Source organism: Mesorhizobium newzealandense (genome assembly GCF_042682145.1).
GTDB classification, from domain to species: domain Bacteria; phylum Pseudomonadota; class Alphaproteobacteria; order Rhizobiales; family Rhizobiaceae; genus Mesorhizobium; species Mesorhizobium newzealandense.
The window spans coordinates 569,092-683,042 of the sequence record NZ_JBHUGZ010000001.1 but is presented as its reverse complement, the minus strand read 5'-3'; the positions used below and the strand labels follow the sequence as shown (position 1 = coordinate 683,042).

The following is a 113,951-nucleotide window of genomic DNA, read 5'->3' as shown; positions in this document are numbered from 1 at the left end:
GCAGCGGCGCGCGGAAGCGCCGGCCGCCGGGGAACGCCGGGATTTTCAGGTCCTCGATCAGCTTCAGCCGGTCGCGATTGCCGGCGACGGTCTCGGCATAGAGTTTGCCGAAGAAGTTCGACAGCATGACGCCGTGGCCGGAATAGCCGCCGGCCGAGATCACATTGGGCATCACTTCGCGCACGAACGGTTTTCTCGGTACTGTGATGCCGACATAACCGCCCCAGCCATGCGTGATCTCGACATCCCTGAGTGCCGGGTAGAGTTCCGCGATCTGACGGCGGATGTGGATGTGGATATCCTTAGGATCGTTGACGCCATAGACTTCGCGTCCGCCGAACAGCAGCCGTCCGTCCTTCGATCTGCGGAAATAGCGTACGACGAAGCGGGAATCGTCGACCGCCTCACCTCCCGGCAGCACGGCCGAGTTCGCGCCCAGCGGCACCGTTGCGCCGATGAACGAACCGATCGGCATGATGTGCGCGGCACTCACCGGCTCGAGCGTGCCGCCATAGGCGTTGACCGCGATCAGGCCTTTCTGCGCTGTTACGGTGCCTCTCGGTGTCGAAACCTTGACCTTGCCGCCACTGGACATGATGCCGGTCGAGGGTGTCCCTTCGAACAGTTGCGCGCCGGCTTGTGCCGCCACCCTCGCCGTGCCGACCACCAGCTTCATCGGGTGGATGTGGCCGGTGCCGGTGTCGCGGGTGCCGCCGAAATAGGCGGTCGAACCCAGCCGCTCCGCCGTCTCCTTGGCATCCATGAACGAGATATGCGGGTAGGAAAAACGGCTCGCCATGATCTCGGCATGGGCCTTGTAGTCGTCGACATAGCGCGGCTTGTGCGCCACCGAGAGCTGGCCCGGCATGTAATCGATATCGATCTGGCTGGCGGCGGCGAATTCAAGGAGATGCGCCTTTGCCTGTTCGGCAAGGTCGAATAGCGCCTTGGCGCGGGAGAAGCCGTACTCCGCTTCCAGGTCCTCGACCCAGGCGCGTTGGCCGGTGCCGAGCTGGCCGCCATTGCGCCCGGAGGCGCCGTCACCGAAGCGATACGCCTCGATCAGCACGACATTGGTCCCTGCCTTGGCAAGGTGAGCAGCCGCCGACAGGCCGGTGAAACCGCCGCCGATAACGACGACATCGCATGTCCGGTCACCGTCCAGCGCCGGGTATTCCGGCCGTGGGCCGGCAGTGTCCTCATACCAGGAACGGCCGGGAGAGATTGGAGATTGGTAGGGCATGGTTCTCAATGGGAGTAGGGGAGTAGGGGAGTAGGGGAGTAGGGGAGTAGGGGAGTAGGGGAGTAGGGCAGGCTATTCAGGTGACAATTTGCGGATCAGAAGCCGCAAGAGCGTTCCCACGCTCTCGCTACGGTTCATCAAGGGTTCGACCGCCTCGTGCGATGCGATTCCGACGCGTTGTGCAATCAGCAGATGAGTCTCCAACTCCTTGAGGGATCCCTGTGCGATCCGCAGAAATTGCTGATAGGAAGCTCGGCTCTCTCGACCATAACCCTCAGCGATGTTGGCGGGCACGGAGCTGGCTGCCCGACGCAGCTGAGTTGTCATTCCGTAGAGTTCTTCTTTAGGCCAGGCTTTTGTCGTCTCGTAGATTGATACCGCCAAGTCCATTGCCTGCTGCCAGACGATCAAATCCCTGTACGACTCGATCTTCGCCATCGTCTGTCGCCCTTACTGCCCTACTGCCCTACCTGCCTTACTCCCCTATTCCCCTATACATTCAGCAGCAGATATTCCCGTTCCCAAGGACTGATCACTTCCATGAACGTCTCGAATTCCGCTCGCTTGATCGCCGCATAGGTGGCGGCGAAGGACTTGCCCAGATGCGCGCAGAGTTCCTCATCGCCCTCGAACAGGTCGACGGCTTCGAGCAGGCCGCGCGGCAGGTCGATCTCGTCGGCGTTGGCTGTGGTCAGGACCGGCGGCTCCGCCTTGATCTTGTTGGTGATGCCGATCAGCCCGCACGCAAGCGACGCCGCCAGCGCCAGATAGGGGTTGGCGTCCGAGGACGGGATGCGGTTTTCGACGCGCCGTGCCGCCGGATCCGAGCGTGGCACGCGGAACGCCGTGGTGCGGTTATCGTAGCCCCATTTGTTGTTGACCGGAGCCGACGCCGCTTGTGTCAGCCGGCGGTAGGAATTGACATAGGGCGCGAACATCACCAGCGCGTTCGGCACATGCTTCTGCATGCCGCCGATGAAATGGAAGAAGGCTTCGGTTTCCGAGCCGTCAGCAGCCGAAAAGATGTTCTGTCCGGTCTTCTTGTCGATGATCGATTGATGGATATGCATGGCCGAGCCCGGCTGCCCCTGGATGGGCTTGGCCATGAAGGTGGCGTAGATCTCGTGCTTCAGCGCCGCCTCGCGAATGGTGCGCTTGAACATGAACACCTGGTCGGCCAGTTCGATCGGGTCGCCGTGGCGCAGATTGATTTCGAGCTGGCCGGCGCCCTCCTCATGGATCAGCGTATCGATCTCCAGGCCCTGGCTCTCGGAGAAATGGTAGATGTCGTCGATAAGTTCGTCGAATTCGTTGACGCCGGCGATCGAATAGCCGGCGCCGCCGCCGATCGCGCGTCCCGAACGGCCGACAGGCGGCGTCAGAGGATAGTCCGGATCGGGATTCTTGCGCACCAGATAGAATTCGATCTCGGGCGCCACCACCGGCTTCAGTCCGAGCTTGTCATAAGCGGCGACGACGCGCTTCAACACATTGCGCGGCGTGAACTCGACCGAACGTCCGTCCTGGTGGACGAGGTCGCAGATGACCGCGGCCGTCGGGTCTTCTTCCCATGGCACCACCGTCAGCGTCGACAGGTCCGGCATCAGTTTGAGGTCGCCGTCGTCTTCGGGATAGTGGAAGCCATTGCCATCCTCGGGATAGCCGCCGGAAATCGTCGTCATGAAGACAGCCGACGGCAGCGCCAGCGAGGTGTTGGAGGTGAATTTCTTCGACGGCATCATCTTGCCGCGCGCGACGCCGGCCTGGTCGGGCGTGATGCACTCGATGTCCTCGATGCCGCGCCATTCCAGCCAGGCGCTGACTTCCTTCCAGTTCTTGACGCCACGTTGGTTTTTCACGAAGGCAGGCGTGCGCGCCCGTCCTCCGCGGCTCGACGGACGGACTTCCTTTTTTGCAGGCGGCATCATTCACCAGATTGGGTTGCGGATTGTGGAGTATAGCCGTGCCCCACTGTGGAAGGGAAGGGCAGCCACATCGGGCATTGGCCGAGGCGGTTGAAAATCACGCCAATCGGCTTAGTTTCGGCGGCCCCAATCCCAATCAAGACCCCAATCTCAATCGAGACCCAACCATAGTCGAGACATTGAATGCGGCACGATAGCAGACTGACGACGATCGGCTTCGATGCCGACGACACCCTCTGGCAGAACGAGCAGTTCTTCCGCATGACGGAGAAGCGCTTTGCGGCCATGCTTGCCGATCATGGCGAAGCCGAGCACATCTCGGCACGATTGCTGGAGGCCGAAAGACGCAACCTTGCCGTCTATGGCTTCGGCATCAAGGGATTTACGCTGTCGATGATCGAAACGGCGATCGAGGTCACGCAAGGTCGCGTGCCGGCCTCGGTCATATCAGAGGTTCTCGATGCCGGCCGCGAGATGCTGAGCCATCCGATCGAGACCCTGCCGCATGCGCGCGAGACTGTCGAGAAGCTTGCCGGCGCATTCCGCCTTGTGCTGATCACCAAGGGCGATCTCTTCGACCAGGAGCGCAAGCTGGCTGAGTCAGGCCTCGGGGATCTGTTCGACGCGGTCGAGATCGTCAGCGACAAGAATGCCGCCACCTATGCCCGCCTGTTCAGCCGCCACGGCGATGGTCCGGCAAAAAGCATGATGGTCGGCAATTCGCTGAAGTCGGACATAGTTCCGGCCATCGAGGCTGGCGGTTGGGGTGTCCATGTGCCGCATGAACTGACCTGGGTGCTGGAGCATGTCGAGCCTCCGGTGGCCGAGTCGCGGTTCCGCCAGATATCCGATCTCGGACAGCTGCCCGAACTGATCGAAAGCATCACCAATCCAGCCTGATCGCGGCTCAGCAGTTGATATCGCGGGCTCAGCGGTTGATCAGACGATCGATCACCGGCTGCAGCCGTTCGGGTGTGATCGGCTTGGCGACCACCACGTCGATGATGCTCGACAGGCCCAGGCTTTCCCGCGTGCCATTCTTGGTTGAAAGCAGGATCACCGGTGGCAGCGATTTGCCCGAGGCCCGCCGCAACGCGTCGATGCTGGACATCAGATTGTCGCAGTCCTTGTTGTCGGCGCCACCATCAAGGACAACGGCACCGGGAATGAGGGACCGCAAGATCTTTGCCGCCGTATCGGGAGATTCCGAGATTGGCTTGAGCCCGGATCGCTCGACGATCTTCGAAATCACCACGCGATTGATTGGCGATCTCCCGACGACAAGCACTTGCGACGGATCACGGATCGTCCCGGCGCGCGAGTCGCGGGTCATCATATTCAGATGTCTTGGAGTCTCGCCTTCGCGATTCACTGGGCACACAAGTCGGCCAAGAAGCTCGCCCCTATTTCAATGCAGAGTTGAATCTCGGGGGCAATTGGCGTGAGATCGCCGCCCATGTCAAGTTGAAATAAAACGCCCCGAAATCATCCCCGGGAGCAGTGAATTTCAAGCAACGCTACTGTACTGAGCTGTCCACGGGCACGTTTCATAAAAAGAAAATTCACCTGCGCAGAGACTGCGCAGGTGAAGGGTCGGTTGAGCGGATTTCGATCAGCCGTGGCTCTGCTGCGTGACGATCACCGGGATCAGCAGATCGCCCCAGTTGCCGTCGCCGCCGTGATGTCGCGCCGAGCGCACGAGCTCCACCGAAACACCGGCCTCGACCGCCTTCATCACCGACTGGTTGAGGCGGTGCAGATCGTTGGCCAGCATGCGGATCGTCGCTTGCTGGTCGACGCTCATCGTCGTGGACTGTTCCTCGGCGCGTTCCTTGACACGGCTTATCGATGCCATTGGTCTTCTCCTTGTGTCTCAAGCCCTGTTGGGCGTTTCCTCTGTATTCTTCTGTTTGCTATTCGGCGGCCGGCTTGAATTGCGCGTGCTCGGTCGATTCATGCATGGCGGTGGTCGACGACTTGCCGCCGGTGATCGCCATCGACACGGCATCGAAATAGCCGGTGCCAACCTCGCGCTGGTGCTTGGTCGCGGTGTAGCCATTGGCCTCGGCCGCGAACTCAGCTTCCTGCAACTCGGAATAGGCCGCCATCTGCCGCGCCTTGTAGCCGCGAGCCAGTTCGAACATGCCATAGTTGAGCTGGTGGAAGCCGGCGAGCGTGATGAACTGGAACTTGTAGCCCATGGCACCGAGCTCCTTCTGGAACCTGGCGATCGTCGCGTCGTCGAGATTCTTCCTCCAGTTGAACGATGGCGAACAATTGTAGGCGAGCAGCTTGCCGGGGTGATGCTTGCGCACGCCCTCGGCGAATTTCTTGGCCTGCGCCAGATCCGGCTTCGAGGTCTCGCACCAGATCAGATCCGCGTAAGGCGCATAGGCGATGGCGCGGGCGATGCAGGGCTCGATGCCGTTCCTGACGTGATAGAAGCCCTCCACGGTGCGCCCGGCGCCGTAGTCGACGAAAGGCTGGTCGCGTTCGTCGATATCGGAGGTCAGCAGCTTTGCCGCTTCCGCATCGGTGCGTGCAACGACCAGGGTCGACGTGCCCATCACATCCGCCGCGAGGCGCGCGGCGTTGAGGTTGCGGATGTGCGCCGCGGTCGGGATCAGCACCTTGCCGCCGAGATGGCCGCACTTCTTTTCCGACGCCAGCTGATCCTCGTAGTGGACGCCGGCGGCCCCCGCTTCGATGAAGGCCTTCATGATCTCGAAAGCGTTGAGCGGGCCGCCGAAGCCGGCTTCCGCATCGGCGACGATCGGCGCGAACCAGGTCTCGACCGAAAGCCCGTTGCCTTCGGATGTCTCGATCTGGTCGGCACGCTGCAGCGTGCGGTTGATGCGCTTGACCAGTTCGGGCGCTGCATTGGCCGGATAAAGCGACTGGTCCGGATACATTGCGCCAGCGGTGTTGGCGTCGGCGGCAACCTGCCAGCCCGACAGGTAGATCGCCTTCAGCCCGGCGCGCACCTGCTGCATCGCCTGGTTGCCGGACATGGCGCCGAGCGCGTTGACGAAGTCCTCCTCGTGGATGAGCTTCCACAACCGGTTGGCGCCCATTTCGGCGAGACTCTGGCGAATCTGCACCGAACCGCGCAGCCGCTTCACATCCTCCGGAGAGTAGGGCCGTTCGATGCCGTCGAAGCGGCCTTCCGGCGCCGATGGGACGAGGTTGTAAAAATCAGTCATTGGTCACTCCGAAGGATTGCTACACTGTGTCCGGGCGCCAATCATCTGCACGCCGGAATATGACTGAATTTACATTGCGGTGCGAAATGGGCCCAGAAGAATCAAGAGAATTGGCTGAATATAAAGGAAAACCTGTGTTGCGTTTGACAGGAAGTCATTGTAAATTTGTCACGATTGTAAAAGACGACGCAGCGAGATTGCCGTGAGAGGTATGTAAATTCTTGTCAAGGATAGTCGATGGCTGACCAGAAGATCTTTGCCGGGCCGCGCATCCGCCGCATCCGCAACGCCAAGGGCCTGACCCAGACGGCGATGGCCGAGGGGCTGGGTATCTCGCCGTCCTATCTCAACCTGATCGAGCGCAACCAGCGGCCGCTGACGGTGCAGCTGATCCTCAAGCTGGCGTCCGTCTACAAGGTCGATCCGCACGAGCTGCAGGGCGAGGCAAGAGGGTCCGTCGCTGCCTTGAAGGAAGTGTTCACCGATCCTCTGCTGGTCGGCGAGTTGCCGGGAGATCAGGAACTGATCGAGCTTGCCGAGGCCGCCCCTAACGCGTCCGCGGCGGTGATAAAACTGTTCCGCGCCTATCGCGAGCAGGCCGAGCGCCTGTCCGACCTCAACGAGCTCCTGGCGCGCGAAGGTCGGGCGACCGCGCTTTCCGGCGCCCGCCTGCCGATCGACGAGGTGCATGAGATCTTCGAGCGCAGGCCGAACCATTTCGCGGCGCTCGAGGAAGAGGCCGCGGCGTTCACCTCTGTGCTCGATCCCGGCGACGATCTGTTCGGCGCTTTGAAGGCCTGGCTGAAGCGCGAATACGGCATCGTGGTCAAGGTGCTGCCGGTCGCCACCATGCCGAACTGGCGCCGCCGTTATGATCGCCATTCGCAGCGCCTGTTCCTGTCGGAACGGCTGTCTCCGTTCGACCAGTTGCGCGAAGTGGCGATGGAGGCTTGCCTGATCCGCATGACTGTCGCGGTCGCCGGCGAGATCCAGGCGCTCAAATTGACTACTGACGAGGCTCGCCGTCTCGCCCGTTTCGAACTCGGCCGCTATGCCGCGCATGCGCTGATGATGCCCTACCAGGCCTTTCATGCGGCTGCCGTTCGCGCCCGCTATGATATCGACGTCTTGCGTTCGCGCTTCGGCGTCTCCTTCGAACAGGCGGCGAACCGGCTGACCATGCTGCAGCGGCAGGGCGCGCTCGGCGTGCCGTTCTTCATGCTGGAGGTCGACAATGCCGGCAACCGCTTCCGCAAGGCCGGCAGCCAGGGCTTTCCGCAAAGCCGCTTTGGCGGCGGCTGCCCCAAGCTGCCCGTGCATGTCGCCTTCTCCCAGCCCGGCCAGATCTTCGTCGAGGCGGTGGAAATGCCCGACGGCGCCGAGTTCCTGTGCATCGCCCGCACGCTGGAAGGACCGCAAGGCGCTTTCTCGGAGCGTCCGCGTCGCACGGCGCTGCTGCTTGGATGCGACATCGGCTTTCGCGACGACATCGTCTATGGCGCGGCACTTCCCGGCGCGGCAACCGCCGCGAAGGCCGGCACCGTCACGGCGACGCCGGTCGGGCCTGCCTGCCGGCTTTGCGAACGCGCCGGCTGTCTGGCGCGCGCCGAGCCGCCAGTAACGCGTCCGCTCGGCCTCGACGAGATGGTGACGGGCTTGAGCGCCTTCGACTTCCAGTGACGCCGTGCCCCAGTGACGGCGGGCAGGGTGCCACAATTGTCGTCGGTCTCTGGCTCACCCCCGGCCTTCGCCTTTGCGCTACGCGAACGGAGTATCTTTTTGTCGTCCCTTGCGCATCGTCCCGTCCACAAAAGCCCGACAGTCGCGCCCATGACCGACACAGCATCATCGCCGAGCGTTGATTTATCGACCATCTCGCCGCGCGAGGAACGCGTCGGCATGCTCTTGGTGTTCCTTTCGGCGCTGATGTGGAGTTTTGGCGGCACCATTGCCCGCTTCATCACCGTCGGCGATAGCTGGACGATTATTCTCTGGCGCTCCGTCTGGGCCGCGGCCTTCCTGATCTGCTTCATGGTCTGGCGCGACGGCTGGCGCGGCATGCTGAAAATGTTCCGCGACATGGGGCTGCCCGGCCTTGCCGTCGGGGCCTGCTTCGCCACCGCATCGACCGCGTTCGTCGTCGCACTTGCCTACACCACCGTCGCCAACATCCTGTTGATGCAGGCAGGTGTGCCGCTTCTGGCGGCGCTGTTTGCCTGGGCGTTGTTTCGCGAACGGGTGACTGTCGCCACCTGGTTGGCGATTGCAGCCGTCATCACCGGCGTCGCAATCATGGTGTCGGAATCGCTTGATGGCGCCGTCTCGCCGATAGGCGACGGGCTGGCGCTCTTGATTGCGGTCATGTTCTCGATCGCCACTGTCATCACCCGGCGGTTTTCCGGCGTGCGCATGACGCCGGCAACCTGCCTCGGCACCATGCTTGCGGCGGGCTTTGCCGCCTCGCAGGCATCGACATTCGCCGTGTCGGCCAGCGACATGGGCTTTCTCTTCGCTTTCGGCGTGGTCAATCTCGGCCTCGGCCTTGCCTTCTTCGCCACTGGCGCGCGGCTGATCCCGGCGGCCGTCGCGGCACTGCTCGGCACGTTCGAGCCGATCCTGGGGCCTATATGGGTCTGGCTCGTCCATTCCGAGGTACCGTCGGGACGCACCATTGTTGGCGGCGCGGTGGTGGTCACGGCGCTGCTCGTCCATATCGGGCTCGAATTCAAGCGCCAGACACGGCCCGAGCGCGCAGGGGTCACCGGGGTGCCATCGCCTAATTGATGCGGCGCGCAGCTTTGCCATTGACAAATTCGCTGCCGCGCGGGCAGGCTGAGACTACGGCAACAACAAGACAGGCGTATCTTGCCAAGTCTCCCTGCCGGTCAGATCGAGACCGGACCACATCGTCGTATCTCTGCCCGCGCCACGGCGAAAGCCTCTGACGGCACAGGCATGCCTCCCAGGTCTCGGAAGAGACACAGAGCCACCAACTGCCGCTCATCGAACCACCCCCACGGCGTCGACAGTTCGCGCTTGTCGCCCCCTGGAAAGCTCAATAGTCTGAAACAAATGCCCGGCCGCGCGGGGTCCGCGACGAGCCGGCGAAGGAACACTCACCAAAGGAGAATAGCATGATCCGCAAAGCGCTCTGGCTTTCGGCGACCTCGGTATTTCTGACGCTTTTCACCGCCGGCGGCCACGCCGAGGATCGCGTCGTCAACGTCTTCAACTGGTCGGACTATATCGACAGTTCGATCATGGACGATTTCACCAAGCAAACCGGCATCAAGGTCGTCTATGACACCTTCGATTCCAACGAAATCCTGGAAACCAAGCTGCTTGCCGGAGGCAGCGGCTATGACGTCGTCGTGCCCAGCGGCAACTTCCTCGCCCGCCAGATCCAGGCCGGCGTGTTCCAGAAGCTCGACAAGTCGAAGCTGCCGAACATTTCCAACATGTGGGACACGGTGACCGAGCGAACCGCCAAATACGACCCCGGCAACGAATATTCGATCAACTACATGTGGGGCACGGTTGGTATCGGCTACAACATCAAGAAAGTGCAGGCGGCACTCGGCACCGACAAGATCGACAGCTGGGATGTGTTCTTCAATCCGGACAGCCTGGCCAAGCTGAAGGATTGTGGCGTCTATGTGCTGGATTCACCGGCCGACATCATACCGGCGGCGCTGAAGTATCTCGGCCTCGACCCCAACAGCACCTCGCCTGACGAAATCGCCAAGGCCGAGGAGGCCCTGCTCAAGGTCCGGCCTTATATCAGGAAGTTCCACTCCTCCGAATACATCAACGCACTCGCCAATGGCGACATCTGCCTGGCTGTCGGCTGGTCGGGTGACGTGTTCCAGGCCCGCAACCGCGCGGTCGAGGCCAAGCAGGGCGTGGAAATCGGCTATTCCGTGCCGAAGGAAGGCGCGCAGATGTGGTTCGACCAGATGGCGATCCCCGCCGATGCGCCGCATGTCGCCGAGGCGCTTGAGTTCCTCAACTACATGATGAAGCCGGAAGTAATCGCCAAATCGTCGAACTACGTGCTCTACGCCAACGGCAACAAGGCTTCGCAGCAGTTCGTCGACAAGGCCCTGTTGGATGATCCTTCCGTCTATCCCGATGCCGAGACGATAAAGAAGCTCTACACGGTCGCTCCCTACGATCCCAAGACCCAGCGCCTGATCACACGCAGCTGGACGAAGATCGTCACCGGCCAATAAGCAATCTGATCGGTCCCGGCAGCCACCTGCCGGGACCAATTCTTTCTGGGGCAAGAAGCAAGAAACAAGACGGAGTGGGACATGAAATCGCTTGGCAGCATCCGCAGGGATTTCGCGCCATGGAACGACCCGAACGCCAAGCCATACATCCAGTTCGACAACGTCACCAAGAAGTTCGGTGACTTCACCGCCGTAAACAATCTGTCGTTGACCATCTTCGAGCGCGAGTTTTTCGCCCTGCTCGGCGCCTCGGGCTGCGGAAAATCGACACTGCTCAGGATGCTCGCCGGCTTCGAGGAGCCGACGGCCGGCCGCATCCTGCTCGACGGCCAGGATCTGCGCGGCATTCCGCCCTATCGCCGGCCGGTCAACATGATGTTCCAGTCCTATGCCCTGTTCCCGCATATGACGGTCGAGAACAACATCGCCTTCGGTCTCAAGCAGGACGGCATGCCGAAGCCCGAGATCGCGTCACGCGTCGCCGAGATGCTGAAGCTGGTCAAGCTCGAACAGTTCGCCAAGCGCAAGCCGCATCAATTGTCGGGTGGCCAGCGCCAACGCGTCGCGCTCGCCCGCTCGGTCGCCAAGCGGCCGAAGGTGCTGCTCCTCGACGAGCCGCTCGGCGCGCTGGACAAGAAGCTGCGCGAGGAGACGCAGTTCGAACTGATGGACCTGCAGCAGAACCTTGGCCTGACCTTTGTCGTCGTCACGCACGATCAGGAAGAGGCGATGACCATGGCCGATCGCATCGCCATCATCGACAAGGGTGAGGTGATGCAGGTGGCGACGCCGGCCGAAGTCTACGAGGCGCCGGGATCGCGTTTCGTCGCCGGTTTCGTCGGCAATGTGAACATGTTCGAGGGCAAGATCGCGCGCGGCGAGGCCGGTGCCGCCAGCATCGACGCTGGCAATGGCATCACCATCCGCACCGACAATGCCGGGGCTGCGAGTGCGGGAACGGCTGTCACCTTCGCCATCAGGCCGGAAAAGATCAAGGTGTCGTCTAAGAAGCCGGCCGAGGCCGTCAATGCCATCGAAGGCGAGGTCTATGACATCGCCTATCTCGGCGACATGACCGTCTACCACGTCAAGCTCGACGACGGCCAGGTGGTGCGGGCCAGCACCATGAACGCGGCTCGTATCACCGAGGATCCGCTGAGCTGGAACGACCGCGCCTGGGTTTCCTTCCGGCCCGACGCCGGCGTCGTGCTGACGCGGTAAGGGGCGGTCATGTCGAACGCCGCCGTCACCGCCGCATCAACCCCGGCAACAAATGCCGACAAGTCCATCCTGGCCAGGCTGGGAGCGGCTTTCGTTGGCCGCCTGGTCATCATCATTCCCTATGTCTGGCTGCTTTTTTTCTTCCTCGTTCCCTTCATCATCGTCTTCAAGATTTCGCTGTCGCAGACGGCGATCGCCATGCCGCCTTACACGCCGGTGCTCGGCTTCAAAGACGGCATCTCCGGGTTCTTCGCCGGCTTTGGCGCGCTCAATTTCGACAACTACGCCTGGTTGACGCAGGATGCCCTCTACTTCAACGCCTATGTGACCAGCGTCATCGTTGCCGCGATCTCGACGGTGCTGACGCTGATCGTCGGCTACCCGATCGCCTATGGCATGGCGCGGGCGCCGGCAACGATCCGCCCGACATTGCTGATGCTGGTGATCCTGCCGTTCTGGACCTCGTTCCTGATCCGCGTTTACGCCTGGATAGGCATTCTCAAGCCCGAGGGGCTGCTCAATCAGCTGTTGCTCGCCACCGGTGTCATCAGCGAGCCGCTGATCATCCTCAACACCTACACGGCAATCTTCATCGGCATCGTCTATTCCTACCTGCCGTTCATGGTGCTGCCGCTCTATTCGTCGCTGGAAAAGATGGATTATTCGCTGATCGAGGCGGCCAAGGATCTTGGCTGTCCGCCAACCAGCGCGTTCTGGAAGATCACCTTTCCGCTGTCGCTGCCCGGCGTCATCGCCGGCTGTCTGCTGGTGTTCATCCCCGCGGTTGGCGAGTTCGTCATTCCCGACCTGCTCGGTGGATCGCAGACGCTGATGATCGGCAAGACGCTCTGGAACGAGTTCTTCGCCAATCGTGACTGGCCGGTGTCGTCGGCCGTGGCCGTCATCCTGCTGCTGCTGCTGACCGTGCCGATCATGCTCTTCCAGCAGGCTCAGGCGCGCGCCCAGGAGCAAGACAAATGAACGCCACCTGGAGCCGCTTCAACGTCACCTCGATCGTGCTGGGCTTTGCCTTCCTGTATCTGCCGATCGTCCTGCTCATTGTCTTCTCCTTCAACGAGTCGAAACTGGTTACTGTCTGGGGCGGTTTCTCGACCAAATGGTACGTCTCGCTGTTCCACAATCAGGGCCTGATGGACGCCACCTGGGTCACGGCCCGCGTCGGCGTCATTTCGGCCACGGTGGCGACCGTGCTCGGCACGCTGGCGGCGCTCACCTTGACCCGTTACACACGGTTCAAGGGCAGGTTGCTGTTTTCAGGCATGGTCTTCGCGCCGCTGGTCATGCCGGAAGTCATCACCGGCCTGTCGCTGCTGCTGCTCTTTGTCGCCATCGGTCTCGACCGCGGCTTCCTGACCGTCACGCTCGCGCACATCACGCTCACCATGTGCTTCGTCGCCGTCGTCGTGCAGTCGCGCCTGGTCAGCTTCGACCGCTCGCTGGAAGAAGCTGCGATGGATCTTGGCGCAACGCCGGTGAAGACCTTCTTCCAGATCACGCTGCCGGTCATCATGCCGGCGATCGTGTCCGGCTGGATGCTAGCCTTTACGCTTTCGCTCGATGATCTGGTCATCGCCAGCTTCACCTCCGGGCCTGGCGCCACCACGCTGCCGATGAAGATCTACAGCCAGGTTCGCCTCGGCGTGACGCCGGAGATCAACGCCGCCTGCACCATCCTGATCGCGGTTGTTGCGGTTGGCGTCATCATCGCGTCACTTGCCAACAAGCGGCGTGAGGTGCAGCGCCAGCTCGACGAGCAGGCCGCACAACGCGGGTAGAGCAGTCCGGAATTGCGTCAAGGCAAAGGGATGGAGCGGTTCGGCGTCTCCGTTAAACGATGAGCCGCTCTAAGGTCTATTCCCCCGAAACGCCGCGGCTGATCGGCGAAATGAACGGCGTGGTCCATGTCCCGCCGACAAAGAACGATGACTGGTTGGGGCCTTGCTGGCCATTGGCCTGCGCCGCTGCCTGGTCCGCCTGAATGACACCGCCGGACAAGGCCAGTCCTCGTCCGGCGTAGGACGCGATACCGGACAGCCAGATCTTGTACTTCGCCGAATTGGCTTCGGCCTTGTCGATCCGCGCCACGCCTTTCGAAATGCTGGCCTTGATCTCGGCACCGTCGATCGGCAGCGTTCCGTCGGAGACGTCGTCGAGCGCGAAGAAGCCGCCTTGTTCGGTATGCTTGAGGAAGGCCGGCAGGTTGAGCTTGCTCAACGCACCCGGTCCGAAGGTCGCGGAGACCGAGCCGTCGGCATTGTCGAAGATGGAGTCCCAGGTCCGGCCTGGTCCCTTGAGGATCACCGAGACGGTCCCCGTGCCGACCGGCACCAGCCGGGTCATCCCTGCCGCCGTGCCGAAGGCACCGCCGTCGATGTCGGACGCCAGCAGCCGGATCTCGACCTGCGAGCCTTCCGGCTTGCGGTCGAAGCGAAGGCTGCTCTGGATGTTGCCGCCAAAGGCCGAGGCATCGGAGATATCGAAGACGGAAAGGCCATCCTTGACCTGGGCCGTGGCGGCGACGTCGGCGAGCTGGATGGGCCCCGCCGTGGCGTGCGCTGCCGACAGCCTGAGATCGAGGTTGATCCTGTCGGCGAAACTTGTGTCGATGTCGCTGGGTCCCGCGCCTCCGGTCGGCGCCAGCGGCGTGAAGGCCGATAGAAACGATCTGAGGTCGAGTGTGTCGAAGGCGAGCGTGCCGGAGATCACCGGTTGTGCCCCGCCAAGCGTGAGGTCCAGCGCGCCCATTCCCGGATTGTTGTCCAGGGCAAGTGCGGTGTTGTCGAACTTGACGCGCCCTGCCGTCGCCGTGATCTTGCTCGAAATGCTGACTGAGCCGATCGCGGCACCTGGAGCGATACCGGCCTGCGACCATTCCAGGACGCGCCGCAGCGAAGGTGCCGAGAACTTCGCCTGGCCGTCGAAATAAGCGTTTTCGGACATGCTGGCCGTGCCGTCGAACGAGAAGGTGGCGGGTGCTGCCTTGAAGGACAGCGTGAGCGGCGCCGTACCGCCGGCAAACAGCACAAGCGGTTTCGGCGAGGCGACGTCAAGCGCAACGCTTTCGCCGCGCCAGATCCCTGTTGCAGACAGCGTCGCATTGCTGTTCATCGCCGCCCAGGTCGCCTGGCCGGACATGCTGCTGAGGATCTCGACGTCCTTGCCGTCGATGGACGCCACCATGCGGCCATCACGGAACTCCACGGTGCCAAAGGTGTCGGCCGGCAGCTTGTCGAGGTCGGGCTTGGCGGGGTCGGCATTGACCACGCCGCGCGCCGTGTCGATGGAACGCGTGATGCGCCCGCCGGTCGGGACGGCGGGCAGGAAGAAGCCGGTCGCGGTGCGCTGAACCCGGATCGTCGGCCGCACCAGCCGCGCCGTCGAAAACTCCACGTCGCCGCGCAAGGCCGCCATGGCGGACAGATCGACCTCGACCCGTTCGGCCTCGACCACCGGCGGCGCCTCGGTGTCGGTCCATTGCGAAAGCGTCACATCGGTCAGGATCGCCCGGAATTTCGGCCAGACCTCGATCCGCGGCGAGCCTTCGATGGCGACCCGGAAGCCGCTCCACGCACTCATTTCCCAGGCGATGCGATCGCGCACGATACGGGTGGAGGCGATCAGGGGCAGGGCGGCAACGACCAGCGCGATGACGATCACGGCAGCGCCGATCGCCCATATCCCGCGCCGGATCAAAGATGATGGCATATCGCCCCGTATGTTTCCATTCCGACAAAAATCGCCCGACGGGTGTAACCCCAGTCGTCACTACGACTTAGGGCTGAGGCATTTCAAGTCTTTATGGCCCGGCGATGGCATTTGCGCACATCTGGTCGCATCGACCGAACAAAATCTTGCTCTGCTGCGCTGCGATATGCATAAGCGGTGGCGACCGTGGAGGAACGATCATGGCTGCCGAAGTACCGCTCTGGACCCCGACACAAGACCAGATTGATGCAGCACCCTTGACCGCTTTCATGAAGGCCGCGGCTGTGAAAGCCGGCGGTGCGTTTTCTTCATATTCGGAGCTTCATCGCTGGTCTGTCGAGGACCGCGAAGGGTTCTGGAGCCTGGTCTGGGACTTCTGCGGCATTGTCGGCGACAAGGGCGGGCCCGTGCTTGTCGATGGCGACAAGATGCCAGGCGCCTCCTTCTTCCCCGACGCGACGCTGAACTTCGCCGAGAATCTCCTGAGGAAGACCGGCTCTGGCGAGGCAATCGTGTTTCACGGCGAGGACAAGGTCGAGCGCCGGCTGTCGTGGAATGAGTTGCATGCGCTGACCTCGCGCCTGCAGCAGCTCTTCTTGTCGCTCAAGGTCAAAAAGGGCGACCGCATCGCGGCGATGATGCCCAACATGCCGGAGACCGTTGCCGCCATGCTGGCTGCCGCCTCGATCGGTGCGGTCTGGTCGTCCTGCTCTCCCGATTTCGGTGAGCAGGGCGTGCTCGACCGTTTCGGCCAGATCGAGCCGGTCGTCTTCATCGCGCCCGATGGCTACTGGTACAATGGTAAGGCGATCGAGGTCGCCGACAAGATCGCGGCGGTTGCGGCCAAGCTTGGCACTGTCCGCAAGGTTCTGGTCGTCGACTATCTCGGCACCTCGAGCGATGTCGCTGACACCATCGACAAGGCGGTGGCGCTGGAGGAGGCGCTATCGCCCTTCGCGGTCAAGCCCGTCAGCTTCGAGCGGTTGCCATTTTCGCATCCGCTCTACATCCTGTTCTCGTCGGGAACGACCGGCATTCCCAAATGCATCGTCCATTCGGCCGGCGGCACGCTGATCCAGCATGTCAAGGAACATCGGCTGCATGCCGGTCTCACCGACGGCGACCGCTTCTTCTACTTCACCACCTGCGGCTGGATGATGTGGAACTGGCTGGTGTCGGGGCTCGCTTCAGGCGCGACGCTGCTGCTTTATGACGGCTCGCCCTTCTACCCCGATGGCAATGTGCTGTTCGACTTCGCCGATGCCGAGAAGATGACCTTCTTCGGCACCTCGGCCAAATTCATCGATTCCGTGCGCAAAGCCGGTCTCAAGCCGATCCGCAGCCATGATCTGTCGAGCGTGCGGGCGATCTCGTCCACCGGGTCGCCGCTGTCGCCGGAGGACTTCCGCTTCGTCTATGACGGCATCAAAAAGGATGTCCATCTGGCCTCGGTCTCCGGCGGCACCGACATCGTCTCCTGCTTCGTGCTCGGCGTGCCGATTGAACCGGTCTGGACCGGCGAGATCCAGGGCCCCGGCCTCGGCCTCGCCGTCGATGTCTGGGACGACGATGGCAGACCGGTTCGGCAGGAGAAGGGCGAACTGGTCTGCACAAAGGCGTTTCCAGCGATGCCGATCGGCTTCTGGAATGACCCCGAGGGCAAGAAGTACCAGGCAGCCTATTTCGAGCGCTTCGACAATATCTGGTGTCATGGCGATTTCGCCGAATGGACCGTGCATGGCGGCATGATCATCCATGGCCGTTCCGACGCGACGCTCAATCCGGGCGGCGTGCGCATCGGCACGGCGGAGATCTACAACCAGGTCGAACAGATGCCGGAAATCCTGGAGGCGCTGTGCATCGGCCAGGATTTCGACAATGACGTGCGCGTCGTGCTGTTCGTGCGGCTGGCCGCGGGTGTCAAACTGGATGACGATCTGGAAAAACGCATCCGCTTCAAGATCCGCAGCGGCGCGAGCCCGCGTCACGTGCCGGCCAGGATCGTCGCCGTCACCGACATCCCGCGCACCAAGTCCGGCAAGATCACCGAGCTTGCGGTGCGCGACGTCGTCCACGGCCGCGCCATCAAGAACAAGGAGGCGCTCGCCAACCCCGAGGCGCTGGAGCTGTTCAAGAACCTGCCGCAGCTGGCCGAGTGACCCAATGCATGCCGCCCAAAAGTGGACCCGGTTTTGGGACAACGACATGCACAAAAACAAAGACCTAAAGCGCGTCGCATGAATCGGTTTCAACGCGACGCGCTTTAGAGCAATTCCAGGAAAAATGTGAAACGGTTTTCCGTCCGGAATTGCGTCCCAAACAATGAGTTAGAGCGGGTTGCCGGTTCCGTGAACCGGTGAACGGCTCCAGGCCGGCATGGTTAACCAAATATGTCGCGAGAATTTACCTAGATTTCATGAGTGGTACACATTCGTAAATTTTTTGGCAGCCCGGTAAGGAGTTGTTAAGGCCCGGCGTCGATAATCGCACGTAACTTGAGGGAGAAATCCCGTTCCTCAGCCCCCGAGGATCTGAATTCGCTCAAGCCCCGTTGTGACAGCAATCCCATCTCTTAAGGCGTCCTCTTGGGCGCCTTTTCTTTGCCGGCTCGAGCTTTCCTGGAATTGCTCTATTCCGCGAGCACGCGGGTCGACGGAAACGCGACCTCGACCAGAGTTCCTTCTCCCGGTGTCGAGTTAATGGTGAACCGGGCGCGGTTGGCCTCCACCATCGCCTTGGTCAACGGCAGTCCGAGCCCCGTGCCGTCGCCGCGTCCGCGCTTCAGTGCGTTGATCTGCTTGAACGGCTTCAGCGCCTGTTCGATCTCGGCCTGGCTCATGCCGATGCCGGTGTCGCGCACCCGCATGACGACGTCGCCCGACGTCTCATAGGCGGTCGAGACGATCACCTGCCCGCCGGCCTGGGTGTAGCGAATGGCATTCGACAGGATGTTGAGCGCGATCTGGCGCACGCTGCGCAGGTCGGCCACCACTTCCGGCAGCCGAGAGGCGAAGCTGGAGCGGATGATGACGCGCTCGCGGTTGGCCTGCGGCTGCATCATCGCCACGGTCTCGGCCAGCGTGTCGTTGAGCGACACCGCCTCGTAGGCCATCTCCTGCTGGCCGGCCTCGATTTTCGAGATGTCGAGCAGGTCGTTGACGAGGTCGAGCACATGGTTGCCCGAGCGGTTGATGTCGCGCAGATAGTCGCGGTAGCGGTCATTGGCCACCGGCCCGAACTTCTCGTCGACCATCAGCTCGGAAAAGCCGATGATGGCATTGAGCGGCGTGCGGATCTCGTGGCTGATGCGGGCGAGGAAATCGGTCTTCTGCGAGGACGCGCGTTCGGCCACCGCGCGTGCCTGGGTGAGGTCTTCTTCGGCCCGCTTCCACTGTGTGATGTCGCGCACGACGGCACAGAAGCCGCTGTCGCTGGGCAGCCTGCCGATGGTCATGAACAACGGGATGAAGCGCCCCTGCGCCTCGCGCCCGATCACCTCGCGGCCGTCATTCATGACGCTCGCCACACCGGGCTCGGACAGTCCGTTGAGATAGTCGCGCGCCGCGCGCTGGCTTTCGATCGCAAACAACGAGGCGAACGGCTTGCCGGTCACTTCGTCGCTGTCGAAGCCGAACAGCGCTTCGGCCGGCCGGCTGATCGAGCGGATGGTGCCGTCACGGCCGATCAGCACGACGCCGTCGGTGGCGGTGTCGATGATGGTGCGCATCTCGGCGATGCGTGCCTTGAGCTCGGGAATGTCGGGCTGCGTCTGGTCGTCGCCAACCACATGCAAAGCCGCCGGCGCGTCATCCTCGCCGGCGCGGCGCACGACCAGCATCAGCGCCTTGCCGTCGCGCCAGGGGACAGAGCGCAAAATGGCCTCGATCGGAAATTCCTGTCCGTCATGCGTCTTCAGCCGCAACGCGCGATCGGCGCCGTCGGAGGCGCCGTCGTCGGCGTAGGGATCGGCAAACAGCGCGCCGAGGCCGCCGGCGTCCGCCAGGTCTTCGAGCGCCTCATAGCCGGTCAGGTTGAGGAATTCCTCATTCGCATAGTGCAACTGGTCGCCGGAATGGATGAGCAGCGGCACCGGCAGCTTGCTGAGAAGCGAGGTATCGGGAGCCTTGTGCTCATCGCCGGCCGAAAAAGCCGACGGCACGAACCCTTCGGCCTTGAGTGGCGGCACTTGCAGGCGTGGGCGCTCGACGCGAGTCCCGGCGGCGTCGGTTGTGCTGGCGGGTTCCTTGGCGGATGCAACCGCCTGCTCGTCAGGTGCGGCGGCGTCCTCGTCGGGCTGCGCCCAATCTTCGCTTTCCTCGGCATCGCGAAAATCGGCAGACGTCATGCTGTCGTCATCGACGGCGTCATGTGTCGCATCAGCGGCGACGGGCTCGGTGCTTTCTTGTTCCGTGGCTACCGATTCGGAAACCGGCGCCTCGTCACTGTTGTCCGCGACAGGGCCGCGTTCGTCATCGCGATCGGCATAGGCGAGCAACGAGCCTGTCGCATTGGGCAGTGCATCGGAGGGCTCCTCATGAGCCACGTCGCCCGGGTGACCGCCGTCAAGCCGCGCCAGATCCGCTTCGTCCTCGGCATCGGTCTCGGATGGCTCGGCCAACGCCGTTTCGGTCTCCGGCTCTGCCGCGGGGATCTCGCCAGCAGGCGTCGGCTCCCCATGCGCGGCAGCAACGCGTGTTGACAGAATCTCGCCGACTGCCGGGGCCTGCGTCGTAGGCACCTCCACCACAGCTTCAGCAGGTGTCTCCGTCGCCTGTTTCCTGGGCTTCTCGGCCTCCGGCGGCTCGGCCGGGGAACTGTCCTTCTTCAGCCGCTCGCCAATCTCACGGAACGCGCTGCGCTCCAGCGTCGACAGGCCCTTGTCGTTGGCTGGCTGGCGATGTTCAGCCAGCCGGATCACCTTGTCGGCAAAGCGCCGCTCCGGTTTCGGCACGATGGTCAGCGCCGGCACCTCGCCCTGGAACGGGTCCGACGCCTTCGGTTCCTCGGAATTGGATTCTTCGGCCTTCGGCTGTTCGGGCGCGGCTTCTATGGCTTGCGGCTCCTGCACCGCCGGCGCCTCGCCGTTGGGTACCAGCGCCATGCCGATTGCTTCCGGATCGACGACCGCATCACTGGCGCGGGCAACGCCAAAGCCACGGAAGCCTTCAAAGGCGCGGCTGCGGCCATAGACGGGTAGTGCCGCCAGGTCGACAGGGGTCTTCAGATCGGTGCCGGCGATCGGCCACAGCACGGAGCGGCCGGACCAGGTGTCGCGCCGCTCCAGCAGGCCTGCGATCTCGCCGGAGGGGTCGAGGCCGAAGGTGGCCGCGACATCCCTGAAGCGCCGGCCGATCACATCGGCCGCCGGCTTGCCGACGATGTCCGCGAATTCCGCGGACAGCGCGCTGAACTTGCCCTCGGCATCGGTGCGCCAGACGAAGCGCAGTGGCGCCGCCGTGCGGTCGATCGATCGCGCGACCGGGTGTTCGACGGGGACGGCGGCCTTGGTATCGTGCTGCGTCGGATCTTCCGCCGCACCCTCCGCGACGGCGGCAGGGAGTTCGACAGGCTCGGCTGCAGCGGGCCGGCCAGTCTGTTGCGCATCCTCCTCGCCGGCGTGGAAGTACCAGTGATCGTGCTGCACCGGCGTACCGCCGGTAGTCCCCGGGTCGCTATGCGCCGTCTGCGCGCGCTGCCCGGTTGTGTCGGCATTCTCAGGCGCTGCCGGCATCGAAATGGTCTCGGCGGCTTCCGCAACGCCTGGTTCGTCCACGGCCGGGAGTTCGACGTCGATTGCCGGTCTGTTGTCCTGGTCCGGTTCCGGCTGGGCAATCATGCTTTCCGCAACTGCTGTTTCTACCCGTGCCGGCGCCTGCGCTTCCACGAAGCTGTCATCGGCAGGGGCCGAGTCGTCGAGTTGGTCCTCGTCGATCACCACCAGCAGATGCCGTTCCTCGGTCAATCTTGCCAACCCTGCCGGATAGGAGGCTGTGCCGCCGGGGACGAGGCGCTTGACGATGCGGTCGCTCTCGGCTGCGACGTCGGCGACCAGCGCCGCCAGCGTCTCCGGCAAGATGCCCAGTGCCGAGAATCCTTCCGAGGCCGCCTCGATGTTACCGCTGGCATCGACAAACGCGATGAAATGGCCGTCTTCGGTAAGGCCGCTGATGGCGCGAGCGGCGATTTCGCCGGCACTGCGCGAGCCCGTCTGCGCCGCGGGAACTGCCAGCATGATGGCTTTTTCGGCGTCAGGCATGCTCACGGCACTTGCCAGGAAGCCGACGGCGCGGCTGGTCATGCCGGTTGCCAGCCGCACCGTGATGGCGCGGTCGCGGCCGATCTCGGGAAAACCGCTGGTCGCCATGATCTGGCGTCTGGCGATCAAGGGCAGTTGCGCCGAAGCGCCGATGATGGCCTCGATGTCGGGATAACCGAACACGGCGGCTCCCGGCCCATTGGCCCAGATCACCTGCTCCAGATCCGCCGACAGGATCGCGATCGCGTCGCCGGCGGCAAAGCGCTGGCGGACTGCGTCGAGCACGGCGACGTCGAGGAAGGAATATTCGGACGGCATGCGCTTGGCGAACCCTCACGGAGCGGCGATTTTGCAGTTAACGCTTTGTTAATAAAAGCCGGCGGCGCGAAGGTCCACAAGCCAGAACGTGCAAAGGCTGGATTCTGGCCTCTTGGTTAACGGCCCGAAAGAAATTTATGGTGCACCGCAACAAAGATGTTGCAATGCACAAAATTTGCCTTTATATTGCCATCATACATGAACGAGACGGCTTTCTGTCAAAGCCGCTGACGCTGAAAAGGATGGAAAATGTCCAGGACCAAAACTGACACGATCGAAAACGTTGAGTTCCCGAGCTTCGACGCTTCCAAGGCCACCGACCAGATGCGCGCTTTCGCCGAAAAGGGCGTCGAGCAGTCGAAGGAAGCCTATGCCAAGCTGAAGACCGGTGCCGAGGAGACCCAGAAGGCTCTGGAGTCGACCTACGAGACCGCCAAGACCGTTTCCAGCGACCTGTCGCTCAAGACCATCTCCGCTCTCCGCGCCAATGCCGAGGCCGGCTTTTCGCATCTCGAAGCCCTGATCGGCGCCAAGTCGCTGTCGGAAGTCATCGAGCTGCAGACTTCTTTCCTGCGCAAGCGCGTCGAGACGACCGTCGAGCAGGCCAGGGACTTCCAGGCCGTCGCCACCAAGGCAGCCGAGGACGTCTCCAAGCCGATCAAGACCGCCTTCGAGAAGGCGATGAAGGAAATCAAGGTTGCCTAACATTTACGCATGATCTGAAGATGCAACAAAAGGTCGCATTTTCTTAAAAACGATCAGGCATATGATGGTAGCCATCAAGGAATACCCGGTGGGCGGAACCTCCTCCCTCTGCTCCCCGGGGTGACCAGCCAGCACCTCCTCCCGCTGGCTCGTAACAGGAAAAGGCCGGCACCTCCTCCCGCCGGCCTTTTTCTTTGCCCGGTGAAAAGTCGATGGCGTTGTGGGGAAGCGATCTTTGCCTAGCAAAAGTCTTGAATTAAGATCCATTAGCCCGTAAGGACGCATCGCCGAACGACAGAGCTGGCCATGGAGAGTGAACTTTCCACTTTGGTCCGGCTCGGTAAACGTGCCGTTGTAGCTCAGATGGTTAGAGCGCCGGATTGTGGATCCGGAGGTCGCTGGTTCGATCCCAGCCAACGGTACCATCGGTTTATCGCTTAAGTTATTGATTTTACATCACAAATTTCAAAACAGCAACACGTCGCGGTCGCTTGCATAAAGCGTCGCCTGGGCGAAGGATTGTAATGTGGATGAACGTTGGGACGTGCCGGCCTTCGACTGGCATCAGTGTTGAACCGTTGGCTTGGCACCGCACGGGGTAGCCGACGGATCCCTTGGGACACCGTTGAACAAGGGCGTCGACCTATCCTGCGAGGACCGTCGCCGGTGTATCCGCGATCTTCCTCAAGCTGCCGGCTGCATGGCCGCCCTCAGCAGCATGCCAAATAGGTCGCGTGGCTCATCCGGATCGGCGAGCAAGTCAAGTTCCTCATAGAGGCCGGTCGCTTGCAACTGGTCACGCACATAGCGCAGCGCTGAAAAATCCTCGATCGCGAAGCCGACTGAATCGAACAGCGTGATCTGCTTGGCGTCTCGGCGACCTTGGGCCTTGGCGGCGATCACTTGCCAGAGCTCGGTCACAGGATGGTTGGGATCCAGCTGTTGAATCTCGCCCTCGATGCGTGTCTGCGGCGGGAACTCGACGAAAATGTCGGAGCGCAGCAGGATGTCCTTGTGCAGTTCCGTCTTGCCGGGGCAATCGCCGCCGACGGCGTTGATGTGGACGCCGGAGCCGACCATGTTGTCGGTGAGAATGGTGGCGCACTGCTTGTCGGCGGTAACGGTCGTGATGATCCCGGCACCTTCGACCGCTTCCTGCCCGGTCCCGCAGATGGTGATGTCGAATCCCATGCCAGCGAGGTTCTTCGCGCATTTCAGCGATGCTGACCGGTCGATGTCATAGAGCCTGAGCCGGTCGATGCCGGTCAGCGCCTTGAAGGCGATCGCCTGGAATTCCGACTGGGCGCCATTGCCGATGATCGCCATGGTGCGCGCGCCGCTCGGTGCCAGATACTTGGCCGCGACAGCGGACGTGGCGGCGGTGCGCAGCGCCGTCAGGATAGTCATCTCCGTGAGCAGCATCGGGTAGCCGCTGCCGACATCGGCGAGCACGCCAAAGGCGGTGACCGTCTGCAAACCCTGGCGCATGTTCTTCGGATGGCCGTTGACATATTTGAAGCCATAGAGGCGCCCGTCGCTGGTCGGCATCAGTTCGATGACGCCGTCATGGCTGTGCGAGGCGATGCGCGGCGTCTTGTCGAACAGGTCCCAGCGGCGGAAGTCATCCTCGATGTAGCCGGCGAGTTCAGTCAGGAAGCGTTCGACACTGATGACATTCACAAGCTTCATCATGCGGTCGACACTGACAAAGGGGACGATGTTCAACTTTGCGGTGGTCATGATCAAAAGCTCCCGGAATGGCTGCGCGTGGGGCGGTCCATGATGCGGCGGCCCATCAGGCTCGCCGTCAGGTCGACCATCAGAGTCGCGGTACGGCCACGCTCGTCAAGAAAAGGGTTCAACTCGACCAGGTCCAGGCTGGAGACGAGGCCGCTGTCGGACAGCATCTCCATCACCAGATGCGCCTCGCGGAACGTCGCGCCGCCGGGAACCGTGGTGCCGACTGCCGGCGCAATGGACGGGTCGAGGAAGTCGACATCGAGACTGACATGCAGCAGCCCATCTTCATCAGACACACGCGCCAGGAAAGCGCGCAGCAGCGGCGCAATGCCATGCTCGTCGATCGCTCGCATGTCGTGCACGGTCACGCCCGCCTGGTTGAGCGCGCTGCGTTCGGCCGGGTCGACACTGCGCAGGCCCATGGTGCAGATACGCGTCGGATCGACCGCCGCCGGCAGGTCCGGAAAATAGCCACTAAAACCTGGCTGGCCGCTGGCGTAAGCGAGGGGAACGCCGTGTAGATTGCCGCTGGCGGTGGTGTCGAGCGTGTGGAAATCCGGATGCGCGTCGAGCCACAGCACGAACAGCGGGCGCCCGGTCTCGGCAGCGCGGCGGGCGAGGCCCGACACAGTCCCGGCCGAGATCGAATGGTCGCCGCCGAGAAAGATCGGCATGGCGTCCTCGCTTGCTGCGTAGGCGGCCGCGGCAATGGCGGATGTCCAGGCGGATACCTCGGGCAGCGCCTTCAGCGCCAGGTTGCCGTGCAAAATGCGCCTAGCCGGCATTGCCTGGACGGCGCCCATATCCTCAACGGCGTGGCCGAGACCGGACAGCACGTCTGCAAGTCCGGCGGTCCTCAGGGCGCTTGGCCCCATCTCACATCCCATTCTGCCGGCGCCGTCCTGCACCGGCGCCCCGACGATTCTGCAACGCATTGTTTTTCCTGCGGCCAAAGTTCGAATGACAGCGAGAAGATCATGGCGTGTCGGCGATATGAACAGGGAGAATTGGCAATCCGAAAAGCATTGTTTATCGTAATGGCAGCAGAATTGATCAAAATGGTAACCTATTGTGGATGCGCTGGACGAACGGCTCGTGACCTTGCTTCGGCATGACGCGCGGCGCAGCGTGTCGGATCTCGCCGTCGATCTCGGCGTCTCGCGCGCCACGGTCAGGGCACGTATGGAGCGGCTGGAGCGGTCCGGCGACATCATCGGCTACACGGTAGTGCTGCGCGCTGACGCCGTTGATCAGCGCATCCGCGGTATCATGCTCATTGAGATAGAAGGCCACGCCGCCGATCGCGTGGTTCGGGCACTTGGCGGTTTCCCGGAAGTCTCGACCATCCATACCACCAATGGCCGCTGGGATCTGGTGGTCGAACTCGGCACTACCTCGCTGACTGATTTCGATGCAGTGCTTCGGCGTATCCGGCTCATAGCCGGCATAACGGGTAGCGAAACCAGTCTACTCTTGGCGACGCCACGTACGACACGAGCGCGACTGACCTAAAGGACCGACGGCTAAGTCGACGTGGTGTCGGTATGCGTGCGGCAGCCTTCAGCCCACGTGCACAACAATCCAAACCCGTCACCTGCGTCTAGAGCGCAATGACGGATTCGGCAGTCCAGGAGTATCGACTGGCCGCATGAAGACTGCGCCACCCACATCGTTTGCCTTGGTCGCCTCCGTCGTGCTGCTGTTCCAACCCGTCGTGACATACAGCGTCTTCAGTTCTGACCCACCGAAACAGAGGCTTGTAGCGAAAGTGGCCGGCAAATAGAGCGATCTTCGCAGCGTCCCCCTGGCGTCAATGCATACGACTTTGCCGCCGCCATAGAGTGCGGACCAGACATTGCCGGCGCTATCAACCGTGAGGCCGTCTGGCATTCCGTCATTGCTTGCAAAGGTGAAGAAGACCCGCCGGCCGTATAGCATTCCGTTCTCGTTGAGATCGTAAGAAAGGATGCGATGACCGACCGTATCGCTTGCGCCAAATATCGCGTTTCAGATCGTACTCGGACACCTGAAGAACGCCGAAATCGACGAGGAAGATGAAGGCGGATCAGTCAGCGACATCGTAGAGGGCAGCTTCGGCCGCCCTTCCCGACGTTGATGGCAACGGATGACCTCCGGCGCGCGCTCGCCACAGTGGCGACGAGTCCTACACCATACCGCAGTCGATCGACGCGACGGGTGCCAAGGGCTGACCCGACTCTATGTTCCCTTCACGATTCTCGGTTTAGTCGGTCGGCGGGATTGAGCCGCGCTCTCGAGGGCCAAGGCCAACCGCATCTCGTCTTCGATGGCGCGATCGACTGCCTCAATTTCCTCTTGGAGCGCCTTCAGTTCGGCTCCGTAGCTGGAGCCGTCGCTATCCCCGATCTGAAAGCCACTTGCCCGCATTGCGTCGCGGGTATGGTGCACGTTACGGACTCCTTCGCGTCGAGTCGCGACCAGGATTTCCCTGAACTCTCCAAGACGTTCAACGTGACTGCGAGTCATTGCGTTCTCCTATTTCGTCGTCATCGTCGCCTACGGCGATTCAGAACGGCTAAAACTCACGGCGCAGTAGGTCTAAATGACTACAGGAGATTCTCTCGACAAAGCATGAGTGCGGAAGCTCAAATTTGAACGTCTTGCAATAACGTGAGCGCGGCAGGCGGAAATTGGCTTGGGACCCGACCGATCACCCACCTGGTGCTAGGCTCTTCGGCCGAGCGCGTCTGCTGCTCGGCGCTTGTTGGAGGCGCAAAAGCAGACCTGCCCGATGTTTCATGCGCGAACGCCTGAGATGCGAGCGCCGCCATTAACCATCGATTAACTATCCGGTCGCCTTTGATTCAATTTTGCAGCATACTGATTTGGGTAGCGAGGCTGCTCAAGGAGACTGGAACAAGAGGGTAATTCTCCTGTTCGCGCACGTGCCACTTTCACTCGCGACAAGTCGAAATTGAAAAAGAAGCGACGGAACACCGTCGTCTCATGGGGAGGCGCCAGCATCATGTTTGATGAGGAGCGCCAGAATGAAGATCGAAGATGCAGTTGTGGCGGTGACGTCAGAAGCGAGCACGCTCACATCTTGCCTCGGCCAGCCCGTTGTCGCCTACCACGTCACGGCGATCATGAGAGAGGCAGACCTGGCACACGCCCGCGAGATGCAACTCGCGCTGGTGCGACGAAGCATCGAAGCCCTTGTGGATGACGGCCTGGAAGGCGTCGCCGCCGAACATTTTGCATCCCAGTTCGACGGCCGCATCGGCTTGACCTGGAGACTCCTGCACGCATCCGACGGCGTGGCGCATTGATCAAGACCAGAGCGGTCTTGGTCGCCGTGGTTCTGAAGTCGCGGCACTCTTCACATCAACAGCATCCAGGACCAATACGCACCGATCACCATTTGCACGGCGAACGCGGTGAATCTGAGACTGACCGCGAGCTGGGTCGTGGAGACGAGGTGGATCATCGACTGCACTATCCGTGCGCCTAGCAACGTGTAGGCCAGGGGATTCGTGACATCAGTTTTTGCAACAATGATCGCGACGCCTAGCAGACCTCCGAAGATTGGAAGCCCTTCAATGCAGTTGGCGTGGGCGCGGGCCAACCTCTGCATGAAGGGGGTGAGTGCTGCGTTATCTGGCGTGAAGCCGTTTGCCGCGACTTGCCCAGAGATCACCAGGTAGGTCCGGATGACTTCCATCACGATCAGCAGGGCCAGTGCCCACGAGATGAATCCAGTCAATGCATAAGCACTCGCCGACATGTGCCGTCCCCGTTGTTCGCCCTTTGGTTCATTGTAAAGGATCAAGTGGTCTTGGTGCTAATCGACGAGGAGGGCGGCCTTGAGCCGTAAACAGATCGGCAGCTTTCGAGTATCCAGTTAGCAAAAGCAGCCATTCAACTCACGCGCCGGATGTCTAACCCGCCGCTCGATCACAATGCGATCATGACCCCTAATGCGCAACACCGGTAGCTGACCCTATCTAATGACTTCCGTTTTCCACCAAGCATGGCCGTGCACGACTGCTCAAATGCTCAAATGGTGGCCCAGACCGGAACCGGGGCCGCCACCGTGTTCAGATTTCAGTTCCCTCTGCGAGGGTCGCATCTTCGATGTCCACGCCGAGGTATCGAACGGTGTTTCAATCTTGGTGTGTGCTTTGCGTGATCACACTCAAGGAAGCTCCAAGAAACACCCTACGCTCAACGACTGGATACCGAAGACCGCGCGAGGCCGCGCACGAGATACAGCGGCGCGTCTGCGACGGCATCGCCACTGATCGGATCGAGGGTGTTTTCGGCATCACAAGCCCGCCAGCTGGTGTTATGCTACCTTTCGCCCCGAGGCTTGAGCTTAGGCGATGAGGTTGAGGAGGAGGATATGGCAGCGACGGAGCTTCAAAACCGCAGTGGTATGTCGATTGGCGCCGATCTTGTCGATGAGTTCGCTTCCGGGTTGGCTGGACGCTTGATCCGGCCCGCTGATGCCGACTACGACGAGGCACGCCGTATTTGGAACGCGGCGATCGACCGACACCCGGGAGTGATCGCACGCTGCCTCGGTGTCGCCGACGTAATCCACGCGGTGAAATTCGCTTCTAGAAACGACCTTCTGGTCGCGGTGCGTGGGGGCGGTCACAATGTCGCCGGGCGGGCGCTATGCGACAACGGCATCGTCATCGACCTCTCCGCCATGCGTGGCGTGCTGGTTGATCCCAAGACGCGGACTGTGCGGGTGCAGGGCGGCTCCACGCTAGGTGACCTCGATCGCGAGACGCATCTGCATGGGCTTGCGGTGCCGGTCGGCGTCGTCTCGAAGACCGGCGTTGCCGGTCTGACACTCGGCGGCGGCGTAGGCTGGCTGGTCCGCAGGCACGGACTGAGTTGCGACAATGTGATCTCGTTTGAGCTGGTGACGGCGGAGGGACGCCTGCTGACGGCCAACGCGGAAGAACACCCCGACCTCTTCTGGGCCTTGCGCGGCGGAGGCGGCAATTTCGGCATCGTCACCTGCTTCACCTTCCGGGCGCAGCAAATATCGTCGGTGCTTGGCGGCTTGATTGTTCACGCCCGCGACAAGTCCGGCGAGGTGTTGCGCTTCTATCGCGACTTCATGGCCACGGCACCGGAGGAACTGACTGCCTACGCGGCCATGCTGACGACGCCGGACGGCATACCGGCGGTCGGCATAATCTCATGCTGGTGCGGCGACGGGGAAGAAGGCGCACGTGTGCTGGCGCCGCTGCGAGCCTTCGGTCCGCCGCTGCTCGACGCCATCCAGCCGATGCCCTTCCCGTCGATGCAGAAGCTGCTGGACGGCGCTTTCCCGAACGGCACTCACAATTACTGGAAGGCGAGCTTCGTTCCGCAGCTTACCGATACGATCATCGACCTGCTTGTCGAGCATGGAAATCGGATGGAGTCGCCTCTTTCGGCCTGCATCGTGGAGTTCTACGGCGGCGCGCCAGGCCGGATCAGTCGCGCGGACTCCGCCTTCGTCCAGCGGAACGCAGAATACAACATCGGGATGACTGCACAGTGGACGGATCCGGCCGAAAGTGAAAGGCATATTGCCTGGGTGCGGGCCATGTATGATGCGTTCGAGCCGCATTCGAGCGGCATGCACCTTCTGAACTTTCAGAGCGAGCCCGCGGACCAAATGATCCGCGCCTCCTTCGGCGACAACTACAGTCGGCTTGCCCAGGTAAAGCGGAAATATGACCCGACTAACTTTTTTAGCGTCAACCAAAACATCTCGGCCGCGACACACTAGGCGCCCCCTCGACAAAAAACCGAGGAGCTTATCGACGCGTTCCCTTGGGGTGGTCAGCGTGAATGGCATGGCGCATTGCCGCCCGGCAGCCTGAGGCCGAAGCCGGTCGGTCCGCTTCCAGTCGCATGGGTCAGGAAAGCAGCCGTTCTTTTCGAGACCCGGTGTCAACATTGCCGGCTGCCAGATGCCTTACCGAAAGCTTTCGCCTGAGCGACTATGCGAAGGTCGCATGATGCAGTCGGCCGGTCGCTGTTCAAGGACGCCAGTGAAAAGCTCAGCGTTTCGGCGCGGGCTTACCACCGGGTGCTGAAGTGGCTCGGACGCTGGCCGATCTCGACGCTAGCGAAACCGTCGGCCGCATCCATCTCGATCTGTCTCTTCGTGATCGCATCAGGAGCTCGGAAGGCCGGCTCTCGACAGCATTTCAAGGAATCTCGCGTGATGATGATCCCTCACATAGCGTGGCACAAAGCCGGGGCAAACATTATCCAGGTTGAGATGTGGAAGTTGTGACAGGCAATGATGGATGGCCCGTGACGCTTCGTCGTTGTTTCCAGTTGCCGCGGCGGCCGCAGCCCAATAAAGGGCGCCGCGAACGAATCCCGGCTTTGTCCTGACCACCCTGCGGGCGACTTCGAGCGCCCGCCGATCGTCTCCGCTGGCGAACAGTGCAACAACCAAGGCATGGTGTCGCCAGAAGTCGATGACGTCATGCGTTCCGAGCCGGATTGCCTCGTTGGCCTCACGCACTGCTTCGCTGACCTGTCCGCGCAACGCAAAGAGCATCGAAATGTCGCCGTGGCCGGTCGGATAGCTTGGGTTGAGGCCGATCGCATGTTGGCATTCGGCGATCGCCTCGTCGATGCGGCCGGAACTTTCGAGAGCGAATGACAGGATGCATCGGGCAATTTCGTCGTCAGGTACTGCCCGTACCGCTGCTTCCGCAAGCTCGACCGCACGCTCGATCTGCCCCGGCTCCCGGGGCAGCGAGCCAAACGCCACGCCCATGGAAATTATGATCGAGAGCGTCCGCTTCGCACGAGCGTTGTCGGGACCTATCGAGACAGCCTTCTCGGCAAGCTCTATCCCGATCAACAGCGAGTCCCGGGTCATCTCAAAATACTTCATGAGAGCCTCGTTCACCAACCTGCGCACTTCAGGAGGACCAGGCGGGCTCTTGTCGCGGACTTTCCAATTGGTCAGTTGAAGATCGAGGATCACTGCCAGGACAACAGACTGTGCGATCCTGTCCTGGAATTCGAGCGCGTTCTCGGAGTGGCCGTCGAACTTCTGGGCCCAGACGTTGTGGCCGCCGGCGGCATCGACAAGCTGGACGTTCACCCTCAGCCCATTGCCCGATCTCTGGACGCTGCCGCTAAGCACATATCGCGCCCGGAGCATTCCTGGCGTTTTGGTTTCTTCGGCAGGGCCGTTCTTCTCCACGGCTGTATGCGCAGAGAGCACGACATAGTCGGCTACCTCGGAGAGGGCCGTGGTGATGTCCTGGACGAGTCCCTTGGCGAAAAAGTCGTCGCCCTGCTTTCCGGTCAGATTGATGAAGTCGGCAACGCTGATGGATGGGCGCCCGAGGCGCTGGCTGGCTGGAACAGTATTTGCCGACTGCATATTTGACGCCGTGTTGGCGGCAGACAGCACGGATTGCCAAAGCGCTCGCGTCTGCGGGCCGACGTCGACGCCGAACTCCTTCTTCAGCATGCTTCTGCAAGCCTCGTATGTCCTGATCGCCCTGTCGCGTTGGCCACATGCGAGGAGCAATTCCATCTTGAGTCGATAGGATTCTTCCCGCGTCGGTTCCATGGCCAGAACGCGATCGGCCAGGATGACCCCGGCTTCCGCGTCGACGAGACGAGCCAATTTTTCGAAGGCCTCAAGTGCGCGGCTCAGCAGCCTGTCGCGTTCGGATGCGACCCAGTCATCGAACCCATTGCTTCCCAGATAAAGCCCGTCGAGGAATGGCCCGGTATAGTTCGCCAGAGCCTTTTCGAGTTCCGGCACGGAACGGGCCGGGAGGCCTGCTTCGAACTCCTCCACGTCGACCCGAACCGCGTCCGGCGCAAGGCCGATCAATTCCCCGCGGGAATGGATGAGATCCACACCTGCTTGCGACAGATCCCGGCGCAAGACGCTGAGGGTTTGCCGCAGGCTATTGCGCGAGTGTTCGCTATCGCTGTCACCCCAAAACAGATCAGCCAGTCTCTCCCGTGTCGCCACCATGCCCGGACACCGGGCCAGATAAGCAACGATCGCGGGACCCCGTTTCCCTGTCAGCCGGAGCGGATCCGCCTTTTCATTTTCGATCCGGAAACCACCGAAGAGCGAGATTCTATTTGTAGCGCTGCTATTCTTATCTTGCATTTGCTCTCCCAGCCTGACGAAATTCTAACTCAAAACTAACGCTTCGCAAACTGTAGCGCCCCGCCCTCAAGCGCTGTCGTGACGCGAGGTCAATTAGGCTTCGCTAAACCAGGGCGACCGAGTCAGCAACACGCTTTGGCTCGAGGGGGTGGCGGGTGTCCAAGACTAGAGCCAATTTGCTGCTGCTGTTTGCAGCCGCTTTATGGGGCCTCGGCAATGTCGCGCAAAAGACGGTGCTTGCTCATCTCGACGCACTGAGTGCCGTCGGCCTGCGCTGCCTGATCGGTGGGCTGCTTGTGCTGCCCTTTGTCTTGATCGAAAGGCGACTGCCTGCCGGGTCGGGTTATTTCTCCAGTCTGGCCAGGGTGGGTGTGCTGTTTGCCATCTCCATCACGCTTCAGCAGCTTTGCTATCTCGGCGCCACGGTCACGAATGCAAGCTTCCTGGTGAGCACGACAACTGTGATGACACCACTGGCCGCCTGGCTGCTCATCGGCGAGCGTCCGACAGCGGGCCTTACCATAGCCGCCGGTTTGACGGTGCTCGGTGCACTGCTTTTGTCCGGCGGGATCGCCGGTCTCAGCGGCGGCGATCTCACCGCCATCCTGTCGGCTGCCTGCTATGCGCTCTGGATGGTCGAGCTTGGCCGGCACATGCAGGCCCATGCGCGACCGTTCACTGCCGCGGCGACACAGTTCCTCGGCGCCGCCGCCTTCGCCCTGCCGCTCGGGGCACTGCAAGGCAACCTGTCGCTGGCAGGTGCATTTGCAGCCGGCCCGGAACTGGCAGTCCTCGGCGTGTTCTCCACCGCAATCGCTTTCGGCATACAGATTGCCGCCCAGCGCTTCACTCCCGCCGGTCATGCCGCCGTGATCGTCAGTGCCGAAAGCGTCTTCGGGGCGCTGGGCGCGGCAATCTTCCTCGGCGAACGGAACTCACCGGCAGGCGCATTGGGTGCCGCGATCATTCTCGGTGCGATCCTGTCCGTCGCAATGTCGAACCGAACGCCGCAGGCACGCGCGCCCTTGCTGGCCGGTCCGATTCCCTTCGACGCAGCACCTGCCTTTGCGGCTGCGCCTGCAGCCTGGGCGAGCGATCGTCCCGCCACCAATTCAGGTCCAGCGGAGGAATGTGATGACCCTTGCGGTGATGCGAACGTATTCCCAACCCGGCTGCCGCTCGGCACGGCGCCGATGGCTTCAATCGGCCCGGCAGCGGTCGCTGTATCGATGGCGGCCGGACTTGTCGCGAGGTCGCCGCGATGACCGCGCGGGTAATTCCGCTCGCATATTTGGCATCGGCGCTTCGCGCCCGCATGGAGGGACCCGGCGGCTACTACAACAGCGGTAACGCGCTCGGCCTCATCGTAGGTTTGGCAATCCAGATTGCCACCGTGCCGGTCGGCTTGCATGATGGAAGCGCTGTCACCGCGGCGGTGATGGACCATTTCGCCGGCAGCCACGGTACTGTTGCGCTGACCCTTGCTACTCTGGTCTTCTTCTGGGGCGGCGAGGCCTATCACCGGGCATGGGCAAGGCCGGATGCTCCCGATCCCGCCCTCAACCGTCTGGGAGACTTCCTGTCAGGCATAGGCGCGATCGGGCTCGGCATTGCCCTGTTGCTGCTCGGCGATCCGTTGCTGGCGGCGACGTCCGGTCTGCTGCATGCGCTGGGCAAATTCGGCAGCACCCTCCATAGGCCGGGCATGCCGGTTCCACTGTGGCCGGCCGCCTGGCCCGATCCCTTCCGCAGTGCGGTGCTCGCCAGCCGGTTGCCCGCAATGTTGGCGACAAGCGTCGCCCTGGGCTGGGCTTTGCCGGAGGTCTGGTCGGGCGGCTCCTTCGCGGCACTCGCCATGCCACTGACCTTGCTCGGCTGTCACCTTTTGTGGACCAAGGCCGATCTGCTGCTGTTCGGCGTTGGGACCAAGGCCCCTCGCCAAATTTCCACATGTTGAAAATGGCCGCTTTGAAAACGACCGGTTGTCGAGATGGAGAATGACATGTTCGGAAGTGCGCATCAGGACGTAGGTGCCTTGTCTGCAGCGGTCTCCTTCCGCGAGCAGGCGCGGGCGGTACGCGGGGACTTTCTGAAGCCGTTGAAGCGATCTGCCAGAGGGCCGGCAAAGCAGGTCAGCTCATACTTGAGACTGGCGGGAACGCTTGCCGCTTCGGTGTGTTGGGGGCTGCAGGCACACGCGGCCAACGTCGATGTTGCTGTCGTATTCGCGGTCGATTTCTCGTCCTCGATTGATCCTCAGATTGCCGACCTGCAGCGCGAGGGTCATGCTGCGGCGCTCACTTCGCCAGAGATCATAGCTGCCATCACGCGGAACTACGTTGGCTGCATCAGCGTGGCCTACTTTGAATGGTCGAGTCCCGGGCACACGCGCATTGTGCTGCCGTGGACAAATATCTGCGGGCTGGAAGATGCCAAGGCGGCTGCGTCGGTGATCAGCAAGAAAGGAGATACCGGCTATATTCGCAGAGGGCGAGGCGGAACATCCGTCTCCGCGGCCATCGACGTCGGATGCCTTCTGCTCGACCAGTTCCCTGGAAACGCGGCCAAGAAAGTAATCGACATCTCTTCCAATGGTGAGAACAACGACGGACTTCCTGTTCAGCCGAGCAGGCTCAACGCCGTTGCCAAGGGATACACAATCAATGCAATCGCCATTCCAACAAAAGATGAGAATCCTGAACAACCATTGGCATCCTATTTTGCCCAATCGGTCATTGGCGGTTCGCAAGCCTTCGTCATAACGCCGAAGGGTCCAAGCGACTATACTATGGCCCTTCGCCGGAAGCTGGTGACGGAAGTCAGCATAAACGTCGACCCACAACCTCCCGCCATTGGCGGATGGGCGCTCTTCAAGCCAGTGATCCCAAACCTTGAGGAGAATTAAGCCTAAACCGCTTGTCCGCGGCTGGGCGGTACTGGGTCGTATTCTCGACTTGGCTGCGATAAGCCCTGTCGCCGAAATCTATATTCTCGATGACGATGCTTTTTTCGCGGCACAACGCCTTCCGCGCACCCGGCGCAACGTCACTCGAGGAATTGGCCCGAGCCGCAACAGGTCGAGGCGAAGGCCAGTCGACCCTCAAGTCGCTAGCAAGGCACGGCCTTGCACGAGGCATCTCCGCGCATTGATCGTCCTCGAGATTTCGACAGGTAAGTCATGATGCGACTCCGGCTCAATCTCGCTCAAGGAAGATTCAATCAACGGCGGCACCGTCGACTACAACGCTCTGCTCGAAGGCGGAATTCAGACAATCGAGCGTAATCCTGAGAAACGGTTTCGCCTGTTCCGGATCGGCGATGCCGCGGCCAGCCGGAACATTCACGCAGCTATCTACGACGCGCATCGTCTGATGATCAACGCCTGACTGTGGGCAGCGGGACTCGACTGCGAAGTCGTCGCGGCCGCCCTAAATCGATTGTACTCTTTATGTACATCAATTGTGTACTCAAATTATACAATCTGTTGACTCGCACCTCAGTTTGTGCAAATTCCTTGCCGTCGACGCGGTCGAGCCGTTGTCGCGAAACTCAGACGGAGGTCTCGATGAAGAGCGGGAAGAACGGTCTGTACGACGATCTGAAGCGGCAGATCCTGACGATGGAACTCGACCCCGACCAGGACTTGGACGAAGTGAGCCTGAGCGAGCGCTACGGCCTCTCTCGAACGCCTGTGCGGGAGATTTTTCGCCGGCTCGAGGGGGAGGGCTATATCGATATCCGTGCCAATCGCGGCGCGCGCGTTGTCCCCATGAACCATCAGACGCTCAGGCACTTCTTCCTGGTCGCGCCGATGATCTATGCCGCGATCGGCCGCCTTGCGGTCCAGAACTTCAAGCCGAAGCAACTTGCAGACCTCACGGACACGCAGGAGCGGTTCCGTACGGCAAGCGTCACTGGTGACGCGCTGTCCATGGTTCTCGAAAATAATCGCTTCCACGAGATCATCGGCGAGATGTCGGGCAATGCCTACCTGCAGCCGAGCCTTGGCCGGCTGCTGATCGATCACGCCCGCATCGGCCACACTTTCTTCCGGCCCCGTACCGATGACATGCACCGGCGTCTGCGGCTCGCCGCGGACCACCATGATGGCTTCATCGCCGCCATCGGCTCGCATGACGAGGATACGGTCGTCGACCTCGTATTCGAGCACTGGGAACTGTCGCGCGAGAACATGGAGATGTTCATCGCCCCGCAAGGATTGAAAGCGGACGCGCTGGTCGGAATGCCCGCCGCTTCGTCGGGGGAATCGTCTTGAAGTTCGAAGGTATCTACACCCCCGCGATCACACCTCTCGACCCGAAGGGGCAGATAGACCGTGACGCCTTCGCGGCGGTTCTGGAGTCGCTCATCGAAGCCGGGGTGCATGGCATCATCGTTGGCGGATCGACGGGTGAATACTACGCGCAGAGCGCACAGGAGCGCTTCGATCTCGCCGCCTATGCAAAGGAGGTCATTGGCACCCGGATTCCGCTCATCATTGGAACGGGCGCCATCAGGACCGAAGACTCGGTCGAATATGCAAGGGCGGCGAAGGAAATCGGCGCTGACGCCATTCTCGTGTCGTCGCCGCCATACGCCTTGCCAACGCAGCGCGAGAATGCGGTTCACGCACTCACGGTCGACCGCGCGGCGAACCTGCCGATCATGCTCTACAATTATCCGGCCCGCATGGGCGTGGTGATGGGAGAGGAGTATTTCTCCCGCGTCGGCAAGTCCAGGAACGTCGTGGCCATCAAGGAGAGCTCCGGCGACATGGGCAACCTCCATTTGCTGGCGCAGAAGTTCCCCCATATCGCGCTGTCCTGCGGCTGGGACGACCAGGCGCTCGAATTCTTTGCATGGGGGGCCAGGAGCTGGGTTTGCGCGGGCTCCAATTTCCTCCCGCGCGAGCATGTCGCGCTCTACGAAGCCTGCGTGCTGCAGAAGAACTTCGACAAGGGCCGCGCCATCATGACCGCGATGCTGCCGCTCATGGACTTTCTCGAGTGTGGAAAGTTCGTCCAGTCGATCAAACACGGCTGTGAGCTGATCGGCCTGAAGGCAGGCCCGGTGCGGGCGCCGCTGCGCACCCTCAATTCGGAAGAAAAGCGATCTCTCGAGACTGTCGTCACCACCTTGAAGCGCACGGTCGCCCAGATCACCGCGGAAGCAAACCATGCATGAGCCTTTGACCGCCGGCGAATACAAGGCGATTGCCGCAAACATTCAATTTCCAACCAATGCCTTCATTGATGGCGCGTTCCGTCCCGCGAATTCCGGCAAGACATTCACGACAACCAAACCAGCGACTGGCGAGACGCTTGCCGAGATCACGGCCTGCGACGCTGCCGATGTCGATTTCGCCGTGGCGAAAGCCAGGGGAGCGTTCGACGACGGCCGCTGGCATCTCCGCTCGCCTGGCGAGCGCAAGTCCGTCCTCCTCAAATTCGCGAAGCTCCTGGAGGACAACCGTCACGAACTTGCCGTCATGGAGAGCCTCGACAGCGGCAAGCCGGTCCGCGAATGCCAGACGGTGGATGTTCCCGATACGATCCATACCATCCGCTGGCATGCCGAACTGATCGACAAGCTCTATGACAATGTCGCGCCCGTGGGCTCGAACGCGCTGACCATGGTCGTGCGCGAACCGGTCGGCGTCGTTGGCTGCGTCCTGCCGTGGAACTTTCCGCTGCTAATGCTGGCCTGGAAAATCGGTCCGGCGCTCGCCGCGGGATGCTCGGTGGTCGTGAAGCCCGCCCAGGAGACCACGCTGACGACGCTTCGTGTCGCCGAACTGGCGCATGAGGCGGGTATCCCCGCCGGCGTTTTCAATGTTGTCACGGGCGGCGGCAAGGAGGTCGGCGAACCGATCGGCATGCATATGGATGTCGACATGGTGGCGTTCACCGGATCGACGCCGACAGGTCGCCGTTTCCTGCACTACGCAGCGGACTCCAACCTCAAGCGCGTCGTCCTCGAATGCGGCGGCAAGAACCCGGCAGTGGTCCTGGAGGATGCCGAAGACCTCGACCTCGTCGCCGAACAGGTGGTCAATGGCGCGTTCTGGAACATGGGCGAGAACTGCTCGGCCACGTCGCGGCTCATCGTCCACGACACGATCAAGGACGAGCTGCTGCAGCGAATCGGCGCCTACCTCCGCGAATGGAAGACGGGCGATCCGCTCGACCCGGAAAATCGCATCGGCGCGCTCGTCAGCAAGAACCATTTCGAGAAAGTTAAATCCTTCCTCGACCAAGTGAAGACCGAAAAGCTCTCCGTCGTCCATGGCGGCAAAACGCACAAGGGCATCTACATCGAGCCGACCGTCGTCGACGGCGTCAAGCCTCTGAGCCGCCTGTTTCAGGAGGAGATTTTCGGACCGATCCTTTCGGTCACGACGTTCACTTCGCTTGCCGAAGCCGTGGCTCTCGCCAACGACACGAACTACGGCCTGACCGCGTCGGTCTACACCGGAAGCCTACGCAAGGCGATTAAGCTTTCGCGCGAAATCCGGGCCGGCGTCGTGACGGTCAACTGCTTCGGCGAAGGCGACGCGACAACGCCGTTCGGCGGATACAAAGAATCCGGTTTCGGAGGACGCGACAAGTCGGTCTTCGCGCATGACAATTACTGCGAATTGAAGACGGTCTGGATCGACATCTCGGATCGTTCCGTCGATGAGACCATCCGGTGAAAGACCTCGTCGTCAAGCGTCTTCCGGCGGAATCCGGAACATCGGGCTGGGAGGCGATCAGCAGACGCAGCTTCCCCGTCCGAACGCTCGACGGCGACGTATCTGCCGACTGGCTGATCATCGGTGCGGGCTTTGCGGGCCTATCGGCCGCGCGGCGACTGTCTCAACTACGGCTTGGCGACAAGATCGTCGTGCTGGATGCGGGCGAGATCGCCAAAGGTACCGCAGGCCGGAATTCCGGCTACATGATCGACGTCCCGCACAATCTGTCGTCAGGCGAATATTCCCTCGCCAGCGAGACCGCGGCAAGGACTGAGATCGCCCAGAACCGCTTTGCGATCGCTTTCGCCGCCGACGTCGCGGCGGAATACGGCATGTCCGCGCGCACTTTCGATCCGTCGGGCAAGATCAATGCCGCGGCGACAGAGCGCGGAATAAAGCTCAATGCAAGCTACGGCCACTCGCTTGCTGGCATCGGCGAGCAGCATCGCTTCCTGGATGCAGATGAGATGCGGGAGATCACCGGATCGTCCTACTATCTGGGAGGTCTCTACACGCCAGGCGCGGTGCTGATCCAGCCCGCCGACTATATCCGCGGGTTCGCCGCAGGGCTGGCATCGAAGGCCGACATATTCGAGCATTCGCCGGTGCTCAGACTTGGGCGCCCGGGCGGGGCGTGGCGGGCCGAATCGCGTCGCGGCAGCGTCACCGCGCCGAAAGTCATCCTCGGCGTCAACGGCCACATCGAGGATTTCGGTCACTTCCGCGGCCGCTTGATGCACATCTTCACCTATGCCTCGATGACTGCTCCCTTCACCTCGAGGTCCACGGGCAAGGACAGGTGGGCATTGCTTCCGGCTGATCCAATGGGGGCGACCGTCAGGAAGATCACCACCGATGGGACCTCGCGTATCGTGATCCGGACCCGGTTCACCTACGACTGGACTGTTCAGGTCAGTGAAAAACGCTTGGCCGGAATCGCCGCCGAGCAGCGGACTTCCCTGGAAGCCCGGTTTCCGGACCTCAAGGACGTGCCGTTCGAGCATGTCTGGGCCGGGCGGCTTTGCCTCAGCAGAAACCATGTGCCTGCCTTCGGCGAAATCGAAGAGGGCCTCTACTCGGCGTGCTGCGAGAACGGGCTCGGGACCGTGAAAAGCACCCTTGCAGGCATCATGGCCGCCGATCTGGCGACAGGTACCCGCTCGGACATGCTCGACAAATTCTCGGATCAGCCAGAGCCCAAGAGGCTCCCTCCGGAGCCGCTCGCATGGCTCGGCGTCAACACCGTGATCCGACTGCAGGAATTGCGTGCCGGCCGCGAGGGATGAGCCCTCGCCGCGCAATGTGAAGACTGAGCCGACGGCAAAAGTCTTCAAAGAGAATGGGAACAAAAAACAAAGGAGTGAGTAAAATGAAGACGTTGTGGAAAGCGCTCTGCGCTGCCGCGATGGTCGGTATGACCATGCTGTCCGCTCACGCGGAAGAAAAGACCATCACAGTGGGCACGATGTCCTGGGAGGACCTCACCCCCATCACCGGCATCACCAAGAAGGTGCTCGAAGATTCCGGCTACACCGTGAAGGTGGTGCCTTTCTCCGAGTGGGGCATCGCCTACGCCGCACTTACCAAGGGCGACATCCAGATCCTCGCCTCGCAGACGGACTACGTCGCCCAGGACTACTGGGACAAGAACAAGAAGAAGCTCGAGAAGATCTCCCCGGTTTCGCATGGCTTGTTCCAGGGTGTGACGGTGCCGAAATACGTGACCATCGACTCGATGGACCAGCTCAACGACAACGCCGACAAGTTCGGCGGCAAGATCGTCGGCATCGAGCCGGGATCCGGTCTCATGCGTGATACGACAAACTCGGTGAAGGCATACGACCTGAAACTGCAGCTCGTGGAGGGCAGCACCGCTGCCATGACAGCAGCGCTCAAGTCGGCCGTTGACCGCAAGGAATGGATCGCCGTCACCATCTGGGAGCCCTCCTGGATGATGCAGAAATATGACGTCAAGTTCCTCAAGGACCCGAAGGCAATCTTCCCGCCGCCACAGAGCTACTACTGGATCGGCAAGAAGGGCTTCTCCGCCGAAAATCCGCACGCACGAGAAGTGCTCGCCAGCGTCTACGTCCCGCTTGCCGACATCACCGCGATCAGCTCTGCCGTAAATGAGGGCAAGACCATGGACGAGGCCATCAAGGCCTGGACCGACAGCCATGCCGACCTCCTGAAGCGTTGGGAAAACATCAAGTCCGAGTAATTTCGAAATGGCGGGTCGCCGAGGTCGGCGGCCCGCTCCGGAACTACGAAAACATGAAGGCCAACGCCAAGCCGGCCCATGGGGAACGCAATGAACACTGTGGTGAATGACTCCAGCGAAGTGCTGGTCGACTGCCAGTCCGTGTGGAAGATTTTCGGTGGTCGCGCTCCGGCTGCCGTCAAGGCCATAACCGAACGGGGGCTCTCCAAGACACAGGTGCTGCAAGACTTCGACTGCGTGGTGGGTGTCTCCGACGCCAGCCTCCAGGTTCGCCGCGGCGAGATATTCTGCATCATGGGGCTGTCGGGAAGCGGCAAGTCGACGCTGATCCGACTCCTCAACCGTCTGATCGAACCGAGCCTCGGCAAGATCACGGTGAAAGGAAAGAATATCGCGAAGCTCAATGCATCTGAGCTCCGCGACATGCGCGCGCGGAACATCGGCATGGTGTTCCAGAGCGTGGCACTGCTCCCTCACCGAACAGTCCTCGAGAATGCGGCTTTCGGTCTCGAGGCTCAAGGCGTTGCGAAAGAACAGCGCAACAGAACCGCTCGTGCAGCGCTCGAAAAGGTTGGGCTTTCCGACTGGACAGCGCGCTATCCCGACGAACTGTCCGGCGGCATGCAGCAGCGCGTTGGCCTCGCACGGGCCCTGGCCGCAGATCCCGAAATCATCCTCATGGACGAGCCCTTCAGCGCCCTCGATCCGCTGATCCGGCGCCAGCTTCAAGACGAATTCCGACAGCTGACGAAGTCGCTCGGCAAGTCCGCCGTCTTCATCACCCACGACCTCGAGGAAGCGATCCGCCTCGGCGACCGGATCGCCATCATGAAGGACGGTGTTGTCGTCCAGGTTGGAACGGCCGAGGAAATCGTGACCAAACCCGCCGACGACTACGTCTCGGCGTTCGTGGCCGGCATATCCAGGATTCACCTGGTCAAGGCGCACACCGTGATGCGGCCTGTTGCCGAGTTCACGAACGCGCAACCGCATGGCGACGTGAATACGCTCCTGCGCACTTCACCGGAAGCCGACATTGGCGAACTCATCGAACTCACCATGAAGTCCGATCGCGACGCGGTCGCGGTTGTCGAAAACGGAACGGTCGTCGGTGTCGTCACCATCCGGGGATTGCTCCGTGGTGTTGCCGGGATGCCTGCAGCATAGCTCGGGAGGCTAGGATGGACATTTCAGTCATTACCGACACGTTCGATAACTGGACGGATACTGCGCTCGGCTGGATCAGCGACAACGGCGAGTGGTTGTTCGACTTTATCAGGACCGTGCTTGAAGGGACCTACAACGGCGTCCTGTGGCTGCTGCAGCTCGCGCCGTTTTACCTGATCGCTGTCATCGCAGCTCTGCTCGGATGGCGACTGATCAACGCCTTGTTTGGCGTCATCGCGGGCCTTGCCCTGATCTTCTGCGCGGTCATGGGGTTGTGGACCGAAACCATGAGCACATTGGCCTTGGTGATCACCGCCACGATCATGGCCCTTGTCGTCGGCATTCCCATTGGCATCGTGGCAGGCTTTGTCAGATCGTTCGACCGACTTCTCGAGCCAGTGCTGGACCTGATCCAGACCTTGCCGCCCTACATCTACCTTCTGCCTGCGATCGCGCTGCTGGGCTATGGGCCGGCGACCGCACTTGTCGCCACGTTTATCGTAGCCATGCCTCCGGCCATCCGGCTCACATCCCTTGGCATTCGCATGACGCCGCTCGAATTCATTGAGCTCGGCCAGGCATGCGGCCTGACACCCTGGCAGATGTTCATCAAGATCCGGCTTCCTTTCGCCATCCCAAGCGTGATGGCCGGGATCAACCAGAGCCTGATGATGGCGTTCGGCATGGTGGTCATCGCCGGCATCGTCGGTTCGGGAGGGCTCGGCGAGACGATCTATTCAGCCGTGCGCACGCTCGACATCGCCACGTCGATCAACGCCGCCATCGCGATCGTCATCCTGACAATGGTGCTCGACAGACTCACTCAGAGCGCGGCCCGCCGCGCCAGCGGAGGCGCAAGATGAATCCTGATCTGGTGCAGTTTTCGCCGGGGGCTTACCTCGCCCCAGCCGTGGATTGGCTGAATACGAACTTCCATCCCTTCTTCGACGCGGTGGCCAAGCTGATCGAGGCGGTGCTGGGCGCCATCGAAGCAGCGCTCCTCTATCCGCCGCCCTACGCGACGATCGTCGTGGCAGTCCTTCTCGCCGCTCTTTTTGTCAGCGTCCGGGTTTCGGTGGTGACAGCTATTTCGCTCACGTTCTGCTTGCTGACTGGCTTTTGGGCCGCCTCGATGCAGACGCTGGCGCTGGTAACGGTCGCGGTGGTCATTTCCGTGTCGATCGCGTTCCCGCTCGGCATCCTGGCATCTCGGTATAAGAAATTCGAGGCCGGTGTGCGACCCCTGCTGGACATCATGCAGACGGTGCCGCCCTGGGTCTATCTCATCCCCGCTGTCATGATCTTCAGCCTCGGCCGCGTTCCCGCGATCATCGCGACGATTGTCTACGGCATACCGCCGATGCTGCGCCTGACAACTCTGGCCTTCAACCAGGTGCCGAAAGACCTCATGGAACTCGGTCATGCGACCGGTACTTCGCCGCGGTCGATCCTGTTCAAGATCGAGATCCCTTCGGCCACCCCGACACTGCTGGTCGGTCTCAACCAGTGCATCCTGCTGTCGCTGGCGATGGTGGTCCTGGCGGGGCTGGTCGGAGCCGGCGGCCTCGGCGCCGAGGTGACGCGGGGATTGACGCGGATGGAAATGGGTCTGGGCCTGCGGGCCGGACTGTCAATCGTCGCGCTTGCCATCTTCCTCGACAGGCTTTCCAAGGGCGCGCTGGATCGGCGCCGAAGACCTGGAATGGCCTAGTTCACCTGAACCGCGAAAGGAAAACCATGCGCCGCAGCTTCTTCTGCATAGACTCCCACACCTGCGGCAACCCGGTCCGCCTTGTCGCAGGAGGCGGTCCTCTGCTGCCCCATATTCCGATCGCCGAACGACGCGAGCTGTTCGTCCGCGATCATGACTGGATTCGGCAGGCATTGATGTTCGAGCCGCGCGGACACGACATCATGTCGGGTGCGATCATCTATCCTGCCTACCGTGATGACTGTGACTTCGCCGTGATCTTCATCGAAGTCAGCGGATGCCTGCCGATGTGCGGCGCCGGCACGATCGGCCTTGTGACGGCGGCAATCGAAGAAGGCCTGGTAACGCCCCGGGTGCCTGGCAAGCTGTCGATCGAGACCCCGGCTGGCAGGGTTGATATCCAATACGAGAAGCCGGGCGAGTTCGTGGACTCCGTCCGGTTGTTCAACGTTGCCAGCTATCTGCATGCCGCGGACGTGGCGGTCGATGTCCCCGGTCTAGGTCGGCTCGTCGTCGACATCGCCTATGGCGGCAACTATTACGCCGTCGTCGAGCCGCAGGAGTCATGGCAGGGCCTGGACGGCATGTCGGCGAGCGCCATCGTGGATCTCAGCCGTAGCCTTCGCGAAGCACTCGAACCCGTCTGCAATCCAGTTCATCCCGAAGATGAAAGAATACGCGGCGTGGACCACGCCATCTGGTGCGACACGCCCTCGAGCAGCAAGGCCGACGGCCGCGGCGCGGTGTTCTACGGTGACAAGGCTATCGACCGATCGCCGGGCGGCACCGGGACTTCGGCCCGCCTGGCACAACTATGCGGGAAGGGGCGACTGAAGGTCGGCGATACTTTCCGCCAGGAAAGCCTGATCGGCACGGTATTCGAAGGTCGCGTCGAAGCTGAGGCCGACGTCGGGCCCTTCAAGGGCATCAAGCCCAGTGTCGGCGGTTGGGCACGGATCATCGGCCACAATACGATATTCGTCGACGATCGCGATCCGTTGGCCCACGGATTCCAGATCAAGTAGGCGGAACCAGACGCATGGATAGCGTCGCGCGCGTGGCTGAACACGATTGTGTTGGACAACGATGATCCGTTCCCAGAAGGTTTCACCGCGGGAGACATTTGGGCCTGAACTTCGGGACTCGCTGCTCGTTTCGCCGTGAAGGCATTGCAATCGACAAGGAACAACAATGCGCACCAAAACCAGCATTCGTGTGGTCGGCTGCCATGCCGAAGGTGAGGTCGGCGACGTCATCGTAGGCGGTGTTCTTTCGCCTGCCGGCCGCACGATGATGGAAAAGATGATCACGATGGAACGTGATCACGACCATATAAGGCGGATGCTGATCTGCGAGCCACGCGGCAGCGTTGCCCGGCACGTCAATCTCGTGGTTCCATCGACGCGCGAGGATTGCGTCGCAGGGGCCATCATCATGGAGCCGACGGAATATCCTCCAATGTCCGGTTCGAACACGATCTGCGTTGCCACGGTGCTGCTCGAGACCGGCATGGTGCCGATGCAGGAGCCCGAGACGCGCTTCAAGCTCGACATGCCGGGTGGCGTCATCGAGGTGCGCGCCGAATGCCGCGACGGCAAATGCCTGTCGATCACCTTCCGCAACGCGCCCGCCTTTGTCGATCGCCTGGATGCCAACATCGAGGTCGAGGGGCTAGGCACGCTCACGGTCGATATCGCCTATGGCGGCATGTTCTATGCGATCGTCGATGCCAAGGCACTCGGCTTCTCGGTCGCCCCCGACGAGGCTCGCGAACTGGCGGTGGCCGGCGAGAAGGTCCGGCGGGCGGCGCGCGAACAGCTCGATGTCGTCCATCCGGAATTCGACCATGTGCGCGGCGTGTCGATCGTGCAGTTCGCGATGCCGTTCCAGGGTCCCGGCAACGTCACCCGCAACACCTGCATCGTCTCCCCGGGACGCTCGGACCGCAGTCCCACCGGAACCGGCACCTCAGCCCGCATGGCCGTCCTGCAAGCACGGGGCTTGATGGAAGTGGGTGACGTGTTGATCCATGAATCGATCATCGGCTCGCGCTTCACCGGCAAGATCGTGGAGCTGACGGAGATCGGCAGGCGCAAGGCGATCGTACCAGAGATCACCGGCCGGGCCTGGATCACGGGCGAGCATAGCTATTATCTCGATCCGACGGACCCATACCCTCAAGGCTACGTGCTGTCGGATACCTGGGGCACCTCCACCTCGGTGAAGCAGTAGGTGCGCTGACCATAGGCCTGTGCGACGCTCAAAAAACAGAGAATTCCGGATTGACCGAGACGCCCGCATCTTGATCTCATGATTGCGTCTTACGTCGCCAATGCCGTCGAATAAGGCGTACTCGGGAGAACTATCGCGCTTTGCGCCCAGCGCTGTCGGCAAATAGCCAGAGGTTCGAGCGGACATGAAATCAGCCATTGACGTTCCGGAGATCGACCGATTGAAGATCGGATTTGTTCTCGCTCGTTCCTTCACCCTTTCCGCGTTCGCCCTGTTCGTCGACACGCTTAGATTGGCAAGCGACGAGACCGACAAATCCGGCAGGGTTTTCGCCGATTGGCAACTCCTGGCGAGTAACCGAAACCTGATCACCTCCAGTTGCGGAGTCCAGGTCGCGCCGACATCGGATTTCGTGGATCCGGGTGAGTTCAACTATATCGTTGTCGTGGGCGGGCTGCTGAACAGCGAGTTCCCGGTCGACAGCGAGACAGTCAGCTACCTCAAGCGAGCCGCCGCTGCGAAGGTTCCCTTGATTGGGGTCTGCACCGGAACGTTCATCCTGGCCGAGGCCGGCCTGATGAAATACCATCAGACTTGCGTCAGCTGGCTGCACTTTCAGGCTTTCCGCGAGCGCTTCCCGGATCACGCGGTCCGATCGGACCGTCTGTTCAATCTTGATCGCACCAGGGGATCATGTGCCGGCGGCAGCAGCGCTGCGGATATGGCGGCGTCAATCGTCAGACGCCATATCAGCAGGGAGGCGGAGACAAACGCACTCGAAGTGCTGCAGATCGAGAAGGCGCGCTCGGCATCCGACATCCAGCCGCGCAGACCGCTTTCCATCGAGAGCCACGACCCCAGACTGAAGGCGGCGCTCATCATCATGGAGAACCACATCGAGCATACAATCTCCATTCCCAAGCTGGCGGCCTTGGTTGGACTATCCCGAAGGCAACTCGAGCGCCTCTTCATGGAGAAAACAAACAGTTCTCCGGCGCTTGTTTACACAAGGGTGCGTCTGGAGCGGGCGAAATACCTCCTGATGCAGACCAGGGCTCCGATGATCGAGATCGCCATCGAGGTCGGGTTTGAAAACGCCTCGCATTTCTCGAGGCTCTTCCGTCAGACCTATGGCCAACCGCCCAGCAAGTTCAGATCGGCAGTTTCGAACTGACTTGCCGGTATTCGTTCGGCCGGGCTGAGCGTGAGTACTGCCCCGCAATCACCATCAGGGTTTCTGTCTCTGGACGACAAATGGCATTGTGTGTCAAAAGAGACCCTAATCATTTCAGTGTGGAGAAAATCTTGGGTCTTCGGGAAGACAAGAAGGATCGCACGCGGATGCAGTTGCTTGAGGCAGGGCTGGACTTGATCCACAAGCATGGGTTTGAGGCGACTACTGTTGCCGATATCGCTGCCGCCGTCAGCGTTTCGCCGCGCACCCTGCTGCGTTATTTCCCGACCAAGGAAGATGTGATCGTCAGCTGGGTGCAGGACGGCATGACGATCATTCGGGAGGAACTGAAGGAACGGCTCAAGTCTGAGCCACCCGTTGTCGCGCTTCTCGCCTCAGCGCGGGCCATGCTCGCGGCTTTCGAGGAGAAATCTCGTTTCTTCCTCGCCATCGAGACCGCGATCCGTTCCAACAGGAGCATTTCCGCGCGAAAGGAACAGATGATTGCTGAGCTGATCGACGAAGTCGCTCGAATTCTAGCCTCACCGGATCGACCGTCTCCGCTCTCCTGGGTTGTCGCCTATACGGTATCAGGAACCGTTTTCGCGCTCATTCGCGCGACAATCAGCAGCTGGGTAGAAGGAAGCGCGAGGACGTCACTCCCCGATATCTTCGATCGGGCCGCCACCGTCGTGCATTTCGAAACAAATGTCACTTAGTGACATTTGTCATTGACAGACATATTCTTCCGTGCGATCCAGCGCGCTGCTAATCAGCATTGCGAAAATGCGTTGCCGATGGGCGGTGCGCTTGCTGGAGATATGGAATGTCCAAACATGAAAAGATTGCGCTCGTAACTGGCGCTACCCGCGGTCTTGGCTTTGAAACGGTTCGTCAGCTTGGGCGCAACGGCGTGTTTGTCCTGCTGGGCGCACGCGATCTTGCAACTGGCCAGGAAAGGGCTGAAGCACTGCGCGCGGAAGGGTTGGCGGTCGAAGCAATCGAGATCGACCTCAATCGACCGGAAACCATCGACGCAGCCGCATCAACGATCGGTGAGCAATTCGGCAGGCTCGACATCCTGGTAAACAACGCCGGAATTCTGCTGCTCGACACCGACGATTTTCCGAGCGTGGCCCCAACGCAGAGCCTGCGCGAAACGCTCGAGGTCAATTTCATCGGCACGGTGATCGTGACGCAGAAGATGTTGCCGCTCATTCGCAAGGCGAGCAGCGGCCGCATCGTCAACCTATCGAGCAGCGTAGGATCTCTTTGGTGGAACGGTGATCCAGGCAATCCTTCGCCCGACGTCAAGTGGCTTGGCTATGCTGCGTCCAAGGCGGCTCTCAACATGCTGACCGTACAGTTGGCCTTCGAGCTGCGTGATACACCGATCAAGGTGAACTCGGTCTGCCCCGGCTACGTCATGACGGATTTGAACAAGGGTGGCGGCTACGTCACCATTGAGGACGGCGTTCGGGCATCTGTCAAATACGCCTTGCTGGATGATGCAGGACCGACTGGCCAATTCTTCAATACCAACGGACCCATCAACTGGTAATGGCCGGAGGTTCCGGATTTTGACTCCCATCCCAACTCAAGGAGTATGAGCGGTGAAACCGTCCATCAGCGACATCATTGTGGTCAACCAAATCTTGTCGCTCTGGGGACACCTTGTCGACAAGCGCGCGTGGGACCGGTTTGGTGAAGTCTTCACCGAGGATGCCTGCTTTGACTCGAGCGTTTTCGGATTTGCGCCCGTCACCGGAATTGAAGCAATCCGCCATATGGCAAGCCGCGAAGGTCACGCCAGGGCTCATCACACGACAAATTTATATGTTCACGAAGGCCCGAACGACGAGATCGGGCGGAGTCGAAAGGTCTTGGCCTGTTGTCGAACGGCGCGGTAACGAGCGTTACCTATACGGATAGGCTTCGGCGGACGCAGGACGGCTGGCGTTTGGCGAGCCGTGTGCTCGCACTTCAACCCGCGTCGCAATGAAAATGCGCGGCATGTTTGCCGTCGGCCTGTTTCTGACCGGAATTCTACAGAGAAAGACCTTCCATGCCCAGAATTCATTGGGGAAACGTTCTCGCTTGGCTGCTTGCAGCGTTCTTTCTGGTTGGGGCCTACGGGAATACCTTCATCACTGCCGAGATTGCCGCTGACTACGCCCGGTGGGGTTATCCGGAAAGCTTCCACTATCTAACGGCAATCTTCGAATTGACGGCTGCTGTCATGCTGATCTTCAGGCCTCTGCGCCTCTACGGATCACTGCTCGGGAGTGCTGTCATGCTGGCCGCAGCCGTAACTGTTGTATTCCATGGCGAGTATGCTCACGCAACTCCGCCCTGCGTGGTCCTTGGTGTATGCATACTTGTCGCTATTCTGACCGTCAGGTCGAGACGATCACGGTAGCACTGGGGCTGCAACGACCGTCAAGTTGCGCCGGCACATTGAAGGTGGCGTAAACGAGACTTGGTTTGTGATGCGCATCGCCGTCCTTCCTGATACTTATGGGGCAGGCCGTCGCACCTTGCCCTACGTCCAATGCATGTGGCAGTTACCCCAATCTCTAAATTGTTCGACCGACCCTGGTTCAATTAGCGTGCAGAGATTAGCGCTCGTAGCTCAATCTAGGACAGAGCGGGACCTCTCGGGTAGATGCAGGTTCGAGCCCTGCCGAGTGCACCAAAGTCCTTAAAAGCCCGCCACTGTGGGGCAGCAGGCCAATATGTCGCCAAAATAGCGAAGGTCAGGCTGCAACAGCAGCCAAGCGTCAAACGTCCTCAAGATCAGCTTGACGGAGCCTGCTTCCTGCGCAGTTCATCATGGAAGTTTTGGCACTAGGTGAAATCCCACTAAGTTCGCAAGGCGAAAAATGGGTGGGAAGTTGATAAAACAATGGGCAAGAGAAAGACGTCCTTATTCCTGATAGCTCTAACTACCGTTTTACTGCTTGGCTTGCCTCAGGCTGAGGCGAGGGGCAAGTATCTCAAGAAGTTGAGACAGGCGCAGGCAGAATTGGCGAGACAGCAAGCCATCGAAAACGGAACGCCCTTGCCGCCGGAGAATCCTAAAATGGCTAGGCGGCGCGCCGCTCTGGCCGCAGCCAGACAGCGGGCCAAGTCCGGGCTATTCGTAAAGCCCAACTATCTCCCGAACGGATCCAACAGCAGCCACTAGCGTGCGGCCGGCGGCCGGCTCGCCGGTGATCTCGCTATGAGCCGATTTCGATGACCGTCTTCCCGAAATGCTGGCTGGCCGCCAGATGGCCATAGGCGGCCGCCGCCTCATCGAACCGAAAGACACGGTCGATGACGGGCCTGATGCCGGAAACCTCGACGAAACGGACAAGCTGCTCCAACATGGCTCGGCTGCCGGCAGTGATGCCGACCAAACGTTTGGCTCCGCCGATCAGGGCGCCGGGCTCGATGGAAACCGGTCCGCTGCCGGTGACCCGGCCGACGACAACTGTAGTTCCTCCTGGCGCCGTGGCCTTGAGCGAGCGCGCCAGTGTGCCTTCGCCGCCGACTTCGACGACGGTATCCACGCCTGCGCCTCCCGTCAGACGAAGCACTTCGTCCTGCCATTCCGGCATCACCCGGTAGTTGACCGTCGCTGCGGCGCCGAGTGCGCGCGCCCGCTCCAGCTTGTCGTCCGAGGACGATGCGACGATGGCGGATAGCCCGGCAGCCTTGGCCAACATCAGTGCCCAAAGGGAAACTCCGCCGGTGCCCAGCAGAAGGACACTCGAGCCCGGCTTGGCGCTGCCCGCGACAAAGAGAGCGTTCCAGGCCGTGACGCCAGCGCAGGGGAGCGTTGAGGCCTCGATGGGGGCAAGGCCAAGAGGTGCCGTAACAAACGCCTCATCGCTTGCGACGACCTCCTCGGCGAGAGTGCCATCGACCTGCGCGCCAAACGATACGGCAGTCTTGAGAGGCGAAATGGCGCCATCGATCCAGCGTGGGTAGTAGCTGGTGATCACCTTGTTGCCTGACTTGAACCGCGTCACTCCCGAGCCGACCTCGACCACTTCGCCGCAGCCATCGACCAGCGGAACGAGCGGATGGCCCGGCGAGTTGTGGAACTGGCCGTTCGCGAAGCTGAGATCGCGATAATTCATCGCCGCGGCGGCAATGCGCACACGCACCTGATTGGCCGTGAGATCCGTGCTCGGCCGCTCAATGCTGCGCAGGCCGGCGAGCCCGTCTCCGGCCTTGATCTGGTAAGCCTTCATGGAATTCTTCCTTGATTGTCGGTGCAGCAGATTGGAACCGCGGTCACGCCGCATAGACGGCGCGTCGGATCGCCAGCGGGAACTCGCCGGTCATGCCGGCGACAGCCGTGTTCGTCAGGACGACGACGGAGGTCGCCTTTGCCGGATCGACCCAGAAATTGGTGCCGTAGACGCCGGACCAGTTCCAGGCACCGGCTGTGACGGGCGATCCCGCCTTGGCCGGGTCCAGAAGAATCTGGACACCGAGCCCCCAACCGAAGCCAGGCCCGGCACTTACCTGCAGATCGCCGATGGCGTTTTGGGTCATTGCGGCAACGGTTTCGGGGCGGATGATGCCCGGGCCGCCGGTGCGCATCGCCTCGGCAAAGCGCAGATAGTCGTGGGCCGTGCCCACCATGCCGACCCCGCCTGAGAAGAATGCTGCCTCGTCGAAAGCGCGGGCCGGCGAATAGACGATGCCGCTGCGGCCGAATTTCAGGGTGAAGGGTTCGGTCATCCGCACGGGCTCGGGCGAGGCGTCGCCATAGGGCGTGGCCGGTGGTCGGGCTGCCGAGGCGATGAAGTCCACGCTGGTCATGCCGAGCGGGCCGGTCACGATGGCTCGCACGGCTTGGGCAAGGGTCGTTCCCGTCACCTGTTCGATTACCGCACCGAGGACGTCGATCGCCACGGAGTAGTGCCAGGCTGTTCCGGGCTCGAAGAGCAAAGGCGCCGAGGCGATGCGCGCGACATTCTCCCCAAGCGAGAGGCCGGACCTGTCCAGACCGTCCGAGATCTTGAGGCGGTGATACGATCCGTCCTCCGGCTCGAGGAAGCCGTAGCCGAGTCCGGCCGTATGTGTGAGCAAATGCCGAATGGTGATGATCGGTTGCCGACCGTCGGTCAGCTTCGGGCGGAAGTCAGGCAGCCAGCGGGTGACGGGATCGTCTATGGTGAGCCTGCCGGCGTCGACCAGCGCCAGAGCCGTCACACAGACGATTGGCTTGGTCATCGAGGCGAGCCGGAAGACGTCGTCAATGCCTGCCGGTTCACGTGCTTCCCTGTCTTTAAAGCCCGCCGCACGCTGATAGACGATGTTGCCGTTCTGGGCCGCCACGACGCTCGTGCCAACGATCCGGCCGGAAGCGACGGCGTCGTCCATAGCGGCGTCGAGCGCCTTTGCCGGCGCCCACATGGTGGAGGCTGACTGGGTGGTATCGGCTAAAGTCGTCCCGGTCACGGCGGGAAGCAAGCCGGCGACAGACGCTGCGGCAATGAAGTCGCGTCGCGACATCCTCAGGTTTGCGGATACTGGCGGTGTTGGTTGGTTCAGGTTCATCGACTTGCCTCGTGGAAGCTCGTTTCAGGCAAGATATGGTTTTCCCCCACAGTTGATAATATACTGAGCAATTGGTTCACTTCATACTAGTGGTAAGAAATAGCCATGCTCGATCGCATCACCGGAATGCAGGTGTTCTCCCGCTCGGCTCATGCCGGCAGTATTTCGGCTGCGGCCCGGCAGATGGACCTGTCTCCCGGCATGGCGACGAAACATCTCGACGCCCTGGAAGCGCGGCTCGGCGTCAGGCTGTTTCACAGAAGCACGCGGAAGCTCACGCTCACCGAACCCGGGCAGCAATATCTTGAGCTCTGCAGTCGCCTGCTGCCGGAGCTTGACGAAGTGGAGGCGCTGATCGCTTCGCAGCGCGTCGAGGCGACCGGGCTTCTGCGGCTGAACGCTCCGCTATCGTTCGGCGTACGCTATCTGGCGCCGCTGATCCCGGCTTTCACCGAAACGCACCCCAAGGTCATGGTTGATCTCGGCCTGAATGACCGCGTGGTCGACCTCATGGGCGAAGGCTGGGATCTCACGATCCGCGTCGGGCATCTGAAGGACAGCCGCCTGATTTCCAGAAAGCTCGCCGACAGCACGATGATCGTCTGCGCGGCGCCCGCGTATTGGGCCAAGCACGGCCGCCCCGGACTCTGGACGGACCTTCAGCAGCACAACTGCCTGGGATTTGCATTCACGAACTTCGCAAGGCCCGATGAATGGTTTTTCGGGCGGAACCGGGAGCGCAGCGTTGCCGTCAAGGGCACGCTGCGAGCCAACAATGGGGACGCGCTCGTCGCGGCCGCTGGCACCGGCCTGGGTGTCCTTTACGAGCCGCAATTCATCGTCGCGGATGCAATCCGGCAAGGCCTGCTGGAAGAGATCAAGCTCGATCAGCCGGCCGCGGACCTCGGCGGCATACACCTGGTCTACTCGCCCGACCGCTCCCCACCCGCGAAGGTCCGGGCCATGATCGATTTCCTGGTTGCGGCATTCACGCCGCGACCGCCGTGGCACCTTGATTGACGCCGCCGCGACGTTCGCGCGCCCGCGTATTCACCAGATTGCGCAATCGTCCTTCATGCACATACAGCATGGCGGTCTCTGGACGGCCAGCCGGCGCGCGTCGGTATCGATGATCCGTCCGAATCCTATGCGGCTGGCAGCGGCGGTAAAACCACGGCCGGATGGCGATCCTCGCGCAAGAGAAGCCCAAGGCTGTAATCCAGCGCAAGCTTGGTGGCGCCAAGCGCCGTTCCGCTATCCTCCAGCGAGCTGACCGCGATCCTCGTGGGCCAGGCAAGTTCGCTGGCGACGCGCTCGACCTCGGCTGTCATCAACGCATTTCGTCCGACGCCGCCGCCAAGCACTATCAATCCCGGATCGAGCACACCTATGCACCCGGCCGCCAGCCGGCCGATGTCGGCGGCGTGGCGCGCCACCGACAGGAGGGCAGGCGGCGATCCGGCTATTGCTCGCTCAAACAACTCCTTGGCTGAGTCGGGCGGCTCGCCCTGATCGGCCGGCCAGTCTTGCCGGCAACGGGAAACGAGAGCTTTCGAGCCAAGATAATGCTCCAGCCCTTCGCGAGAGGGCGTCTCGCTCGGAGACCAGGGAAAAGGCATGCGGCCGACTTCTCCTGCGGCACCACCAGCTCCGCGGAACAGGCGGCCTTCGGTGATGAACCCAAGACCGACCCGCACGCCGACTTGCAGAAAGGCAAATGTCTGATGGCCTTGGGCGGCGCCAAAATGCATTTCGCCAATGGCGGCGCAGTTGACGTTGTTTTCGAGGATGATCGGCACCTTGAAATGGCGGCGAAGCTCTCGAAGAACAGCATCGGGACCGTTCACGTGGTCCATGCCAAGACGGCTGGGGGATACAATACGCGGCACGGCAACGGCGATGCTGCGCAGCACGCGGAAGCTCTTTCCAACCTTTGCCAGGATCGACCTCGTCACCGACAGGATCACGGCACCTACGACATCTGGATATGCTGCTCCGGCCTCCGGGATCGTCTCTTCCAGCGCGGCCAGCGGCTGGGCATCCATTGAATACGCAACGGCACGCACCTGTGCTGCGCCCACGTCTATGCCGATCACGCATCCGGCGCCCGGGCCGATGCCATAGACAGTGGCCGTACGCCCGATGGCGCCGCGCTCGATCCCGCGCGAGGCAACGAGCCCCAGCGCGCTGAGTTCCGACACGGCTGCCGACATGGTCGGCTTCGACAGGTCAAGCATCGCGCCAAGCTTGGGCCGCGTGACCGGTCCATGTGAAGCGAGCACGCGCAGGACGGCGCGGGCACTTTCAGTCAGACTGGGAATTTCTGGTGAAGCCATAAGCGGTGTTCAACCCACCCTGAAACGCCGATGCGTCTGGTCGCAATTCGACGTTGAAATCACGAATCAACAAAGCCGAGTTCATTGTGCGGTGTTTTGACAATTTCTGCGAACGTGCCCGGCCAGGCGTCAACCGCGCCGGATACCAGCCATCCTTGTGAGACTCTAGAGCTCGGTTGGCGACCAAGGCTTCAGCTTGGTGTCGGCCTGGCGGTAGCGGAATGTTATGTCGGTCAGGCTGGCCTCGTCCTGCATCTCGCCAACGATCGCCTGCAGGGCGATGATCTCCAGAATGCAGTCTGCCATGGCATTGCCAAGCGTCGGAATGGAGATGACAAAGAGCTTGTCCCGCGGCGCGATGTCCGTTCGGTGTGTGATAAGAACAGAAGGACAGCCGAAGGCGGCGACATCGCGCGCGATCTGCACTTCGCGGCCATCGCCGAAAACAATGAGGCCAGTGGTCGGATCCTGTGATTCCATCGGACCGTGCAGGTAGTTCAGCGTATCCCAACCGGATGCGGGAATCCGAACCGCCTCGCGGATCAAGATGGCCGCCTCGCCGGCATTCGCAAATCCGATGCCTGCTCCGACGATATCGATCGAGGTTCGGCCCGCGAGCAAGCGGGCGGCCTGTCCGGCAGGAATGCCTATACCGTCCAGCACGGTGGCGGCCACTGGTGGCAGCCGCTTCCAGGCGAAGGGCGGCTTGCTGCCGGCAATCCTGTCGATCAGCATGCCCAGCGCCAGCAATGTGCCGGTGTAGCCTGTCGAGCTGGCGCCGTTGTCGGCGCCCGATGCCGTGGCGATTGCCGCGCCGGTTATGGCGGTCAACGGATTGTCGCTGCCGCGACAGATGGCGAGACGAGGATAGGCCCTGGCCTCCTCCATGACATCGGCGATCTCGCGGCTCTGCCCCGATGCCGAGAGTGCAACGAAAGCCTCGGCTGCGGCACCGGTCCTGCCGTAAAGTTCCGTCGGCGAATAGGCGAAGGCCTTGGTGCCAGAAGCCCGCAGATAGGTCGCGCCCGCCAACGCCGCCTGATAACTGGCGCCGATGCCGGCAAAGCCAATCACCTTGCCGCTGAAATCGGCAAGGGCCAGGGCCTCGAGTGCGCCGGCAACCGCCCGCACGCCCGCTTCAAGACTCTCGGCCTGTCGCGCGACAGCTGCCCGGTAGCCGATACGCTTCATCATCATTCATGCTCCACTGTCGATGCGTTGCTCTGCGAGGCCCCACCGCTGGCCGCGACGAGGCGTCTGGCGATCGCCACGGCGCCGATCACCGGCGGCTCGCGCAACAGCACCACCTGACTGCTGGGCGAAATCGATGCCATCGCCTCGACAAAGGCCTTCATCAGCATGGGCTGCTCGGCGATGACGCCGCCTCCGGCGACGACCAGCGCCGCATTGGCGCCGCGTTCAATCAGCACTTCGACGAGTGCGGCAAGCCCCGCTCCACCTTCCCTGATGACACGGATCGCCAGCGGAGAGCCCGCGACCGCGGCGTCGAAAACGGCATTGGCATAGCGGCCCCATATCGCGGCGCCCCGCGTCTCGTTGAGCAGAATGCCAAGCTTGGTCTGGTCGTCCGTGTCGAGTTCGCGCATCAGCGCGCCAATCAGCGGGTCGCCATCCTGGCCGCGATCGAGCACGCCGCGTATCGCCTTGGCTGCCTCGCGCACCAGCGCCGCCGCACTGCCTTCATCACCTAGGATCCATCCCCAGCCTCCGGCAGCCAGCATCCTGCCCTCGGCTGTCCGCGCCACTGCGATCGATCCCGTCCCCGCAACAACACCGACGCCGTCGACATAGCCGGCGGCGGGAACCATCAGTTCCGCGTCGTTTACCACTTGTACCTTGCCGCCCGTCTGCTGCGACAACAGCGCCTGAAAACGCCGGCATTGTTCGTCCGTGTCGCAGCCATGGGCGCCGACGGCCATGGCGTCGGGGGCCGAGCCGCCGCACAGATCGATGACTATACCGGCAAGCTTCACCGCATCGGCCTCCATCTGGCGAATGCGCCAGCCATCGGTGACGATCGTCTCGTCGACCATCGTCAGGCTGCCACGGCTTGCCATGATGCGCGTCTTGGTGCCGCCGATATCCACGCCGGCCAACAGTTTCTGGTTCACGGACACTCACCCTGCAGGCTGGCGAGGCGGGTCGCCTTCGCTTAAATCACGTTAGTTAGGAAACTTTACAAACTATCTTCCCAGACGGCAAGAACTATGATTTGATAATCGTCGTGAAAAGCGCATCAAGCGCATGGGAGATTGCAACATGAGCAGGAGAAGGATTGGTCTCGCCCTGGCGGCCGCGTCTTTCGCATGGGGACTCGCAGCAGGCGTGGCGCATGCCACGGACATCTCGTTCTGGACCTGGCGCCAGGAAGACAAGGCAGCCTACAATGAACTTTTCGCCGATTTCACCAAAGCCAACCCGGACATCCATGTGAAGTTCGAGTCGTTCCCGGACGAGAATTATCCGACCATCGTCTCGACGGCTCTGGCCGCCGGCAAGGGCGGCGACGTCATCCACACCCACGCCTATGGCTGGCTGGAGCAGTTCGTGAAAGCCGGCTATTTCGAACCGCAGGACATGACCACCGTGCCCTCGCTCGCCAACCAGCCCGCCGATGCGCTGGTGGCCGGCACCTACCGCGCCGACAAGAAGGTCTATTCTCTGCCCTTCGCCTCACAGACGCTTGGCCTGTTTATCAACAAGGATGTCTTCGCCAAGGCCGGGCTGAACCCGCCGACCACCTGGGACGAGTTCGTCACCGTCAGCAAGGCGCTGAAGGAAAAGGGCATTTATCCCTTGGCCAACGGCATGGGCACCAGCTGGTTCAACGAGATGTTCGTGGCCATCTTCACCAACCCCTTCCTCGGCCCGGACTTTGTCAGCGACCTGACCAGCGGCAAGACCACCTTCAAGGACCCGCGTTATGTCGCGGCACTCGGCAAACTGCTCGAACTGCGCGACTACATGCCCGACGGCTTCGAAGGCATCGACTACGAAACCGCCGGCCAGCTGTTCATCAGCGGCAAGGCAGCGATGCTGGCGGGCGGCAGCTTCGACATCGCCACCTACAGGACGCAGAATCCGGCCATCAACATGGACTTCATCGCCCCGCCCATGGCCAAGGCCGGCGACACGCCTCAGGTCACCAAGTTCTTCGACGGCGGCTATGCGGTCAACGCCAAGTCGCCCAACAAGGAGGCGGCGCTCAAGCTGGTCAACTGGATGGGCACCAAGGAGTTTGGCGACAAGTTTTCGGCCCTGCTCGGCAACATTTCGCCGATCAAGGGCGTCGTCATCAAGGACGAGCTTCTGTCGCATGTCGCCAAGTTGAACGAGACCGCAATGCCGCATATCAATGTCGTCTACTTCCGTTTCGAAAAGCCGACGGGATCGGAGCTGCTGCAGGGCGACATCACCAAGATGATGTCGGGTTCGATCACCCCGGACCAACTGGCCGCCGACCTGACCGACGGCCTCGCCAAGTGGTACAAGCCTTTCCAGGGCAAGTGAGATGACCAACGGCCGGCGCCACACCGCAAAAGCCTTTCCGTGGCGCCGGTCGCTCTGGATCGCATCGCTGCTGACGCCGGCTCTGGTGGTCATGGTGCTTTTCGTGCTGTGGCCGCTGCTCTCGGCCTTCCGCTTCGCCTTCTATGAGTTCAACGGCCTGCGGCCCTCGGGCTTCATCGGGTTCGAGAACTTCCGCGAGGTGCTGTTCGAAACACCTTACAGCGACTGGACCTACAATGCGCTGAAGCACAATGTCATCGCCTTCGTGGCGCTGATGGTGTTCGAGAATGGCACCGCCTTCCTGCTCGCCTACGCACTGTTGAAGGCCTTGCCCGGGTGTCGTGTCCACCAGGTCATCGTCTTCCTCCCGGTGGTGCTGTCGGCGGTCATCGTCGGCTTCCTGTGGAAGCTGTTCCTGCATCCGCTGTTCGGCCTGGTCAACCAGATCCTGGGACTGGTCGGTTTCAGCGCCATTCCCTGGCTCGGCAATGAGCACACGGCGCTCGGCAGTATCCTGTTCGCCAATATCTGGCACTGGCTGGGTTTCCCCACTTTGGTGCTTCTGGCCGGCATGCAGCGGGTCAGCAAGGAAGTGCTGGAGGCCGCCCGCCTCGACGGCGCCGGCGACTACGTGCTGATGCGCAAGATAGTCTGGCCGCTGATTGCGCCGAGCGTCACCATCGTCACCATCCTGACCTTCATCGGCAGCTTCAACTGGTTCGAGATTCCCTATGTCATGGCCGGACTGACCGGCTCGCCGGGCGGCTCGACCGACGTGCTTGGCCTCTATTTCTACCGCACTGCCTTCGGCAGCACGACCACCGGCATCCAGGATTTCGGCCAGGGCAGCGCGCTGGCGGTGCTGATGTTCCTGTTCGTCGCCGGGGTCACAGCGCTGGCGCTGCGCTATCTGCGCCGCCGCGAGATCGAACTGTGAGCGCCGCCGTGACCACAACCCACGCTTCCGCCGAGGCTGGAACATGACGGCCAAGGGCGAGCTGTTCAAGAACGGCGTCATCCAGCTGTTGCTGGCGGTCAATGCCGTCATCATGATCTATCCGCTGTTCGTCATGGTGATGTCGTCGTTCAAGACCAATGCCGAGATCTTTTCCTCGCCGCTGGCACTGCCGACGCATTTCTCGACCGCCAACATGGACAAGGTGTGGACGCAGACCAATTTCGTGCGCTACCTCGCCAATTCGGTCGGCATCACCACGGCATCGGTCGTGCTGATCCTCCTGTTCAGCACGCTTGCCGCCTATGCCATAGCCCGCTACCAGTTCCGTTTTAGCGCGCTGGTGCTGATGTTCTTCCTCAGCGGCATGACCGTGCCGTTGAAGCTGGCGATCATTCCGCTGTTCATCCAGCTGGATTCGCTGGGCCTGGTCGACAGCTATCTCGGCCTCGTCCTCGTCTATGTCGCCATGGGCATTCCCTCTGCCGTCTTCATCATGACCGGCTTCCTGCGCACCTTGCCGCGCGAGCTGGAAGAATCCGCACGCATGGACGGCGCCAGTGAATTTCGCATCATGCGCTCGATCATGTTGCCGCTGGCGCGGCCGGCGCTGGTCATCGTGGCAATCCAGAACGCAGTGCCGATCTGGAACGACTTCTTCTTCCCGCTGGTGCTGATCACTTCCGACAATCTGAAGACCCTGCCGCAGGGCCTGACCGTGTTCGTCGGCGAGTTCACCACCGACTGGGGCGTGCTGTTCACCGGACTGACGCTGGCCGCGCTGCCGATCACACTGGTCTACATCGTGCTGTCGAAGCAGTTCATTTCCGGCATCACGCAAGGCGCGGTCAAATAGGCATGACCTTTGAAAAGCGGCAGCCGGTCGTTGCGGTGATGCCTGACCAGAATTCAGACGCGCAATTGAGGACTTGCTGAAATGGCAAACCAGAACAAGATCATCATCTCCTGTGCAGTAACAGGGTCGATCCACACGCCGTCGATGTCGCCGCATCTGCCCGTGACTGCGCAGGAAATCGCCACGGCGGCGATCGAGGCGGCGGAGGCCGGTGCCGCCATCGTCCATCTTCATGCGCGCAACCCCGTCGACGGCCGGCCCGATCAGTCGACTGAGGCATTCGCGCCCTTCCTTCAGGTGATCAAGCAGCGCTCCGACTGCGTGGTGAACATCACCACCGGCGGCGCCGCAACGATGAGCGTCGAGGAGCGGGTCAAGCCGGCCAAGGTCTTTGCGCCGGAAGTCGCCTCGCTCAATATGGGCTCAATGAATTTCGCTCTGTTCCCGATGCTTGAGCGGTTCAAGACTTTCCAGCACGATTGGGAGCAGCCCTATCTCGAGGGCTCGCGCGACCGCATCTTCCGCAACACTTTTGGCGACATCGAGCACATATTGCGCATCTGCGCCGACAACGGCACCCGTTTCGAGATCGAGTGCTACGACATCGGCCATCTCTACACGCTCGCCCATTTCGTCGAGCGCGGCTTGGTCAAGGCGCCGTTCTTCGTTCAGAGCGTGTTCGGCATCCTGGGCGGCATCGGCACCCACCCCGAAGATGTGGCGCATATGAAGCGCACGGCCGACCGCCTTTTCGGCCACGACTATCGCTGGTCGGTGCTGGGCGCCGGACGCAGCCAGTTGCCCATCGCCACGCAGGCCATCGCGCTCGGCGGCAATGTGCGCGTCGGGCTGGAGGACTCGCTGTGGATCGGCAAGGGACAGCTGGCGAAATCCAACGCCGAACAGGTGCGCAAGGTGCGCCAGATCATCGAAGGGCTCGGCGCCTCTGTCGCCACGCCTGATGAGGCGCGGCAAATTCTGCAGCTCAAGGGCGGCGACAAGGTCTCCTTCTGACGAATGCTTGCTGACACGAACGGAAGCGATGGAGCGTCTGACAACATGAGCGCAGTCACGATCACCGGCGTTGAGAAGGCCTATGGAAAGGCAGGGGTCATTCATGGCGTGTCGGTGGAAATAACGTCGGGCGAGTTCGTTATTCTCGTCGGGCCTTCCGGCTGCGGCAAGTCGACCTTGCTCAGAATGATCGCCGGCCTGGAGGACATCAGCGGGGGCGAGATCGCGCTCGATGGCAAGGTCATCAACGACGTCGCTCCGAAGTCGCGCGACATAGCCATGGTGTTTCAGAACTACGCGCTCTACCCGCACATGACGGTGCGGGAGAATATGACCTTCGCACTGACCCTGAAGAAGACGGACAGGCACGAGATCGAGAACAAGATCACACGGGCTTCGGCGATCCTCGGACTGCAGGATCTGCTCGACCGCTATCCGCGCCAGCTTTCCGGCGGCCAGCGCCAGCGTGTCGCCATGGGCCGCGCCATCGTGCGCGACCCCAAGGTCTTTCTGTTCGACGAACCGCTCTCCAATCTCGACGCCAAGCTGCGCGTGCAGATGCGCACGGAGATCAAGGCACTGCACCGGCGCCTGGGAACGACGATCGTTTACGTCACCCATGATCAGGTCGAAGCCATGACCATGGCCGACAAGATCGTCGTCATGAATGGCGGCGTCGTCGAGCAATTCGGTGCGCCTCTGGACCTTTATGACCGCCCCGCCAATCTGTTCGTCGCCCAGTTCATCGGTTCGCCATCGATGAACATCCTGGAGGGCCATGCGGCATCGGACAGCTTCGTGGCCGCAGATGGAACGGCCTTTCCGCTGCAACAGGCAGGACACACCGGGACGGCGGTGTCCTACGGCATCAGGCCGGAACATCTCAGGCTCTCGGACAGTGGCGTGCCGGCCGTGGTCGAGGTGGTTGAGCCGACCGGATCGGAAACCCTTGTTGTCACGACCGCCGGCCGAAACACGTTAAGCGCATTGGTGCGCGAACGCGCCCATGTGGTTCCCGGCCAACGGGTTTTCCTGGCGCCTGATCTGGCCCAGATTCATCTGTTCGATCAGCGTGGAAAACGCGTCGTATCGTCCATATAGCTCTTCGACGACCGCTGCATTCCCCAGGTCCGTGCATAAATCGCCAGGCCCTTCGACAGGGCGTCGAACACCAGCCGGACCCTGTGAACCGCCTTCAGATCTTCATGCATGACGACCCAGGCCTCCATATCCGCACGCAGCCAAGGCAGTACGCGGCGCAGGGGCGGGTTGGTCAATCCGGCCAGGGGGACTTGAGATGGCCCCACACCAAACCCGGCGCGGACGGCTGCCAATTGCGCCAGCCCACTATCGGTTCGCCACGAAATGTCTTTCCTGGTTAGCCTCGCGTCCTGCCGTTCGAGCGCGGCAATAAGCACTTGGCCGCGATCATCGCCGATCAGGCGATGGTTCGCCAGCAGGCTCTCAAAGCTGTCTGGTAGGGGATGTTCGGCCAGATAGCTCTCGCTGGCGAACAGACCGAGTTCGATCGTGCATGCTCGCCTGGCGATCAAAGCAGACTCGCGCGGTCGAAACATGCGGATCGCTACGTCGGCGTCGCGCTGCAACATATCTTCAGCGCGATCGGTCGGCGATATCTCATAGTGAATGCCCGGATGTGCACGGGCCAACCGAGCGAGAATAGGAGGCAGCACCTCCACTCCGACAACCTCGCTGCAGGTAATACGGACCACCCCGTTTTCGTCGTGCTCCTGGCCCGAGATCGAGCGGGCGAGGGCATTGGCGGTAGCGGCCATTGTCTCGGCGAAAGGGTAGGCCGCGTGAGCTGCCTCGGTTGGCGCCAGGCCTGCCTTGGATCTGGTGAACAAGACGCAGCCCAAGGCAGCTTCGAGCTCGGCAATCTGCTTCCTGACTGTGGGCTGAGCGGTACCAAGCGCACGCGCGGCTGCGGACAGGCTTCCCTGATGCATCACGGACAGAAAGGTCGCGTACAAAGCCCAGTTTGCAGAAGTCGTCATAGTCACTTTTTTTCGAAGCGCTGGTTATGTTGCGACGATAGACTCGAAGCCGAATGCTGGGCAATGTCCCCGCGTCATTGATTTTTTTGAGGTATTTGAACTGTGACCAGTAGCGCCATTCTGCCGGGCTCGCGCTTTTCCTCTTCGCCGTTCGCCGTCACGGGCGTTCCACGGATTCTGCTTCGTCTTGAGGGATTGGCGGCTATCGGTGCGGCTGTTTGGGCATATCAGCTGTCCGGCGGCAGCTGGGGCTGGTTTGCCGTATTGCTTCTGGTCCCCGACCTTTCGATGTTTGCCTATCTCGCCGGCCCACGCGCCGGGGCAATCGCTTACAACGCGGTCCATACCTATGTCGGACCTGGTCTGTTGGCCGCGCTGGCCTGGGTGACCCATGCATCCTGGTTCGCCAGCCTGGCACTGATCTGGATCGCGCATATCGGTATTGATCGTGCGCTGGGCTATGGCCTCAAATATGCGACTGCGTTTTCCGACACCCATCTCGGCCGCATCGGCCGGGCACCAAACAGCGTCACGTGACGGACATCGATACAACGCGGCATACATAGCCGATCTGCTTCGCATCCAGCATCGCCACTATGATCGACCCAGGAAGCACCTGAGGCCCTGGGCGTGAGGCGCCCGGGATCGTCCAGCCCTGGCGCCTATTTCGCCTCGGGCAGTTTCACCACGGATTCCTCGTCCATCATCTGCCTGACGGCATCGGCCGACCTGCTCATCCTCGCCTCGTCGGTGGCCCAACCCGCGAAGCGTTCCAGCAAGGTGGCGAACGTCACCAGTTCCTGCTCATCCCACTGCGCCAGTAACTCGGCGAAAATCCGCCATTTGGTCTGACCCACGGCCGTCACCAGGCGCTCGCCCCTGGCGGTGAGCGTTCGACCGCATCATCGACACGCTATCCGGCTGGATCACTCGAACACATCGACCAACCATCTGGGCAAAACCCGGCGGATTACTTCGCACCGTCTTCACTAAAGGTGTCTTTCATCGCGCGCAGGATGATCACGGCCGAGGCCGCGCCTGGGTCCATGTGCCCCAGGGATCGCTCCCCCAGCCGTGCGGCCCTTCCGCGGGCAGCGACCATGGATCGTGTCGAATTCGCGCCGGCTTCCGCGGCCTCTAGGACGCTGTTCCACATTTCCAGACTTCCGGCAGCGCGGGCACGTGCACCGACTGCTGCTTCCGTCGCGGGGATCCAGGCATCCAGCATCGTCTTGTCGCCGCGCTGCCCCTTGCCGCGCTCCTTGATGCCGGTCGTCATCGCCTCGACGATCGCCGCCTGACCGGCGAGCGAAAGGCGTTCATCTTGTTTGAGCGCTTGTGCTGCTCTTCGGAACGCTGTCGCATAAAGCGGTCCCGTGGAGGCGCCGACGGCATCGAGAAAGGCCGACGCGGCGGCGGTGAAAACTTCCGATGGAAGCATGTGGTCGAGATCGAGCTTGGCCAGTTCCGCGTTTACCGCCATGAAGCCGAGAGACATGGTGATTCCATGGTCGGCATCGCCGATGGCGCCATCCAGATCCGAGAGACGGTCCTTGCCCGCCTCGATCGCAATGGAGATGCGATAAAACATCCTGCTCAGGCGTCGCGCCGCGTTTTCCGACATCGTGTTCCTCCCAGTTCAAGCAGGATGCGGCCTATCGTCGATCGGCGCATACTTCTAATCTCAGCCGACCCGCAGGACGGCCGTATCGCAGGGGTGATGCAACAGGTCCGTCAACTCGTTGTCGAGGTGCAAGACCGTTATCGACGCACCGACCATGTCGAGCGAGGTGCAATAATGCCCCACCCAGTTCGCCTCGATCTTGATGTCCTTCGCGCTCAGCCGCTGCGCGACACGTCTGAACAGGATGTAAAGTTCCATCAGCGGCGTTGCGCCAAATGAATTGATCAGCACCGCGACACGGTCGCCCGCTGCCGGCTTCATCTCCGAGAAGATGCGGTCCATGATCCGGTCCGTGATCGCGTCGGCGCTCATCATCCTTTCGCGGATGACGCCGGGCTCGCCATGGATGCCCATGCCGATCTCGATGTCGTCGGGGCCGATCTCGAAATTGTGGCGGCGGGTCTGCGGAAGCGAGCAGGGCTCCAGCGCAACGCCCATGGTGAATGCGCGTGCATTGGCCTTGCGCGTCACGGCCTCGCAGGCGTCGAGCGACAGGCCGCGGTCGCAGGCGGCACCGGCGATCTTGAACATGAAGAAGTTGCCGGCAACGCCGCGGCGGCCCTCCCTGTCCTCGATCGGCGACGAGGCGATGTCGTCCGTTGTCACCACCGTGCGAACCTCGATATTGTTTTCCGCCGCGATCTCGGCCGCCATTTCGAAGTTCATCACGTCGCCGGCATAGTTGCCGTAGACGAAGAGCACGCCTTGCCCGCCCGACGCGGCATTGGCGCATTGGAAGATCGTGCCGGGAGGCGGTGACGAAAAGATGTTGCCGACGGCCACGGCATCGGCGAGCCCCTTTCCAACATAGGCGAGAAAGCAGGGTTCGTGCCCCGTGCCGCCGCCGATCACCAGCCCCACCTTGCCAGGCCTCGGCCCTGTGCGGGCAACGAGAGCACGATGCGAACCGTTGATCGGCTTGATGTAGGCGGCATGGGCCTTCAATACGCCGTCAAGCATTTCCTCGACGACATCGTCGGGGTCGTTGAGGAACTTCTTGATATGGGTCCGGAAGTTGCTGGGCAAAGCCACGGTGTTGTCGAGCCTTGGGCGTTGCGAGAGCTTCTGGTCGAGCTCAGTCACGCCGTCGGCATTCAGGATGCCGCGGCCCGTGGCAGCGTCGGTGATGAGCACGTTGACGTAGCCGCCGCGCAGCGCGGCAAGGATTGCCGGCACCTTGTCGAAACCGCCGGCGACCGCGATGCGCAGGCCGATGGCCTTTAGCTTGTCGAGCGATATGCCGATCGTACGGTCGTCGAGCGGGCCAGCCACCGGATTGCCCTGTCCGTCGATGAAGCGGCCGGCAACGACACCCACGGCATCCTTGGCGAGGTACTGTTGCAGTGAGACCGATTCGAAGAAGCCGCTGGTGTGGATCGTTGAATTTGGACGCAGCGAAGAGATGCCGAAAAGCGCCTTGTTGGCTTTGGCAAGCGCCTCGAACTGGCTTTCGATCAGCGTCTCGCGCAACAGCATGTCGCGAACCTCGGCCGTTGAAACGACCGCTGGCGCGGTGATGTTGATCAGCTTCCCGTCCACGGCGCCGGCGATGGCGGCCGCGCAGAGTTCCGGCGTATACGCAAAACTCGCACGGGTGCCTCCGGTCGCCTGAACGACAGTGACGTCCTGGAGGCCGGGCACGGAGGCCTGCTCGCCGATCGCCAGCACTGTTCTCCCCCAGGCAACCGCAAGCGTGTCTCCGGATTTCAAAAGCTTGGCAAGTGCCTGCGCCGCGGCCCCGCCAAGACGATCGATCAGCGGACGCGCATTGTCGTCGCTTGGCACGACCAGACAGTCATGCAACCCGAAGTGACGCTTGAGTTCCTGTGCGATGGAGAGCGAGCTCAGCCGGGATGGCTCAAGGGAGATGTTGACGATGCCGCGGGCGCGGGCATCGGCCAGATAGCTGTTCACCGTCGCCCGCGAAATGCCCATGATGTCGGCGATATCGCCCTGCGTCATGCGATCTTCGTAGTAGAGCCAACAGGCCCAGACATAGGGGTCGTCACCGTAGCGCAACGGGATGGGTTCAGTGCCGGCCTCGGCTCCCGTCCGCACCGTTCCGTTCTTCCGTGCCGATGATGCCTTGACGATCATGCTGCCTGGTTTCCCCGAATCCAAAATCGCCGCCAAGATGAGCGCAAACGGGCGAACTCTCAATCTTGCTCCGGATCATGCACCGGAGCCTGTTCCATCCCGATGAAATCCGGGATGGGGCTCTGGCTTTTGTCTGAGCATGATCTTGTCCGAAAACCGGATTCCACTTTTCGGGATCATGCTCTGGCTTGCTCCCGGCTGGGAGATCAGCCGGGAGCCATTGCTCGGGAGGAGCATACTTCACAATTCAACGCACCTAGGCCGCAGGCAGCTGCATTTTCTGCTTGGCACCGAGCGCCAGGGCTTTCAGGATCAACGCGCAGGATGTGGCGCCGGCGTCGAGGACGCCGAGCGAGCGTTCACCCAGACGGCTGGCCCGGCCGATCCTTGCCACAAGGTCCTTTGTGCCGTCGCGGCCCTTCTCGGCCGCGACAACCAGCGCATCCAGGGCTTCCGGGAATGGCTTTCCGTCGGCGTTGGCGCTGTTGAAGGCGTCGATGGCCGGGACAAGCGTATCGAGAAGCGTCTTGTCGCCAACCTTGGCCGACCCGATGGCCTGGATGCCGTCGAGACCACTGGTGAGCATGGCGCTGAAAGTCTTCGCATCGATTGACGATGATTTTTCGATCGTCTCGGCGAACTGCGTGAACATGACGCCATACAGCGGACCCATGGAACCACCGATCTCGGTCATCAGCACGGTGCCCAGCGTATCGAAGGCCGTGGCCAGCGACATGTCGTTGCCCCTGATCCTCTCCGCGGCCATGCCGAAGCCCTTGGCCATGTTGACGCCGTGGTCGCCGTCACCGATCTTGCCGTCGATCTCGCTCAGATAGGCGCGATTTTCGATGATCCGGTCCGCCACCGAAAGAACGATGTCGCCAGTGGAAGCGTTGTCAAAGTGCTGCATTCGCCTGTCTCCTAGAACCTTGCGGGACAATCGACGTCCACATCCAGCAGCCTTTTCAGTTCGGCGTCGAGCGCCATGACCGTGAGTGTGGCGCCGACCATCTCCAGCGAGGTGAAATAGTTGCCGATATAGGTCTTGTGGATGCTCAGCCCGCGTCCGGTGATCTCCTGTTCGATCGTGTCGTTGAGGATGTAGAGTTCGTTGACCGGCGTCGCGCCGAGGCCGGACACGAGGACCGCAACTTCCGTTCCGGCCGCAAGGTCATGATCATCGAGGACGATCTTGACCATATCCCGTGCGATCTCGGCCGCGGGCTTCAGCGGCTCGACCCTGACGCCCGGTTCACCGTGATGACCGATGCCGACTTCCATCGTGCCCGGCTCGATCGAGAAGTTGGGGTGCCCCACGGCGGGCAGCGTGCAGGGGCCAAGGCCAACACCAATCGAGCGGCAGTTGTCGATCGCCGTTTGCGCTGTCGCCCGGACATCTGCCAGATCGGCACCTTCCGCGGCCTTGGCGCCGGCGCATTTCCACATGAAGATCTCGCCGGCCACGCCTCGGCGCTTGTCGCGCTCATCCGGTCCGGCCGAACACACATCGTCGTTGGCGACGACGGTTGCAATCTCGATGCCTTCCTTGGCCGCGAGCTTGATGGCCATCTTCACATTCATGTTGTCGCCGGCGTAGTTGCCATAGAGGCAGACGACACCCTTGCCGCCATTGGCCTCGCGCGCGGCGTCGAAGAAGCTCTTTGCCGTCGGCGACGAAAACAGTTCACCGACCGCAACCGCATCCAGCATGTTGCGTCCCGTATAGCCGATGAAGGCAGGCTCGTGGCCGGAGCCACCGCCGGTGATCACGCCGACCTTGCCGCTGACCGGTGCATGGCGGGCGACGATGACACGGGGATTGCCACCCAGCCTGACGATATCGGCATGGGCCTTGACGAAGCCCTTGACCGTATCCTCGACGACCTCGTCGGGATTGTTGATAAACCGCTGCATTGTTGCTCCAATCTTGCGCCGTCAGATGATGGTGTAGCCGCCGTCGACCAGAAGGTCGGCGCCGTTGATCATGTCGGCGCCGTTCGATGCCAGGAACACCGCCGCGGCGGCTATTTCCTCCGGGAAGGCAAAGCGGCCGGTCGGAATGCGCTGCTTCAGCGCCTCGCCGCGCGGCCCGTCCCACGCCTTTTTGCCGAGCTCGGTCAGCACCACTGTCGGCGAAATCGTATTGACGGTGATGCCATGCTTGCCCCACTCGGCGGCAAGCGTCTTGGACAGGCCGATGACGCCGAATTTCGAGGCGCAATAGGCGACGTGCTGGTCGATCGCGACGGTACCGGCCTGCGAGGCCATGTTGATGATCTTGCCGCCCTTGCCGGCTTTGATCAGGATGCGTCCGGCGGCCTGGGAGACCAGGAACGTTCCCTTGAGATTGATGGCGATGGTCTTGTCCCAGGCATCGAGGCTGAGCTCCTCGGCGGGAGCAAGCATGACGACGCCGGCGCTGTTGACGACGATGTCGATATGGCCGAAAGCGGCTTCCGCTGCAGCAAACACGGCCTCCACGGATTGCGGATTGGAGACATCGCAGACGAAGGACTTCGCGCCGTTGCCGAGTTCGTCGGCCTTCGCTTTCGCGACTGATTCATTGATGTCGATCACGCCCACGGCAGCCCCCTTGAAGGCAAATGCCGACGCAATGGCGCTTCCAATACCGGAGGCGCCGCCGGTGACCAGGGCGACTTTGCCGCCAAGTGAAAAATTGAGATCAACCTGTATGGAATCAGTCATGGTTCTCTTCTCGGCCTGTTGGAAAGTGGGGTGTGCGAGAGAGCACACCCCACGACTGGATTACTTGCGTGTGGCAAGAAGCTTGTCGACGTTCTCCGCCGTCACCGGGGTCCACGGAACATTGTAGATCTTTTCTTTGCCGTCCTTCCACGGCATGTCCTTGTAGGTCACCCAAATGTCGGACTGGGGCTTGTAGTCACCCTTCTTGGCATTGAAGATGGCAAGATCGAGCGCCCCTTGTGCCTGGGCGCGCGCATCCTGAAGGATCGACGTCATCTCGCCGGCCTTGACGGCGTGGAGCGCGTCGGTGATGCCGTCGATGCCGGCAATGGCGAAGCTCTTCACGTCAAGGCCCGCGGCCTTGATCGCCTCGATGGCGCCGAGTGCCATTTCGTCGTTCTGGCCGATTACGCCGTTGATCTGCTTGGGGTGAGCGGTGAGCCAGTTTTCCATCAGCGTCTGGGCTTCAGCGCGCGACCAATTCGCCGTCTGATCTTCGAGGATCTTGACGTCCGGGCACTCGGCAAGCGCCTTCTTGTTGCCTTCGAGGCGGGAAATCTGCGCCGACTGACCGACTGGTCCTTCGAGGATGACGACGTTGCCCTTGCAGCCGATCTTGTCGAGCACGGTCTTGGCTTCCATGTAGCCCGAGATCGTGTCGTCCGAGCCGACATAGGAGGCGAGCAGATCGGAATTGACGCGGGTGTTCGAACCGACAACCGGGATGCCTGCGTCGGCGGCAGTCTGTACGGCAGCCGCGCCGGCGTCGACATCGATCGGCGCGAAGATGATCGCGTTGTACTTCTGCGTGGCCATCGTCTTGAACTGGTCCTGCTGGACCAGGGCATCATAGCGGCCGTCGAAGACTGTCAGTTCGACTTCACCGCTCTTGACGGCAGGGTGTTCCTGAAGCGCTGCAGCCCAGATCTGCATGAACTCCGCATTCAACCCGTAAGGCGCTGCGCCGATCTTGATCTTCTCCTGCGCCATGGCCGGCGAGGCCAGCAGCGCGGTCGCGGATGCGAGCGCTATCATCAATGTTTTCATTTCGTACCTCCACTTTAAGTGAGCGACCGACATGGTTCGCCTATCAACGGACACGCGTTGTGCAGGTCCGATCCCGGAAGGGGGCTCAGGCCCCGTAGTTTCGCTTCTGATCAAGCATCACGGCGCCAACGATCAGGGCGCCCTTGAGAACTTGCTGGTAGTAGGATTGGATACCCATCAGATCGAGGCCGTTGTTCATGACGCCGATGATCAGTGCGCCAATCAGCGTGCCGGTCACCCGGCCCACCCCTCCCGAAAGGCTGGTTCCCCCGATCACCACCGCCGCGATCGCATCCAGTTCGTAGGCAATGCCGGCCTGCGGCAGTGCGGAGCCGGTGCGGGCGCTGAGCAGCATTCCGGCGAGGCCGGCAAGACCGCCGGAGACGACATAGACGACGAACTGTATGCGGGTAATGTTGATGCCGGAGGTCCTGGCAGCGTGAGGGTTGCCGCCGACGGCATAGATGTAACGGCCGAAACGGGTCCGGTTGAGGATCCACCAGGAGACGGCAAACACAACCGCCAGGATGACGACCGGGGCCGGTATGCCAAGGATGTCGCCTGTGCCGATCCAGCGAAACGCCGGCGTCAGCGCCGGAACAGGTCGGCCTCCGCCATAGATGAGGGTCAGTCCGCGCGCCGCCGACAGCATGCCCAGCGTCGCCACGAAGGCCGGCACCGAAAACCGCGACACGATCACACCGGAAACGGCGCCGCAGGCAACACCCACCAACAGGCCGATGCCGAGGCCGAAGACGACTGGATAGGGCGCTCCGGAAATCCCAGCGGTCGCCGACGTGGTCACGAAACTGGCGCTGATGAGGCCGGCCAGCGCGACGACCGAGCCAACCGAGAGGTCGATGCCGCGGGTCAGGATGACGAAGGTCATGCCGATGGCGAGGACACCGTTGATCGACGTTTGCAGCAGCACGTTCGAGATGTTGCCGGCCGTCAAAAAGAACTCGTTGGAGACCGAAAGAACCGCAACCAGGATCAGGAAGGCAAAGAAGATGCCGTATTCCTGAATCAGCAGCCGGCGCTGCTCCGAACCGAGCCAGCCTTTTGCGTTCTTGTTGTCTCCAACCGACATCCCTGACTCCTCTGCTGCCGGACGAACACCCTGTCCCTGTTCAGGTTGATAGGTGGACGAGTGATTGGGCATCCGTTTCCTCCCGGCTGTAGATCCCGGCGCTCCTGCCGGCGCGCATCACCATGATGCGGTCCGACATGCCGAGAACTTCGTCGATTTCCGACGAGATCATCACGACCGTGCCGCCGGCGGCGGCGAAGTCACTGATGATCCGATAGATTTCACGCTTGGCCCCGACGTCGACACCGCGGGTCGGCTCGTCCAGAAGCAGGACCTTCGGGTTTCGAAGGAACCACTTTGCGAGCACCACCTTCTGCTGGTTGCCGCCTGAAAGACCGGAAACCGGCATCGTGTCGCGCGCGGCCTTGATCTGGAATTTCTCCCGCATGTCGCGGCTCGCTTGCGCCTCCCGCCCCCGATCCATGGCGAAGGCCGGACTCATTTCCGGCAGGCTCGCCATGCAGATATTGGCGCGCACGGAATCGGAGAGGTTGAGACCGGTCAGCTTGCGGTCCTCCGTGACCAGCGCCAGTCCCTGCGCCATGGCATCCGCCGACTTGGAAATGGTGATCTCGGTACCGTCGACCTTGATGCTTCCCGCCGAAGGCTTGTCGAGCCCGAAGAGGCAGTTGAAGATCTCCGTCCGTCCGGCGCCCATCAGGCCATAAATGCCGAAGATCTCGCCCTTTCGTGCCGAGAAGGAGATATCCTCGATCTTGTTCGGGCAGGTGAGGGCGGTAACCTCGAGAACGGTTTCCAAGGTGGGCGTGTTGGTCTTGATGTATTCCTCGGACAGTTCACGACCGACGATCATGCGGATCAGATTGTGCCGGTCGATGTCTGCAAGCGCCCCGCTGCCGACATAGGCGCCGTCACGAAAGACCGTGTAGGAGTCGGCGATCTGAAAGATCTCCGACAGCCGGTGAGAAACGTAGACGATGCCGCGGCCCTGGGCCTGCAGGCGGCGGATCGCGGCAAAGAGATGCTGCGCCTCGCGCTCGCCGATCGCCGATGTCGGCTCATCCATGAAGATGACCTCGGCATCGTGACTGAGCGCCTTGGCGATCTCGACGAGCTGCATCTGCGCGACGGAGAGATTCATCATGTACTGCGTGGCTCGAATGTCGAATTCGAGATCGTCCAGCAGCTTTTGCGCGGATCGGTTCATCGCCCGGAAGTCGATGCCTCCGAACCGCCCGGAAGGCTCGCGGCCAAGATAGATGTTCTCCGCAACCGTCATGTGAGGGACAGGGCTGAGCTCCTGTTCGATGATGGCAATTCCCGAGGCCAATGCGTCGGCCGGGCTTGCGAACTCCACGTCCTTGCCGCGGCGGCGGATTGAGCCGGCATCGCGCTTGAAGATACCCATCAGTATCTTGAGAAAGGTCGACTTGCCTGCGCCGTTGCCGCCGCAGAGTGCGTGAACCGTGCCGGCGCGAAGTTGAAAGCGGCCTTCGCGCAAGGCTGCGACGCCACCAAAGGACTTCTTCAGCCCTTCCACCTCGAGCAAAAATTCCACGTCGTTTCTCCTCCCGCGGGTGGCTCGACACCCCTCCTTGGCGCGAGCCGATCGACACGGATGCTCTTTGTTCTTGGTGTCGATTTTTACAATAGTCGATTAGCACTCGACAAATGTCAAGAGGTGGATAAAACTATGAATGCCAACCGTTGGCCGCGGATCGAATGCCCCCGCGGACGCCCAGGGCCCGGCGCCAGACGGCGCGTTGTCGGCATGGTGCGGAGGACCAACCCAAAATCTGAAAGGAAGGGAGCCTATGAAGATCGCTATCGGCGCCGACAGTGCGGGAAAGCCGCTTCTGGACGTGATTGCAGCGCATCTGGCCGGAAAGCCGGCATCACGCTAACCGATCTCAGTCAGCCGGGCTTTTACGCCGACATATCGCAGACGGTTGCTCGAAAGGTGGTTGAAGGCGAATTCGACCGCGGTCTGCTGTTCTGCGGAACCGGCATCGGCGTTTCGATTTCCGCCAACAAGGTGCCGGGGATACGCGCCGCACTGACCCACGATACCTATTCGGCCGAACGCGCTGCCAAGTCCAACAATGCGCAGATCATCACCATGGGCGCACGCGTGATAGGCCCGGAACTGGCGAAGGCGATTGTCGACAAGTATCTGGCGTCCAACTTCGATCCCACCGGGCCTTCTGCGGAGAACGTCAAGGCGGTCGATCGGCTTGACCAGATCAAGCGCTAGAGAATGCCTGGCATTGTCAGAATTTCCGGTGCGCCGCCAACGCCGCCCAGGTTTCCGCAATGGCGACGATAGCGGCGTTGATCGGTCCGCTCGGGATCGCCGGCACTATGGAGGCGTCGACGACAAAGACGTTGTCGAAGCCGTTCAGCCGCAAATCGGGGTCGACGACGGCGTCGGCATCGCCACCCATCCGGCATGTGCCGGCCGGATGATGATGGGTGGAGGCAGCCCTGGCGATGAAGGCATCGAGCTCGTTGTCGGACTGAGCCGATATACCAGGCAGGACTTCCGCATCGCGCCATTCGTCGAGAGCCGCATGATGGCCGACCATGCGTGCCCTTCTCAAGGCCATCCTGAAGACCCTGCGGTCGTGTTCGGTTTCGAGATAGTGCGGATCGATCACCGGCGCATCGTTGCGGCCGGGCCCGCCCGGTGCGATGCGCCCGCGGCTTGTCGGATGGGTGACGCCGCACAGGATCGTGAAGGCGGAGCCGTAGGGTGGGGCATTCAGGCCCTCGGCCGCTGACGGCGCGACGACGCAGGCGAGCACCATGTCGGGACTTCCCGTCGAACGGGTCGGGTCGTCGCCATGCAGGTACATCAGCGATTCGGAGTGCTGCAGGCGGGACGGCGGCACCGGCTTTTTCGTACTGTAGACATTTCCAAGAGCCAGCAGATGGTCCTGCAGGTTGCGGCCGACATCGCGTCGGTCGGCAAGGCAGCGTATCCCCGCTTGCTTCAGAGTATCCGCGCAACCAATGCCCGACCGCATGAGGATGAGCGGCGTGGACACGGCGCCGGCGCAAAGAACAATCCGGTCGGCGGACAGCGTTCTGGTCTCATCCTCGCACACCACGATAACGCCGGTGACCTTGTGGCCGTTCAGCACGAGATGCTCGACCTCGTGGCCGGTAAGCAAGGTCAGGTTCGGCCGCGCCATGACCCGCGGCGGCAGATAGGCGTCGGCGACGCTTACGCGCTTGCCGTCGCGTATGTTGAGGGAGTTGGGGCTGGTGCCGACCAGTTCGCCGCTGTTGTGGTCGCTCAGTGTGGGGGCACCCATGGCGTGCCCCGCGGCGATGTAGGCACGCACGACCGGACTAACCTCGGCGTCCGGCAGATACACGTCCAGCGGGCCGCTCCTGCCGCGTGTCGGCCCGGCGAAGGCCGTGAAGGCTTCGCTGCGGATGAAGCCCGGCAGCAATCCCTGATAGGACCAGCGCTCGCCGCCGGCTTGCGCCCAGGGTTCGAAATCGTCGGGATGGCCGCGCACATAGGCCATCGCATGCAGGCAGCTCGAGCCGCCGACGATCTTGCCGCGTGGCCATTCGTGGACGCGGTTGGCGGTGAACGGCTGCGGCACGGTCCGGTAGGCCCAGTCGTAGGCGCGGCCCTGCAGCATCGTCCATTTCAGCGGGTCGGCGATATCGGGGTCAGCCGGCATCGTCCCGGCCTCGATCAGGCCGACCTGCCACGACGGGTCTTCACTGAGCCGGCTGGCAACAACCGAGCCGGCGGATCCCGCGCCGATCACCAGCACGTCGAAATGACGTTTCAATTTGATATTCCCCGCACAGGCTCAATCTTAAGCGATGATGCGATCACGCGGCAAAGGCGCCGGCATTCGATCGTTCCATGATCTGCCTCTGCACGGACAGCAGGTGCGCGCGCATCGCCGCTTCCGCCGCTTCGGGATCGCGCTGCGAGATCGCCTCGGCGATCAGGCGATGCTCGCCGTCGCGCTGGGCGATCCGCTTGGGGCAGGTGGGGGCGGCGGTGCGCGCAACCTTGACCCGCGCATCGATCCCGACCTGACGCAACATTTTGTAGAATTCTGCCGCGAGATGGTTGCGGGCAGCGGCGACGATCGCGAGATGGAAGGCGAAGTCGACCTCGCCTGACGGAGCATTCTCCGGCGTGGTTGCCGCGTCCATGATCCGCGCCGTCTCGAAGGAGGAGGCGCGCAGCGACGCCAACCGGGCAAGGCCCGGCTCCATGATCAGGCGCAACTCCAGAACCTCGATCGGGTTGGTTACCCTGACCAGCTCCTCTCCGTATCTTGGAAGGGCGGTCGGCGCCCGCCTGGCGCGCGCCGGTTTGAGATCGCCCGCATGACGCAGCACTTCAAGCGCCTTGCGAAGCTGATGGCGCTTTACGCTCAGATGTTCTGCAAGATCGCGCTCGGACGGAAGTTTGCCGCCGCCCTGTTGCAACTGGCGCACTGCGGCAATGATGTCGTCGAGATCCGTTGCTTCGACCTGCGGCTCGAATGCGCTCAAAACCAAATCTCCTGTCCGATCGGCAGGCGCCGACTCAACGTCCGGTTATCATATTGTGACACGAAACCTGATGGAAACGGCACTCAACCAATTCAACCAATCTACATCCACATGCGATGGTTGACAACACCAGTTGCGCGATGGTTGACTGACTTCGTTGACGGTCGCCATCGCGGCTGTCCTTCTCCCGAGGGTCATGCATGCCGGCTGGCGAAACCTTTGACTATGTCATCGTCGGCGCGGGTTCGGCCGGCTGCGTCCTGGCAAACCGGCTGACTGAGGACCCCGCGGTTTCGGTGCTTCTGCTGGAGGCGGGGGATTGGGACCGCGATCCGATGATTCACATCCCGCTCGGCTGGGGCAAGATCCTGACCGAGCGCCGCCACGATTGGATGTATTTCTGCGAGCCCGAGGCCAATGTCGGCGGGCGCAAGGTCGAATGCGCGCGCGGCAAGGTCATCGGCGGCTCGTCTTCAACCAATGCCATGGCCTATGTGCGCGGCAATCGCGGCGATTACGATCGCTGGGCGGCAACCGGGCTGGCCGACTGGTCGTTCGACAAGGTGCTGCCCTATTTCAAGAAGCAGGAGCGCTGGGAAAAGGGCGCAAGCCAGTATCGCGGCGGCAGCGGGCCGCTGAACACCCAGTTCTGCCGCTACAAGGATGAACTGATCGATGCCTTCGCCACGGCCAGCCGTGATGCCGGATATCCGCAGACCGACGACTACAACGGCGCCGAGCAGGAAGGTTTTGGCCGCCTGCAGATGACGATCGAAAACGGCCGCCGCTGCTCGACCGCGTCCGCCTATCTGCGGCCGGCCATGCGCCGCGGCAATCTCAAGGTGCTGACCGGCGCGATGGCGACGAAGATCCTGCTGAAGGATGGGCAAGCTACCGGCATTGCCTATAGCAGAGGCGGGGCGGGGCATGAAGCTCTCGCGCGGCGCGAGGTTCTGCTTGCCGGCGGCGTCATCAACACGCCGCAGCTCATGATGCTGTCGGGGATCGGTGACAGCGCCGAACTCGCGGCACATGGCATCGAGACGAAGGTCGATCGTCGGCAGGTCGGCAGGAATTTGCAGGACCATGTTTCGGTCATCGTGATGTATCGGCGCAAGCAGCCAGGACCATTTCTCAGGATGATGCGCGCCGATCGCATCGGTCTGGATTTCGTCAAGACCTATCTAACGGGCAAGGGCTTTTCGGGGGATGTGCCTGGCGGTGTCGTCGCGTTCCTCAAAAGCGATGCAAGCCGGCCGCTGCCGGACGTACAGCTGCTTTTCACCGCCGCGCCGCTTGGGGCGTGGCCCTACATGTCGCCGTTCAAGGCGCCGTTCGCCGATGGCTTTGCAACGCGTATCGTCGCCGTGCAGCCGGAGAGCCGCGGCAGCGTCAACCTGGCGTCGAGCGATCCGTTCGCCGCGCCGCTGATCCATCAGAACTTCCTGTCTTCGCAGCGCGACTGGCAGTCGCTTCGCGCCGGCTTTCGTGTTGCGCGCAACCTTGCCAGCCAGCCGTCCATGGCCCCGTTCGTTGGCGCGGAATTCTTCCCCGGCCCGAAATGCGAGAGCGACGACGAGATCGACGAGCATATCCGCAAGACATCGATCACCGTGCACCATCCGGCCGGCACCTGCCGTATGGGTGTCGATACGGAGTCGGTGGTCGATCCGGAATTGCGGGTGCGCGGCGTTGCCGGACTTCGTGCAGTGGATGCCTCCGTGATGCCGGATCTCGTCTGCGGCAACATCAATGCGGCGGTCATCATGATCGCCGAAAGGGCCGCCGACCTGATCAGCAGCCGCGCTCAACAGAGCGTGGCGGCCTGATAGCGGCGACTGAAATGCAACCAATATCTTTTGGTTGAGATTAAAATCTGCATTGGTTGGGCTGCCATGTGATCCCTGCATGGCCGTGGCAGCTTGGACGCAACTTGCAACTTTGAGCATAGTTTGTGCTATTTTCGCATCATTTCTGCCCATTTTCGAGTATTTGCCGTTCGGAAATGCACCTCAACCAAAAACTTTTAAATTTCGCAATTTGGGGATTGTCGAGCAAAACCAATGCGAATACGGTTGAGTTGGTTAGAAGCATTTTCTGCGTGACAAGAGGTGTCCGACATGTCCCTGGCGCAACCAGCTAACGATACGCTCACCAACAAGAAAGCAGCACTCAAGGGCCTCTATGACGCCCTCTACGAAAAGAACATGTTTCCGTTCTGGGCGACGTCGGAAGGCGTCGACCATGACGAGATCAAGCAGCTGATGGCGACGTCGAAGGCCATTCCTTTCGTGTGGTCCTATTCGGACATCGAGCCGCTGCTGCAGCGCGCCGCCGAACTGGTGACCATGGACGATAGCGAGCGCCGTTCGCTGATCCTGGTCAATCCTGGCCTTGCGCCCAAGCGTGCATCGGTCAGCACGATGTACACCGCCTACCGCCTGAACGATCCGGACGAGATCATGCCGCCGCACAAGCACTCGCCGAGCGCCATCCGCTTCGGCCTGACCGGCAAGGGCAACTTCACCGGCGTCGAGGGCGAGGACGTGGTCTTCGGCCCGGGCGACATGGTGCTGACGCCCAACGACGCCTGGCACAATCACGGCACGGTCGGCGGCGAGCAGGCGGTCAACCTGTCGGTGCTCGACCTACCGCTGGTCGAGACGCTGCATGCCGTCCATTTCGACCACAAATACACCGAGATGGTCGACGGCAAGGAAGTCGAGAAGAAGGTACAAACCGCGCGCTATCCGAGCGACTACTCACAGCGCATTTATGGCGAGGGCGGCCTGATGCCGCGTTTCGTCGACCACAAGCGCGGTGGCGGCCTGTCGTCGCCGATGTATGTCTATCGCTGGGAGAAGATGGAAGCGGTCCTCGATGCCCATAAGGACTGGGATGGCGACCCTCATGAAGGCATCGTCGTCGATTACGTCGATCCGAGCACAGGCGGGCCGGTCTTCCGCACCATCAATTTCTACGCTCAGATGCTGCGCCCTGGCGAGAAGACCTTGCCGCAGCGTGAAACCGCCAGCCTGCTGCTGGCGCCGTTCCGCGGCAACGGCCATTCGATCATCGATGGCAAGCGTTACGACTGGAACCAGTTCGACACGATCGCCATACCTGGCGGATCGTGGGTCGAACATGTCAACGGCTCCTCTAGCGAGCCGGTGATCTTCTTCGGCGCAACCGATGCGCCGACGCAGAAGGCGCTGCTGCTCTACAAGCGCTGGGGCCGCAACCAGGCCGGCGATCTGCTTCGCCTCGCCTGATCCTCGTCCTCCGGCAAGAATGTCGCGCCGTCATGGCGGCGCGACATCGAAAACGACGTTTCAGCAGCAAAGGCGCATGCATTTGGTTTCGGCGTTCAACACCAAGCAGATCGGTCATGTCGACTGTCCGGGCGGCGGTCAGGTCTGGGTCGATGGCAACATCCTCTATATCGGCCACATGCGGCCGCCGAGCGGCACGACGCTGGTCGACATTTCCGACCCGCGCAATCCGCGCAAGATAACGACGATCGATGTCCCCGCCGGCTGGCACTCGCACAAGGTGCGCGCCAAGGACGGGCTGATGATCATCAATCACGAGCGCTTCGGCAGCGACGGCCCGGCCGACTTCGGCGGCGGACTGGCGCTCTACGACACCACGAAGCCAGCACAGCCCAAGCTCATCTCGAAATGGATAACCGGCGGCAAGGGCGTCCATCGCTACGACTTCGACGGCCGTTACGCCTACATCTCGCCGACCGCCGATGGCTATGTCGGCAATATCGTGATGATCCTCGACCTGATCGATCCCACGAAGCCGGTCGAGGTCGGACGCTGGTGGATTCCCGGCCAATGGACCGGCGGTGGCGAAGAATACCCCTGGCATGACTATGTCACGCCGCGTTGCCACCATCCGCTGCGCATGGGCGACCGGCTCTATGTCAGCTACTGGCATCACGGCCTGTTCATCCTCGACATTTCGGACATCACCAAGCCGAAGCTGATCTCGCACGTCAATTCGAGCCCGAGCTTTCCGCATCCCACGCATACATGCCTGCCGATCCCGCAGTTGCTCAAGGGTCGCAACATCATGGTGGTGGCGGATGAGGATGTCGCCAAGCTTCGGCCATCGGCGCCGGCCTTCACCTGGATCTACGACATCACCGATGAGACCAACCCGTTGCCGATTTCGACCTTCCAGGTGCCGGGCCTCGACACGGATGGTTCGCCGCAGCCGCAGATGACCGGCTGCCATCAGCCTTCCGAACGGTTCAAGGGCACGGTCATTCCGTTTGCATGGTTCGCGCAGGGGCTGCGGCTGGTCGACATCGCCGACCCGTTCGCGCCAAAGGAAGTCGGCCATTTCATGCCCGACGCGCCGGAAGGTGCGGAGCGTTCCTCGTCCAACGACGTGACCATCGACGACCGCGGCATTGTCTATCTGATCGATCGCATCCGTGGCGTCGACATCATCGAAACCAGCGTTCTCTAGGAGCAGGCATTGAGCGACAGCACGCGAAAATCCGCCAGCCACTACGCCATCGGCAACAAGAACCCGAACCTGCCGTTTCATCCGGCGGTGCGCGCCGGCGATTTCATCTTCGTCTCCGGCCAGGTGCCGAAGGACGAAAACAACAACATGATCAGCGGCACGATCGAGGAAGAGACGCTGGCCACGCTGAAGACCATCGCGCGCGTCATCGCGCATGAGGGCGCGACGCTGGCCGATGTCGTGCGGATCACCACCTATCTCGAGGATACGCGCGATTTCGGCCGCTACAACAAGGCGTTCCTCGAAGGGATCGGCGACGCCGTGCTGGCGCGTACGACCGTCGAGGCAAAGGCGGTCATCAACACCAAGATCGAAATGGACGCCATCGTCTACAAGCCGCTGCCGGCCGGCAAGTAGGCACGACACAATCGAGGAGACGACATGTACAAGCTCTTAGGCCGCCAGACATCAGGCAACGTCCAGAAGGTGCTCTTCATGCTCGAGGAGCTTGGGGCATCCTACAAGCGCGAGGACTACGGCCGCCAGTTCGAGAACACGCAGACGGCGGAATACAAGGCGCTCAACCCGACCTCGAAGGTGCCGACGCTGGTCGACGGCGACACCGTGATCTGGGAGTCCAACACCATCCTGCGCTATCTCGCGGCATCCGGCGGCGAACATTTGACTGGCGCCACGCCGGCGGAAAAGACCGAAGTCGAACGCTGGATGGACTTCTTGCTGGCGGCGGTCAACCCCGGCTATCTGGCGGCCTTCAAGGGCGCCAAACTGACACCTGAGGAACAGACCGCGGAATACAAGGAACAGGTGAAGGACCTTGTGGCGCAGCTCAAGATCGTCGACGGCCACCTGGCCGGCAAGGACTTCCTGGCGCTCGGCAAGCTAACCCTTGCCGACATCGCCTGCGCGCCGATCCTGAAGCGCTGCGTCGACTTCAAGATCGACCGGCCGTCGATGCCCAATCTGGAGCGCTGGGTGGCCGCGATCGCCGCTCGACCGGCCTTCAAGGCGGCAACCGCCGCAGCCCCGGCAAAGGCCGCATGATGATCAAGCGCGCCGCTCTCATCGGATTGGGAACGATGGGGCCGGGCATCGCCGCGCGGCTTTCGCGCGGCGGGCTCGATGTCACGGCGTATGATGTTTCGCCGGCGGCGGTCGAGCGTGCCCGCGGCATGCTTGATCTTGCCGGCGGGGTACTCGACCGTCTCGACATCAAGGCGCCCGGGACAGGCGCAGGCAGCGTGCGTTTCGTCGAGACGATCGCCGAGGCCGTCGATGGCGCCGAACTGGTCATCGAGAATGTGCCGGAGAATATCGACATCAAGGCGCAGGCCTATCGCGACATAGATCCGTTGATCGACGCGTCTGTCATCGTCGCCTCCGACACGTCGGGCATTCCGATCACCAAGCTGCAGGCGCATATCTCGCATCCCGAGCGGATGGTCGGCATGCACTGGTCGAACCCACCGCACATCATACCGATGATCGAGGTGATCGGCGGCGAAAAGACCGCGCCTGAAACCGTGGCGACGATCCGCGACCTCATTCGCTCGCTCGGCCTGCTGCCGGTGGTGGTGAAAAAGGATGTTCCGGGCTTTGTCGAGAACCGCGTCCTCTATGCGTTGCTGCGCGAGGCGGTCGACCTCGTCGAGCGCGGCGTCATCGAGCCGGAAGATCTCGACACCTGCGTGTCGTGGGGTATCGGCTACAAGATCGCCGTCATCGGCCCGATGGCGCTGCTCGATATGGCGGGCCTCGATATCTACAAATCGGTCTCGTCCTTCCTGAACGCCGATCTCTCCAATCGCGACGATGTCGCGCCAATGGTGCTGGAGAAGACCGCTGCGTCGAAGTTCGGCATCAAATCGGGCGAGGGCATGTTCTCCTACACGCCCGAGCAGACAAAGGCGCTGCAAGGCGAACGGGCGCGCAAGCTCGTCGCGGTGCGGCGCATCCTGGAAGGCCGGGAGTAGCCAATGTCACATCGTGCGCACGAGGCTGGCCGGAGTGGGGAGTTCCGGTTGGTCCATTGTGCGAAGCCTGTCTTCGCGGGCCGCACGTTGAGGGTGCGGCCGACGACAATGCGCGGGGCGACAAGCCATGCGCATTGAAACCATTCGAGCCGCCGGCGACAGGCCAGCCCATATCCGCCATGACGATCTGATCTCCGCCAAAGGCATTTCGGTGGTCATGGCCCGGCAACTGATCCTCCAGAACATCGATCTTTCGGTGCCAAAGGGGTCGTTTGTCTCCCTTATCGGCCCCTCCGGTTGCGGGAAGAGCACCTTGCTCAAGGTGCTGGCCGGGCTGGTGCAGCCGAGCCAGGGCAGCGTTTCGATCGCCGGGCTCGCTCCGACCGAGGCGGCGCGCAAGCGGATGATCGGCCTCGTCTTCCAGGACGCCAATCTGCTGCCATGGAAGAACGCCGTCGACAATGCCTCGATGCTGCTGGGTATCGCCGACAAGTCGCTGTCGCGCTCGGACTTGCGGGCGCGCGGGCAGGAGATGCTGGAGTTGGTGGGACTGGGCGATTCCGCCCACAAGCGCCCAAACGAACTGTCGGGTGGCATGCGGCAGCGGGTCGCCATCGCACGCGCCCTGGCGCTCGATCCGGCGGTGCTGCTGATGGACGAGCCGTTCGGCGCGCTTGACGCCATCACCCGCGACGCGATGGGCCAGTCGCTGCTGGAGATCTGGCAGCGCACCGGCAAGACCATCGTGCTCGTCACCCATTCCATCGACGAGGCCATTCACCTGTCCCGCCATGTTCATGTGCTGGGGATCAAGCCGGGACGGATTGAGAGCCTCGACATTGCACTGCCCTATCCGCGCGACCTGTCGGTCACGGAGGATCCGGAGTTCGTCAGGTTGGTGGTTCAGTTGCGGACGATGCTGCGCGCCAGCCATCAACCGGGAGGCGCATCTTGAGCGAGCAACGCATCACGGATCTTTCCGAGCCGCGGCTCGTCTCGAACTGGAGCGCGGCGACGGGCAGTTGGCTTCCGGCCGTCATCCTCCTGCTGGCGACAATCGCGGTGTGGGAAGCCGCCGTGCGGATATTTTCCATATCCGCCTTCGTCGTTCCCGCCCCATCGGAAATCGCGCAATCGCTGGTCGCGCAATGGGGCACGCTGATGCAGGCGACCCTGGTGACGGCAGGCGAGATCCTGTTCGGCTTCCTGGTCTCGGTGGTGGTCGGCATTGCCATTGCGCTGGTCATTGTCCGCTTCGACTGGTTGGGGCGCGCGCTGTACCCACTGGTGGTGCTGTTCCAGAACGTGCCCAAGGTGGCCCTCGCGCCGATCTTCATCCTCTGGTTCGGCTACGGGCTGGCGCCCAAGATCGGCCTGATCCTGGTCATCGCCTTCTTCCCGGTGACATTGTCGATGCTGGCGGGCATGCAGTCGGTCGACCGCTCGCTGTTGTCGCTGATGAATTCGGTCGGTGCCAGTCCGACGCAGATCCTGTTCAGGATCCGCGTTCCGCACTCGCTGCCGAACCTGATGGCCGGAACCAAGATCGCCGCCACCTTGAGTGTGATCGGCGCCATCGTCGGCGAATTTGCCGGCGCTTCGGACGGTCTCGGCTATGTCATCCAGTTCGCTTCGACCCAGCTCGATACGGCGCTGGTCTTTGCGGCGCTGCTGCTCGTTTCCGTGCTCGGCATCGCCTTCTACTACGCAGCCGAAATTCTCGAACGCATCGTGGTGCCCTGGGCACCCAAATTCAGCCAGGCCTAGGCCTTCGAACAACCAAAATCATACAAGGGAACAACAATGCTGAGATGCTCACTTATCAAGGCCGCTGCCTTCGCGGCATTTGTCGGTGCCATCGGCTTGTCCAATGCGGCTCTGGCGGCCGACAAGGTCAACGTCCAGCTCGACTGGGTGGTGCGCGGCAATCACGCCATGTTCTTCGTCGGCAAGGAAAAGGGCTTCTTCGCCAAGAACGACATCGATGTGGCCGAGATCCGCAAGGGCTCCGGTTCGCCCGACGCAATGCGGCTGGTGGGCAATGAGAACGCCGATTTCGGCTTCGGCGATCTTCCCACGCTCGCCGTTGCGCGCTCGCAGAATGTTCCGGTCGTGGCGCTGGCGGCCGTCAATCAGCAATCGCCGCTGGGGATCATTTCGCTGGCCAAGACGCTGAAGCTGGCAAAGCCGTCCGATCTCAAGGGACTGACCATCGGCATTCATCCAGCCGGCTCCACCTACATCTTCTTCAAGGGCTTCCTGGCCGCCAACGGCCTGACCGAAAAGGACATGACGCTGAACAGCGTCTCGCCGCCCTATGAGAGCTACCTTCTCCTCGGCCGGGTTCAGACCGTCGTCGGTTATGTCGACGCAGAGGTTCCCGAACTGGAGGCCAAAGCCGGAGGCCCCGGCTCGCTCAGCATCATGATGGGGGCGGACTACGGCTGGAAGGCCTATGGCTCGGGCCTGTTCACCTCGCAGACGATGATCAAGGACAAGCCGGACGTCGTGCGCCGCTTCGTCAAGGCCTACAGGGAGGCCTTCGACTATGTCGTGGCTCATCCGGACGAGGCCGCCGAGATCACGGCCAAGGCAGCGCCCGGCTATGCGGAAAAGAAGGATGTGCTGCTGGCGCAGATCAACGCCGACATCGCATCGACGTTCAACAGCCCCGACACCAAGGAACACGGTCTCGGCTGGATGACGAAGACGCAGTGGGAGGAAACCTTGAAGACGCTGACGGATCAGGGCGTGCTCAAGGCGGCGTTGTCGGCGGACGATGTCTTCACCGACGCATTCCTGGCAAAAGAATAAGAGGCGCGCTGTGTTCGGACGGACAGATCGATGAGCGCCTACCGGCAGACCAGACCGTCCTGCGCCATGGCGCAGGACACGGCACGCTCGCCTTTCGCCGCGTCGGCGCGGTTTAGCGTGATCTGCACGCGGGTGGCATATGCGCGGCCCGACAGGCCGCACCAGAGCCGTTCGACGGGCAGGTTCTCGCGCTTGTCGTTGAGGATCGTGAACGTGCCGGTCTTCGGATCGAACCAGAGTTCGATGCGGGCGCTTGTGCCCGGTTCGACCGTTGCGATCCCCGCCGAATACCAGTGGGCGAAGTCGGCGTTGCAGGACAGGCCTTCGCTGCCCGCATTCGAAATCGTCAGCGGCACCAAGTCGAGCCCGTCGGTGCCCTTGCGGACGGTGACATGGTGCAACTCAACCGCGCTGGCGAAGGAGGAGAACGCCAGCACCACCGGAAGGACATAACGGATCTTCACTTTGGCTGAACTCCATATGCAATTTGCCTATGCAGTCTAACTCGCTTTCGCGCAATAACAATAAGAATAATGATTGGTAGATCAAACAGAGAGGGTAACATGTTAAAGATTCTTAAGAGCAGTGTAAGTGCAGCTATATTGAGTGGCGTCTTGATGGGCTGCGCGCTTGCCGCCGAGGTCAAGTCGATTGCTATTCTGACGCCCGAAGAGGGCACGGATTATGGCTGGAACCAGCAAGGCATCGACGCCGCCAAGGCGGCAGGCAAAGCCGCCGGCGTCGAAGTGGTCGTCGCCCAGGGCCTCGGCTATGGCGACGTTCGTCCGACATTGCGGGAACTTGCGTCCGACGGCGCCAGCCTGCTGATCGCGCATGCCAGCGGGTACAACACCTCGGCTCCCGAGATCGCCAAGGAATTGAAGGTTCCGGTGGCGATCGTCGACACGCCGACCGGCCTGGAGAAGGGCCTCGTCGCCGACTACACGCTGAGCGGTCACCAGGGCGCCTATCTCGCAGGCCGCCTCGCCGCCAAGATGTCGCGCTCCAAGTCGGTCGGCATCGTGGTGTCGGGCGAACCGCCATCGTGGAATTCGCAGTCGGCGGCGTTCGCGCAAGGCGTGAAGGCGGAGAAGCCGGACGTCAAGATCACCTATGCGGTGATCGGACCCGCCGCCTATAGCGATGCGGCCGGCGGTAAGCGCGTCACAGAAAGCGTGATCGCGGCGGGCGCGGACATCATCTTCGGCCAGGGCAACGGTTCAAGCTTCGGCATGCTGCAGGCGGTCGAGACGACCAAGGCCGCCGATGGCGGAAAGGTCTATTTCATCGACGTCATCGGCGACAAATCGCCGATCGACAAGGGCTTCCTGCTGTCGTCGGTGGTGTGGAACATCGAGCCGGTCTATGCGGCGATGATTGCCGATCTGAAGGCCGACACGTTCGGCACCAAACACTACACGATCGGCCTCCAGGATGACTCGGTCAAGCTGCTGAAAACCGCGGCGATCCCGGACAATGTCTGGGCCGAAATCCAGGCGCTGCGCGAAGACGTCATTTCCGGCAAGATCAAGGTCGATCCGGTCTATGACGCGGCCGCCGTCCGGGCGCTGATGACTAGCGTCGCCCAGTAAGGCGATCAAGGTCGGCTGCCGGAGGGGTGATCAGTCACCCCTCCGGACGATTCCCGTTTTCTGGTGCTGGGCTTTCATGAGCAGTCTTTCTTCATCGTCTGTTGTCGGGCGCGACATCGTCGCGCTCGAAGGCGTGACCAAACGGTTCCCCGGCATCGTCGCCAATGACGGCATCGACCTGGCGATCCGTCCAGGCGAGGTGCATGTGCTGCTCGGCGAGAACGGCGCCGGAAAGTCGACGTTGATCGGCATGCTGTCTGGCCTGCAGCAGCCGGACGAGGGGCGCATATTGGTCGACGGCAAACCGACCCCGATCACCTCGCCGCGCCATGCCTTGTCGCTCGGCATTGGCACCGTCTTCCAGCACATGATGTTGGTGCCGACGCTGACCGTGGCCGAGAACCTGTTGCTTGGTGGGCCCTGGTGGCAGCGGCCCAGGACCGAGGAACTGGCTGCGCGCGTCGCCGATATCACCAGCACGCTCGGGATCACGGTGAAGCTGCATGCCAAGGTGTCGGAGCTTTCGCTTGGCGAACAGCAACAGGTCGAAATCCTGCGCGCGATGGTCCGCAACAGCCGGTTGCTCATTCTCGACGAGTCCACCTCCATGCTGACGCCGAAAGGCATCGACGAACTGGGCGCGCTGATGCGTCGCCTCGTCGAGCAGGGCCTGGCGATCGTCTTCATCACCCACAAGCTCAAGGAGGCGGCAGCCTTCGGCGACCGTATCTCGGTGCTGAAGCTCGGCCGCAAGGTCGGCGAGATCCCGCCCGAGCGGTTTCGCGCGCTGGGCGAACAGGAGATCATCTCGGAGATCGTGGAACTGATGTTCGGCAAGCAGAAGGATGATCCGGAAGCTGTCGAACGTCCTGTCCGCACTGTCCGCGCCGAAGCGGCTCCACTGCTTCAGGTCGCGGATCTGGCGGTCGCGCCGACGGACAATGCGCCCGGCCTGTCGTCGATCTCCTTCGACATCCGCCCTGGCGAGATCCTGGGCATAGCCGGCATCGACGGCAACGGCCAGAAGCAGTTGGCGGAGGCACTGGCCGGCCAGCGCGCGGCGACTGGCGGTTCGGTGAGGCTGGAGGGCGTTGCCATCGAGGCGCTGAGCGTCGGCGAACGCCGCCAGCGCGGTCTGCGCTACCTGACCGACGACCGGTTGGGCGAGGGCACTGTCGGAACCTTCCCGGTCTCGATCAACTTCTTTCTTAAGCAGGTCGGCGCGGCGCCGTTGTGGCGCAACGGCGTCGAGCAGCGCGCGGAGATCGACAGGCGCGCCGCCCAGCTGGTGCGCGAGTACGATGTGCGTACGCCAAGCCTGAAGACGCCCATCGCGCGGCTGTCCGGCGGCAACATCCAGAAGGTGCTTCTGGCGCGAGAACTGGCGGAAGGCGCCAAGGTGGTGATCTTCAACAAGCCGACCTATGGGCTCGATCTCGCCAACACGGTGGCGTCGCGCCAGCGCATCCGCGACACGGCCGCGCGTGGCCTTGCCGTGCTGCTGATCTCCACCGACCTCGAGGAATTGCTGAGCATGTGCGACCGCATCGCCGTCATCGCCAACGGCGCGCTGGTCGGCACCGTCGCGAACGCCGACGATGCCCGCACCAGGGTCGGTCGCCTGATGATCGGACTTGCCGCATGAGCATCGACACCGCCCCCACGGTCAGTGCTACCGCGCTCGATGCCACGAGCGGGGCGGCGACGCGGCGCGACATCCTGCACCGGCTGCTGATGACGCTCGGCCCGATCCTTGCCGCCCTCGTCATAGCCGGCTGCATCCTGCTTGCCGTCGGTGTCGACCCGCTCGCCTATTATGGCTACGTGCTGGAGAAAGGCCTGTTCTCGCCGCTCGGCATCCAGCAGACGTTGACGCGCATGGCGCCGCTGCTTTTTCTTGCCGCTGGCCTGATCGTGGCCTTTCGCGCGGGCATGTGGAATCTCGGCGGCGACGGCCAGTTCCTGCTCGGCGCGGTTACGGCGGCGGCCAGCGCTCCCGTGTTCATTCAGATCATGCCATCATGGCTGGCGCTGATCTGCTCGTTCCTCATTGCCATGGTGGTGGCAATGATCTGGTCGCTGGTGCCGGCCCTGCTGCGTGCTTATCAGGGCGTCAACGAGATCATCACCACGCTGATGATGACGTTCCTCGGGACGTCGCTTGCAAATGTGCTGGTCAAGCTGGTGTTTCGCGATCCGGGCACGACCGTGCCGCAGACCCGCACGCTGCCGGTGGAAGACCGGCTGCCGCGCCTGTTCGAAACAACCATTACCAGCGGCCTGCTGTTTGGACTGGCGGCGATCATCATCGTGCATCTGGTGATGACGCGCACGGCGTTCGGGCTGAAGCTGAGGATCGTCGGCGCCAACCCGCGCGCGGCGATTCATTCGGGGCTCGGCGTGCCCGCCCTGACCATCGCCGTCTTCGCCATTTCGGCCGGGCTGGCCGGCCTTGCCGGCGCCGTCGACATCATCGGCGTCCAGGGCAATGTCCGCGCCGACTGGAATCCCGCCTACGGGCTTGCCGTAATTCCCGCGGTGTTTCTTGCCCGCATGAACGGCTTTGCCGCCATCGGTTTCGTGTTCCTGCTTTCGGTGCTTTCGATCGGCGGCGAGAGTGCGGCTCGGCGGCTCGGCGTACCCAATCATTTCACGCTGGTGCTGGTTTCCATCGTGCTGATCGTGCTCGCGCTCGCCGAATATTTCGATCACCGCTACTACCAGTCGCGGAGGGCTTAGGGCATGACCGGGCTCTTCAGCGAAGTCTTTCTCAGCGCGCTCCTGTTCGGCGCCGTCACCGCGGCGATCCCGCTGCTGCTTGCCGGGCTCGGCGAGCAGATGTCCGAGAAGGCGGGCGTGCTCAATATCGGCATCGAAGGCATGATGCTGGCCGGCGCCTATCTCGGCTTTGTCGGCGCCTTCTATTCCGGGTCGCTGTGGCTAGGCTTTCTCACCGGTGCCGCCGGCGGCGCCGCGGTGGCGCTTGTGATGGCGCTGCTTTGTGTGCGTATCGGGCTGAACCAGATCGTCATTGGTATCGCGCTGACCCTGGGACTGGAAGGTCTGACGGCACTGCTCCACCATTTCCAGTTCTCGCGCAGCTATCCGCGCCTGCCGGCGGCGGACGCGACGGTCATTCCGCTGCTTTCCGATATTCCGGTCATCGGCCCTGCGTTCTTCAAACAGCATCTGATCGTCTATCTGGCGGTCGCGCTGGTTTTCGGCATGCGCTACGTCTACCGGCGCACGCAACTGGGCCTCAACCTGCAGGCTGCGGGCGACAAGCCGGCCGCGCTCGATGTCGCCGGCATCGACGTCGTGCGAACCCGCACCATCGCCGTGTTGACGACCGGAGCGCTGGCCGGGCTTGGCGGTGCCTATCTCGCCAATGTCGGGGCCGGGCTGTTCATTCCTTTCATCACCAATGGCGCGGGCTTTCTCGGCATCGTGCTGGCCATGCTGGCGCGCGGTCGCCCGATCTGGGTGCTGTTCGGCGCGTTGCTGTTCGGTGTCTGCCTGTCGCTGACGACAGCCATGCAGGTGGCCGGCATCAACATACCGACCGACGTCATCCAGATGCTGCCGTTCCTGGCAGTGATGATCATGCTGGTGCTGTTCGGCCGGCGCGCCAGTCTGCCGGCAGCACTCGGCATTCCATACGAGCGCGGCGCGCGCTGATCACAATCAAGCGCGGACGGGACCCGCGCCAAACAGGAGGCAAGAATGTCGGATACCAAGGTCTACCTGCTCGACGGAGGCTCGCTCGTTCTCGACGGATATCACGTGTTCTGGAACCGGGGCCCTGGCGGCGAAGTGCGCTTCCCCGTCTATTCGATTCTGATCGAGCATGCCGAGGGCCGTTTTCTCATCGACACCGGCTACGACTACGATCACGTGATGAAGGTGCTGCCGTTCGAAAAACCGATCCAGGAAAAGCACCAGACCATCCCCGGCGCCCTGGCGCTGCTCGGCCTCGAACCGAAGGACATCGACGTCGTCGTCAATTCGCATTTCCACTTCGACCATTGCGGCGGCAACAAGTACTTTCCGCACGCCAAGAAGATCTGCCATCGCAGTGAGGTGCCGCAGGCCTGCAATCCGCAGCCTTTCGAACACCTCGGCTATTCCGACCTGAGCTTCTCGGCGGAAGCGGCGGAGGCGCGCGGCGCGACCGCGCAGTTGCTGGAGGGCACGACGCGCGCCAACTCGACCTTCGAGGGCATCGATGGCGACGTCGACCTTGCAAGGGGCGTCAGGCTGATCTCGACGCCTGGCCACTCGATCGGCCACTACAGCCTCCTGGTGGAGTTCCCCAAGCGCAAGCCGATCATGTTCACGATCGATGCCGCCTATACGCAGAAGAGCCTTGAAACATTGTGCCAGGCGGCCTTCCACATCGATCCGGTGGCGGGCGTCAATTCGATGCGCAAGGTGAAGAAGCTGGCCGAGGACCATGGCGCCGAGCTGATGTATTCGCACGACATGGACAACTTCAAGACCTACAGGACCGGCACGCAATTCTACGGCTGACCGTCACCAATGCGGAGACAAGACCATGCGCTATTTTGACCATGCCGAACCGGTCATCACACTCACCTCGGGACCGGTGAACGCCTATCCCGATGTGCTGCGCGGCCTCGGTCGCACGGTGCTCTACGACTACGACCCGGCGTTCCAGCTCTTTTACGAGAAGGTGATCGACAAGGCGCAGAAGGCGATGCGGCTGTCGAACAGGCCGGTCATTCTGCATGGCGAGCCGGTGCTTGGCCTGGAGGCTGCCGCGGCCTCGCTGATCGCGCCCGACGACGTCGTGCTCAACCTTGCCTCCGGCGTTTACGGCAAGGGGTTTGGCTATTGGGCGAAGCGCTATTCGCCACGTCTGCTCGAGATTGAGGTGCCCTACAACGAGGCGATCGACCCGCAGGCGGTTGCGGCAATGCTGAAAGCGCATCCGGAGATCACGGTCGTTTCCGTCTGTCACCACGACACGCCGTCCGGCACCATCAATCCGATCGACGCCATTGGCGCGCTGGTTTCAGCGCATGGCGGTTATCTCATCGTCGACGCCGTCTCATCCTTTGGCGGCATGAAGACGCATCCGCAAGATTGCAAGGCCGATATCTATGTCACCGGCCCGAACAAATGCCTGGGCGCGCCTCCCGGGCTCACCATGATGGGTGTCAGCGAGCGGGCCTGGGCCAAGATGAAGGCAAATCCCCTGGCGCCGCGCGCATCGATGCTGAGCATCGTCGACTGGGAAAATGCATGGTCGAGGAACGAGCCGTTTCCATTCACGCCGTCCGTCTCTGAAATGAACGGGCTCGACGTCGCGCTCGACCTCTATCTCAATGAGGGACCGGAGGCGGTGTGGGCGCGCCACGCGCTCACGGCCAAGGCCATGCGCGCGGGCGTCGCCGCGATGGGCCTGTCGATCTGGGCCGCCAGCGACAAGATCGCGTCGCCGACCACGACCGCAGTCCGCACACCCGAAGGCGTCGACGAGAAGGCGCTTCGCCAGGCCGCGCGCGCCCGCTACGGTGTGGTGTTTTCGTCGGGCCGCGGCGAAACATTGGGGAAGCTGACACGTGTCGGCCACATGGGCCCGACCGCCCAGCCGATCTATGCGATCGCGGCGCTGACGGCACTTGGCGGCGCCATGAACGCGGCAGGGCAGAATCTCGCGATTGGCAAAGGCATCGATGCTGCGCTGGCAGTGATCGACGCCGACGCCTGACCAGACATCACCAGATCACGGATTGAGGGAGCATTTTCATGACTGAACGGCTTGCAGGAAAGACGGCCCTGGTTACCGGCGCCGCGCAGGGTATCGGCAAGGCGATCGCAGTGCGGCTGGCCGCCGACGGCGCGACCGTCATCGTCAGCGACATCAACGCGGAAGGCGCCAGGGCGGCGGCGGCGTCGATCGGCGGAAAGGCGAAGGCGATCGCCGCCGACATTTCCGATCCGGCCTCCGTCAAGGCGCTCTTCGCTGAAATCCAGGCCCTCACCGGGGGCATCGATATTCTGGTCAACAATGCCAGCATCGTGCCGTTCGTCGCCTGGGACGATGTCGATCTCGACCATTGGCGCAAGATCATCGACGTCAACCTGACAGGTACCTTCATCGTCAGCCGCGCCGGCACGGACCAGATGCGTGCGGCAGGCAAGGCCGGGCGCGTGATCAGCATCGCATCCAACACCTTCTTTGCCGGAACGCCGAACATGGCGGCCTATGTCGCTGCCAAGGGCGGCGTCATCGGCTTCACCAGGGCGCTGGCCACGGAGCTCGGCAAATACAACATCACCGCCAATGCGGTAACGCCTGGCCTGATCGAGAGCGACGGCGTCAAGGCGAGCCCGCATAACGAGGCGTTCGGCTTCGTCGAGATGCTTCAGGCGATGAAAGGCAAGGGGCAGCCGGAACATATCGCCGATGTGGTTTCGTTCCTGGCCTCGGACGATGCGCGCTGGATCACCGGCCAGACGCTCAATGTCGACGCCGGGATGGTGCGCCACTAGTCTAAAGCGCGGCGCGTACTCAAAACCACTGCACACTTTGGGCGACCTGCACCGGGTCGCAACAGCGGACGGGTGCGGCCAAAAGTGCCCGCCAGGCGGCGTCATGGACGGTCATTCAAGGGGAAATCATGGTGAACTTCGGATTCGACACGTCGATGTTCGACGGGCTGACGGTTGCAATGCTGGTCGCCGGTCTGGCCATCACCGGCGTGGCGTCCGGTGTGCTGGCCGGCCTGCTAGGGGTCGGCGGTGGAATCGTCATCGTCCCGGTGCTGTTCTGGGTGCTTGCGCTGTTTCACTTTTCGCCTGATGTGACCAGCCATCTGGCGGTCGCGACGTCGCTTGCGGTGATTATTCCCACCTCGATCTCATCGATGCGGTCGCACAACAAGCGCGGCAATGTCGATCGGCCCCTGCTCAGTCTCTGGGGACCGGCCATTTTCGCCAGTGCCCTCATCGGCGGCATCATGTCGAAATTCATTCCCGGCGCCGGCCTGCGGCTGGTTTTCGGCGTCGTTGGCCTGCTGGTGGCCGTCAACATGGCGATGCCGAAGAACCTTGTGATCTCCGATCAACTGCCGCAAAGCGGCTGGATCAACCGTGCGATAGCCGCTGTCATCGGCTTTGTCTCTTCGCTCATGGGAATTGGCGGCGGCACGCTCTCGGTACCGACGCTTTCCAGCTTTTCCTTTCCGGTCCATCGGGCCGTCGGCACGTCGTCGGCACTTGGCCTGCTGATCGCGCTTCCGGCGGTGGCCGGCTTCATCTGGTCGGGTCTCGAGGTTGCTGGCAGGCCTCCGCTTAGTCTGGGTTACGTCAGCCTGCCGGCCGTTGCCATCATAGCGCCCATAAGCTTTCTGTTCGCACCCTTGGGCGCAAGGCTCGCCCACGCGCTCAACCCGCGCTACCTGAAACTTGCCTTTGCGTTCTTCCTGGCGATCACCGCAGGGAGAATGTTGCTCTCCTGAATCCCGGGTCGCGTTCGCCCCTGAACCTGCTGTGAGCCTGGCCCGTGTTTCGCGAATTCTCGTGGTTTGGGATCAGTAGGTGGCGCGGCCGCCGGAGAGATCGAACACCGAAGCGGTGGTGAAGCTGTTTTCCTTCGAGACCAGCCAGGCGACCATGTTTGCCGCCTCGTCGACTTCCAGGAACCGCGCGCGCGGGATCTTGGCCAGCATGTAGTCGATATGCTCCTGTTTCATCTGGTCGAAGATCGGCGTGCGCGCCGCGGCCGGCGTGATGCAATTGACCGCTATGTCGTAGCCGGCAAGCTCCTTGCCCAGCGACTTGGTCAGCCCGATGACGCCTGCCTTGGAAGCCGAGTAGGCCGAAGCGTTGGGATTGCCTTCTTTGCCGGCGATCGAGGCGATGTTGACAATGCGGCCGTAGTTCCGCGCCTTCATGGCAGGCACGACAGCGCGGTTGACGTGGAAGGTTCCGTTGAGGTTGATATCGATGACGCGCCGCCAGGCGTCGAGCGGATACTCATCGAGCGTATGGTTGGGCCCGGCTATCCCCGCCGAATTGACCATGATCGAGACGGCCCCACTCTCGTTTTCGGTGCGGGCGTGCGCCGCAAGCACCGCCTCGGCATCGGTGATGTCGACCAGCACTCCCCTGGCTGCATCGCCGAGGCCGGCAACCGCCACCTCCAGCCCTGCCTCGTTCATGTCCCACAGGCTCACCCTTGCGCCCGATGCGACCATCCGCCTGGCAAAGGCCAGGCCCAGTCCTTGCGCTCCGCCGGTAACGACGGCGACCTGTCCTTCAAGATCGATTTTGTTCATTCCGTTCAATCCTTGGCGATATGCAGCCACACGGCGGCACGACTGGTTTCGGCATGGAAATCGCCGATCGGGCACTGCTGAAACCCGTCGTCTGGCGTTGCGGCCTGACGCTTGCTTTGTGCGGGCGGACAGTACCGACATCTTCAGGCAGCCGAGCCCAGCGTCAATGGTGTCGGCGAGAGCAATTCCGTAAATGTATTAGGTGAATCTGGAACGTCACGCTCTGGCGGAACGTCAGCGAGAAGGACTCCCCCACCGTCGGCGACGAGTTGCCTTGCCCCGTTACCGAGACCAGGATCGGCGCGATGCTGAGCGGCTCGGGAAACCAGCCGATCTGGGTTCCGGGATTGGCAGCGAAGGCAGCGCGGACGCCTGCCTAGAAAGCCTTCCAGTCGCGCGTCGACGTTCAAGACAATCCGGAGTCCTGCAGCTTGGTCAGTTGTTCCTCGGCTTCGCCAACAGCTGCCGCCATCAGCCGGTCGAAATTGATCATCGCCTCGGAATGCCCATGGTCGGCGATGGATTTTCGAAGAATCCGAATTGCAAGGATCGTGTCCTCCAGTGCCTGCTCGACGTTTTTCACCATGTTGGTCCGCTCCTCTCTTTTGCCAATAACCGTCTGGGAGAGCCGGCGTTCCCGGCCGCGGACGGATGGTGCGGGAAAAACAAATCCACATCGAGTGCACCGATTTGATAGTCTCGTATCGATGAAACAGGAACTTATCGAGCGTGCGGTCGTCTTGCTGCAGCAATATCGCGACATCCTGGTCGCGAGCTACGCGCCTGTCGGCCCGGACGGAACGCCGCACCTCAGGACATTGAGGCAGAGCACGGATCCGCTCGAGATGGCGGCATTGGACGACATTGGCGCTCGACGAACTCATCCGCGAAATGTCATCGAACTGATCAGGCGCCGGGTCACCGTTCCCTATCCTGTCGATTAATTCCTGCGCCTGATGACGGCGCCAGCCTTCGTAGTGGCGGTTCGCGTAGTCCGGCACGCCAAGGGCGGCACATTACATTTCGCTGCTCTCGATAATTCCGGCTTCGCCGTCTCGAACACGCGTACGCGACGTCGTCGACCTCCTGAGCCGGACGCCGGGTCCGCCATGGGCTGTCTCGTCCAGAAAGGCGACGCCCGCCAGTTCGAGCGCCGACAGGATCGCGACGAGCTTGTCCGCGGCTGGAACACGCTTTCCATTTTCGAAATCCCGAACCGTTCCCTCGCTCACATTCGATTTTGCACCAAGCCTGGCCTGCGGCCAATCCAACAGGCCGCGTGCTGCACGGCATTGCTCCGGAGTCAGTCTGCTCACAAATCTCTCCTGGATCGGGCACGTCCTAGGCTGAATCGACATTCATCGCATCCATAACATTGCGCAAGCGAGTTGGATGAAGCTGAGGAAATGGATGGCGCGTCGGTCGTAGCGTGTGGCTATGTGTCTGAAGTGCTTGAGTTTGTTGAAGCACCGTTCGATTAGGTTGCGCATTTTGTATGCTTCGAAGTCGTAGGGGATCAGCTTCCTGCGGGTCGGATTGCAGGGGATGACAGCCTCGGCTCCCATCCCGGCGACGATGGCGCGCAGGGCGTTGCTGTCATAGGCCTTGTCGGCGAGGACACGTTTGGCCTCGAGCCCTTCGAGCAAGGCGGGCGCTTGGGTAACATCGCCCCGCTGGCCAGGCGTCAGGATCAGTCGCAGCGGGCGCCCTCGACCGTCCACCGCCATATGGATCTTGGTAGTCAATCCTCCTCGGGAGCGCCCCAAAGCCTGGTTTTGGTCCCCCCTTTTCCTGTCGCTGCCTGCTGATGAGCCCGGACCAGTGTGCTGTCGAGCATCACGTAGTCGTTGTCCGGATCATCGATCAGATCGGCGAACACGCGATCCCAAACTCCGGCTTTTGACCAGCGGCTGAAGCGCTGATGCAGCGTCTTCCACTTGCCGTAGCGCTCGGGAACGTCGTGCCAGTGCGCTCCGGAGCGCAGAACCCAAAGCACGCCGTTTACAAAGAGGCGATTGTCCCGACCGCTGCGCCCGGGATCACCAGCCTTGCCAGGCAACAGACCTTCAATACGCTGCCATTGCTCGCTGCTCAGTTCATATCGCCGTGCCATCCATCGCTCTCCAGACCGAATCTGGAAGCCTATGAATCATGCATCAACGCAAATTTGAATCCTGAATGTCGATTGGTCCTAGTGCTAGGCTGTCTTGGTGCTAGGCCGTCTTGCGTTTCGGCGGGGCGCTCTTTTCAGGCGTCCCCAACCCTTCCTGTCTGAGGCTCTTTTTCAGCACCTCGGCCAAGTTGATGACGTTCTCTTTCGGCTTCGGCGCCGGCTTCGGTGGCTGCTTGCCCTTGCGCTTGGCATCGATCATGGCAATCAGCGCATCTTCGTAGGTGTCCTCGAACTTCGAAGGATCGAACGTCGTCACCTTCTTGTCGATGAGCATGCCGGCGATTTCGAGCAGCTCGGGATCATATTTCTGCGTCTTCAAGCCGTCGAACACGCTGTCTTGCGAGACCATTTCATTGTGGTTTCGCAGCTCGGTCATCACCATGCCTTTGCCATAGGGCTGGATCAGAACCTCGCGGCCCCGCTGATAAAGCACGACGCAGGATCGCGCGGCGACGCCCTTGTTCTTCATGGCATCGCGGATCACGCCGTAGGCCTCGAGTGCAGCGCCATCGGCCGGGATCAGGTAGTAAGGTTTCTCGAGATAGCGCGTGTCGATCTCGTCAAGCGATACGAATTCGCCGACCTCAAGCGTATGCTTCGACGTCAGCTTGAGCGCCTTGATGTCGTCGGGCTCGATCTGGAGGAACTCATCCTTTTCGACCTCGAAGCCCTTCACCTGGTCTTCCACGTCGACCAGCTTTCCGGTCTCCTCATCGGCGTAGACGCTTTTGACCGGGAGCCCGTCCTTGCGGTTCAATATCCTGAAATGAACCTTCGACGCCTCGCTGGTGGCGCCGACGATCTTCACGCCGCAGGAAACCGAACCGACCTTCAAAAAACCCTTCCAGGCAGCACGCGGCGCGACCATTTTGCTCATCCCGTTTCCAGTCAGGGCAAACGAGTTTCCGTTCAAATCGTTCCTCCGGTATTGGCTTGGCTGCCATTCTCGTTCTGGCCCGGGCAGCAGACCCCATCCGGTTTCGGCTGCGGTCGGGATCAGCAAAAGTCCGACGGGCCCGCCATGGTGCGATCCGTTGGCGGATCTTCGTGACAGGTCTATTCGGCGTCGCCTCTGCCGACCCTGTCGGGCTTTGTCCGAGCAGATACCTGCTGTTGGGCCTCGCGCTGGGCCCTGAGCTTTGCGGTCTTTGCTTCTCGGGCTGAGCGCTCGATGTCGATGATCTCCTTGGAAATCCGGTCAGCCTGCGCGCGCAGCTGATACGGGTCGCGCATTCTCCGTTTCACCATTCAAGCCTCCAGACGAGAGATTTTCCAGGGCTCTTAAATCGCCTGATGGCTGAATTGTTCCGATCGATACGATGAGACGCGATCAATGTACGAAATCGTACATCAACGAGATCGATCTCGACTCGGACTTTGCCTTCAGGGAAACTGTGCCGGGGAGGAAGGGTCGATGCGGCCATTGCCACGCAATGTCGATGCCGATGCGGTGTTGGCGATCGGTGCCTACCTTGACGATCAGGCACATTCCGTCCCGATATCCGTTCGCGGCGGCATCGATGAGGTTCGCAAGCGAACCGCTACAAGTTTGTCCGATCATCAATTGGAAGAGCTCTTCATCGAAAGCGCCGCGGCCAGACATCTCGCGCTGCTGCTTGATGTTCGCCCGGCCAAGGGCGACAGCAGGCTTTCCTGACAGGGCCGCAACACCTATCTCTACGCAACGAGCAACGCGGGCGGCACAACTTGGCGCAACGATCGGGAAGTGCTGATCTCCCACTGCATGGCGGTCGCGTGCCCAAATGGCTCGGTGACCGCATGACCCGCCTTGGCGCGGTAATGTGCGAGGCGATCATCCATCACTATGGCCGAACCGAATTGCTGCGCCGCCTGGCACACCCGTTCTGGTTCCAGTCTTTCGGCGCGGTCATGGGAATGGACTGGCATTCCTCCGGCATCACGACAAGCGTCGTCGGCGCCCTCAAACGTGGCCTGTCCCCGCTCTCCGGCGAACTCGGTATTCATGTCTGCGGTGGGCGTGGCGCGCATTCGCGCAAGACCCCGCACGAACTGGCATTGATCGGCGAGCGTGTCGGGTTCGACGGAACCGTCCTGGCCAAGGCCAGCAGACTGGTCGCCAAGGTCGATAGTGCCGCCGTCCAGGACGGCTTCGATCTCTACCTTCACGGCTTCATCGTTACCGACGATGGCGACTGGGTCGTGGTGCAACAAGGCATGAACGGCGACAGCAAGGTAGCGCGTCGCTACCATTGGCTGTCCGAGGGGCTGACGAGCTTTGTCGACCAGCCGCATGCCGCGATCGAAGGCGCAAATCAGGGCGAGATCGTCAACCTCACTGACCGGCGCGCCGGTGCTTCGCGTCACGGCCAGCTCGACCTGCTGCGGGATCTGGGACCCGATCGCATCGTGAAAGAGTTTGCTTTGCTGGAGCATGGCTCTCCACCCGCTCCCGCGCAGCCGCTGCTGCCGTATCTCATCATGCCGGCCCATCATGACGTCCGCGAGAGCGACGTCGTCATGCGCCGCCTGCATGGCAATATCGCTGCCGCCGCCGAACGCGGGCCCGCCGATTTCTCGGAGCTGCTCATGGTGCCCGGCGTCGGTGCCCGCACCGTGCGTGCGCTGGCGATGGTGGCCGAGGTCGTGCATGGGGCGCCATGCCGGTTCTCGGACCCCGGCCGGTTCTCGCTGGCGCATGGCGGCAAGGATAGACACCCATTCCCTGTGCCGCTGAAAGTCTATGACGAGACGATCGGCGTGCTGAAATCGGCCGTTCACAAGGCAAAGCTCGGCCGCACCGAGGAAATCGATGCATTGAGACGGCTGGACGACCAGTCGCGCCAGGTCGAGCGCTATGCCACCGGTCCCAGCCTGAAGGAAATCGTGGCAGGGGAATTCGACCAGTCGCACATGCTGGGCGGCCGCAGTGTTTTTGGATGGGAACCGCCGCCGGAAGCGCAACCGGTTCGAGCCGGCAACAAGGACTGAACCGGGCCGAAGGCCTCTATCCCTCGGCATCCCTCGGCTTTGAAATTCTTTGCTCTATACGGCCTTTTTTCTTGTTGCCGCATTGGTCCCGAAGCAGGTGCTTGGATTGGTTCGGGGAAACGTCTGTCGTCTGCGAGACCTCGCAACGAAGGCTCCAACAAAATGCCGGAGCCTTCGCGTTTGCAGGATTTCAATAGTAGCGGATCCAGTAGGATTGGCGGAAACATCTCCGATGCCAGCGGCCTCGACGCCAATGGCGACGGCAAACCACTCGCCATCCACGCCGCCGCCTCCATCGACGGTACTGCACGGGTTCGACGCTATTCTGGGTGTCAGGACTCGGCTCCACAAGTTCACCCTGCGGCTTGTCCAGCTCATCGAGAATGCCATTCCCCGTGCTCGGGACGCCAGCCGCTGCTCCAACGGGGCGAGCTACGGTGACCCCAGCCGCAGCGCCCGCCAATCCCTATCCGAGGAAACGATCTCGCCGCCTGGCAGCCTTGAAGAAATCGCCGAACCACTTGGTGTTGGCCGCGCCGTAGTCGGTCGTATCGGAGATGCTATTTCACACCGATGCCGGCGGTCAGGCCGCCATCTATTCTGTAGTCCGCGCCGGTGCAGAACCCGGCTTTCGCCGAGCACAGGAAAGCGATGAGTTCCGCCACCTCTTCCGGCTCCCCGATGCGCCCGATAGGGTGCGCTTCGCCGAAGCGCTTGTAGGCCGCCTCGACATCGGCATCGGTGCCATTCTCGCCGCGTGCCGCCTTTTCCAGGATCGGGGTGCGGACCGAGCCCGGGCTGACCGAATTCACGCGGATTCCCTGACGTGCGTAGTCGAGCGCCAGCGAGCGTGTCAGCGTGTGGATCGCGCCCTTGGTCGTCGCATAGGCGGCGACATTCTGCTGGCACGCGTGACCCTGTACCGAAGCCACGTTGACGATGGCGCCGCCACCCCGGCGGATCATTTCCGGAATGCCGAAATGCGCTGTCAGGTAGATTGAGCCGACGTTGACCGACATCGCCCTGTTCCAGGTCTCGAAGTCGGTGCTGGTTGCGGTTCCGTACGGATGGACCGCCGCGGAATTGACGATGATATCGAGGCCACCGAACCGTTCGACGCCGGCGGCGACCGCGTCACGAACCTGATCCGGCACGGAGACGTCGGCGTCTATGACCAGCACGCCTGCTCCAGAGCCTTCCAGTTCCACCTTCAGCGCCGCATTGGCGGCGCGATCGATGCCGCAGGCGATGATCGCCCCACCACCTGCCGCAAGGCGTCTGGCTGTCGCCAGGCCGATCCCGGTTGTGCCGGTCACCAAGGCGACCTTGCCGTCGAAATCCTTCATTGTGGGAACTCCATCATTGGCGGTCGGAAGCCGGCTCTTCCGGCAGGAAGCGCAAGCCGAAGTCGAGATGGCGGCTGATCAGATAGGCGTAGGCCAGCCTGTCGCGCGCGCGCAACGCAGCAATGATCTCGCCATGTGCTGCCCTCGTATCGGCCAGGATCGGGCGTCTTTCCTTGCCGATGGTCATGATCCGCAGGATCACCGGCGAAAGGAAGGAATACATGTCCGTCAGCATGCGATTGTCCGCCAGCCTGATCAGCGCCATGTGGAAATTGAAATCGTTTTCGGCGGCCTCTTCGGCCGACTGGCTGCCGACGATCCGGGCGTTGATCTCGTCGAGCGCGTCGAGCTGTTCGTTCGAGGCATGGAGCACGATATGGTCGCCGATACCGACCTCGATGATGCGCCGGTAGCCCTGTATGTCGGCGAAGGACGAGCGCGAGATGTCCATGTGCGCGGCGAAAAAATTCTGGATGGCGATGCTCTGCCCGTTGGCCAGGACGGCGCCGACGCGTGGTTTTGGGTCGATAAGCCCGTAGGTGCGGATGGTGCGTAACGCTTCGCGCACGGTGTTGCGGCTGGCGCCGGTGAGTTCGCTGAGCTCCCGCTCGGTCGGCAGCACGTCGCCGACATTCAGCTGCCGCACGCGGATCAGGTCAAGAATCCGCCCAGCCGTCGTGTCGACCGCCGACCGGCCACTGACGCGCCGCGCGGCGGCGTTCTCGCGCGCAACCTGAGAGTGTTCCAATATCTTGGCTTCCTTAATTGTTGGACCAAGATAGCGCAGGATTTAAGAAAAACAATTGATTTTGGCTTACGGCCTCCGGGTTTCAATGGAAGTTCGGGGAAGGAGCACTTGAAATCAGCTCAGATTTTTAGTTTGACTCTCGTTATGGTCCAACAATAAGTTGCCTTTCTCTCACAGAAGGAAAGCGGCAATGGAACAGTGCTGGCGCTGGTATGGACCCGACGACCCGGTAACGCTTGATCATGTCAGGCAGGCGGGCGCGACGGGTATCGTGTCGGCCCTGCACGACATCTATGACGGGCGCGCCTGGCCGCTCGAGAGCATTCTGGAGCGCAAGCGGATCATCGAGGCGGCAGGGCTGACCTGGTCGGTCGTCGAGAGCATTCCCGTCCACAACTCGATCAAGATCGGCACCGCGGAAAGGCTCCGTTATGTCGGCTGGTACAAGGAGACGATCCGCGCGCTCGCCAAGGCCGGCATCACCACGGTCTGCTACAATTTCATGCCCGTGGTCGACTGGACCCGCACGGATCTGGCCTACCGCCTGCCGACGACGGGTTATGCCTTGCGTTTCGATGCGATCGATTTCGCCGCCTACGACCTGTTCGTGCTGAAGCGCCGGAATGCCGAGGCCGGTTACAGTGCAGCGCGTATCGCCGAGGCGGAAACGCGACTGAGGGAGTTGAGCGCCGAGAAGATCGACAGGATCGAGCGCAATTTGATCGCCGGCCTGCCGGCGACCGAGCGCAGCTACGACCGCGACAGTTTTCGCGAGGCGCTAGCGGACTACGATGCGATCGGGCCGAAGGAATTGCGCGACAACCTTGCCTGGTTCCTGCGCGAGATCATTCCGGTGGCCGAGCAGGAAGGGGTGCGCATGTGCATCCATCCTGATGATCCGCCCTTCTCGCTCTATGGTCTGCCGCGCATCGTTTCGACCGCCGAGGATGCGCGGTTCATCCTCAACGCCGTCGACAGCCCGGCCAATGGCCTGACCTTCTGCACCGGCTCCTACGGCACACGCGCCGACAACGACATTGTCGCCATGGTCAAGGAGTTCGCCGACCGCATCCATTTCGCCCATCTGCGCAACATCACCATCGAGGAAGACGGCTCGTTTTACGAAGCCGAGCATCTCGAGGGCGGCACCGACATGGCGCATGTCATCCTCGCTCTGATGCAGGAAGAGGCGCGCCGCAGCAAAGAAGGCCGCGCCGACTGGCGCATTCCGATGCGCCCCGATCACGGCCATCTGCTCGCCGACGATATCGGCAAGAGCAGGATCAATCCCGGCTATTCGCTGATCGGCCGGCTGAAAGGCCTCGCCGAGCTGCGCGGCATCATGCGCGCCGTGGAGAAGTTCGGTCTGGCTTGAAGCCCCAAACGATCGCGCAATCGCATTCGTGACCAGGCGCTCCGTCGGTCCAAAGCCTTGGGTCGGCAACCTGGCACCGTCGGCCGGCGCTCTCAACAGCGTGGTCGCACGCGACAACGGCGCGCCGGCGGTGCGAACAACCGACGGAACACTGTTGCCGGTCGGTTCAGCCTTCAGCGTGGCGGATGGAAAGAAGGTCCACTACGGCTTCCGGCCGGAGCATCTGAGTGTCTGTGCGCCGGGCAAGGGGATTGCGGCATTGATTGGCGTGGCCGAGCCGATGGGTTCGGAGACCCAGGTTCATCTGACGATCGGTGGCGAACCGGCGGTCGCCGTGTTTCGCGAGAGGATCAGCGCCCGTCCTGGAGAAACGCTTTTTGTCGAACCCGATATTGCCAAGTTGAACCTGTTCGATGCCGAGAGCGGCCGCTCTCTGCAGACGTGAGGAGCAATCCGGCGGGCCTCGTGTTGCCCGCGGGTCGTTTGTCCACTCCTTGCAACGTCAGCTGGCCAGCTCTCCAGTTTATGCGGAAGTCCGTATAAACCTTCCCGATTTTAGAATAACCGTTGAGGATATTATTTGCCTGCAAGCCATAATATGCAGCGCTGGCTTTTCCTCTATTCGGCTCACATTGGAGTGTCCGTTGCTTTGATCAGGGAGCCCTGCGTGTCATCTTGGATGCACGATCCGTGCCCGGAGTGCTTGCCAGTGATCGCTTCCACTTCTTCTGGGCACGGGCAGAGAAAAGAAGGAACCTGACCATGCCCAGAATTGTGCCGGTACTCGATCTGAGCCGTGTCGAACAAGGGGCGTCCGAGCATCGCGCCTTTCTTCTGGACCTGCGCGCGGCGGCCCGGGACGTCGGCTTCTTCTATCTCAGCGGTCACGGAATTTCCGCCTCGGAGATTGATGACGTGCTTGATGCCTCGCGCCGGTTCTTCGCGTTGCCGGAGGCCGACAAGCTGGCGATCGAAATGGTCAAGTCCTCGCAGTTTCGCGGCTACACGCGCGCCGGCGGTGAACTGACCAAGGGCGCGGCCGACTGGCGTGAGCAACTCGACATCGGCGTCGAGCGCCAGCCCATACCGCAGGGGCCGGGAATTGCGGCCTGGACGCGGCTGCAAGGGCCAAACCAATGGCCCTCGGCATTGCCCGATCTCAAACCGGCGCTGCTGGCATGGCAGACCAGAGCCACGGCGGTGGCGATCCGGCTGCTGAAAGCCTTCGCGCTGTCGCTTGACCAGCCCGAGGACGCCTTCGACGCGATCTACAGGGACTCGCCCAACCATCGTATGAAGATCGTGCGTTATCCCGGTCGTGACGCGACGGATGGCGACCAGGGTGTCGGTGCGCACAAGGATGGCGGCTTCCTGACGCTGCTGCAGGACGACAACAAGGGGCTGCAGGTCGAATATGATGGAAGCTGGGTCAATGTGGATCCGATCCCCGGAACGCTGGTCGTCAACATCGGCGAACTGCTTGAACTGGCGTCGAATGGGTATCTGCGCGCCACCGTTCACCGCGTCGTGACGCCGCCCGCCGGCGTCGAGCGGATTTCCGTTCCCTTCTTCTTCAGCGCACGGCTGGATGCGACCATACCGCTTTTGACTTTGCCCGAGGAACTGGCGGCGGAGGCACGCGGACCGGCAAGCGATCCCGACAACCCGTTGTTCCGCGACGTCGGCACCAACGTCCTGAAAAGCCGTCTGCGTTCGCATCCCGACGTGGCGCGCCGCCACTATGCCGATCTTCTTGAAACCGGAGCGGTGCGCCCATGAGGCTTGTTGGAAGCGCTGAACATAATTTCGCCGTTCGGGGCATTCTTTGGAATGCCATTCGTCGCCAAAGCTCTGAAATAGGCTCAAACAGGTAAAATCGTTCGGCGGTCTCCTCCCATTCCGCTGAGCGGTGTTCCCCTCTGAAGGTTTTAACCTTCTTTTGGCCGGGCCGCATTCGAGCCCGGCCATTTTTTGTGCTGCGGTCCAGGGTGGCGCAAATGTGCTGCGGTCCAGGGTGGCGCAAAACGGAAATGCTGCAAAAGCCGGGTGCGGCGCAACAGAGTACCTTCCCGAGTTGGGCGGACCGTCCGATCCTAAAGACCAGGATTCGAGCGATGTGCTCGATTGTATTCATCTGCCAGGACGACTTTCATGACCCAGCAACAATTGCGGCTCGGCGCTTTCATGCGTCCTGTCAGCCTGCACACCGGCGCCTGGCGTTATCCGGGTGCCTATGCCGACGCCAATTTCAATTTCGGGCATCTGAAGCGCTTCGCCCAGACGCTGGAGGCGGCGAAGTTCGACGCCTTCTTCATGGCCGACCATCTGGCCGTTCTCAACATGCCGGTCGAGGCGCTGCGGCGCAGCCACACGGTCACGTCGTTCGAGCCGTTCACGCTGCTGTCGGCGCTGGCAGCCGTCACCGATCACATCGGGCTGGTCGCCACCGCATCGACGACGTTCGACGCGCCCTATCACATCGCGCGCCGCTTTGCCTCGCTGGACCATATCAGCGGCGGGCGCGCCGGCTGGAATATCGTCACTACGTCCAACCCTGACGCGGCGCTCAACTTTGGCCTTGACGAACATGTCGAGCATGACGAGCGCTACCGGCGGGCGCGGGAATTCTACGACGTCGTCACCGGCCTGTGGGACAGCTTCGCCGACGATGCCTTCATCCGCGACGCCGAAAGCGGCCTCTATTTCGACCCTTCCAGATTGCATGTGCTCGATCACAAGGGCGAGCATCTTTCGGTGCGCGGGCCGCTCAACATCGCCCGGCCGATCCAGGGCTGGCCGGTCATCGTCCAGGCCGGCGCGTCGGAGGCGGGGCGGCAACTGGCGGCGGAAACGGCGGAAGTGATTTTCGCCGCGCATGCCAATCTCGCCGCGGGCCAGCGTTTCTTTGCCGACGTCAAGGGCCGCGCCGAAAAGCTCGGCCGCGCTCGAGACGATATCAAGATCCTGCCCGGCGCGTTTGTCGTCGTCGGCGACAGCGTCGAGGACGCGCAGGCCAGGCGGGCGAAGCTCGACAGCCTCGTCTACTACGAGAGCGGCATTGCCTCGCTGTCGATCGCGATCGGGCATGACGCATCCGGTTTTGACCCGGACGCGCCGTTGCCCGAAATCCCCGAGACCAATGCCAGCAGAAGCGGCCGCGAGCGCGTCATCGAACTGGCGCGCAACGAGAGCCTGACCGTCAGGCAGCTTGCGCAGAGGCTGGGCGGCTATTCCGGCCTTGCTTTCGTGGGCACGCCTGAAACAATCGCCGACGACATGGAGGAATGGCTGGTCACAGAGGGCTCTGACGGGTTCAACATCATGTTTCCCCATCTGCCCGCCGGGCTCGACGATTTTGTAGAGAAGGTGGTGCCCGAACTGCAGCGGCGAGGCATCTTCAGGCGGCAGTATGAGGGAACGACGCTGCGCGAAAATCTTGGCCTGAAGCGGCCACCCAACCGGTTTTTCGAATAGAACGTCCTTCGCAAAGAGGTCTCCAATGCCGATCCAGACGAACACCCGCATCGTGCTCGCGGCGCGACCGCAAGGCCGGCCGAAGCCAGGCGATTTCCGCATCGAGACCGTTGACGTCGTCCAGCCGGGTGAGGGCGAACTGCTGCTGCAGATCCTCTATCTGTCGCTTGATCCGTATATGCGCGGGCGCATGAACGCCGCCAGATCCTATGCCAGGCCGGTCGATGTCGACGGCGTGATGGAAGGCGGTACCGTTGCGCGCGTCGTTAGCTCTCGCCATCCGGAGTTTGCTGTAGGGGATATCGTGTTGTCCCATTCCGGATGGCAGAGTTTTGCGCTGTCCGACGGTGTCGGGTTGCGCAAGCTCGATCCCGCGGCGGCGCCCGTGACGACGGCACTTGGTGTGCTCGGCATGCCGGGCTTCACGGCCTATGCCGGCTTGCTCACCATCGGACAGCCAAAGCCCGGCGAGACGGTGGTCGTGGCGGCGGCCAGCGGCGCGGTCGGGTCAGCCGTTGGCCAGATCGCGCGCATCAAGGGGGCGCGTGCCGTTGGCATCGCCGGCGGCACTGACAAATGCGCTTTCGTGCGACAGGAACTCGGCTTCGATGCGGTCGTCGATCACAGGGCCGACAATTTTGCCGAGCAGTTGAAGGTCGCCTGCCCTGATGGCATCGACATCTATTTCGAGAATGTCGGCGGTCCTGTCTGGGATGCGGTGTTCCCCCTGTTGAACGATTTTGCCCGCGTGCCGGTCTGCGGGTTGATCGCGCAATACAATGTCATCGCGGATTCCGGCATCGACCGGCTGCCGACGCTGATGCAGCAGGTGCTCCACCGCAGCCTGATGATCAGGGGGTTCATCCAGCGCGAATTCGTCGACCAGCGCCCGGCATTCTATCGCGACATGGCCGATTGGATAGCATCCGGGCGGGTTCGATACAGGGAAGATATCGTCGATGGCATAGAGAACGCGCCGCAGGCCTTTCTTGGCCTTCTCGACGGCAGGAATTTCGGCAAGCTTGTCGTGCGGGTCGCGGGATAATCAGCCCGGACGACAAGGTCGAGGCTGTCAGGTTAATTTCTGTGGCGGCGGCCCGCTGCGAAATGTCATGCCAATTCTGCGTTCCGGGCATGACGGAAAGCATCCAGGCTGACGACATTCGCGGATTGCGCAGACATTTGTGTGCTTCCTGCAAGTTCCCGTTCAATGCCTGATGTTAACCGCGAGCCGACTGGCTGGCAGGGTGCTGCATTCCATTTTTGTGCTGCCCGGGAAGTGCGAATACCACTGCGGGCAGGCAGGTGAGCATAGCCATGCCGTGATGTGTGGATTGAGCCTGGGGTTTGTCCGTCCTGCGGAAGCCGATGAGCTTCTTGCTTCACCACATCATGAAGGAAGCGACATCCGCGTCCGGGACCTTGCCGGCATTCACGTCGACGATTGCCACGCCCTCGGCCACCTCGTCCTCCGTGAGCGTCAATGGCGACATCAACTCCGCACGTTACGGCGTCGCCATCTTACTTGAGATCGGGCCCGCTTTTCCACATGGCGTCCGGCACCACCACCAGCTTGCCGACGAAAGCCTTGGCGATGAAATCCGCCTGCGCGTGGTGGAAATCGGAGAGCTTGTAGACGCCGCCGACCAGCGGCCGGATCTTCTTCTCCTCGATGTAGCGCACGATGCGGCGGAAATCCGCTCGCGTGCCCTGGCTCGAGCCATGCAACTGCAACTGCTTGAGATACATCGTCCTGAGATCGAGCTGCACGACCGGGCCGGCGATCGCGCCGGCAGTCGTGTAGCGGCCCTCGGGTCTCAGGATGCGCAGGAGGTCGTTGAAGATGGCGCCGCCGACGAGGTCGGCCACCACGTCGATCGGCTGGCCGCCGGTTGCCGTGGCGACGGCTTGCGGCAGGTCGATAACGCCTCGGGTGATCACCGCCTCGGCGCCGATGTCGAGCACCGCCTGTTCCTTGCCCTTGCCGACCACGGCATAGGGAATGGCGCCGCGCGCCCGTGCCAATTGCACGATGCCGGAGCCGACACCGCCTGACGCACCGGTGACCAGCACGCGCTCGCCAGCCTTCAGGCCGGCGCGCTCCAGCATCTGTTCGCCGGTGAGGTAGGCGCAACAGAAGGTGGCAAGCTCGATGTCGCTCAAGGTCGTGTCGACGACATGGGCGTTCTCGGCCGGCACGGCCTGGTATTCGGCGTAGCCGCCATCGCGGCCATGGCCCATATAGTCGATGTCGGCCAGCGAATCGTCGTCGCGGTTGTAGATGGAGAAATCGACCATCACCCTGTCGCCGATACGGTCCGGCGAAACACCGTCGCCGACGGCAACGATTTGGCCGACCGTATCGGTGCCCTGGATGCGCGGGAAGGTCAGCGTGTTGCCCTGGCGCCGCCAGGTGGACACCGCCGCCGCGTCCTCTTCCGTGCCATAGGCGCCCTGGCGCACCCAGACATCGGTGTTGTTCATGCCGCAGGCGCTGACCTTGACCAGCACTTCACCCGATGCGGGCGAGGGCACTTTCACATCGCTGCGGTAGACGAGTTTTTCCGGTCCGCCGTGCCCGGTCAAAAGCAAGGCGGCCATGGTGGCGGGGAGGGTCTTGGTCATGGCATTCACAGGTCGATTTCAGAGATTGGCAAACACGCTCTTCACCGCATCCGCCGTCTTGGCCACCACGATGTCGGCTTCCTCGCGGGTCAGGCAGAGCGGCGGTGCGAAGCCGAGAATGTCGCCATGTGGCATGGCGCGGCCGATGACGCCGCTCGCTGCAAGCGCCGTCGCCACCTGCGGTCCGATCTTCTGCGAGGCGTCGAAGAACACCCGGTCGTCCCTGTCGGCGACGAACTCGACCGCCGCCAGCATGCCGTCCCCGCGCACGTCGCCGACATTCCTGTGGCCGCCGACGGCCTTGGCCAGCTCGGCGCGGAAATAGGCGCCGGTCTCGCGGGCATTTGTCACCAGGTCCATCTCGTCGATCAGTTCGAGATTGGCAACGCCTGCGGCAACGCAGATCGGATGCGCCGAATAGGTCCAGCCATGGCCGAGCGAGCCGAGCTTGTCGGAACCCTGCACCAGCACCTGCCACATCTTGTCGGCGACGATGACGCCCGACAGTGGCGCATAGGCCGAGGTCAGGCCCTTGGCGATGGTGATCAGGTCCGGCTTGATGCCGTAGTGGTCGGAACCGAACATGGTGCCCAGCCTGCCAAAGCCCGTCACCACTTCGTCGGCGACCAGCAGCACATCATATTTCTTCAGCACCGCCTGGATTTTTTCCCAGTAGCCGGCGGGCGGCGGCACGATACCGCCGGTGCCGAGGATCGGCTCGCCGATGAAGGCGGCGACGGTTTCGGGGCCTTCGGCCAGGATCATTTCCTCGAGCTTGTCGGCGCAGTGCTGCGAAAACTGTTCCTCGCTCATCGAGCGGTCGGCGCGGCGGAAGTAGTAGGGCGCCTCGGTGTGCAGGATCGGCGCGCGCGGCAGGTCGAAGGCGTTGTGGAACAGGTCGAGCCCGGTCAGCGATCCCGTCATCACGCCCGAGCCGTGATAGCCGCGCCAGCGCGAGATGATCTTCTTCTTCTCCGGCCGTCCCAGCACGTTGTTGTAGTACCAGATCAGCTTGATGTTGGTCTCGTTGGCGTCGGACCCGGAGAGGCCGAAATAGACCCGCGACATGCCTCGCGGCGCGCGGTCGATGATCATCTTGGAAAGCGTGATCGACGCCTCTGTGCCGTGGCCAACATAGGCGTGGTAATAGGCCAGGTTCTTGGCCTGAGCAGCGATGGCATCAGCGATCTTCTGGCGGCCATAGCCGACATTGACGCAATAGAGGCCGGCGAAGGCATCGATGCTCTTCCTGCCATTGTTGTCCCAGACGGTGACGCCTTCACCGCCGGCCATGATGCGGGTTGGCGATTCACCGCGCGCATGCGTGCCCATATGCGTCGAGGGATGGAAGAAGTGATCGCGATCCCAGGCGGCGAGTTCGTTGGACTGGTCGAGCATTTTTCTACTCCTGAAGAAAGGACGATTCCGGCGCAGCCTAGGCTACATCGAGGCAAAGATATTTGAGATCGGTGAAAGCTTCGAGCCCGTGGCGCGAGCCCTCGCGGCCGATGCCGGACTGCTTGACGCCGCCGAACGGGATCGGCGCGCCGGTGATCTTGACGCGGTTGATGGCGACCATGCCGTAGTCGAGCGCGCGGCCCATACGCTGCTGCCGGGCGCCATTCTCGGTCACGACATAGGCGACGAGCCCATATTCGGTGGCATTGGCGCGGCCGATCACCTCGTCCTCGCTGTCGAACGGCGTCACGGCGGCGACCGGGCCAAAGGTTTCCTCGCACATGATCAGCGCCTCGTCAGCGACATCGGCCAGCAGCGTCGGCTGGTAGAACAGAGGGCCGGCTTGGTGCCGCCTGCCACCAATGAGGCAGCGCGCGCCGTGGGCCAGCGCGTCGGCAAACTGTTCCTCGACCTTCTTGACGGCGCGCTCATGCATCAGTGGCCCGATGTCGATGCCCTCGGCAAGGCCATTGCCGGTCCGCAGCGCCTCGATGCGCCTGGTAAAGGCGGCGCAGAAGCGGTCGTAGACCGGACGCTGGACATAGATGCGGTTGGCGGCGAGGCAGTCCTGGCCCGAGGTGGCGAATTTGGCGTCGATGGCGATGCCCACGGCTTTGTCCAGATCGGCGTCGGCAAAGACGATCAGCGGCGCATGGCCGCCAAGCTCCATCACCAGCCGCTTCATCGTCGGTGCACTCTGCGCGGCGATCAGCCTGCCGATCTCGGTCGAGCCGGTGAAGCTCATGGCGCGGACGCGCGGATCTTCGCACATCCGCCCGACGATGATCGAAGCCTTGCCGGTGACGATGTTGAAGACTCCGGCCGGCAGCCCGGCGCGCTCGCCGAGTTCGGCCAGCGCCAGTGCCGACAGCGGCGTTTCCGAGGAGGGATGCGCGACGATGGTGCAGCCAGCAGCAAGCGCTGCCGCGGCCTTGCGGGTCAGCATCGCCGACGGAAAATTCCACGGCGTGACCACGCCGACGACACCGAGCGGCTCACGCCGCACCATCATTTCCGCGTTCGGCAGATGGCTGGTGACGCTCTCGGCGTTTAGACGCTTGGCTTCCTCGGCATACCATTCGACGAAGGAGGCGGCATAGTCGATCTCGCCCAGCGATTCCTGCAACGGTTTGCCCTGTTCGAGCGTCATCAGCAGAGCGAGGTCGTCTTTCGCGGCGACGATCAACTCGAACCATTTTCGCAGGATACTCGAGCGCTCCTGCGGCAGCAGCGCCCGCCAGGCCGGAAAGG

104 protein-coding genes, 2 tRNA genes and 3 pseudogenes (2 of these 109 only partly in view) are annotated in these 113,951 nt (G+C 62.1%); 66 read left to right on the top strand and 43 right to left on the bottom strand.

Annotated elements, in window-relative coordinates:
• From ACFSOZ_RS03000 to ACFSOZ_RS02990, 3 genes are all read right to left on the bottom strand, one after another.
• Positions 1-1,243 carry the 5' portion of an NAD(P)/FAD-dependent oxidoreductase gene (locus ACFSOZ_RS03000; protein ID WP_379093499.1) on the bottom strand. The gene continues 44 nt to the left of window position 1, outside the view, so only the first 1,243 of its 1,287 coding nucleotides appear in the window; it begins with the start codon at positions 1,241-1,243; the stop codon falls past the left edge of the window.
• Between the two features lie 72 nt (positions 1,244-1,315).
• On the bottom strand, positions 1,316-1,681 hold the full coding sequence (locus ACFSOZ_RS02995; RefSeq protein ID WP_379093496.1) for a four helix bundle protein: 366 nt from the start codon (positions 1,679-1,681) through the stop codon (positions 1,316-1,318).
• A gap of 53 nt (positions 1,682-1,734) precedes the next feature.
• Positions 1,735-3,171 (bottom strand): glutamine synthetase family protein, encoded by a 1,437-nt coding sequence (locus ACFSOZ_RS02990; protein ID WP_379093493.1) that lies wholly within the window; start codon positions 3,169-3,171, stop codon positions 1,735-1,737.
• A 180-nt stretch (positions 3,172-3,351) separates the two neighbouring features.
• Here ACFSOZ_RS02990 and ACFSOZ_RS02985 point away from each other — a divergent pair, with 180 nt between their 5' ends.
• Positions 3,352-4,068, top strand: a complete 717-nt coding sequence (locus tag ACFSOZ_RS02985; protein ID WP_379093490.1) for an HAD family hydrolase — start codon at positions 3,352-3,354, stop codon at positions 4,066-4,068.
• A 28-nt stretch (positions 4,069-4,096) separates the two neighbouring features.
• Here ACFSOZ_RS02985 and ACFSOZ_RS02980 read toward each other — a convergent pair whose 3' ends face one another.
• From ACFSOZ_RS02980 to aceA, 3 genes are all read right to left on the bottom strand, one after another.
• Positions 4,097-4,504: a response regulator gene (locus tag ACFSOZ_RS02980; protein WP_379093487.1), complete on the bottom strand. Its 408-nt coding sequence runs from the start codon at positions 4,502-4,504 to the stop codon at positions 4,097-4,099.
• 276 nt (positions 4,505-4,780) lie between these two features.
• Entirely contained in the window at positions 4,781-5,023 is a 243-nt protein-coding gene (locus tag ACFSOZ_RS02975) for an SMc00767 family acetate metabolism repressor (protein ID WP_006202762.1), read from the bottom strand.
• A gap of 58 nt (positions 5,024-5,081) precedes the next feature.
• Complete coding sequence (aceA, locus tag ACFSOZ_RS02970) at positions 5,082-6,371, bottom strand: isocitrate lyase (RefSeq protein WP_379093484.1); 1,290 nt, start codon at positions 6,369-6,371, stop codon at positions 5,082-5,084.
• A 237-nt stretch (positions 6,372-6,608) separates the two neighbouring features.
• On the opposite strand from aceA, the gene ACFSOZ_RS02965 reads away from it, so the two are divergent.
• The 6 genes from ACFSOZ_RS02965 to ACFSOZ_RS02940 all read left to right on the top strand — a co-directional run bounded on the left by ACFSOZ_RS02965 (position 6,609) and on the right by ACFSOZ_RS02940 (position 13,620).
• Positions 6,609-8,051, top strand: a complete 1,443-nt coding sequence (locus ACFSOZ_RS02965; RefSeq protein ID WP_379093481.1) for a helix-turn-helix domain-containing protein — start codon at positions 6,609-6,611, stop codon at positions 8,049-8,051.
• 150 nt (positions 8,052-8,201) lie between these two features.
• Positions 8,202-9,155, top strand: coding sequence for a DMT family transporter (locus ACFSOZ_RS02960; protein ID WP_379093478.1), 954 nt, complete (start codon positions 8,202-8,204; stop codon positions 9,153-9,155).
• A 350-nt stretch (positions 9,156-9,505) separates the two neighbouring features.
• The gene (locus ACFSOZ_RS02955; protein WP_379093475.1) at positions 9,506-10,603 is read left to right on the top strand and encodes a polyamine ABC transporter substrate-binding protein; all 1,098 of its coding nucleotides are present in this window, start codon (positions 9,506-9,508) and stop codon (positions 10,601-10,603) included.
• An 81-nt stretch (positions 10,604-10,684) separates the two neighbouring features.
• Positions 10,685-11,824 (top strand): ABC transporter ATP-binding protein, encoded by a 1,140-nt coding sequence (locus ACFSOZ_RS02950; protein ID WP_379093472.1) that lies wholly within the window; start codon positions 10,685-10,687, stop codon positions 11,822-11,824.
• Positions 11,825-11,833: 9 nt separating this feature from the next.
• Complete coding sequence (locus tag ACFSOZ_RS02945) at positions 11,834-12,805, top strand: ABC transporter permease subunit (protein WP_379093469.1); 972 nt, start codon at positions 11,834-11,836, stop codon at positions 12,803-12,805.
• Positions 12,802-13,620, top strand: coding sequence for an ABC transporter permease (locus ACFSOZ_RS02940; RefSeq protein WP_379093466.1), 819 nt, complete (start codon positions 12,802-12,804; stop codon positions 13,618-13,620). The genes ACFSOZ_RS02945 and ACFSOZ_RS02940 overlap by 4 nt, the downstream gene beginning before the upstream one ends.
• 76 nt (positions 13,621-13,696) lie before the next feature.
• Here the strand turns inward: ACFSOZ_RS02940 and ACFSOZ_RS02935 are convergent, their stop codons facing one another.
• Positions 13,697-15,550, bottom strand: coding sequence for an AsmA family protein (locus ACFSOZ_RS02935; RefSeq protein ID WP_379093463.1), 1,854 nt, complete (start codon positions 15,548-15,550; stop codon positions 13,697-13,699).
• 200 nt (positions 15,551-15,750) lie between these two features.
• Here ACFSOZ_RS02935 and ACFSOZ_RS02930 point away from each other — a divergent pair, with 200 nt between their 5' ends.
• On the top strand, positions 15,751-17,709 hold the full coding sequence (locus ACFSOZ_RS02930) for an acetoacetate--CoA ligase (RefSeq protein ID WP_379093460.1): 1,959 nt from the start codon (positions 15,751-15,753) through the stop codon (positions 17,707-17,709).
• 470 nt (positions 17,710-18,179) lie between these two features.
• Here the strand turns inward: ACFSOZ_RS02930 and ACFSOZ_RS02925 are convergent, their stop codons facing one another.
• Complete coding sequence (locus tag ACFSOZ_RS02925) at positions 18,180-22,124, bottom strand: PAS domain S-box protein (protein WP_379093457.1); 3,945 nt, start codon at positions 22,122-22,124, stop codon at positions 18,180-18,182.
• 249 nt (positions 22,125-22,373) lie between these two features.
• Between ACFSOZ_RS02925 and ACFSOZ_RS02920 the strand changes: the two genes are divergently transcribed.
• The gene (locus tag ACFSOZ_RS02920) at positions 22,374-22,829 is read left to right on the top strand and encodes a phasin (RefSeq protein WP_379093454.1); all 456 of its coding nucleotides are present in this window, start codon (positions 22,374-22,376) and stop codon (positions 22,827-22,829) included.
• A gap of 348 nt (positions 22,830-23,177) precedes the next feature.
• A tRNA-His gene (locus ACFSOZ_RS02915) sits at positions 23,178-23,254 on the top strand.
• Between the two features lie 259 nt (positions 23,255-23,513).
• Here ACFSOZ_RS02915 and ACFSOZ_RS02910 read toward each other — a convergent pair.
• Together ACFSOZ_RS02910 and rocF are read right to left on the bottom strand one after the other, a co-directional pair.
• Positions 23,514-24,569 (bottom strand): ornithine cyclodeaminase, encoded by a 1,056-nt coding sequence (locus tag ACFSOZ_RS02910; RefSeq protein ID WP_379093451.1) that lies wholly within the window; start codon positions 24,567-24,569, stop codon positions 23,514-23,516.
• A 2-nt stretch (positions 24,570-24,571) separates the two neighbouring features.
• On the bottom strand, positions 24,572-25,504 hold the full coding sequence (rocF, locus tag ACFSOZ_RS02905) for an arginase (protein ID WP_379093448.1): 933 nt from the start codon (positions 25,502-25,504) through the stop codon (positions 24,572-24,574).
• 136 nt (positions 25,505-25,640) lie between these two features.
• Between rocF and ACFSOZ_RS02900 the strand changes: the two genes are divergently transcribed.
• Positions 25,641-26,081, top strand: a complete 441-nt coding sequence (locus ACFSOZ_RS02900) for an Lrp/AsnC family transcriptional regulator (protein ID WP_379093445.1) — start codon at positions 25,641-25,643, stop codon at positions 26,079-26,081.
• A gap of 78 nt (positions 26,082-26,159) precedes the next feature.
• Here ACFSOZ_RS02900 and ACFSOZ_RS02895 read toward each other — a convergent pair whose 3' ends face one another.
• Together ACFSOZ_RS02895 and ACFSOZ_RS02890 are read right to left on the bottom strand one after the other, a co-directional pair.
• Positions 26,160-26,570 carry an SMP-30/gluconolactonase/LRE family protein gene (locus ACFSOZ_RS02895; RefSeq protein ID WP_379093855.1) on the bottom strand — a complete coding sequence of 137 codons (411 nt, stop codon included), beginning with the start codon at positions 26,568-26,570 and terminating at the stop codon, positions 26,160-26,162.
• A 216-nt stretch (positions 26,571-26,786) separates the two neighbouring features.
• Complete coding sequence (locus ACFSOZ_RS02890) at positions 26,787-27,074, bottom strand: hypothetical protein (RefSeq protein WP_379093442.1); 288 nt, start codon at positions 27,072-27,074, stop codon at positions 26,787-26,789.
• Positions 27,075-27,595: 521 nt separating this feature from the next.
• Here ACFSOZ_RS02890 and ACFSOZ_RS02885 point away from each other — a divergent pair.
• The gene (locus ACFSOZ_RS02885) at positions 27,596-27,877 is read left to right on the top strand and encodes a hypothetical protein (protein WP_379093439.1); all 282 of its coding nucleotides are present in this window, start codon (positions 27,596-27,598) and stop codon (positions 27,875-27,877) included.
• A gap of 50 nt (positions 27,878-27,927) precedes the next feature.
• Here the strand turns inward: ACFSOZ_RS02885 and ACFSOZ_RS02880 are convergent, their stop codons facing one another.
• A complete protein-coding gene (locus ACFSOZ_RS02880; RefSeq protein WP_379093436.1) occupies positions 27,928-28,332 on the bottom strand; it encodes an MAPEG family protein in 405 nt (134 codons plus the stop codon).
• 618 nt (positions 28,333-28,950) lie between these two features.
• Between ACFSOZ_RS02880 and ACFSOZ_RS02875 the strand changes: the two genes are divergently transcribed.
• Positions 28,951-30,342, top strand: coding sequence for an FAD-binding oxidoreductase (locus ACFSOZ_RS02875; RefSeq protein WP_379093434.1), 1,392 nt, complete (start codon positions 28,951-28,953; stop codon positions 30,340-30,342).
• Between the two features lie 231 nt (positions 30,343-30,573).
• Positions 30,574-30,740: pseudogene (locus ACFSOZ_RS02870) on the top strand (magnesium chelatase subunit ChlI family protein); the annotation flags it as partial.
• On the opposite strand, the gene ACFSOZ_RS02865 reads toward ACFSOZ_RS02870, so the two are convergent.
• Positions 30,733-32,577 carry a BTAD domain-containing putative transcriptional regulator gene (locus ACFSOZ_RS02865; RefSeq protein WP_379093431.1) on the bottom strand — a complete coding sequence of 615 codons (1,845 nt, stop codon included), beginning with the start codon at positions 32,575-32,577 and terminating at the stop codon, positions 30,733-30,735. The pseudogene ACFSOZ_RS02870 and the gene ACFSOZ_RS02865 overlap by 8 nt on opposite strands.
• A 296-nt stretch (positions 32,578-32,873) precedes the next feature.
• On the opposite strand from ACFSOZ_RS02865, the gene ACFSOZ_RS02860 reads away from it, so the two are divergent.
• From ACFSOZ_RS02860 to ACFSOZ_RS02770, 19 genes are all read left to right on the top strand, one after another.
• On the top strand, positions 32,874-33,983 hold the full coding sequence (locus ACFSOZ_RS02860) for a DMT family transporter (RefSeq protein ID WP_379093428.1): 1,110 nt from the start codon (positions 32,874-32,876) through the stop codon (positions 33,981-33,983).
• Complete coding sequence (locus ACFSOZ_RS02855; RefSeq protein ID WP_379093425.1) at positions 33,980-34,675, top strand: hypothetical protein; 696 nt, start codon at positions 33,980-33,982, stop codon at positions 34,673-34,675. The genes ACFSOZ_RS02860 and ACFSOZ_RS02855 overlap by 4 nt, the downstream gene beginning before the upstream one ends.
• Positions 34,676-34,720: 45 nt before the next feature.
• The gene (locus ACFSOZ_RS02850) at positions 34,721-35,623 is read left to right on the top strand and encodes a DUF1194 domain-containing protein (protein WP_379093422.1); all 903 of its coding nucleotides are present in this window, start codon (positions 34,721-34,723) and stop codon (positions 35,621-35,623) included.
• Positions 35,624-36,283: 660 nt separating this feature from the next.
• A complete protein-coding gene (locus ACFSOZ_RS02845; RefSeq protein WP_379093419.1) occupies positions 36,284-36,994 on the top strand; it encodes a GntR family transcriptional regulator in 711 nt (236 codons plus the stop codon).
• Positions 36,991-37,902, top strand: coding sequence for a dihydrodipicolinate synthase family protein (locus ACFSOZ_RS02840; RefSeq protein ID WP_379093417.1), 912 nt, complete (start codon positions 36,991-36,993; stop codon positions 37,900-37,902). The genes ACFSOZ_RS02845 and ACFSOZ_RS02840 overlap by 4 nt, the downstream gene beginning before the upstream one ends.
• The gene (locus ACFSOZ_RS02835) at positions 37,895-39,412 is read left to right on the top strand and encodes an aldehyde dehydrogenase (protein WP_379093415.1); all 1,518 of its coding nucleotides are present in this window, start codon (positions 37,895-37,897) and stop codon (positions 39,410-39,412) included. The genes ACFSOZ_RS02840 and ACFSOZ_RS02835 overlap by 8 nt, the downstream gene beginning before the upstream one ends.
• The gene (locus ACFSOZ_RS02830; RefSeq protein ID WP_379093412.1) at positions 39,409-40,740 is read left to right on the top strand and encodes an NAD(P)/FAD-dependent oxidoreductase; all 1,332 of its coding nucleotides are present in this window, start codon (positions 39,409-39,411) and stop codon (positions 40,738-40,740) included. Before ACFSOZ_RS02835 ends, ACFSOZ_RS02830 begins: the two co-directional genes overlap by 4 nt.
• 83 nt (positions 40,741-40,823) lie before the next feature.
• Positions 40,824-41,675, top strand: a complete 852-nt coding sequence (locus ACFSOZ_RS02825) for a glycine betaine ABC transporter substrate-binding protein (protein ID WP_379093409.1) — start codon at positions 40,824-40,826, stop codon at positions 41,673-41,675.
• 90 nt (positions 41,676-41,765) lie between these two features.
• Positions 41,766-42,842, top strand: coding sequence for a quaternary amine ABC transporter ATP-binding protein (locus ACFSOZ_RS02820; protein ID WP_379093407.1), 1,077 nt, complete (start codon positions 41,766-41,768; stop codon positions 42,840-42,842).
• Between the two features lie 14 nt (positions 42,843-42,856).
• A complete protein-coding gene (locus ACFSOZ_RS02815) occupies positions 42,857-43,705 on the top strand; it encodes an ABC transporter permease (RefSeq protein WP_379093404.1) in 849 nt (282 codons plus the stop codon).
• Positions 43,702-44,553, top strand: a complete 852-nt coding sequence (locus ACFSOZ_RS02810; RefSeq protein ID WP_379093402.1) for an ABC transporter permease — start codon at positions 43,702-43,704, stop codon at positions 44,551-44,553. The genes ACFSOZ_RS02815 and ACFSOZ_RS02810 overlap by 4 nt, the downstream gene beginning before the upstream one ends.
• 26 nt (positions 44,554-44,579) lie before the next feature.
• Positions 44,580-45,578, top strand: coding sequence for a 4-hydroxyproline epimerase (locus ACFSOZ_RS02805; RefSeq protein ID WP_379093399.1), 999 nt, complete (start codon positions 44,580-44,582; stop codon positions 45,576-45,578).
• Positions 45,579-45,744: 166 nt separating this feature from the next.
• Positions 45,745-46,785 carry a proline racemase family protein gene (locus ACFSOZ_RS02800; protein ID WP_379093396.1) on the top strand — a complete coding sequence of 347 codons (1,041 nt, stop codon included), beginning with the start codon at positions 45,745-45,747 and terminating at the stop codon, positions 46,783-46,785.
• Between the two features lie 184 nt (positions 46,786-46,969).
• A complete protein-coding gene (locus tag ACFSOZ_RS02795) occupies positions 46,970-47,959 on the top strand; it encodes a GlxA family transcriptional regulator (protein ID WP_379093393.1) in 990 nt (329 codons plus the stop codon).
• Positions 47,960-48,090: 131 nt separating this feature from the next.
• On the top strand, positions 48,091-48,678 hold the full coding sequence (locus tag ACFSOZ_RS02790) for a TetR/AcrR family transcriptional regulator (RefSeq protein ID WP_379093390.1): 588 nt from the start codon (positions 48,091-48,093) through the stop codon (positions 48,676-48,678).
• Positions 48,679-48,785: 107 nt separating this feature from the next.
• Positions 48,786-49,520: an SDR family oxidoreductase gene (locus ACFSOZ_RS02785; protein ID WP_379093387.1), complete on the top strand. Its 735-nt coding sequence runs from the start codon at positions 48,786-48,788 to the stop codon at positions 49,518-49,520.
• A gap of 52 nt (positions 49,521-49,572) precedes the next feature.
• Positions 49,573-49,869 carry a nuclear transport factor 2 family protein gene (locus ACFSOZ_RS02780; protein ID WP_379093384.1) on the top strand — a complete coding sequence of 99 codons (297 nt, stop codon included), beginning with the start codon at positions 49,573-49,575 and terminating at the stop codon, positions 49,867-49,869.
• Positions 49,870-50,024: 155 nt separating this feature from the next.
• Positions 50,025-50,378 carry a DoxX family protein gene (locus ACFSOZ_RS02775; RefSeq protein ID WP_379093381.1) on the top strand — a complete coding sequence of 118 codons (354 nt, stop codon included), beginning with the start codon at positions 50,025-50,027 and terminating at the stop codon, positions 50,376-50,378.
• 202 nt (positions 50,379-50,580) lie between these two features.
• Positions 50,581-50,654, top strand: a tRNA-OTHER gene (locus tag ACFSOZ_RS02770).
• Positions 50,655-51,180: 526 nt separating this feature from the next.
• Here ACFSOZ_RS02770 and ACFSOZ_RS02765 read toward each other — a convergent pair.
• Together ACFSOZ_RS02765 and ACFSOZ_RS02760 are read right to left on the bottom strand one after the other, a co-directional pair.
• The gene (locus ACFSOZ_RS02765) at positions 51,181-52,200 is read right to left on the bottom strand and encodes a zinc-dependent alcohol dehydrogenase family protein (RefSeq protein WP_379093378.1); all 1,020 of its coding nucleotides are present in this window, start codon (positions 52,198-52,200) and stop codon (positions 51,181-51,183) included.
• Positions 52,201-52,243: 43 nt separating this feature from the next.
• Positions 52,244-53,473, bottom strand: coding sequence for a serine hydrolase domain-containing protein (locus tag ACFSOZ_RS02760; protein ID WP_379093375.1), 1,230 nt, complete (start codon positions 53,471-53,473; stop codon positions 52,244-52,246).
• A 150-nt stretch (positions 53,474-53,623) separates the two neighbouring features.
• Here ACFSOZ_RS02760 and ACFSOZ_RS02755 point away from each other — a divergent pair, with 150 nt between their 5' ends.
• The gene (locus tag ACFSOZ_RS02755; RefSeq protein WP_379093372.1) at positions 53,624-54,538 is read left to right on the top strand and encodes a LysR family transcriptional regulator; all 915 of its coding nucleotides are present in this window, start codon (positions 53,624-53,626) and stop codon (positions 54,536-54,538) included.
• 125 nt (positions 54,539-54,663) lie between these two features.
• Here the strand turns inward: ACFSOZ_RS02755 and ACFSOZ_RS02750 are convergent, their stop codons facing one another.
• From ACFSOZ_RS02750 to ACFSOZ_RS02740, 3 genes are all read right to left on the bottom strand, one after another.
• Positions 54,664-55,854: an ROK family transcriptional regulator gene (locus ACFSOZ_RS02750; RefSeq protein ID WP_379093369.1), complete on the bottom strand. Its 1,191-nt coding sequence runs from the start codon at positions 55,852-55,854 to the stop codon at positions 54,664-54,666.
• A 165-nt stretch (positions 55,855-56,019) separates the two neighbouring features.
• Positions 56,020-57,048 carry an SIS domain-containing protein gene (locus ACFSOZ_RS02745; protein ID WP_379093366.1) on the bottom strand — a complete coding sequence of 343 codons (1,029 nt, stop codon included), beginning with the start codon at positions 57,046-57,048 and terminating at the stop codon, positions 56,020-56,022.
• Positions 57,048-57,986 (bottom strand): BadF/BadG/BcrA/BcrD ATPase family protein, encoded by a 939-nt coding sequence (locus ACFSOZ_RS02740; RefSeq protein ID WP_379093363.1) that lies wholly within the window; start codon positions 57,984-57,986, stop codon positions 57,048-57,050. The genes ACFSOZ_RS02745 and ACFSOZ_RS02740 overlap by 1 nt, the downstream gene beginning before the upstream one ends.
• A gap of 148 nt (positions 57,987-58,134) precedes the next feature.
• On the opposite strand from ACFSOZ_RS02740, the gene ACFSOZ_RS02735 reads away from it, so the two are divergent.
• The 5 genes from ACFSOZ_RS02735 (at position 58,135) to ACFSOZ_RS02715 (ending at position 63,311) form a co-directional block, all read left to right on the top strand.
• On the top strand, positions 58,135-59,385 hold the full coding sequence (locus ACFSOZ_RS02735) for an extracellular solute-binding protein (protein ID WP_379093360.1): 1,251 nt from the start codon (positions 58,135-58,137) through the stop codon (positions 59,383-59,385).
• Position 59,386: 1 nt separating this feature from the next.
• Positions 59,387-60,322, top strand: a complete 936-nt coding sequence (locus ACFSOZ_RS02730) for a carbohydrate ABC transporter permease (RefSeq protein WP_379093357.1) — start codon at positions 59,387-59,389, stop codon at positions 60,320-60,322.
• 43 nt (positions 60,323-60,365) lie between these two features.
• The gene (locus ACFSOZ_RS02725; RefSeq protein ID WP_379093354.1) at positions 60,366-61,196 is read left to right on the top strand and encodes a carbohydrate ABC transporter permease; all 831 of its coding nucleotides are present in this window, start codon (positions 60,366-60,368) and stop codon (positions 61,194-61,196) included.
• A gap of 81 nt (positions 61,197-61,277) precedes the next feature.
• Positions 61,278-62,210, top strand: a complete 933-nt coding sequence (kce, locus tag ACFSOZ_RS02720; RefSeq protein ID WP_379093351.1) for a 3,5-dioxohexanoate:acetyl-CoA acetone transferase — start codon at positions 61,278-61,280, stop codon at positions 62,208-62,210.
• A gap of 45 nt (positions 62,211-62,255) precedes the next feature.
• Entirely contained in the window at positions 62,256-63,311 is a 1,056-nt protein-coding gene (locus tag ACFSOZ_RS02715) for an ABC transporter ATP-binding protein (RefSeq protein WP_379093348.1), read from the top strand.
• Here ACFSOZ_RS02715 and ACFSOZ_RS02710 read toward each other — a convergent pair.
• On the bottom strand, positions 63,278-64,228 hold the full coding sequence (locus tag ACFSOZ_RS02710) for a LysR family transcriptional regulator (RefSeq protein WP_379093345.1): 951 nt from the start codon (positions 64,226-64,228) through the stop codon (positions 63,278-63,280). The two genes, ACFSOZ_RS02715 and ACFSOZ_RS02710, sit on opposite strands and share 34 nt — an antisense overlap.
• Before the next feature lie 102 nt (positions 64,229-64,330).
• Here ACFSOZ_RS02710 and ACFSOZ_RS02705 point away from each other — a divergent pair, with 102 nt between their 5' ends.
• Entirely contained in the window at positions 64,331-64,765 is a 435-nt protein-coding gene (locus ACFSOZ_RS02705) for a DUF4260 domain-containing protein (RefSeq protein ID WP_379093343.1), read from the top strand.
• Between the two features lie 125 nt (positions 64,766-64,890).
• Here ACFSOZ_RS02705 and ACFSOZ_RS02700 read toward each other — a convergent pair whose 3' ends face one another.
• The 9 genes from ACFSOZ_RS02700 to ACFSOZ_RS02660 form a co-directional block, all read right to left on the bottom strand.
• Positions 64,891-65,094, bottom strand: a complete 204-nt coding sequence (locus ACFSOZ_RS02700) for a hypothetical protein (protein WP_379093340.1) — start codon at positions 65,092-65,094, stop codon at positions 64,891-64,893.
• 104 nt (positions 65,095-65,198) lie between these two features.
• On the bottom strand, positions 65,199-65,852 hold the full coding sequence (gene dhaL, locus ACFSOZ_RS02695) for a dihydroxyacetone kinase subunit DhaL (protein WP_379093337.1): 654 nt from the start codon (positions 65,850-65,852) through the stop codon (positions 65,199-65,201).
• Positions 65,853-65,912: 60 nt separating this feature from the next.
• Positions 65,913-68,009 carry a bifunctional sugar-binding transcriptional regulator/dihydroxyacetone kinase subunit DhaK gene (locus ACFSOZ_RS02690; RefSeq protein WP_379093334.1) on the bottom strand — a complete coding sequence of 699 codons (2,097 nt, stop codon included), beginning with the start codon at positions 68,007-68,009 and terminating at the stop codon, positions 65,913-65,915.
• Between the two features lie 256 nt (positions 68,010-68,265).
• A complete protein-coding gene (gene dhaL / locus ACFSOZ_RS02685) occupies positions 68,266-68,919 on the bottom strand; it encodes a dihydroxyacetone kinase subunit DhaL (protein ID WP_379093332.1) in 654 nt (217 codons plus the stop codon).
• A gap of 11 nt (positions 68,920-68,930) precedes the next feature.
• A complete protein-coding gene (locus ACFSOZ_RS02680) occupies positions 68,931-69,923 on the bottom strand; it encodes a dihydroxyacetone kinase subunit DhaK (RefSeq protein ID WP_379093329.1) in 993 nt (330 codons plus the stop codon).
• Between the two features lie 21 nt (positions 69,924-69,944).
• On the bottom strand, positions 69,945-70,715 hold the full coding sequence (locus ACFSOZ_RS02675; protein WP_379093326.1) for an SDR family oxidoreductase: 771 nt from the start codon (positions 70,713-70,715) through the stop codon (positions 69,945-69,947).
• Between the two features lie 60 nt (positions 70,716-70,775).
• Positions 70,776-71,762 carry a substrate-binding domain-containing protein gene (locus tag ACFSOZ_RS02670; protein WP_379093323.1) on the bottom strand — a complete coding sequence of 329 codons (987 nt, stop codon included), beginning with the start codon at positions 71,760-71,762 and terminating at the stop codon, positions 70,776-70,778.
• An 85-nt stretch (positions 71,763-71,847) separates the two neighbouring features.
• On the bottom strand, positions 71,848-72,852 hold the full coding sequence (locus tag ACFSOZ_RS02665; RefSeq protein WP_379093320.1) for an ABC transporter permease: 1,005 nt from the start codon (positions 72,850-72,852) through the stop codon (positions 71,848-71,850).
• A gap of 40 nt (positions 72,853-72,892) precedes the next feature.
• Positions 72,893-74,371 carry a sugar ABC transporter ATP-binding protein gene (locus tag ACFSOZ_RS02660; RefSeq protein ID WP_379093317.1) on the bottom strand — a complete coding sequence of 493 codons (1,479 nt, stop codon included), beginning with the start codon at positions 74,369-74,371 and terminating at the stop codon, positions 72,893-72,895.
• Positions 74,372-74,627: 256 nt separating this feature from the next.
• Here ACFSOZ_RS02660 and derI point away from each other — a divergent pair.
• Positions 74,628-75,067 (top strand): annotated as a pseudogene (derI, locus tag ACFSOZ_RS02655) (D-erythrulose-4-phosphate isomerase).
• A gap of 16 nt (positions 75,068-75,083) precedes the next feature.
• Here derI and ACFSOZ_RS02650 read toward each other — a convergent pair.
• Positions 75,084-76,625 carry a GMC family oxidoreductase gene (locus ACFSOZ_RS02650; RefSeq protein WP_379093314.1) on the bottom strand — a complete coding sequence of 514 codons (1,542 nt, stop codon included), beginning with the start codon at positions 76,623-76,625 and terminating at the stop codon, positions 75,084-75,086.
• Positions 76,626-76,668: 43 nt separating this feature from the next.
• Positions 76,669-77,346, bottom strand: a complete 678-nt coding sequence (locus ACFSOZ_RS02645; protein ID WP_379093311.1) for a FadR/GntR family transcriptional regulator — start codon at positions 77,344-77,346, stop codon at positions 76,669-76,671.
• A gap of 200 nt (positions 77,347-77,546) precedes the next feature.
• Between ACFSOZ_RS02645 and ACFSOZ_RS02640 the strand changes: the two genes are divergently transcribed.
• The 9 genes from ACFSOZ_RS02640 to ACFSOZ_RS02600 all read left to right on the top strand — a co-directional run bounded on the left by ACFSOZ_RS02640 (position 77,547) and on the right by ACFSOZ_RS02600 (position 86,633).
• Positions 77,547-79,175: a GMC family oxidoreductase gene (locus ACFSOZ_RS02640; protein ID WP_379093308.1), complete on the top strand. Its 1,629-nt coding sequence runs from the start codon at positions 77,547-77,549 to the stop codon at positions 79,173-79,175.
• Between the two features lie 291 nt (positions 79,176-79,466).
• Positions 79,467-80,618 carry a cupin domain-containing protein gene (locus ACFSOZ_RS02635; protein ID WP_379093305.1) on the top strand — a complete coding sequence of 384 codons (1,152 nt, stop codon included), beginning with the start codon at positions 79,467-79,469 and terminating at the stop codon, positions 80,616-80,618.
• Between the two features lie 76 nt (positions 80,619-80,694).
• A complete protein-coding gene (locus ACFSOZ_RS02630) occupies positions 80,695-81,828 on the top strand; it encodes an LVIVD repeat-containing protein (protein WP_379093302.1) in 1,134 nt (377 codons plus the stop codon).
• A 9-nt stretch (positions 81,829-81,837) separates the two neighbouring features.
• The gene (locus tag ACFSOZ_RS02625) at positions 81,838-82,245 is read left to right on the top strand and encodes a RidA family protein (RefSeq protein ID WP_379093299.1); all 408 of its coding nucleotides are present in this window, start codon (positions 81,838-81,840) and stop codon (positions 82,243-82,245) included.
• Between the two features lie 24 nt (positions 82,246-82,269).
• Positions 82,270-82,890, top strand: coding sequence for a glutathione S-transferase family protein (locus tag ACFSOZ_RS02620; protein WP_379093296.1), 621 nt, complete (start codon positions 82,270-82,272; stop codon positions 82,888-82,890).
• On the top strand, positions 82,890-83,819 hold the full coding sequence (gene fhmpcd1, locus ACFSOZ_RS02615; protein ID WP_379093852.1) for a 5-formyl-3-hydroxy-2-methylpyridine 4-carboxylate 5-dehydrogenase: 930 nt from the start codon (positions 82,890-82,892) through the stop codon (positions 83,817-83,819). The genes ACFSOZ_RS02620 and fhmpcd1 overlap by 1 nt, the downstream gene beginning before the upstream one ends.
• Before the next feature lie 127 nt (positions 83,820-83,946).
• On the top strand, positions 83,947-84,774 hold the full coding sequence (locus ACFSOZ_RS02610) for an ABC transporter ATP-binding protein (protein ID WP_379093293.1): 828 nt from the start codon (positions 83,947-83,949) through the stop codon (positions 84,772-84,774).
• Positions 84,771-85,586: an ABC transporter permease gene (locus ACFSOZ_RS02605; RefSeq protein WP_379093290.1), complete on the top strand. Its 816-nt coding sequence runs from the start codon at positions 84,771-84,773 to the stop codon at positions 85,584-85,586. The genes ACFSOZ_RS02610 and ACFSOZ_RS02605 overlap by 4 nt, the downstream gene beginning before the upstream one ends.
• 36 nt (positions 85,587-85,622) lie before the next feature.
• The gene (locus tag ACFSOZ_RS02600; protein WP_379093287.1) at positions 85,623-86,633 is read left to right on the top strand and encodes an ABC transporter substrate-binding protein; all 1,011 of its coding nucleotides are present in this window, start codon (positions 85,623-85,625) and stop codon (positions 86,631-86,633) included.
• 38 nt (positions 86,634-86,671) lie between these two features.
• Here the strand turns inward: ACFSOZ_RS02600 and ACFSOZ_RS02595 are convergent, their stop codons facing one another.
• On the bottom strand, positions 86,672-87,097 hold the full coding sequence (locus tag ACFSOZ_RS02595; protein ID WP_379093284.1) for a hypothetical protein: 426 nt from the start codon (positions 87,095-87,097) through the stop codon (positions 86,672-86,674).
• Between the two features lie 99 nt (positions 87,098-87,196).
• Between ACFSOZ_RS02595 and ACFSOZ_RS02590 the strand changes: the two genes are divergently transcribed.
• From ACFSOZ_RS02590 to ACFSOZ_RS02555, 8 genes are all read left to right on the top strand, one after another.
• Positions 87,197-88,225: a putative B6 ABC transporter substrate-binding protein gene (locus ACFSOZ_RS02590; protein ID WP_379093281.1), complete on the top strand. Its 1,029-nt coding sequence runs from the start codon at positions 87,197-87,199 to the stop codon at positions 88,223-88,225.
• 76 nt (positions 88,226-88,301) lie between these two features.
• On the top strand, positions 88,302-89,870 hold the full coding sequence (locus ACFSOZ_RS02585; RefSeq protein ID WP_379093277.1) for a putative B6 ABC transporter ATP-binding protein: 1,569 nt from the start codon (positions 88,302-88,304) through the stop codon (positions 89,868-89,870).
• Positions 89,867-90,964, top strand: a complete 1,098-nt coding sequence (locus ACFSOZ_RS02580) for a putative B6 ABC transporter permease subunit 2 (RefSeq protein ID WP_379093274.1) — start codon at positions 89,867-89,869, stop codon at positions 90,962-90,964. Before ACFSOZ_RS02585 ends, ACFSOZ_RS02580 begins: the two co-directional genes overlap by 4 nt.
• A 3-nt stretch (positions 90,965-90,967) precedes the next feature.
• Positions 90,968-91,903 (top strand): putative B6 ABC transporter permease subunit 1, encoded by a 936-nt coding sequence (locus tag ACFSOZ_RS02575; RefSeq protein WP_379093271.1) that lies wholly within the window; start codon positions 90,968-90,970, stop codon positions 91,901-91,903.
• 45 nt (positions 91,904-91,948) lie between these two features.
• Positions 91,949-92,755, top strand: a complete 807-nt coding sequence (pldA, locus tag ACFSOZ_RS02570; protein ID WP_379093268.1) for a 4-pyridoxolactonase — start codon at positions 91,949-91,951, stop codon at positions 92,753-92,755.
• A 25-nt stretch (positions 92,756-92,780) separates the two neighbouring features.
• Positions 92,781-93,959, top strand: coding sequence for a pyridoxamine--pyruvate transaminase (gene ppaT / locus ACFSOZ_RS02565; RefSeq protein WP_379093265.1), 1,179 nt, complete (start codon positions 92,781-92,783; stop codon positions 93,957-93,959).
• A gap of 38 nt (positions 93,960-93,997) precedes the next feature.
• Positions 93,998-94,744 carry a pyridoxal 4-dehydrogenase, SDR-type gene (pldH, locus tag ACFSOZ_RS02560; protein ID WP_379093262.1) on the top strand — a complete coding sequence of 249 codons (747 nt, stop codon included), beginning with the start codon at positions 93,998-94,000 and terminating at the stop codon, positions 94,742-94,744.
• A 128-nt stretch (positions 94,745-94,872) separates the two neighbouring features.
• Positions 94,873-95,712, top strand: coding sequence for a sulfite exporter TauE/SafE family protein (locus tag ACFSOZ_RS02555; RefSeq protein ID WP_379093259.1), 840 nt, complete (start codon positions 94,873-94,875; stop codon positions 95,710-95,712).
• A gap of 72 nt (positions 95,713-95,784) precedes the next feature.
• Here ACFSOZ_RS02555 and ACFSOZ_RS02550 read toward each other — a convergent pair whose 3' ends face one another.
• Together ACFSOZ_RS02550 and ACFSOZ_RS02545 are read right to left on the bottom strand one after the other, a co-directional pair.
• Positions 95,785-96,531: an SDR family NAD(P)-dependent oxidoreductase gene (locus ACFSOZ_RS02550; RefSeq protein ID WP_379093255.1), complete on the bottom strand. Its 747-nt coding sequence runs from the start codon at positions 96,529-96,531 to the stop codon at positions 95,785-95,787.
• 406 nt (positions 96,532-96,937) lie between these two features.
• Complete coding sequence (locus tag ACFSOZ_RS02545; protein WP_379093252.1) at positions 96,938-97,117, bottom strand: hypothetical protein; 180 nt, start codon at positions 97,115-97,117, stop codon at positions 96,938-96,940.
• A 121-nt stretch (positions 97,118-97,238) separates the two neighbouring features.
• Between ACFSOZ_RS02545 and ACFSOZ_RS02540 the strand changes: the two genes are divergently transcribed.
• A complete protein-coding gene (locus tag ACFSOZ_RS02540; RefSeq protein ID WP_379093249.1) occupies positions 97,239-97,475 on the top strand; it encodes a hypothetical protein in 237 nt (78 codons plus the stop codon).
• Between the two features lie 72 nt (positions 97,476-97,547).
• On the opposite strand, the gene ACFSOZ_RS02535 is transcribed toward ACFSOZ_RS02540, so the two are convergent.
• The 4 genes and pseudogenes from ACFSOZ_RS02535 to ACFSOZ_RS02520 all read right to left on the bottom strand — a co-directional run bounded on the left by ACFSOZ_RS02535 (position 97,548) and on the right by ACFSOZ_RS02520 (position 99,952).
• Positions 97,548-97,847, bottom strand: a complete 300-nt coding sequence (locus ACFSOZ_RS02535; protein WP_379093246.1) for a helix-turn-helix domain-containing protein — start codon at positions 97,845-97,847, stop codon at positions 97,548-97,550.
• A gap of 42 nt (positions 97,848-97,889) precedes the next feature.
• Positions 97,890-98,644 (bottom strand): annotated as a pseudogene (locus tag ACFSOZ_RS02530) (IS5 family transposase).
• A gap of 100 nt (positions 98,645-98,744) precedes the next feature.
• Positions 98,745-99,581 carry a non-homologous end joining protein Ku gene (gene ku / locus ACFSOZ_RS02525; RefSeq protein WP_465264450.1) on the bottom strand — a complete coding sequence of 279 codons (837 nt, stop codon included), beginning with the start codon at positions 99,579-99,581 and terminating at the stop codon, positions 98,745-98,747.
• A 179-nt stretch (positions 99,582-99,760) separates the two neighbouring features.
• On the bottom strand, positions 99,761-99,952 hold the full coding sequence (locus tag ACFSOZ_RS02520; protein WP_379093243.1) for a hypothetical protein: 192 nt from the start codon (positions 99,950-99,952) through the stop codon (positions 99,761-99,763).
• 175 nt (positions 99,953-100,127) lie between these two features.
• Between ACFSOZ_RS02520 and ACFSOZ_RS02515 the strand changes: the two genes are divergently transcribed.
• On the top strand, positions 100,128-100,361 hold the full coding sequence (locus tag ACFSOZ_RS02515; RefSeq protein WP_379093240.1) for a hypothetical protein: 234 nt from the start codon (positions 100,128-100,130) through the stop codon (positions 100,359-100,361).
• Between the two features lie 50 nt (positions 100,362-100,411).
• On the top strand, positions 100,412-101,674 hold the full coding sequence (locus ACFSOZ_RS02510; protein WP_379093237.1) for a DUF763 domain-containing protein: 1,263 nt from the start codon (positions 100,412-100,414) through the stop codon (positions 101,672-101,674).
• A gap of 560 nt (positions 101,675-102,234) precedes the next feature.
• On the opposite strand, the gene ACFSOZ_RS02505 is transcribed toward ACFSOZ_RS02510, so the two are convergent.
• Entirely contained in the window at positions 102,235-103,020 is a 786-nt protein-coding gene (locus tag ACFSOZ_RS02505) for an SDR family NAD(P)-dependent oxidoreductase (RefSeq protein ID WP_379093234.1), read from the bottom strand.
• 13 nt (positions 103,021-103,033) lie between these two features.
• A complete protein-coding gene (locus ACFSOZ_RS02500; protein WP_379093231.1) occupies positions 103,034-103,768 on the bottom strand; it encodes a FadR/GntR family transcriptional regulator in 735 nt (244 codons plus the stop codon).
• 190 nt (positions 103,769-103,958) lie between these two features.
• On the opposite strand from ACFSOZ_RS02500, the gene uxuA reads away from it, so the two are divergent.
• From uxuA to ACFSOZ_RS02475, 5 genes are all read left to right on the top strand, one after another.
• Positions 103,959-105,143, top strand: a complete 1,185-nt coding sequence (gene uxuA / locus ACFSOZ_RS02495) for a mannonate dehydratase (RefSeq protein WP_379093228.1) — start codon at positions 103,959-103,961, stop codon at positions 105,141-105,143.
• Between the two features lie 100 nt (positions 105,144-105,243).
• Positions 105,244-105,588 (top strand): TOBE domain-containing protein, encoded by a 345-nt coding sequence (locus ACFSOZ_RS02490; RefSeq protein WP_379093225.1) that lies wholly within the window; start codon positions 105,244-105,246, stop codon positions 105,586-105,588.
• Positions 105,589-105,905: 317 nt separating this feature from the next.
• Entirely contained in the window at positions 105,906-106,922 is a 1,017-nt protein-coding gene (locus ACFSOZ_RS02485) for an isopenicillin N synthase family dioxygenase (RefSeq protein WP_379093222.1), read from the top strand.
• A 372-nt stretch (positions 106,923-107,294) separates the two neighbouring features.
• Positions 107,295-108,617 carry an LLM class flavin-dependent oxidoreductase gene (locus tag ACFSOZ_RS02480; protein ID WP_379093219.1) on the top strand — a complete coding sequence of 441 codons (1,323 nt, stop codon included), beginning with the start codon at positions 107,295-107,297 and terminating at the stop codon, positions 108,615-108,617.
• Between the two features lie 25 nt (positions 108,618-108,642).
• Positions 108,643-109,662, top strand: coding sequence for an NADP-dependent oxidoreductase (locus ACFSOZ_RS02475; RefSeq protein WP_379093216.1), 1,020 nt, complete (start codon positions 108,643-108,645; stop codon positions 109,660-109,662).
• Positions 109,663-110,138: 476 nt separating this feature from the next.
• Here ACFSOZ_RS02475 and ACFSOZ_RS02470 read toward each other — a convergent pair whose 3' ends face one another.
• The 3 genes in view from ACFSOZ_RS02470 to ACFSOZ_RS02460 are tightly spaced (at most 37 nt apart) and all read right to left on the bottom strand, a layout consistent with a single transcriptional unit that may run on beyond the window.
• Positions 110,139-111,242, bottom strand: coding sequence for an alcohol dehydrogenase family protein (locus ACFSOZ_RS02470; protein WP_379093213.1), 1,104 nt, complete (start codon positions 111,240-111,242; stop codon positions 110,139-110,141).
• 18 nt (positions 111,243-111,260) lie between these two features.
• Positions 111,261-112,640: an aspartate aminotransferase family protein gene (locus tag ACFSOZ_RS02465; protein ID WP_379093210.1), complete on the bottom strand. Its 1,380-nt coding sequence runs from the start codon at positions 112,638-112,640 to the stop codon at positions 111,261-111,263.
• 37 nt (positions 112,641-112,677) lie between these two features.
• Positions 112,678-113,951, bottom strand: partial view of an NAD-dependent succinate-semialdehyde dehydrogenase gene (locus ACFSOZ_RS02460; RefSeq protein WP_379093207.1) — the 3' portion only. Its footprint extends 220 nt past the window's final position; only the last 1,274 of its 1,494 coding nucleotides appear in the window; its start codon lies off the right edge, out of view; the stop codon is at positions 112,678-112,680.

Coding starts and splice junctions, on each gene's coding strand:
- ACFSOZ_RS02995 (WP_379093496.1), bottom strand. CDS start 1,681: ATGGCGAAGATCGAGTCGTACAGGGATTTGATCGTCTGGCAGCAGGCA.
- ACFSOZ_RS02990 (WP_379093493.1), bottom strand. CDS start 3,171: ATGATGCCGCCTGCAAAAAAGGAAGTCCGTCCGTCGAGCCGCGGAGGA.
- ACFSOZ_RS02985 (WP_379093490.1), top strand. CDS start 3,352: ATGCGGCACGATAGCAGACTGACGACGATCGGCTTCGATGCCGACGAC.
- ACFSOZ_RS02980 (WP_379093487.1), bottom strand. CDS start 4,504: ATGATGACCCGCGACTCGCGCGCCGGGACGATCCGTGATCCGTCGCAA.
- ACFSOZ_RS02975 (WP_006202762.1), bottom strand. CDS start 5,023: ATGGCATCGATAAGCCGTGTCAAGGAACGCGCCGAGGAACAGTCCACG.
- aceA (WP_379093484.1), bottom strand. CDS start 6,371: ATGACTGATTTTTACAACCTCGTCCCATCGGCGCCGGAAGGCCGCTTC.
- ACFSOZ_RS02965 (WP_379093481.1), top strand. CDS start 6,609: ATGGCTGACCAGAAGATCTTTGCCGGGCCGCGCATCCGCCGCATCCGC.
- ACFSOZ_RS02960 (WP_379093478.1), top strand. CDS start 8,202: ATGACCGACACAGCATCATCGCCGAGCGTTGATTTATCGACCATCTCG.
- ACFSOZ_RS02955 (WP_379093475.1), top strand. CDS start 9,506: ATGATCCGCAAAGCGCTCTGGCTTTCGGCGACCTCGGTATTTCTGACG.
- ACFSOZ_RS02950 (WP_379093472.1), top strand. CDS start 10,685: ATGAAATCGCTTGGCAGCATCCGCAGGGATTTCGCGCCATGGAACGAC.
- ACFSOZ_RS02945 (WP_379093469.1), top strand. CDS start 11,834: ATGTCGAACGCCGCCGTCACCGCCGCATCAACCCCGGCAACAAATGCC.
- ACFSOZ_RS02940 (WP_379093466.1), top strand. CDS start 12,802: ATGAACGCCACCTGGAGCCGCTTCAACGTCACCTCGATCGTGCTGGGC.
- ACFSOZ_RS02935 (WP_379093463.1), bottom strand. CDS start 15,550: ATGCCATCATCTTTGATCCGGCGCGGGATATGGGCGATCGGCGCTGCC.
- ACFSOZ_RS02930 (WP_379093460.1), top strand. CDS start 15,751: ATGGCTGCCGAAGTACCGCTCTGGACCCCGACACAAGACCAGATTGAT.
- ACFSOZ_RS02925 (WP_379093457.1), bottom strand. CDS start 22,124: ATGCCGTCCGAATATTCCTTCCTCGACGTCGCCGTGCTCGACGCAGTC.
- ACFSOZ_RS02920 (WP_379093454.1), top strand. CDS start 22,374: ATGTCCAGGACCAAAACTGACACGATCGAAAACGTTGAGTTCCCGAGC.
- ACFSOZ_RS02910 (WP_379093451.1), bottom strand. CDS start 24,569: ATGACCACCGCAAAGTTGAACATCGTCCCCTTTGTCAGTGTCGACCGC.
- rocF (WP_379093448.1), bottom strand. CDS start 25,504: ATGCGTTGCAGAATCGTCGGGGCGCCGGTGCAGGACGGCGCCGGCAGA.
- ACFSOZ_RS02890 (WP_379093442.1), bottom strand. CDS start 27,074: ATGACTCGCAGTCACGTTGAACGTCTTGGAGAGTTCAGGGAAATCCTG.
- ACFSOZ_RS02885 (WP_379093439.1), top strand. CDS start 27,596: ATGAAGATCGAAGATGCAGTTGTGGCGGTGACGTCAGAAGCGAGCACG.
- ACFSOZ_RS02880 (WP_379093436.1), bottom strand. CDS start 28,332: ATGTCGGCGAGTGCTTATGCATTGACTGGATTCATCTCGTGGGCACTG.
- ACFSOZ_RS02875 (WP_379093434.1), top strand. CDS start 28,951: ATGGCAGCGACGGAGCTTCAAAACCGCAGTGGTATGTCGATTGGCGCC.
- ACFSOZ_RS02865 (WP_379093431.1), bottom strand. CDS start 32,577: ATGGTGGCGACACGGGAGAGACTGGCTGATCTGTTTTGGGGTGACAGC.
- ACFSOZ_RS02855 (WP_379093425.1), top strand. CDS start 33,980: ATGACCGCGCGGGTAATTCCGCTCGCATATTTGGCATCGGCGCTTCGC.
- ACFSOZ_RS02850 (WP_379093422.1), top strand. CDS start 34,721: ATGTTCGGAAGTGCGCATCAGGACGTAGGTGCCTTGTCTGCAGCGGTC.
- ACFSOZ_RS02845 (WP_379093419.1), top strand. CDS start 36,284: ATGAAGAGCGGGAAGAACGGTCTGTACGACGATCTGAAGCGGCAGATC.
- ACFSOZ_RS02835 (WP_379093415.1), top strand. CDS start 37,895: ATGCATGAGCCTTTGACCGCCGGCGAATACAAGGCGATTGCCGCAAAC.
- ACFSOZ_RS02825 (WP_379093409.1), top strand. CDS start 40,824: ATGAAGACGTTGTGGAAAGCGCTCTGCGCTGCCGCGATGGTCGGTATG.
- ACFSOZ_RS02820 (WP_379093407.1), top strand. CDS start 41,766: ATGAACACTGTGGTGAATGACTCCAGCGAAGTGCTGGTCGACTGCCAG.
- ACFSOZ_RS02815 (WP_379093404.1), top strand. CDS start 42,857: ATGGACATTTCAGTCATTACCGACACGTTCGATAACTGGACGGATACT.
- ACFSOZ_RS02810 (WP_379093402.1), top strand. CDS start 43,702: ATGAATCCTGATCTGGTGCAGTTTTCGCCGGGGGCTTACCTCGCCCCA.
- ACFSOZ_RS02805 (WP_379093399.1), top strand. CDS start 44,580: ATGCGCCGCAGCTTCTTCTGCATAGACTCCCACACCTGCGGCAACCCG.
- ACFSOZ_RS02800 (WP_379093396.1), top strand. CDS start 45,745: ATGCGCACCAAAACCAGCATTCGTGTGGTCGGCTGCCATGCCGAAGGT.
- ACFSOZ_RS02795 (WP_379093393.1), top strand. CDS start 46,970: ATGAAATCAGCCATTGACGTTCCGGAGATCGACCGATTGAAGATCGGA.
- ACFSOZ_RS02785 (WP_379093387.1), top strand. CDS start 48,786: ATGTCCAAACATGAAAAGATTGCGCTCGTAACTGGCGCTACCCGCGGT.
- ACFSOZ_RS02775 (WP_379093381.1), top strand. CDS start 50,025: ATGCCCAGAATTCATTGGGGAAACGTTCTCGCTTGGCTGCTTGCAGCG.
- ACFSOZ_RS02765 (WP_379093378.1), bottom strand. CDS start 52,200: ATGAAGGCTTACCAGATCAAGGCCGGAGACGGGCTCGCCGGCCTGCGC.
- ACFSOZ_RS02760 (WP_379093375.1), bottom strand. CDS start 53,473: ATGTCGCGACGCGACTTCATTGCCGCAGCGTCTGTCGCCGGCTTGCTT.
- ACFSOZ_RS02755 (WP_379093372.1), top strand. CDS start 53,624: ATGCTCGATCGCATCACCGGAATGCAGGTGTTCTCCCGCTCGGCTCAT.
- ACFSOZ_RS02750 (WP_379093369.1), bottom strand. CDS start 55,854: ATGGCTTCACCAGAAATTCCCAGTCTGACTGAAAGTGCCCGCGCCGTC.
- ACFSOZ_RS02745 (WP_379093366.1), bottom strand. CDS start 57,048: ATGATGAAGCGTATCGGCTACCGGGCAGCTGTCGCGCGACAGGCCGAG.
- ACFSOZ_RS02735 (WP_379093360.1), top strand. CDS start 58,135: ATGAGCAGGAGAAGGATTGGTCTCGCCCTGGCGGCCGCGTCTTTCGCA.
- ACFSOZ_RS02730 (WP_379093357.1), top strand. CDS start 59,387: ATGACCAACGGCCGGCGCCACACCGCAAAAGCCTTTCCGTGGCGCCGG.
- ACFSOZ_RS02725 (WP_379093354.1), top strand. CDS start 60,366: ATGACGGCCAAGGGCGAGCTGTTCAAGAACGGCGTCATCCAGCTGTTG.
- kce (WP_379093351.1), top strand. CDS start 61,278: ATGGCAAACCAGAACAAGATCATCATCTCCTGTGCAGTAACAGGGTCG.
- ACFSOZ_RS02715 (WP_379093348.1), top strand. CDS start 62,256: ATGAGCGCAGTCACGATCACCGGCGTTGAGAAGGCCTATGGAAAGGCA.
- ACFSOZ_RS02710 (WP_379093345.1), bottom strand. CDS start 64,228: ATGACGACTTCTGCAAACTGGGCTTTGTACGCGACCTTTCTGTCCGTG.
- dhaL (WP_379093337.1), bottom strand. CDS start 65,852: ATGTCGGAAAACGCGGCGCGACGCCTGAGCAGGATGTTTTATCGCATC.
- ACFSOZ_RS02690 (WP_379093334.1), bottom strand. CDS start 68,009: ATGATCGTCAAGGCATCATCGGCACGGAAGAACGGAACGGTGCGGACG.
- dhaL (WP_379093332.1), bottom strand. CDS start 68,919: ATGCAGCACTTTGACAACGCTTCCACTGGCGACATCGTTCTTTCGGTG.
- ACFSOZ_RS02680 (WP_379093329.1), bottom strand. CDS start 69,923: ATGCAGCGGTTTATCAACAATCCCGACGAGGTCGTCGAGGATACGGTC.
- ACFSOZ_RS02675 (WP_379093326.1), bottom strand. CDS start 70,715: ATGACTGATTCCATACAGGTTGATCTCAATTTTTCACTTGGCGGCAAA.
- ACFSOZ_RS02670 (WP_379093323.1), bottom strand. CDS start 71,762: ATGAAAACATTGATGATAGCGCTCGCATCCGCGACCGCGCTGCTGGCC.
- ACFSOZ_RS02665 (WP_379093320.1), bottom strand. CDS start 72,852: ATGTCGGTTGGAGACAACAAGAACGCAAAAGGCTGGCTCGGTTCGGAG.
- ACFSOZ_RS02640 (WP_379093308.1), top strand. CDS start 77,547: ATGCCGGCTGGCGAAACCTTTGACTATGTCATCGTCGGCGCGGGTTCG.
- ACFSOZ_RS02635 (WP_379093305.1), top strand. CDS start 79,467: ATGTCCCTGGCGCAACCAGCTAACGATACGCTCACCAACAAGAAAGCA.
- ACFSOZ_RS02630 (WP_379093302.1), top strand. CDS start 80,695: ATGCATTTGGTTTCGGCGTTCAACACCAAGCAGATCGGTCATGTCGAC.
- ACFSOZ_RS02620 (WP_379093296.1), top strand. CDS start 82,270: ATGTACAAGCTCTTAGGCCGCCAGACATCAGGCAACGTCCAGAAGGTG.
- fhmpcd1 (WP_379093852.1), top strand. CDS start 82,890: ATGATCAAGCGCGCCGCTCTCATCGGATTGGGAACGATGGGGCCGGGC.
- ACFSOZ_RS02610 (WP_379093293.1), top strand. CDS start 83,947: ATGCGCATTGAAACCATTCGAGCCGCCGGCGACAGGCCAGCCCATATC.
- ACFSOZ_RS02600 (WP_379093287.1), top strand. CDS start 85,623: ATGCTGAGATGCTCACTTATCAAGGCCGCTGCCTTCGCGGCATTTGTC.
- ACFSOZ_RS02590 (WP_379093281.1), top strand. CDS start 87,197: ATGTTAAAGATTCTTAAGAGCAGTGTAAGTGCAGCTATATTGAGTGGC.
- ACFSOZ_RS02585 (WP_379093277.1), top strand. CDS start 88,302: ATGAGCAGTCTTTCTTCATCGTCTGTTGTCGGGCGCGACATCGTCGCG.
- ACFSOZ_RS02580 (WP_379093274.1), top strand. CDS start 89,867: ATGAGCATCGACACCGCCCCCACGGTCAGTGCTACCGCGCTCGATGCC.
- ACFSOZ_RS02575 (WP_379093271.1), top strand. CDS start 90,968: ATGACCGGGCTCTTCAGCGAAGTCTTTCTCAGCGCGCTCCTGTTCGGC.
- pldA (WP_379093268.1), top strand. CDS start 91,949: ATGTCGGATACCAAGGTCTACCTGCTCGACGGAGGCTCGCTCGTTCTC.
- ppaT (WP_379093265.1), top strand. CDS start 92,781: ATGCGCTATTTTGACCATGCCGAACCGGTCATCACACTCACCTCGGGA.
- pldH (WP_379093262.1), top strand. CDS start 93,998: ATGACTGAACGGCTTGCAGGAAAGACGGCCCTGGTTACCGGCGCCGCG.
- ACFSOZ_RS02555 (WP_379093259.1), top strand. CDS start 94,873: ATGGTGAACTTCGGATTCGACACGTCGATGTTCGACGGGCTGACGGTT.
- ACFSOZ_RS02550 (WP_379093255.1), bottom strand. CDS start 96,531: ATGAACAAAATCGATCTTGAAGGACAGGTCGCCGTCGTTACCGGCGGA.
- ACFSOZ_RS02545 (WP_379093252.1), bottom strand. CDS start 97,117: ATGGTGAAAAACGTCGAGCAGGCACTGGAGGACACGATCCTTGCAATT.
- ACFSOZ_RS02540 (WP_379093249.1), top strand. CDS start 97,239: ATGAAACAGGAACTTATCGAGCGTGCGGTCGTCTTGCTGCAGCAATAT.
- ku (WP_465264450.1), bottom strand. CDS start 99,581: ATGAGCAAAATGGTCGCGCCGCGTGCTGCCTGGAAGGGTTTTTTGAAG.
- ACFSOZ_RS02520 (WP_379093243.1), bottom strand. CDS start 99,952: ATGGTGAAACGGAGAATGCGCGACCCGTATCAGCTGCGCGCGCAGGCT.
- ACFSOZ_RS02505 (WP_379093234.1), bottom strand. CDS start 103,020: ATGAAGGATTTCGACGGCAAGGTCGCCTTGGTGACCGGCACAACCGGG.
- uxuA (WP_379093228.1), top strand. CDS start 103,959: ATGGAACAGTGCTGGCGCTGGTATGGACCCGACGACCCGGTAACGCTT.
- ACFSOZ_RS02485 (WP_379093222.1), top strand. CDS start 105,906: ATGCCCAGAATTGTGCCGGTACTCGATCTGAGCCGTGTCGAACAAGGG.
- ACFSOZ_RS02480 (WP_379093219.1), top strand. CDS start 107,295: ATGACCCAGCAACAATTGCGGCTCGGCGCTTTCATGCGTCCTGTCAGC.
- ACFSOZ_RS02475 (WP_379093216.1), top strand. CDS start 108,643: ATGCCGATCCAGACGAACACCCGCATCGTGCTCGCGGCGCGACCGCAA.
- ACFSOZ_RS02470 (WP_379093213.1), bottom strand. CDS start 111,242: ATGACCAAGACCCTCCCCGCCACCATGGCCGCCTTGCTTTTGACCGGG.
- ACFSOZ_RS02465 (WP_379093210.1), bottom strand. CDS start 112,640: ATGCTCGACCAGTCCAACGAACTCGCCGCCTGGGATCGCGATCACTTC.